Here is a 111,955-nt window from a genome sequence, read left to right on the forward strand (position 1 = left end):
TGAGGCCGGACGGGCAGGTCGAAGAGGGAGCTGTCGGGGCTGGGCAGGCGGCGGCAGGCTACAGGGGTCAGGACGTACCGGGCGGCCCACTGGCAAGACGCCCGGGTTTTCTCCGCTCTCTCCGCCCCGCCCTACCTTCGAGGAGACTCCCATGGCGCTCACTGCCGCCCAGACAGCCCACAGCGGCACGTCCACCACGCCCGCGGGCCGTTCCGACCTCGCGGTGCGCTCGCGCCTCGCCGCGTTCAACGCCTTCCTGCTCAGCGGGCTCACCCTGTGGCTCGGACTGGTGACGCTGAACAACCTGAACGACTTCGGCACCAACCGGGCGCTGATCAGCCGCATGCTGACCATGACCGACCTGATCCACGACCCGGTGCGCGGCAACGGCCTGCAGTGGCGGGCGATGCCGGACTCGATGGCGGCACCGGCCCTGATCGGCGTCATCATCTACGAGATCCTCACGGTCGCCCTGCTCGCCCGGGCTGCGGTGCTGCAGGTGCGCCGGGCGCGCGGTGTGCAGACCGGCATCGCGGCCACGCGGCACACCAACCTGGCGCTGGCCGCGTTCGTCGGCCTCTTCCTGCTCTTCCTGTCGGGCGGCATGTGGTTCGGTTACTGGATCTACATCGGCGCCGCGCAGCAGGTCCACTTCACCGGCCTGATCATCGGTCTGCTGGCCGCGCTCCTGGTCAATCTCCCCTCGGTGACCGGGGCGCAGAAGGAGCAGTGAACCAGCCGGTGACCAGCGCCCCCGTCGGCGGTCCGTCCGATACTCCCTCTTCCCCAAAAGGAGTACCGGAAGGACCGCCGATGGGGCATGTGTGTCCGGTCCGGCGTTCATTACCGTCCTCGGACATGGGGGTATACACCGCACGACTCAGCGCTCAGCTCACGCACACCGGCACGGAGATCGTTCCTCTTTCCGGCGCCCGCGGGACGACCGGCGGGACGACCGGCGGGATCGGCCGTACCGGACTCACCGGACTCACCGGCCTCACCGGCGCCACCGGCGCTCCCCGGAAGGATCTCTCCTTCCGTCTCTTCGTCGAAGAAGCACGCCCCAGTGTGCAACTCATCTTTCTGATGCGTTTTCTGGCCGGCGCGGTCCTCGCGGTCGGCGGACGGTTCTCGGGTCTGGGGGCGCCCGTGGTCGTGGCGGGGATCGGCTGGGTGCTCGCCACGCTGTTCACGTACGGCATCAACGGGGTGTGCGACGTGCACGAGGATCTGGTCAACAAGACGGGGCGACCCATCGCCCGGGGGGAGCTGCCGCCCGGGGTCGCGGCGGTGTGGACCTGGCTCTGCGCGGCCGGTTCCGTGATCGCGATGCTGTCGACCGGCAGCACCCTGCTCACCGCGTACGGCCTGCTGTTCCTGCTGCTCGGATACGCCTACTCCGCGGCCCCGTTCCAGCTGAAGCGAACCGCTGGGGGAGCCTCCGGCTCGGTGCTCCTGATGGGGCTGCTGACCTACGCGGCGGGGTGGACGGCCGCCGGACGGACGCTGCCCACGGGACCGGATCTCGCCGTCGCCGGCGCGATGTCGCTGTGGATGGCCGCGGTGGGCGCGGTCACCAAGGACTTCTCGCACGTCGCGGGCGACGCGGCAGCCGGGCGGCGCGGCTCGGTCACCGCCTGGGGCGACGGGCCGGCGCGGCTCACCGGAGCCGTCGGCGCGCTTCTGGTGGCCGGGGGATTCGCGGCCGTGGCGGTGCACCGTTCCACGCTGCTGGGCCCGGCGGCCTGCGTGCTGCTCGGCGGCGCGGTCGCGGTGGCGGTCCTGTGCCGCACGACCCGGGGGGACGAGGCCAGGGGGCGCACTCCGTACCGTGCCTTCATGGTGACGCAGCATCTGGTGCATCTGACGCTCTTCGCGGGGCTCGGCTGGGCGACGCCGTAAGTCGTCACCGCCCGGCTCGAGTTCGCCCGCCCCGGCCTGGTGTGCACGCGTCTCCCCGGATTCCCGGTGTGGGGACGCGGACACGCCAGGCCGTCGAGTTGCCCTCAGGACCCGCGGCGCGGGCCCGCTCCGAAGCGGGGTTCGGCGGGGAGGCGGCCCGGCGCGGGGATCAGCCGGCGTTCGACCGCCTTGTTGACGGCGTCGATACGGGAGACCGCGTCGAGCTTGGCGAAGATGTTGCGCATGTGGCGCTTGATGGTGCCCTCGGCGATCCCGAGCCGTACGGCGACCTGACGGTTGCTCATGGCCTGGGCGACCAGGCCGAGAACCTCGGCCTCGCGCTCGGAGAGGGTGCCCTCGGGTGTGGCCGGTTCGGGGCGCAGGCTCGCGGGCGAGACGGAGACCGTGACCGTGCGCCCGCTGCCGCCGTCGCCGTCGCGTACGGCGGAGACCAGTGTCTCGCGGCCGGCGCTCTTGTGCAGATAGCCGCTGACCCCCAGCCGCAGCAGCTCCTGCACCAGTTGCTGGCCGTCGTACATGCTGAGCACGATGATGCGCAGGCCGGGGTCTCGCTCCAGAAGTCTGCGGACGGTCACCGGCGGGTCGTTGCGGGGCATCTCGATGTCGAGCAGGACGACATCGGGGCGGTGTTCGGCGGCGAGCCGGACGGCGTCCTCGCCGTTGCCCGCCTGGGCCACCACCTGGAATCCCGGCTCGGTGCGCAGCAGGTCGCACAGGGCCTCACGCAGCAAGGTGTGATCGTCCGCGACGACGATGCGGACGGTGTCGCCGCGCTCACCGCCCGCCATGGGCCTGTCGTGCTCGCTCAACGGACGCTGTGGCCTTCCTTGATGGGTGTCCAGATGGTCACGTGAGTCCCGCGACCGCGCGCCGAGTCGATGTGCAGGGTGCCGCCGACCAGGTCGGCCCGCTCCTGCAGTCCGGTCAGGCCGTTCGCGCGGCCGCCCGCGCGGGTCTTCGCGACGTCGAAGCCGAGGCCGTCGTCGATGATCTCGGTCTGGATCTCGTGCGGTGCGATGTCGATGTGGACCACGATGTTGCCCGCCTCCGCATGCCGGAAGGCGTTGCGCAGGCACTCGCGGACCATGATGAACAGTTCTTCGGACACGGGCTCCGGAATCCATTCGTCAAGGCCACGCACCCACACCCGGACAGGGGCCACTGAGCCACCCATCGAGGCCACGAACTGGGTGATCGCCTCTTCCAGGCAGCCGGAGACGGACGGGCGGCGCAGTTCGGTGACGAGTTCCCTGGTCCGCGCGAGCGTCTCCAGGATGGCCGCCTGGGCCGACCGTACGGTCCGGGGCATGTCGCCGCCCTGCCGGCCCAGCTCGACCTCGTACAGCTCCAGTTGGCGCATTGCCAGGCTCAGCGAGTTGCCGACCTGGTCGTGGATCTCCCTGGCCAGTTTGCGGTGGCCCTGTTCGTGCACCTCACGCACCCGGCCGAGCATGAAGGAGTCGTACGCGATCGAGCCGACCTCAAGGCGGCGGCCGATGCCCTGCTGCAGGGCACGGACGGCGACGGTGTACCCGTTGACGCGATCGGAATCGTTCTCTCCGACGCCCTCGATGCTCCTGAGCAGGTATTCGAGCACCGTGTCGAAAAGGATGACGCCGGCGCGCACCGAGTGGGTGAGGTGAATGCTCTGCTGGACGCGGATCCCACCCAGGTCGAACACCTCGGCGATCTGGCTGTCGGTGACCGTCGTCCGTCCCTGCGCGAGGCTCTCGGCACAGTCGGCGAAAATGCGACGGGCCTGCAGCTCGCACTGTTGCCACACCTGGGTGGCGCCGACGAGCGGGCTGCTGATGGCGCGCAGGCGTTCCGCGTAGGCGGCGATGGCCGCGTCCTCGTACGACCTGAAGCGGTGCGCGGAAATACTGCCGGCGTTGAGACGGTCGGCGTTGCTGTCGGTCCGGCCGCCCACGAATTCGCCCAAAACGTTCTCCTCCCCCGTGGCCCAGAGCCACCCCCACGGCGTCCGATCCGGGTGCAGAGTAAGCCTAATCGACAGGGATTTGACAGAAGGTGGCGCAAAAGCGCCCCTCCGGAATTCACTTGAAAAAAGAACTGGATGGCAGACGAAAACAGGCCCGGCAGCGGGGGACTGCCGGGCCTGTCGGGGGATGGCTTCTTGACGGGCCCGGGTGCGAATGCCCGTCCCTGTGCGCCGACGTTACGAGCGGCGGCGGAGCACCGTGGCGCGCACCTTCAGGAGCGTGGGGAGCAGGACGTAGACCACGGCCGGGACGACCATGCCGGTGACCATCAGGTTGCGCAGCGGCATCGGCAGACCCATGACATAGGGGCCGATCAGGAGCTGCGCGGCGGTGAGGGCCGAGAAGACCGACAGCCAGGTGAACAGGAACCGGGTGTGGATGGAGGGCAGCGCCAGGGACGCGGCCCGGACCTGGGCCTGGGCCTGGGGCTGCGAGGTGGCTGCCGTCGCGGCAGTGACGGTCTCGGCGGGGCGGGAAGCGACGGTGGTCATGGCGGATTCCAATCCGGTCGGCGTCTGCGCTGCTGAACTTCTGGATCGCTGGATTGCTCGGCCGGCCCTGGAGCCGGGTGGTGCCGGGTGGTGCTGAGTCCTGGGGCCGGGGCTGTGATGCCTTGCCCGCGGCGACACCAGAACTAAATCAACCAACCAGTTGGTTGTCAACCATCTAGTTGGTTGGCAATCGGGGGCGGGCGGCCTAGCCTGGAGTCATGACACGGGACACGGGCCACACCAAAGAGCGGCTGCTCGCTGCCGCGACCGAAGAATTCGCAGCTCACGGGATTGCCGGCGCGCGCGTCGACCGCATCGCCGCGAACGCGGGGGTCAACAAGGAGCGCATCTACGGCTACTTCGGCAACAAGCAGAAGCTCTTCGACGCGGTCGTGGGGCGCGCCCTCGACGAGGTAGCCGAGGCCGTGCCGCTGCACGCCGGGGACGATCCGGCCGACTACGTGGGGCGGGTCTACGACTTCCACCGCGACAACCCCGTGCTTGTACGGCTCCTGCTGTGGGAGGGCCTGCACTACCGCAACGAGGTGCTGCCGGGTGAGGACAGCCGACGCGGTCACTACGAGGACAAGGTCGCCGCGCTCGCGGTGAGCATGGGGCTCCCCCGGGCGCTGGGCGAGGAGGCGTCCGCGGAGGTCGCTCCCGTGCTGCTGACCTTGATCGGCCTGGCCGTGTGGCCGCACGCGGTGCCGCAGATGGCCCGGTTGATCCTGGGCGGGGCCGCTCCCGAGGTGGATCTGCGCGAGTACGTGGTGGAGTTCGCGAGGCGCGCTGTCGCGGGGGTGCGGGCCGGAGTCTGACGCCGGGGGTTCGGGGGCGGGGGCCTGGGGTTCGGGGGCGGGGGCCTGGGGTTCAGGGGCGGGGGCCTGGGGGGCGGGGGCCTGGAGGTCGCGGGCCAGGGGGTCCGGGGTGGGGGTGGCGGGTCCGGGGCGGGGCCCGTGACTCCGAGTGGGGCCGCCCGAGACTCCGACGCGGGCCCATGGCTGCGAGGTGGGCCCATGGCTGCGAGGTGGGGCAGGATCTTGTTGTCTCGGCCGCCGGGTCCGGGTACCGGGTTTCCGGTGGTGGCTGTGCCGCGTCTGCGCGACCGGATGCGTACCGTCGACCGAGGTCCGGTTCCGGGCACCAGTACGCCGCGCATCGCCGCCGGGCGTCTGCCGCGGGCGCCGTTTCCCGCACGCCTTCGCCCCGGCGGTCCCGCACCGTCCCGGGTTCCGTGGCCGTCCCCGGTGCCCGAGCCGCGGATGTGCCGCTCCCGGGCCGTCCTGCGCTGGTCCGCGCCAGTCTCCGCTCGGGGCAACGGGACCCGGACCCGCACCGGCTCCGGCCCCGCCGACCACCCCGCACCGGCACCGGCACCGGCACCAGCCACGCCGCCCCCCGGGACTCACCCAGCCCGGCCTGCGCCCGCCTCCTCTCGCAGCAACGGAACCCGGACCCGCACCAGCCCCGGCCCCCGTCCACCACCCCGCGCCGGCACCAGCCACACCGCCCCCGGCCGATCCCCGTCCGTCTCCCCCCAGGACATCCGGCGACCGAGGTATCCCCCTACCACTTTCGGTCCGCACGCCCCCCGTCTTGGAGGCACTGGCCCCCTGCGCGGGTCCCGGCGGCTCTAGCGTCTGCGGCGTGGAAGGCCCACGGGGGCACCGCCGAGGACCCAGAGGACCCATGGAGGTAAGGCCACCATGTCACCGCACCGGGCTGCTCTTGAGGCAGTCGCCGCCCAGCCCTTGAACATCGTTTTCTCCATCCGCGACGACCTGCAGCGCTTCGGACTCGAAGGCATGCTGAGGTCCCTCCGTGAGGTCGCCGCCTGCCACCCCTTCGCCGACCTCACGTCCGCCGTGGACGCCGTGCTCGACCCGGCGACCGACCTGCTGATCGTGGCCCCCGAGGGCACTGACCTGGACCCCGACTCCGTACTGCACCGCGTGGCCGCCTACGGCGTGCGCGTGCTGCTGCTCCTGCCCGACCTGGGCTCCGTGGACCTGGACCGGGTGGCGTCCCTGTCCGGGGCGTCGCTGCTCTGCTCGGACGGCCTCCAGATCGAGGACCTGCACAAGGTGCTCACCGCGATGGGCCAGGGCGAGGTGCACATACCGGCCGCGCTCACCCGCGATCTCCTCCAGCTCGCGGGGCGCGGACGCGGCGCGCACAGGGCCGTTCCGGTGCCGCCCCGGCTGACCCCGCGGGAGCGCGAGGCACTCGGGCATCTCGTCGAGGGCCTCAGCAACAAGCAGATCGCCCGCCGCCTGCACATCTCGGAGCACGGTGTGAAGCGCCTGGTCGCCAGCATCCTCGCCAAGCTCAACTGCCCCAACCGCACGCTGGCGACGGTCCGCGCCCTGCGCGAGGGCCTGTGCGCCCCGGCGGCGGCGCGCCCCGTCGCCCGCCCCGCCCACCGCTCCTCGCAGGGCGGCGATGTCCACCCCGTCCCGTCGGCCACCGGCCAGGCGGTTGCCTCCTCCCCCACGAACGGCTGGTGAGCCTCACCATGAATCCCGACAGCACCTCCCACGGCGCTCCCGCCGCCTTCTTCGACGTCGACGAGACCCTGGTCAACACGAAGAGCATGTTCCACTTCCTGCGTTTCTGGATGGCCCGGCAGGGCGACGACGGCAGCGGCTACGACGCCGTCATGGCCGGCGTGCACCGGGCCGCGGCCTCCGGAGTGCACCGCTCGGAGATCAACCGGGCCTACTACCGGCGCTTCGCCGGCATTCCGTACGAGGCCCTGCTGGAGGCCGGGCGGGAGTGGTGGCGGGAGTACCGCCGAGGATCCGCCGCCGTCGTCGTCCCGGCCTGGGCCGCGGCCACCCGGCACCGCAAGGCGGGCCATCTGGTGGTCCTGGTCTCCGGGTCCTTCCGGGGCTGTCTGGAGCCGCTCGCCGAGGATCTCGGCGCGCACCGCATCCTGTGCTCGGAACCCCTGGTGGACGCCGACGGACGGCTGACCGGCGAGGTCGCACGGCCGATGATCGGCTCGGTCAAGGCCGACGCCGTGCGCGAGACCGTCGCGGAGCTCGGCCTGGCCGCCGCGGACTGCAGCTGCTACGGCGATCACTCCAGCGACCTGGACATGCTCGGCTCGGTGGGCAACCCGGTGGTCGTCGGCGGCGACCGGGTGCTGCTCGAACAGGCCCAGCGGCTCGACTGGCCCGTCCTGCCCGCGACCCCCGGACGCCTGCCGTCCCCGGACGCCTCGGCCGCCCGGCTGCTGACCGCGGCCGAACGGCACTGAGCGCTCCGCCGGAATCCCGGGTCCGTCACCCGCAGGACCATCGGGGCCGACCGCACCCACACGGCGGAACCGCATCCACTCGCCCGACCCTCACCGCGCGCGCCGCACCGCGATCGCGGTGAGGACAAGGCCGTCCCGTACCGCCCAGTGGCCGGTGAACCAGGCGATGCGGACTCCGTCCACCAGCGGCCCCGGCACCAGCAGGCGCGCCGTGTATGTTCCGGCGTCCGGGTCGAAGGTGAGCCGGGCGTCACGGAAGCCGAGCCAGCGTCGGGCAAGCGGGTACCAGGCCTTGTAGACCGTCTCCTTCGCGCTGAACAGCACGGTCGCCCAGTGCACCGCGGGGTGGCTGCGCCCCAGTTCGCGCAGGTGGGCCCGCTCGTCCGGGCCGGTGATGTACCCGACGAGCTCCTCGGAGAGCGGCTCGTGGCGCTCGGCGTCGATCCCGATGGAGTGGTACTCGCGGCTGTGCGAGAGGGCCGCCGCCCGGTAGCCGTCGCAGTGCGTCATGCTGCCCGTCACCCCGGCCGGCCACTCCGGCTCCCCCTTGGGCCCCGAACCGACCGCGGCCGGCGGCACCCCGAGCACGGTCATCGCCGTACGGGCGCACCGCCGGGTGGTGACGAATTCGCGCCGTCGGTGCTCCACCGAATCCGTCAGATACGGCTCCTCCTCCGGGAACACCGGGAGGTCGAGCAGGTCGCCCGTGGTGGCGGCGCTGGCGACGGCAGGCGGAAGTATCTGCTGAATCACTTCTTCTCCTGGGAGGAAAAGCGCCGTGAAAAGGCGCACCAGGGCCCGCCGGATGCGGCGGGCCACTGCCATCCCAGGACAAGGTCATGACAGCAAATCGCTGTCCCGATGGTGCCGTGTCCGATGCCTCTTCCGCTACATAGCCGTCCGGGTATGCCCAAGAGCCCACATCGGACGGCCACACCGGACGGCCACGCCGGGTCGGCCACCCCGTACGAGGTCCCGGAAAAGGCAGATTGCAACCCGGAACAACACCGACCTAGAGTTTTCCTATCGAAATGAATCAAGAGAATTCGCGGCCCGGAAAACGCGACGAACAATGCGACCGAAATAACGCCGTCGAACAACGCGACTGAATAACGGGAGACCCCGATGCCCCATTCTTTCCTGGATCGGCTGAAAACCTTCGGCAATGCCGAGGCCGTCGTCTTCGACGGCCGCTCCCACGGCTACGACGAGCTGCTGCGCCTCGTCGACGACTGGCGCGGCTTCCTCGACCGCCACCAGGTGACTGCGGGTGAGGTCGTCACGCTTGAGGGCCCCTACTCCCCGCAGGCCTGCGCCGGCCTGCTGGCGCTGATCGAGCGCGGCGCGGCCGTCGTACCGCTCAGCGCGATCCCGGCCGCCAAGCGCGCGGAGTTCCTGGACGTCGCGCAGGTGGAGGTGGTGATCGAGGTCGACGCGAACGGCGGCGGGCACCGGGCCGAACGCACCGGGCGCGGCGCGGAGCACGAGCTGTACGAGGAGCTGCGCGCCACCGGGCATCCGGGCCTGGTCCTGTTCAGCTCCGGTACGACAGGCCGCAGCAAAGCCTCGGTGCTGGACTTCGAGAAGGTGCTCGGCCGCTACGGTGAGCCGACCCGGCCGAGCCGCATCCTGTCCTTCCTCAGCCTGGACCACATCGGCGGCGTCAACACCCTGCTGCACACGCTGAGCCAGGGCGGCACCGTGATCACGGTGGCCGAGCGCACGCCGGACGCCGTGTTCCGGGCGATCGACGAGCACCGGGTGGAGATCCTGCCCACCACGCCGACCTTCCTGAACATGGTGCTGATCTCCGGCGCCCACGAACGGCACGCCACCGGCTCCCTCGCACTCGTCACCTACGGCACCGAGCCGATGCCCCTGCAGACGCTGCGCCGCCTGGCCCAGGCGCTGCCGGAGGTCAGGCTGAAGCAGACGTACGGCCTGTCGGAGCTGGGCATCCTGCCCACCCGCTCCCGGGGTGACGACACGCTGTGGCTGAAGCTCGGCAACTCCGGGTTCGACCACAAGATCATCGACAACGTCCTGTGGATCCGCTCGGAGATGGCGATGCTGGGGTATCTCAACGCTCCGGCCCCCTTCGACGACGAGGGCTACTTCAATACGCAGGACGTCGTCGAGGTCGACGGCGACTGGGTGCGGATCCTGGGCCGCAACTCCGAGATCATCAACGTTGGCGGCGAGAAGGTCTACCCGAGCGAGGTCGAGAGCGTCCTGCTCCAGCTGGACAACATCGCCGAGGCCACCGTCAGCGGCCGGCCCAGCCCGGTGACCGGCATGGTGGTCAAGGCCACCGTGCAACTGGTCGAGGACGAGGACCGGCGTGACGTCATGCGCCGGGTGCGGGAGTTCTGCGCGCAGCGCCTGGAGCCGTACAAGGTGCCGGCCCTGGTCGAGATCGCCGCCGCGCCCATGCACTCCGACCGGTACAAGAAGATCCGGAGCGCGGCATGAGCGCCCACGAGCCGACGACCGGGACCGGAGCCGTGACCGCGACCGCGACCACGACCACGACCACGACCGCGACCGCGACCGCGACCGCGACCGGGGACGACGACCGCGTCGCCGTGATCAGCGGCGGCAGCAAGGGGCTCGGCCGGCTCCTGGTCGAGCGGCTGCTCGTGGACGGCTGGCGGGTGGCGACGTTCAGCAGGTCGGCCAACGAGTTCGTCAAGGAGCTTCAGGTCACCGCGGAGGACCGCTTCCTGTGGGAGGCCGCCGACCTCACCGACCCCGACTCGTTGCGCGAGTTCGTCCGGACGGTGCGGCGCCGCTTCGGCCGCGTGGACCTGCTGATCAACAACGCGGCGGTGCTGCACCAGGAGCTGTTCCTGACCACGTCCGCGAAGCAGACTTCGACGCTGATCGCCGCCAACCTGGTCGCCCCGATCACGCTCGCGCACGCCTGCGCCCGCTCGATGACGAAGCAGGGCGGCGGCCAGATCCTCAACGTCTCGTCCATCAACGCCATCCGCGGCTACCGCGGTGTCGCCGTCTACTCCGCCACCAAGGCGGGGCTCGACGGATTCAGCCGGAGCCTCGCCCGGGAGCTCGGCGCCTTCGGCATCCGGGTCAACTCGATCGTCCCCGGATTCTTCGACAGCGACATGACGTCCGGCGTCACGGAGCAGAACCGGGAGCGCATCCAACGGCGTACGCCGCTCGGCCGGCTCGGCGACATCCACGAGATCGCCGACGCCGTCCTCTACCTCATCTCACCCGACGCCTCGTTCATCACGGGGCAGACCATCGTCGTCGACGGAGGAATCACATGCTGACCACGACCGACATCACCGCGACCGTCCACGAGCAGATCAACGCCCTGCTCAAGGAGGCCGGCAAGCCCGTGCGCCTGCTCACCGGGGACGAGCCCCTGGCCCGGATCGGGCTCAACTCGCTGCTGCTGGCCCGGCTGATCATCCAGCTGGAGATGGAGTTCGGCGCCGACCCGTTCGAGGAGGACTACGTGATCTCCGACGTGCGGACGGTGGGCGCGCTGACCGACGCCTACATCGAGACGCTGGCGAACCTGGCCGCGGCCACCGTCTGAGCCCGGACCGTCCACCACCACGACCTGATGAGGGACCGACCCATGTCACGATCCACGGCACAGCCCATGTCGCCCGATGCCGTCATCGCCGTCGGCGACCGCTTCGAGGACTTCCTCGCCAACCGCGGCACCGTCCCCGTCTCCGACCTGCTGGCCCTGCTGCGCTCCGGCGACGTGCCGGAAGGCCTGACGGTCGGCATCGGACAGGGCCTGAGCGACGAGCAGTTGGCGGAGATACGCACCCTGGCCGACCGGCACGCGCCGGCGGTCACGGTCGCCAAGCCCGGGGTGCCCGAGCGGGCCCAGCAGCGGCTCACCCACAAGCACGACGCCAAGAACGTACTGATCGGGCCGGTCGGCCAGATCGGCGAGAACCGTTTCGCCGCCGACCTGGTGCTCGACGAGCGTGTCGAGGTCCTGGAGGACCATCTCACCGGCCAGCACATCCCGGCCATCACGCTCCTGGAGGCCGCCCGGCAGTTCTGGACCGTGGTCACCGAGCAGTTCTACGTCACCGGCCCGGACCGCACCCGGTTCGTCATCGGCTCGGTCGGCTCCACGTTCCACAGCTTCGTCTTCCCGCTCGCCGCGACACTGCAGTACGAGCTGCTGGAGCTGACCCGCACCCCGGTGGGACCGGTCTTCAAGTGCCGGATCTCGATCCACCACGGCGACACGCTCGCCAGTGTGATCGACGCCGAATACCGGGTGATCCCGGAGCAGTTCAGCGTCAAGCAGGAGAAGATCGCGGCCCGCCAGGCCGTGGTCTCCGAGCTGACCCGGGTGCGTGACCAGGCCGTACCGGCGATGAGCGGCGACCGGGCGGCCTGACACCCCTCGGCTGCGCGTGCCACCGCTCACCTCCGTCCTTGCCCGTCCCGGCTACCCCTGTCCCGACAACCCCTGTCCAGACAACTCCTGTCCCTACGACCCCTGCCCCCACGACCCGAGGAGAGACAGATGCTGTGGGCGATCCACTGCCTCGACGCGCCGGGCACCGCCGAACTGCGGGCGGCCCAGCGGCCCGCGCACTCGGCCCGGCTGCGGGCCACGCCGGTGCGGCCGGTGCTCTACGGGCCCCTGGTCGCCGCCGACGGCAGCACCGCGGTCGGCAGCCTGATCGTGGTCGAGGCCGCGAACCGGGAGCAGGTGGAGGAATTCGCCTTCGCCGACCCGTTCGCCGTCTCGGGCGTCTGGGAACGCATCGACATCCAGGCGTTCACTCCCTCGCAGCGCTCCCCCGTGCGGCTCGCGGAGGAGGCCGCACGGACCCCGGAAGGACGGCCGTGACCTCCTTGAGCGGCGGTCCCCGGCTCCCGCACGGTGTCGGCCCCCGGGAGTTCGCCGAGGCGCTCGCCGCGTTCCGCGCGGTGCTCGGCGACTCCCGGGTGCTGACCGACGAGGACATCGCCCTCGTCGGCTACGACGACCCGCAGCCGGTCCTCGGCCCCGGTCACTTCGTCCCCAGCGCGGCGCTGCTGGCCGGCTCGGTCGACGACGTACGGCGCGTGCTGGACGTCGCCAGGACCTTCGGAGTGCCGCTCGCGCCCGCCCTGCCCGGCCGCAACACCGGGCTGGGCGGCGCGGCCCCCCGGCTCCCCGGCGCCGTCGTCCTCGACCTGAGCCGGATGAACCGGGTGCTGGAGGTCGACGAGACCTTCGGGTATGCCGTCGTCGAGCCCGGCGTCACCTTCGTCGACCTCGCCGCCCACCTCTCCGCACGCGGGCTGCCGTACCGGGTCGACCCGGTGGGCCTGGGCTGGGACAGCGTCGTCGGCCACGCCCTGGCCGTCGGCGGCCTCACCCCGTACGAGGACGAGCCCGCGCTGTGGTGCGGGATGGAGGTCGTGCTGCCGGACGGCGACCTGGTGCGCAGCGGGATGGGCGGCCTGCGCGCCTCGCGCTGCGCCCATCTGTGGCCCTACGGCTTCGGCCCCTCCTTCGACACGATGTTCGCGCCGCTGAACCTGGGGATCGTCACCAAACTCGGCGTCCGGCTCCGCCTCGCGCCGCCGCACCGCCGCACCTTCGCCGTCTCCGTACCGCGGGCGGAGGACCTCGGCCCGCTCGTCGACGCCCTGCGGACGTTGCGCGCCGACGGCACGCTCACCGAGTCGCCCACCGTGCGCGGCCTGCTGCTGGACGCGGCCGCCGCGGGCCGGTGCCGCGACACCCTCCCCGGCGCTCCGGGCCCGGTGCCCGACAGCGCCCTCGGACCCCTCATGGCCGACCTGCGGCTCGGCCACTGGAACGCGTACGGTGCCGTGGCCGGCAGCCGTCCCGTCGTGCACGCCCAATGGGCCGCCGTGCGCGCGGCCCTGGCGCCGATCGCCGGGGTGCGCTGGCGGCTCGGCGAGCCGGATGACGGGCGTGACACGCCCGGCCTGTGGGGCGACGCGGCCGACGGCTGGCTGGCGCACGGCGGGCACCTCCCCGTCACGCCCGTGCTGCCGGGCACCGGCGCGGACGCACTGGCGCAGTACGCGCGGGTGCGAAAACTCGTCCGGTCGGCCGGCAAGGACTATCTGGGCTCGTTCGTGGTGGGCCGCCGGGTGCTGCACCACCACGTGCCGGTCGTGTTCGACATCCGCGACCCGGACGACCGGGCCCGCACCCTGACCTTGTGCGAGCGCCTGGTGGCGGACGCGGCGGCGGCCGGGCTCGGCGTACGGCACGCGCATCCGGCCCTGATGGACCAGGTCGCGGAGACGTACGCCTTCCACGGGCACGCGCTCCGGCGGCTCGGCGAACGGATCAAGGACGCGCTCGATCCGGCGGGCGTGCTGGCCCCCGGCGCCCACGGCATCTGGCCCCGCCGCTACCGCGGCCTGCGCCTGTGACCCGGCATCACCCGAGACCTGTACCGAAAGGAGACCGACCATGTCCGTGCAGACCCTGAGCGGCAGCCAACTGGCCGAGCTCGAAGAGGAGTTCGCGGCCCCGTCCGTCCCGCCGTCGTTGCGGGCCCGTACCGCCGAACTGGAGGGACTGCGCGGGGGCGTGGTCGCGGGCGACGCCGCCGCCACCGGGCGACAGCATGCCAAGGGCAAGCTGACGGCCCGCGAGCGCATCGAACTCCTGCTGGATCCGGGCACGTTCAGCGAACTGGAGCCGCTGCGCCGGCACCGGGCGACCGGCTTCGGCATGGAGGACAAACGTCCGCACACGGACGGCGTGATCGGCGGCTGGGGCACGGTCCACGGCCGTTCGGTCTTCGTGTACGCGCACGACTTCCGGATCTTCGGCGGTGCACTGGGCGAGGCGCACGCGACGAAGATCCACAAGATCATGGACCTGGCCCTGGCGGCAGGCGCTCCCCTGGTGTCCCTCAACGACGGCGCGGGCGCCCGCATCCAGGAGGGCGTCACCGCGCTCGCCGGCTACGGCGGCATCTTCCAGCGCAACACGAAGGCCAGCGGGGTCATCCCGCAGATCAGCGTGATGCTCGGCCCCTGCGCGGGCGGCGCCGCCTACTCGCCCGCGCTGACCGACTTCGTCTTCATGGTCCGCGAGACGTCCCAGATGTTCATCACCGGCCCCGACGTCATCCAGGCCGTCACCGGCGAACAGGTCACCCAGAACGGGCTCGGCGGCGCGGACGTGCACGCCGAGACGTCAGGTGTCGCCCACTTCGCGTACGACGACGAGCGGACCTGTCTCGAAGAGGTCCGCTATCTGCTCTCCCTGCTCCCCCAGAACAGCACCGAGACACCGCCCGAGGCGCCCTGCCCCGACCCGGCCGACCGGTCCTGCGCCGAACTGCTGGACATCGTGCCCGCGGACCCGGCCCAGCCGTACGACATGCGACGGGTGGTCGGGGAGGTGGTGGACGACGGCGAGTTCCTGGAGGTCCAGGAGCGCTGGGCGGGCAACGTCATCTGCGCGCTCGGCCGCATCGAGGGCCGCCCGGTCGGCATCGTGGCCAATCAGCCGCTGGTGCTCGCCGGGGTGCTCGACATCCATGCCAGTGAAAAGGCCGCGCGGTTCGTGCAGTTGTGCGACGCCTTCAACATCCCGGTGGTGTCGCTGGTCGACGTGCCCGGCTTCCTGCCCGGCGTGGAGCAGGAGCACGGCGGCATCATCCGGCACGGCGCCAAGCTCCTGTACGCGTACTGCAACGCGACCGTCCCCCGGATCCAGGTGATCGTGCGCAAGGCGTACGGCGGGGCGTACATCGTCATGGACTCGCGTTCCATCGGCGCGGACCTGTCGTACGCGTGGCCCGCCAACGAGATCGCCGTGATGGGCGCGGAGGGTGCCGCGAACGTCATCTTCCGCCGCGAGATCGGCGCGGCCGACGATCCTGAGGCGACCCGGGCGCGGCGCGTGGCCGAGTACCGCGAGGCACTGATGCATCCGTACTACGCCGCCGAGCGCGGACTGGTCGACGACGTCATCGCCCCGCAGGCCACGCGGGCCGTCCTCGCCTCGGGGCTGCGGATGCTGCGCACGAAGAGCGCGCCGCTGCCGCACCGCAAGCACGGGAATCAGCCGGCATGAGCGGCACCGACGGTATCGATGGCATCCGGGTCCTGTCCGGCGAGCCGACCCCCGAGGAGCTCGCCGCCCTTCTGGTCGTCCTGCGCAGCCTGACGCGCCGGCGCGTGGGTGGCCTGCCCGCCGACATCGTCCGGCCTGCCGCCTGGGCCCACGCGGGCCGCACGCACCGCCCGGCCGGCATCTGGCGGCGGACCGCATGAGCGCAGGCCATCGCGGCGTTCCGGTGGGAAAATGGGTCTGAGGGAACCGGACCAGGGGACCGGAGGCAACATGACGTTCGTACAGCTGATCGACTGCAAGACCAGCCAGTTCGACGAGATGAACCGGCTGTTGGACACATGGGTCGAGCAGACCAAGGGGAAGCGGACCGCGACGCACAGCGTCATCGCCAAGGACCGGTCCGACGCGTCGCACTTGATAGAGATCGTCGAGTTCCCTTCGTACGAGGAGGCGATGCGGAACTCGAACCTGCCGGAGACCGACAAGATCTTCCAGGAGATGGTCGCCCTCTGCGACGAGCTGCCGACGTTCACGGACCTGGACGTCGTGCGCGACGAGCAGTTGTACGCGGCGACCGCGCGCCGGTTCTTCGAGACGATCGCGCTGCCCGGCGAACTCCCGCCACTGGACAGCCTGCTGACCGAGAACTACCACGACCACGATCCCGCGGACGAGCAGGACAACATCGGCATGGACGCGATGCGGCGCGGGCTCGGGATGTGGCGGAGCGCTTTCGACCTCGGCTTCGTCGTCGAGGACCAGATCTGCCAGGGCGACCGGGTGTGCACCCGCTGGACCTGGACCGGCGTGCACCGGGGCGACTTCATGGGGATCCCGGGCAGCGGGCAACAGGTGACCATGACGGGTTCGACCATCTTCCGGTTCGGCGAGGACGGGAAGATCGCCGAGGGCTGGTGGGAGTACGACCTGCTCGGGCTGATGACGCAGCTGGGAGCGCTGGACGCGCTGGAGAACTGAGGAGCCACTCCGAATCGCCCGCGAGGGAAGAGCCCCCGTTCCGGTTCCTTCAGTTCCGGGACGGGGGCTTCTTCGATCGCCGTCGTCGGCCTGAGCGATACCGCGGCGCTCGTTCTGGGACGCCGCTGCGGCCAGGAGGCGATCTTCGCCTGGACTCCCGACGCCTGGCGTGTCCTGGCGTGCGGCACCAGCGCCACGGCGGTCAGTGGATGGGCAGCGTCCGAGTACTGATCGGGGCACGGACCCGGACCATGAGGACCGTGCGGTGTCTCCAGGTCGTGCTGCCCCTCACGCTCGGTCTCGTGCTGGCCGTCACCACGGGGAAGCTCGCCGAGTCCAGCTACCTGATCACCGGTGGCGGCGCGATCCGCTGGGACGTCGCCGGCGTCCCGCTGTTGTTCCTGGCGGCGGCCGGAGTCGTGGCGGTCGCGGCGGCGGGCTCACTGACGCTGGTCGGCCGCAGGATCGATCCGGAGCTGATCCGCCGCGACCGACCGCCGAGCGGGACATCGGCCGTGCCGCCCCGCTCGGCAGGATCGGAGACGGCAGCACGAAGGCCCGGCACCCCTCGGGGGTGCCGGGCCTCGGCTGTGCTGTTGTCAGCCTCAGTGGGCGTGGCCGTGACCGTGGCCGTGGCCCGCCTCGGCCGGCTCCTCTTCCTTCTTCTCGACGACCAGGGTCTCGGTCGTGAGGAGGAGGGAGGCGATGGAGGCGGCGTTCTCCAGGGCGGAGCGGGTGACCTTCACCGGGTCGATGACGCCGGCCTTGACCAGGTCGCCGTACTCGCCGGTGGCGGCGTTGAAGCCCTGGCCCTTGTCGAGCTCGGCGACCTTGGAGGTGATGACGTAGCCCTCCAGGCCAGCGTTCTCGGCGATCCAGCGCAGCGGCTCGACGGCGGCCTTGCGGACCACGGAGACACCGGTGGCCTCGTCGCCGGTCTTGTCGAGGTTGCCCTCGAGGACCTTGACGGCGTGGACCAGCGCGGAGCCACCACCGGAGACGATGCCTTCCTCGACCGCGGCGCGGGTCGCGGAGATGGCGTCCTCCAGACGGTGCTTCTTCTCCTTCAGCTCCACCTCGGTGGCGGCGCCGACCTTGATCACGCACACGCCGCCGGCCAGCTTCGCGAGGCGCTCCTGGAGCTTCTCGCGGTCCCAGTCGGAGTCGGTGTTCTCGATCTCGGCCTTGATCTGGGCGACGCGGCCGGTGACGTCCGCGGAGTTGCCGGCACCGTCGACGACCGTGGTGTCGTCCTTGGTGACGGTGACGCGGCGGGCGGAGCCCAGCACGTCGGTGCCGACCTGGTCGAGCTTGAGGCCGACCTCCTCGGAGATGACCGTGGCGCCGGTGAGGATCGCCAGGTCCTGCAGCATCGCCTTGCGGCGGTCACCGAAGCCGGGAGCCTTGACGGCGGTGGCGTTGAAGGTGCCGCGGATCTTGTTGACGACCAGGGTCGACAGGGCCTCGCCGTCGACGTCCTCGGCGATGATCAGCAGCGGCTTCGAGGCGTTGGACTGGATGATCTTCTCCAGCAGCGGCAGGAGGTCCGCGATGGCGGAGATCTTGCCCTGGTGGATGAGGATGTACGGGTCGTCGAGGACGGCCTCCATGCGCTCCTGGTCCGTCACGAAGTACGGCGACAGGTAGCCCTTGTCGAAGGCCATGCCCTCGGTGAAGTCCAGCTCCAGACCGAAGGTGTTGGACTCCTCGACGGTGATGACGCCGTCCTTGCCGACCTTGTCCATCGCCTCGGCGATGAGCTCGCCGACCTGCTGGTCCTGGGCGGACAGCGCGGCGACGGCGGCGATGTCGGACTTCTCGTCGATCGGCCGCGCCGAGGCGAGCAGGGCCTCGGAGACGGCCTTGACCGCGGCGTCGATGCCCTTCTTCAGGGCGGCCGGGGAAGCGCCGGCGGCGACGTTCTTCAGGCCCTCGCGGACGAGCGCCTGGGCCAGCACGGTGGCGGTGGTGGTGCCGTCACCAGCGATGTCGTTGGTCTTGGTAGCCACCTCCTTCACCAGCTGGGCGCCGAGGTTCTCGTACGGGTCGTCGATCTCGACCTCGCGGGCGATGGTGACGCCGTCGTTGGTGATGGTGGGAGCGCCGAACTTCTTGTCGATGACGACGTTGCGGCCCTTGGGGCCGATCGTCACCTTGACCGTGTCGGCAAGCTTGTTGACGCCGCGCTCGAGGGCGCGACGGGCGTCCTCGTCGAACTTCAGGATCTTCGCCATGACAGCGTGAGCCCTCTCGGAATTCTTGGGTGAACGAAGACTGCGCCCCGGGCGCCCGGCTCCTTATCGGTCGCGGGTGCCAGGGGCGCAGTTCAAAGCAACAAATTGTGCTCTGGGTGAATTACTTCTCGACGATCGCGAGCACGTCGCGAGCCGAGAGGACGAGGTACTCCTCGCCGTTGTACTTCACCTCGGTGCCGCCGTACTTGCTGTAGAGAACGACGTCGCCGACCTTGACGTCGAGCTCGACGCGCTTGCCGTCCTCGAAGCGGCCCGGGCCCACGGCCAGGACAACGCCCTCCTGGGGCTTCTCCTTGGCGGTGTCCGGAATGACCAGGCCCGAAGCCGTGGTCTGCTCGGCGTCGAGCGGCTGGACCACGATGCGGTCCTCGAGCGGCTTGATGGCAACCTTGGAGCTGGCGGTCGTCACGATCCGACCTCCCCCTTCGGAGATCTCACGGGGTTAACTGTCTGAGGTGGCGACCAGGTGGATCCGTCGTCGCGGGTGCCGGACCTGCCCGTCGCGTTGTTGGCACTCTCCAGGGGGGAGTGCCAGAGCCGAGACTATGACCGCGATTAGCACTCGGTCAAGCGGAGTGCCAATTGCCTGCGGCGCGGCGCGAAGTTTTCAGTCCCCGGTGCTGGTGGATCCCCCTCGTGGACCCCCCTGGGGGCTGCCGCCCCCAGACCCCCGCTTCGGCCTGAACGGCCTCGTCCTCAAGCGCCGGACGGGCTGGATTTTGCTGAGCCACGCCACCACCTGCGGGTGGGCGGGGGCGGGACGGCAACTCCTCGTCCTCAAGCGCCGGACGGGCTGGAGTTTGCTGAGCTGCGCCGCCGCGGGCTGCGGGTCATGAACACGTCCACCTCGTCCTCCGTGTCCAGGGCGAAGCCATGGCGCTCGTACAGTCGGCGTGCGGCGCTGCCGCGGAGTACGTTCAGGCGGACCGTGACGCCGTCGTGGTCGCTGCGCCGCAGGAGTTCGCTCAGCACGGCCGAACCGATGCCGGCGCCGTGCAGGTGCGGGGCGAGGTAGAAGTGCTCCAGCCAGTGGGCGTCCTCGGCCGGGCGCAGGGCCACGCAGCCGGCGAACGTACCGTCCGCCTCGATCACCCAGGTGTGCGCCGGGACGAAGCCGTCGCGCAGCCGCTGCCGTACCCGGTGCTCGTCGTACCGGCCCAGCCGTTCGAGGTCGGCCCGCAGCACCACGGCCCGCAGTTCGGCCGCCGGTTCGGCGTCCGCCGCCGACGCGGGGCGTATCGTCCAGTCCGTCATGGCCGGAACGCTAGCCGGGCGTCACAGATAGTCCTCCAGGCGGCCCACCGTCAGGCCCCGGGACTGGGCGCGGCGCAGCAGGCGGGCCGTGCGATCGCAGAGGGTGGGGCCGGGGCCGGTGGGGGCGTCCGGGGCGACCACGATGATGTCGCCCGGGCGCAGGTGTGCGGGGCCGTGGGCGTAGGTGATCTCGTCGGCGGTCATCTCGGCGCGCCAGAGGACCACCGCCGAGACGCCGCAGTCGGCGGCCGCGCGCAGGGTCGTCCTGTCGTACGTGCCGTCGGGCGGACGGAAGAGGCTGGGGCGGCTGCCGAAGCGGGCGTTGAGTTTCTCCTGCTGGCCGCAGATCTCGGCGCGCTGCCCGGCGTACGGCAGCCCGCGCAGCGAGGAGCTGCCGAGGGTGTGGTTCTGGACGCCGGCGCCGGCCGACTGGAGGCGGGCGACGTGTCGGTACCCGGGTCCGGCGACGCTGCCGGTGAGGAACACGCTGACCGGGAGCCGCAGTTCGCGGACCATGTCGGCGAACCGGGCGTCCTCCTCGGCACCGTCGCCGTAGGTGAGGAAGACGACCCGGTCGCGGGTGCGGACGTGGTCGAGGACCGGAGGCAGGGAACGGCTGTCCCGGTGGGAGGCCGAGGGGCGCGCCGAGGGCGTCGGGGCCGGGGCGAGCGGGGACTGAAGGCCCCAGCGGCGGTACGCCTGCTCCGCCTTCCGGCCGTGCGGCCGTACCCCCTGGGCCGCCTTCTTGCCCAGCCGTTCGATGGGGTCGACGGACTGGGCGCAGCCGCTGAGGGGAAGCAGGACGGCCGCGGCGAGCACGGCCGCCGGCAGCGCCCGGCACCGCCGCGGCGCCCTCGGCCGCATCACAGGTAGTCCTCCAGGCGCGCCACCGCGTACCCCTCGCGCGTGACCTTGTCGAGGAAGCGGCGCATGTCGTCGACCATCGTGCCGTCCCAGTCCTCGCGGCCCCGGAAGTGGGTGAGCACGATGTCGCCGGGGTGCAGGCTCTTGTCGTCCTCCCGGTACTCCCAGTGGTCGACGAAGACCTCCTCGTCCCAGATCGGCGCGTACTTGATCCCGCAGGACTTGGCGGCGCGCAGGGTGTCCCCGTTGTAGTTGCCGTAGGGCGGGCGGAAGACGGTCGGAGCCTGGCCGAACCGCTTCTTCATCACCTCCTGCATGCCGCAGATCTCGTCCTTCTGCTCCTCGTAGGACAGGCCGGGCAGGTAGGGGTGGTGCAGGGTGTGGTTGTTGAGGGTCACGCCCTCGGCCTGCATCTTCCTGAAGTACGCGTAGTCGTCCTTGATCAGGTAGTTGCTGAGGAAGGCGGTGTAGGGGACCTTCAGGTCGCTCATCATGCGCAAGAACGCCGGGTCCTTCTCGGCGCCGTCGTCGATGGTGAGGAAGACGACCTTCTGTCTGGTGGGGATCGTGGTGAAGACCGGGGGCAGGTGGTCCTCTACCTGGCCGTCGACCTCGAATCCGGCGCGAGCGGTGATCCTCGGTTTGCGGGCCGGGGGCGCCGGGGGCATCAGGGGCACCCCGGTCAGGCCCCAGTGGACGGCGGCGGCCGCCAGGGCGGCGCGGTCGGCCTTCAGGCGGGTGGCGTAGGAGTCCAGGGCGCGGGCGGGGGGCGCGTGGAGGATCTGCTGGCCGGGAGCCGGCCGTGCACCGCTGTCCGGGCCCGGCCCCGAACAGCCGGAGACACCGGCGGCGACGGCGAGCGCGACGATGCCACCACGGGCACCCGCCCTCTTGAGCACCCCATTGAGCACCCCATCAAGCATCCCATTTTTGTCATTTTGTACGACTGCTCGCATGGTGCCGGATCCTCGCAGGCCCCGGCTCCGAACCGGGGCCGACACCGCCACCGGAGGCGATCCATCCACCGACTGGCCCACAATGACCCGGTGAACGACGCCCCGGTGAACGACCCCCTCCCCTTCCGCTCCCTGCTCACCCCCGAGGGCCACGCCCTCCTCGACGAGGTCCGCGGCACGGCACCCGCCGACGAGCTCGCCGTCGCCACCCGCCTGCGCCGCGAGCACCCCGCCGAGCTGGTGTCGGCGGCCCTCGGCCAGGCCCGGCTCCGGCAGCGGGCGACAGCGAAGTTCGGGGCCGAGGACGCCGAGCGGATGTTCTTCACGCCGAACGGGGTCGAACAGTCCACGCGGACGAGCGTGGCGACGTACCGGGCCGGACGGCTGAAGGGTCTCGGCGTCACCTCCGTCGCCGACCTGTGCTGCGGCATCGGCGGCGACGCGATCGCCCTCGCGCGCGCCGGGATCCGGGTGCTCGCCGTGGACCGGGACCCGCTGACGGTGGAGGTGGCACGGGCGAACGCCGAGGTGCTGGGGCTCGGCGAGCTGATCGAGGTGCGCGAGGCGGACGTCACGGAGGTCGACACGGCCGCGTACGACGCCGTGTTCGTCGACCCGGCCCGGCGGGGCGGGCGTGGGCGCATCTTCGATCCGGAGGCGTACTCGCCGCCGCTGTCGTGGGCGGTGGGCGCGGCGTCGGCGGCTCGGGTGGCCGCGCTGAAGATCGCCCCCGGCATCCCCCACGAGGCGGTCCCGGCCGACGCCGAGGCCGAGTGGATCTCCGACGGCGGGGACGTGAAGGAGGCGGTGCTCTGGTTCGGGACCGGGGTCCGGCCGGGCGCCGTGCGGGCCACGCTGCTGCCGGGGCCGCGGTCCCTGCTGGGGCGGGGGCTTCCGGATCCCGAAGTACGGCCCGTGGGGCGGTACTTGTACGAGCCCGACGGGGCCGTCATCCGGGCGCACCTGGTCGCCGAGGTCGCCGAGTCGCTCGACGGCGGGCTCGTCGACGAGACCATCGCGTACGTCACGGCGGACGAACTGCGGCCGACGCCGTACGCGTCCGCGTACGAGATCACCGACCAACTCCACTTCAGCGTGAAGAAGTTGAAGGCGCTGCTGCGGGAACGGGAGGTCGGCACGCTGACCGTGAAGAAGCGCGGGTCGGCCGTGGAGCCGGAGGAGCTGCGCAGGAAGGTCAAGCCGCAGGGGCCGGGCTCGGCAACGGTGTTCCTCACCCGGGTGGCGGGGGCCCCGACCATGCTGATCGGCGCCCCCGCGCAGTCACCGGCTACTGCCGGTGGAGCGTCCTGAGCGGCTCCAGGTGCGGGTCGGCACCGACCGGCCCGGAAGTGCCCGTGGCGGTGCTCGCGCCGGTACCCGCGGCGGTGCTCGCGGCGAGGGGGCTCACCGGCAGGTCGCCGTTGTAGTACGGCTGGTACGCGAACTGGCCGGCGCCCGCGCTGATCGCGGTGCCCGCCGTGTCCAGTCCGGCGGGCGGGACCGAGGAGTTGCCGCCGAAGGCGATCACGGCCTGGGTGCCCGCGGCCTCGCGCACGAGGTAGCTCTTGACCTCGCTCGGCAGAGTCGCGGGGTCGGTCCACAGGACGGGACCGAAGACGTTCATCGCCGCGGCCGCGGAAACACCGCCCCGCCACGAGGTGTCGCCCGCGAGGGCCACCTGGGAGGGCGCGCTCCACCAGAACTTCGCGAGGGCCACGGACAGGGCCGGGGCCGTCTCGCGCCCGGACTTCATCGCCGTGATCGGGTAGTACGAGAACGTGGACGGCCAGTGCGAGAAGTACGTGTGCGTGAGCGCGTACTTGGCGCTCGAACCCACCGCGATGACCATGGTGTTCTTGGGGTTCAGGCTGTTCAGGTACGACTTCACCGACGACGTCAGCGTGCTGCCGTTGCTGAGGACGACGCTGCCCGCGCTGCTCGTGCCGTCCGCACCGGCGGCGGCCGCCGCCGGGATGGCCGAGGCGTATGTGGTGCCGTCGGCCAGGAACACGTACTTGGGTGTGCTGGTGACCGACTTGGCCACGGCGACCGAGGTCGCGTAGCGGTCCGTGCCCGACAGCCGCTTCGGGGTGAAGCCGAGCGACGTCACCTGGGAGGAGACGGCGCTGCTGAGGACGGACGTGCCGCCGACGAGATAGACGGTGGAGCCGGGCTTGAGAGTCCGCTTCAGCTCCGACTTCACCGCCGAGGACAGCCCGCTCTTCGGGGTGCCGAGCACCGGGCCGTGCTTCTTGCCGGCCAGGGCGGGCGCGGTGAGCGAGTACGCCGTGCTGTCCTGGTTGATCAGCACCGCGGACTTGGCGTTCATCAGGCCCGGCACGCTGCCGCCGACCTTGTTCCAGGTCCAGCGCGAGGAGGCGATGTTGGTGGCGTAGGTGTCGGCGCCCCAGACCCGGCCGGTGACGTTCTTGCGCAGCGGCTGCCAGGCGAGGTCCCACTTGGCGGTGGTGGGCGTGTCGTAGAGGACCTCGGTGGTGCCGCCGGCCAGGTCGAGGACCTGGTTCTGCAGCTCGTTCGAGGTCGTCCTCAGCTCGTACGCCAGCCTGGTGCCGTCGGGCGACCAGGCGGGCCTGCTGATGGAGCCGGTCTCGTCGGGCAGCCACGGAGTCACCGCGCCGGTGGCCACGTCGACCGTGTACAGCTTGCCGTCGAGGGTGTAGGCGACCTTGGTACCGTCCGGGGAGATGGCCGGCGCGTTGGCCTTGCCCGCCACCAGCTGCTTGAAGGTGTTCTTCGCGTCGTCGTACAGCCACACGGCGCCGAAGCGCCGGTCGCCGCTGCAGGTGGTGCCCGAGCGGATGAACGCGAGCTTGCCGTTCACGGCGCCGCTGGGCTGGCTGTCGCAGCCCTCCTGCGCGGTGGCGAACAGGTGTTGCTGGACGCGGCTGCCGTCGGACGGGGCGAAGCGCAGCCGCCCGCTGAGCGTGAAGACGACATCGTTGCCGCCCCAGAGGAAGGTCGGGTCCTCGGCGAGGATCGAGTTGGTCGTGTCGACCGGGAGCTCCACGGGGCCCTTGAAGTCGTGCCCGACGACGTTGACGCGTCCGGTCGACTGGTTGACGTAGGCCATACGGCTGCCGTCGGGCGACCAGGCAGGCTTCATGGCGTTCGCGAGCCGGGCCACGGGCGCGGTGCCGTCCTCGTACAGCTGCGAGACGGAGCCGTCCATGTCCGCGGTGAGGATGCCGTCGGTCGCGGTCCAGCCGGTGTCGGCCGAGGCGCCCGGGGCCAGCGCGGCCACGGTGCCGGCGGTCAGGGCCGCGGTGGCGCCGAGCGCGACGAGCCGGCGGCGTGCGGAAGATCTGGAAGAGCGCACGATGCGTTGTACCCCCCACAGGTATCGGTGGTGCTGCCCCGCCCGCGGAAGGTGTCACGCCGGTCGCGTGGCAGCCGCGCAACTGTAAACCGTCAGTGACCAGGAAGGGAATGCAGTTTCGCGTTCAACAGCTGGCGCTCGCGCTCGTTGCGTGTCAGCTCGGACGCGCGGACGAACTCCTCGCGGGCCTCCGCGGTGCGCCCGAGCCGCGCCAGCAGGTCGCCGCGCACGCTGGGCAGCAGGTGGTAGTCGCGGAGGGAGGGTTCGGCGATCAGGGCGTCGACCAGCTTCAGCCCCTCGGCCGGGCCCTCGGCCATCGACACGGCGACGGCGCGGTTCAGCTCCACGACCGGGGACGGGGCGCGGGCCGCGAGCAGACCGTACAGGGTGGCGATGGTCCGCCAGTCGGTCTCCTCGTAGGTGTACGCGTGCGCGTGGCAGGCGGCGATGGCGGCCTGGAGGGCGTAGGGGCCGGGGGCGCCGGTGGCGTCGGCGCGGCCGAGGGCCCGGATGCCGCGGGCGATGAGCATGCGGTTCCAGCGGCGGCGGTTCTGGTCCTTCAGCAGCACCGGGGTGCCGTCGGGGCCGGTGCGGGCGGCGGTGCGGGAGGCCTGGAACTCCAGGAGCGAGGTCAGGGCGTGCACCTCGGGCTCCTTGGGCATCAGGGCGGAGAGCACACGGGCAAGCCGGAGGGCGTCCTCGCACAGCCCGGGGCGCAGCAGGTCGTCCCCGGCGGTGGCCGCGTATCCCTCGTTGAAGATCAGGTAGATGACGTCGAGGACGGAGCCGAGACGGGCCTCGCGGTCGGGGCCGTACGGCACCTCGAAGGCGACGTTCCGCGTCGCGAGCGTGCGCTTGGCCCGGACGATGCGCTGGGCGATCGTCGGCTCGGGGACGAGGAACGCGCGGGCGATCTCGGCCGTGCTCAGACCGCCCAGCAGGCGCAGGGTCAGGGCGGTGCGCGCCTCGGGGGACAGCACCGGGTGGCAGGCGGTGAAGACCAGGCGGAGCAGGTCGTCGTCGATGTCCTCCGGGTCGGCGGGCTCCTCCGGAGGGGCCGTGGTCTCCAGGTCGCGGCCGATCTCCGCGAGCTTGCGAGCGTAGTTCTCCCGGCGGCGGACCAGGTCGACGGCGCGGTGCCGGGCGGCGGCCATGAGCCAGGCACCGGGGTGCCGTCCCTGGGCCACCGCTCCAGCGCCGCGACCAGGGCGTCCTGCGCGAGTTCCTCCGCGATGCCGACGTCCCGGACGATGCGGGTCACCCCGGCGATGATCCGCGGGGACTCCAGGCGGAAGACGGTCTCGATCGCGTGCTCGGCACTGGACCGGTCGCTGGACCGGTCGTTGCACTGCTCGGTGGACCGGTCGCCGGGCTGCTCGCTGGACCGGTCACTGGGCTGCTCGGTGGGCTGCTGTTCCACAGCCCACCATGCAACACCCTCGCCGGGCACAGGCCAAGGAACGCTCAGCCCCCGGCGATCTCCCGCACCTCGCAGGTCACCGTCCAGAACTCCTCGTGCACCTTCAGGAACCGCTTGGTCCACTCCAGCGCCTCGGCCATGTCCTTGCACTGCATGATCGCGTAGCCGCCGACGACCTCCTTGGACTCGGTGAACGGCCCGTCGGTGACGGAGATCCTGCCGCCCTCCCAGCGCACCCGGGTGCCCTGGGCGGAAGGGGTCAGCCCGGCGGTGTCGAGCATCACGCCGGCCTTGGTGACCTCCTCGATCAGCTCGCCCATCCGCTGCATCAGCTCGGGGCTGGGCTCCGCCGGGGCGGAGGACTCGTCGATCTGCACGAGCGACAGATAGCGGGGCATGGTGACTCCTTCGGTCCGGAGGGCGGAGTCTCTCCCCGCCTCTCACCCATGCGTCGAACGGGAGACACCCGGATCGACACGCTCCCCGGAATTCTTCGGAGATTTTTTCCGGGAGCCCGCCGGACCCGTCAGCGCAGCGACTCCCACAGCCTGCTCGCCGCCGGTTCCTTCGCCACCACTCGGTTGGGGTCGGACGGTGCCGTCACCACCGGCATCATCACCGTCTTCACATGGTCCGAGGACAGGCTCTTCAGGCTCTGGCCGAGGCGCATGAGTCCGGTCAGCGAGTCGAGGCCCGTGTCCGTCGTGAGGCTGCCGGTGACGGCGTCGGCGACGCTGTAGAGCCTGGTGGGGTCGGTGAGCAGGTCCGTGGACGCCATCTGTTCCAGCAAGGCCTTCACCAGCTTCTGCTGGAGTCCTATGCGGCCGAGGTCGCTGCCGTCGCCTATGCCGTGCCGGGTGCGGGCGAGGGCCAGGGCCTGCTTGCCGTCGAGATGGTGGGTGCCCGCCTTGAGGTGCAGGTGGCTCTTGTCGTCGTCGATGTCCTGCTCGGTGGTGACGGTGACCCCGCCGAGAGCGTTCACCAGCTTCGCGAAGCCCGCGAAGTCGATCTCGATGTAGTGGTCCATGCGGACGTTCGTGATCGACTCGACCGTCTTCACCGCGCAGACCGGCCCGCCCACCGAATAGGCGCTGTTGAACATCGCGCCGTACGCCACCGCCGTCGAGCCCCCGGAGGAGAGCGGGCAGGACGGACGGGTGACGAGCGTGTCGCGCGGAATGCTGACGACCGTGGCCTTGGTGCGGCCCGCGTCGATGTGCACCACCATCGCCGTGTCGGAGCGGGCCCCGGAGCTGTTGCCGCCGCCGAGCTGTTTGTTCGCCTTGCCGCTGCGCGAGTCCGAGCCCAGGACCAGGATGTTGAGGGCCTCGGTCGGCAGCGGGGACGCGGAGGCGGAGACAGAGGCGGAGGCGGACGGTGTGGCCACCGCTTTCGCCGGGCGGTCGTCGCCGAGCGCGTTGTCGATGTCGACGCTCTTGATGTTGTTGTCGAGGTGCCAGTAGGCCCAGCCCGCGGCCGCGACGGCCAGCACCAGTGCCCCCGCCAGGGTGAGACCGGCGGCCTTCAGCACTCTCGACCGCCGGCCCATCCGCCGGCCCATCCGTCTGTCCTCGTCGCCGTTCTCGTCGTGTACGGTCACGGCAGGAACGTAAGTCCGAATTATTAGGGGACTGTTAGCGAACGGATCGAGAGACGGTTTTCTTCGGAAAATCTCACGTTTCTCAGCCCAGTGTCACCACGGGCACCGGATTGCTCCCGCTCCAGGACGCGTTGAACCCGAAGGTCACCGATCCGCCGTCCGGGACCGACCCGTTGTAGGAGGCGTTCACACACGTCACCGCCGCCCCCGACTGGGTGCAGCCGGCGTTCCAGGCCTGGGTGATCTGCTGGCCCGCCCCGTACGTCCAGGTCGCCTTCCAGGACGAGAGCGAGGCACCGGAGCAGGCGATGCCCACCTGGCCGGTGAAGCCGGTGTTCCACTGGCTGACCACGCTGTACGTCGCCGTGCAGGCGCCGGTCGGGGGCGGTGCGGTCGTGCCGCCGAGGGCTTCCGCGATGCCGTAGTAGGCCGGTTTCGGCGCGTAGCTCTCGTCGTACGGAGTCGCCGCCCCGTACCCCGGGAACGTGCCCGGCACCCAGGAGTCGGAGTCGGTGAAGCCCCACACGGTGACATTGACGCAGCGGGTCACGGCCACGCAGGCGGCCACCACCGACTTGAAGTCGGCGGCCTGCTGGGCGAGCTTCGTGCTGTCCGCGGGCAGGGCCATGCGAACGTCCAGTTCGGTGATCGCCACGTCGACGCCGAGGTCGGCGAAGCGCTGGATGTTCTGCTGGAGCGTGGACGGGACCTGGCCGAGGATCAGATGTGCCTGCAGGCCCACACCGTCGATCGGGACGCCCTGCTGCTTGAGGGACTTGACCAGGTTGTACAAGGCGGTGCTCTTCGCGTTCACGCCCTCGACGTTGTAGTCGTTGATGTACAGCTTGGCGTTCGGGTCGGCCGCGTGCGCCCAGGTCAGGGCGTTGGCGATATAGCCGGAGCCGAGGCCGTTGTACCAGAGGGTCGAGCGGTAGGTGCCGTCCTCGTTGAAGGGCTCGTTGACCACGTCCCAGGCGGCGATCTTGCCCTTGTAGCGGGTCACCTCGGTGCTGATGTGGTTCTGGAGCAGGCTGCTGAGCTGGGCCGACGTCCAGCTGCCGTTGGTCAGCCAGCTCGGGTTCTGGCTGTGCCAGACCAGGGTGTGGCCGCGCACCTGCTGGTTGTGGGCCTGGGCGAAGGCGACGATCTGGTCCGCCTCGGTCCAGTCGAAGGAGCCCTGGGTCGGCTCGACCGTGCCCCACTTCATGGCGTTGCCGGGGGTGAGCGAGCTGAACTGCGCCCCGGCCAGGTCGCCGTAGGTGCCGGTGAGCTTGGAGCCGGTGACCGCCGTGCCGATGACCTTGCCCTTGGCGGCCCCGAGGTCGCGCAGCGGGGTGTCGGCGGCGTGGGCGGCGGGGGCCGCGACCAGCAGGGCGCCGAGCGCCGCGAAGCCGGCCAGCAACGACCCCGGTGACAAGCCTGTTCTCAGAGATCTCATCGCGGGTACCTCCGAAAGTTTCGGTCGTACAACCGATTGGCTTCGGAGGAGTGTGGGGGCGCTCGCACCACTCGTCAATACGTCAACTTCCGGCCACCCGCGTCACCGCGGAGGCGCCGCCGTACTGCTGCGCACCACCAGACTGGTCGCCAGCTCCACCCGGGTGGCCGTCGGCGCCTCCTCGGACCGCCCGAGCTCCAGCAGCAGCCGGGCCGCCGCCTCGGCCATCTCCGTCAGCGGCTGCCGTACGGTCGTCAGCGGCGGCCCCACCCAGCGGGCCACCGGAAGGTCGTCGAACCCGACCACGCTGAGGTCCTCGGGGACACGCAGCCCCAGCTCACGTGCGGCCTCGTACAGGCCGAGCGCCTGGAGGTCGTTGCCGGCGAAGACGGCGGTGGGGCGGTCGGGAAGGCCGAGGAGTTCGCGGCCGAGGCGGTAGCCGGCCTCGTGGTGGAAGTCGCCGGTCCTGATCAGCTCGGGATCGGCCGGCACTCCGGCGGTCTCCAGGGCCGCGCGGTAGCCGTCGACGCGGGCGCGGCTGCACATCATGTGCGGGGGGCCGGTGATGGCGCCGATCCGCCGGTGCCCCAGCTCGACCAGGTGCCGGGTGGCGGCGAGTCCGCCCTGCCAGTTCGTCGCGCCGATGAACGGCACGTCGGCGCCCGGGTCGCCGGCCGGGTCCATCACCACGAACGGGATGGATCTGCTGGTCAGCAGCGCGCGCTGGGACTCGTCGAGCCCGGACAGGACCAGGATCACGCCGTGCGGGCGGCGGGCGGCGACCTGGTCGGCCCAGGTCCGGCCGGGGGTGAGCCGCCCGGCGGACTCGGACAGCACGACGCTCAGGCCCGCGTCCCGGGCCACGTTCTCCACTCCCCGGATGACCTCCATCGCCCAGGCGCTCTCCAGCTCGTGGAAGACCAGGTCGATCAGGGGCGAGCGGGAAGCCTCGGCCCGGCGGCGCCGGTAGCCGTAGGCGCGCAGCAGTTCCTCGACACGCGTGCGGGTCGCGGGGGCGACGTCGGCGCGGCCGTTGAGGACCTTCGAAACAGTCGGAGCGGACACGCCGGCCTCGCGGGCGATTTCGGCGAGCGTCGCCGTCTGCGTTTCTGCGGGCTTCCCTGGCTTCATGCCCGCGATCGTAACCCTGCGCGCCCCCTTGACGAAGCCCCTGCATGGCCCTACGTTCCCGGAACATTCGAAGCAGTGATCGAAACATTCGTACGAGAGGTGCTGTCATGGAGTCCCAGACGTCCAACGGCGGGCGTACGTTCAGCAGGCGCTGGGCGCTCGGCGCCGGTGCCACCACTCTGCTCACCGCCGGACTCTCCGCCTGCGGCTCCTCCGGCGGATCCGGCGGCGGCACGCTCACCGCCTTCGTCTATGGCGACGACGCGGTGAAGGTGCAGGTCAAGGCAGTCGACCGGTTCAACGCGTCGGCAGCCGCGAAGAAGACCAAGGGCAAGGTCAAGCTGCAGAAGGTGCCCGGCTCGGACTACCCGGCCAAGCTGCGCACGGCGATGGGCTCACCCAACGCGCCCGACGTGTTCTTCAACTGGGGCGGCGGCTCGATCAAGGCGTACAAGGAAGCGGACCAGCTGGTCGACCTCACCGACACGATCAAGTCCGACCCGGTCCTCAAGGACGGCTTCCTGCCCTCGGTCCTCGCGGCGGGCGGCCTGAGCGGCCACAACTACGGCATACCCATGCGCGGCATGCAGCCGGTGATCCTCTTCTACAACAAGTCCGTCTTCGCCGAGCACAAGCTCCAGCCGCCCACCACCTTCGACCAGTTGCTGGACATCAACGGCAGGCTGAAGAAGGCCGGCATCACCCCCTTCGCCCTCGGCGGCGCCGACATCTGGCCCGAGCTGATGTGGCTGGAGTACCTGACCGACCGCATCGGCGGCCCCGAGGTCTTCGACAGGATCAAGAACGGTGACTCCTCCGGCTGGGGCGACCCGGCGGTGCTGAAGGCCGCCGAGACCGTCAGGCAGCTCATCGACGACGGCGCCTTCGGCAAGGGCTTCAGCTCGGTGTCGTACGTCAACGGCGGCGCGCCCGCGGTCTTCGCCAAGGGCAGGGCGGCGATGCACCTGATGGGCTCGTGGGAGTACTCGACGCAGCTCGGCAAGTTCCCGGACTTCGCGAAGAAGAACCTGGGCTGGTGCGCCTTCCCGAAGGTCGAGGACGGCGCCGGAGACATCCGCAACGTCGTCGGCAACCCCACCAACTACTGGTCCGTGAACGCCCGTACGTCCAACAAGGACGCGGCGATCGCGTTCCTGCGCGCCTGCGCGTCGGAGGCCTACGCCAAGGACCTGGTGGCCAACGGCGACATCCCCACCACATCCAACGCGGAGAAGCTGCTCGACGCCTCCCCGAACCCCGAGTTCGCCAAGTTCCAGTACCAGATGGTGCAGCAGGCCCCGGCCTTCACGCTGAGCTGGGACCAGGCCGTGGACCCGGACGTCTCGACGCCGATGCTCACCGAGATCAACAAGCTGTTCGTGGGGAAGTCCTCGCCGAGCCGGTTCGTGTCGGCGCTCCAGGGGCTGAAGTGAGCACCAGTACCGCCACGAAGGCCGGACGCCCGCATGCCGCGTGGGCCCTCCCGGGCGTCCTGTTCTTCGCCTTCTTCGCCGTCGCCCCGATGGCCCTGGCCCTCTACCTGTCCTTCACCAGGTGGAACGGCCTGGGCGACCCGAAACCGGTGGGCCTCGCCAACTGGCGGAAACTGCTGGACGACGACCGCCTCACCCAGTCCCTCACGGTCACCGTCCTGCTCACCCTGGCGAGCTGGGCCTTCCAGACGGTCGTCTCCCTGCTGCTCGGCGTCTGGGCGGCCGGCCGCCAGCGCAACCGCGCGATCCTCTCCGCGGTCTTCTTCGTCCCGTTCCTGCTGTCCTCGACGGCGATCTCGCTGCTCTTCTACGCCCTGCTCGACCCGAACTTCGGCATCATCCAGAAGGACACTCTCGGCTCGACCAGCGGCGCCTTCCTCGCGATCGTCTTCGTCGGCGGCTGGCAGTTCATCCCCTTCCACACCCTGATCTACCAGGGCGGGGCACGGCAGATCCCCGACGTCCTGTACCAGGCGGCCGCGATCGACGGCGCCGGCCGCTACCGCCAGTTCTTCTCGATCACGCTCCCCCAGCTCCGCAACACGGCGACGACGTCGAGCGTGCTGATGATCGTCGGCTCGCTGACCTACTTCGAGACCGTCCTGATCCTCACCCAGGGCGGCCCCGGCACCGACACGGCGATCCTGCCGTACCTGATGTACGAGGCGGGCTTCAAGAGCTACGACTTCGGCTATGCCAGCGCCATCGCCTCCTTCCTGGTCGTGGCGGCCACGGCGCTCTCCCTGGTCATGGTGAGGCTCACCGGTTTCGGCGCGATGCGCAGCACACGGGAAGGACTGTGACGGAGTGTCACACGATACGTTGCCGCGTCCCGTGAAGACCGGCGAGCCGCCCGCGAGGCCGGCCGCCGAGCGCCGCCGCAGGCACTGGAGCCGGCGCGCCAATCCGCTGGCCGGCCTGGGCGCGGTGCTCTGGCTGGCGGTGGTGATCGTCCCGGTCTACGCGATGATCTCGGCCTCGCTCACCCGCCAGGACGAGGCGCTGGGCAACAACGCCCTGAAGCCGCCCGCCGACCCGACCCTGGACAACTACAACACCGTCCTGCACAACGGCTTCGGCCACTTCCTGGCGAACACGGCGATCGTGGCGGCGGCGGTCGTGGCGATCGTGCTGGTCCTCTGCGTCCCGCTCGCCTACGTGGCCGTACGCACCCGGAACACCTGGTCGGGAGCGGCCTTCCGCCTGTTCCTGCTGGGCGTGGCCATCCCGGCCCAGGCGGTGGTGGTCCCCCTGTATCTGATGATCGCGAAGCTGAACCTCTACGACAGCCTCCTCGCGGTCGTCCTGCCGACCGCGGCCTTCGCGATGCCGGTCTCGGTGCTGATCCTCACCGGCACGCTGCGGGACATCTCCGAGGAGCTGTACGAGGCGATGGCGCTGGACGGCGCCTCGCCCACCCGCATGCTGTTCCAGCTGGTCGTCCCCCTGGCCAAGGGCGGCATCAGCACGGTCGTCGTCTACTCCGCCCTCCAGGCCTGGAACGGCTTCCTCTTCCCGCTGATCTTCACCCAGTCCGACGGCCCGCGCGTGCTGACCCTGGGCCTGTTCAACTACGTGAGCCAGTTCGGTGTGAACATCCCCGCCCTGCTCGCCTCGGTCGTCCTGTCCGGCATCCCGATCTTCGCCGTGTACCTGGTGGCCCGCCGCGCGCTGGTGGGCGGCCTGATGGGCGTGGGCGGCAAGTGATCCCTCCACCGCCCCACCGACTTCCTGAAACTCACCGACCTCCGACAGGAGTTTCATGACCACCGCTCCCTGGCGCGACCCCGCCCTGCCCGCCGCCGCCCGTGTCGACGACCTGCTCTCCCGGATGACCCTGGAGGAGAAGACAGCACAGCTGTACGGCGTGTGGGTGGGCGCCGCCACGGACGGCGACGGGGTCGCCCCGCTCCAGCGCGAGATGACCGCCGGCTCCACCGACGACGACTGGGCCGAGCTGATCGCCCTCGGCCTCGGCCAGCTCACCCGCTCCTTCGGCACGGCCCCCGTGGACCCGGCGTTGGGCGCGCGGGCACTGGCCCGCGCCCAACGGCGTATCGCGGAAGCGGGCCGCTTCGGCATCCCTGCGGTCGCCCACGAGGAGTGCCTGGCGGGTTTCACGGCCTGGCGCGCGACGGCGTACCCCGTTCCGCTCGCCTGGGGAGCGACCTTCGACCCGTCCCTGGTCGAGGCGATGGCCCGCCGCATCGGCGACGACCTGCGCTCGGTCGGCGTCCACCAGGGCCTCGCCCCCGTGCTGGACGTGGTCCGCGACCCGCGCTGGGGCCGGGTGGAGGAGACGATCGGCGAGGACCCGTACCTGGTCGGCACGATCGGCACGGCGTACGTACGGGGTCTGGAGTCGGCCGGGGTCATCGCGACGCTGAAGCACTTCGCGGGGTACGCGTCCTCGGCGGGGGCACGGAATCTGGCACCGGTACGGGCGGGGGTACGGGAGTTCGCGGACGTCACGCTGCCCCCGTTCGAGATGGCACTGCGCGAGGGCGGCGCCCGCTCGGTGATGGCGGCGTACAACGAGACGGACGGCGTCCCCGCCTCCGCGGACCCGCGCCTGCTGACCGAACTCCTGCGGGCGGAGTGGGGATTCACGGGCACGGTGGTCGCCGACTACTTCGGTATCGGCTTCCTGGAGACGCTGCACCGGGTGGCCGGCAGCCCGGCCGAGGCGGCGCACCGGGCGCTGGAGGCGGGCATCGACGTCGAGCTGCCGACGCTGAAGTGCTATGGAAAGCCGCTGGTGGCGGCCGTACGCGCGGGAACGGTCCCGGAGTCGCTGGTGGACCGGGCGGCCCGCCGGGTACTCCTGCAGAAGTGCGAGCTCGGCCTGCTGGACGAGACCTGGCAGCCGGAGCCGGACGGCCCCGTCGACCTGGACTCGGCGGCGAACCGCGCCCTGGCCCGCCGGCTGGCGGAGGAGTCCGTGGTCCTCCTGGACAACCCGGACAGCCTGCTGCCACTGGCCCCCGACAGCCGTGTCGCGGTGGTCGGCCCGCGGGCGGCGGACGCCCTCGCGATGCTGGGCTGCTACTCCTTCCCGTCCCATGTCCTCACGCACCACCCCGAGGTACCGACGGGAGTGGACATCCCCACGGTCCTCGACTCCCTGCGCGCCGAACTCCCGGACGCCAAGGTGACGTTCGCGGAGGGCTGCGGGGTGTCCGACCCGGACCCGTCCGGCTTCGAGGAGGCGGTGGCACGGGCGTCGGAGGCGGACGTGTGCGTCGCGGTCCTGGGCGACCGGGCCGGGCTGTTCGGGCGGGGCACGTCGGGCGAGGGCTGCGATGTGGCCGACCTGCGACTCCCCGGCGTACAGGGCGACTTGCTGGACGCGCTGGTCGGTGCAGGGGTCCCCGTCGTCCTGGTGCTGCTGACCGGCCGCCCCTACGCGCTGGGCCGCTGGGAGGGCCGGCTGGGAGCGGTGGTCCAGGCGTTCTTCCCGGGCGAGGAGGGCGGGCCCGCAGTGGCGGGCGTGCTGTCGGGGAGCGTGAACCCCTCGGGGAGGATGCCGGTGAGCGTGCCGCGCGTCCCCGGGGGCCAGCCGTGGACGTACCTCCAGCCGCCGCTCGGCCTGGCGGGCGAGGCCAGCAACCTGGACCCGACCCCGCTGTACGCCTTCGGTCACGGCCGCTCGTACACGACGTTCGCCTGGGAGGACTTCGAGGGCACGGCCCCGGCGATCGGCACGGACGGCTCGTACGACCTCTCGCTGACGGTCCGCAACACCGGCGACCGCGAGGGCGCGGAGGTGGTCCAGCTGTACCTGCACGACCCGGTGGCGTCGGTGACCCGCCCCGACGTACGCCTGATCGGCTACCACCGGCTGGAACTGGCCCCCGGCGAGTCCCGCCGGGTGACCTTCCGCTTCCACGCGGACCTGTCGGCCTTCACCGACCGCTCGGGCGCGCGGGTGGTCGAACCGGGCGCGCTGGAGCTGCGGTTGGCGGCGTCCAGCGCGGACGTACGGCACACGGCACACCTGACGCTCACGGGCCCGGTGCGGGTCCTCGGGCCCGGCAGGCGGCTGCGGTGCGAGACACGGGAGCGCGACCGACGGACCGACCGGGGACGCTAGGGCCTGTCCGGCGGATCAGGTCGCAGGAAAGCAGCGGCGCCTCATCAGCCCAGGTGAGCGGGGTCATGGGGGTCCCCCCTGCTCGAAGAGCTTGGGGGGCGTGCCAGACCCCGCGTCTGCGGCATGATCCGCCGGACAGGCCCTAGCCTTCACCGACCGACTCGAACCGCCACCGGTGCACCGGCCGGGAGGCCAAGTCGGCCGGAGGTTCGGGGAGTTCGGGCAGGTCGGCGTCGTACGGGGCGTCCCACCACGTGATGACCAGGACCCGGTCCTGCGGGGCACGGAAGGTCTCCCGGCGGAGCGGGGAAGCGGACGACCGGGGCAGCTCCTGGGTCCGGGCCCAGGCCACGAGTTCCCCGCCCCGGCCCTCCGTCGCCCTCGCCTCCCACATCAGCGCGACGCTCACGAGTAGAGGTTCTCCTTGCTCACCTCGTGCACATGGTCGTGGGCGTGGAAGCTGCCCGGCACGTGCGGGTCCGTCACGGGCAGCGAGGAGTCCGCGGACAGGTCCCAGCTGGACGCCGCCCGCCCGCGCGCCACCATCTCCGCACCCAGTGCGGCCACCATCGCGCCGTTGTCCGTGCACAGCTTGGGGCGCGGCACGCGCAGCCGGATGCCCGCCGCCTCGCAGCGCTCCTTGGCCAGCGCCCGCAGCCGGGAGTTGGCGGCCACACCGCCGCCGATCATCAGGTGGTCCACGCCCTCGTCCTTGCAGGCGCGCACCGCCTTGCGGGTCAGGACATCGACGACCGCCTCCTGGAAGGAGGCTGCCACGTCGCGCACCGGCACCTCCTCGCCCGCCGCCCGCCTGGCCTCGATCCAGCGGGCCACGGCCGTCTTCAGGCCCGAGAAGGAGAAGTCGTACGCCGGGTCGCGCGGGCCCGTCAGGCCACGCGGGAACGCGATCGCCCCCGGGTCGCCCTCCTTCGCGTACCGGTCGATGACCGGGCCGCCGGGGAAGCCCAGATTCAGCACGCGCGCGATCTTGTCGAAGGCCTCGCCGGCCGCGTCGTCGATGGTGGAGCCCATCGGGCGGACGTCGGAGGTGATGTCTGTGGACAGCAGCAGCGAGGAGTGGCCGCCGCTCACCAGCAGCGCCATGGTCGGCTCCGGCAGCGCGCCGTGCTCCAGCTGGTCCACACAGATGTGAGAGGCGAGGTGGTTCACGCCGTAGAGGGGCTTGCCGAGGGCGTAGGCGTAGGCCTTCGCCGCCGACACGCCGACCAGGAGCGCGCCCGCCAGGCCCGGACCCGCCGTCACCGCGACGCCGTCCAGGTCCCTCGCGCTGATCCCCGCCTCCTTCAGCGCCCGGTCGATGGTCGGGACCATCGCCTCCAGATGCGCTCTGGACGCCACCTCGGGCACCACCCCGCCGAAGCGGGCGTGCTCGTCGACGCTGGAGGCCACGGCGTCCGCCAGCAGGGTGGTGCCACGGACGATGCCGACGCCGGTCTCGTCGCAGGAGGTCTCGATCCCCAGGACCAGCGGTTCGTCAGTCATTGATCTCGGTTCCTTGTACGGAGCTTGAACCCGTGGCGGAGCCGCCGTCGGATCCTGTGGTCAGTCGCATGACCAGGGCGTCGACGTTCCCCGGCTGGTAGTAGCCGCGCCGGAAGCCGATGGGCTCGAAGCCGTGGCGCTCGTACAGCTTCTGCGCCCGGATGTTGTCGACACGGCATTCGAGCATCACTTCGGTGCATTCGAAGGAGGTCGCCGCGCGGAGCAGGTCGATCAGCAGCACTCCGCCTAGACCGGTGCCCTGGTGGTCGCGGGCGACGGCGATGGTCTGGATGTCGGCCAGCTCACCCTGGGCGGCCAGGCCGGCGTAGCCGACGATCCGGTCGCCCTCGACGGCGACGACGTACCGGCGGCTGGCCTCAGAGCCCCGCGCGTGGGCCAGCTCGGACCAGAACATGCCGCGCGACCAGGCGTCCTCGGGGAAGAGGTCCTTCTCCAGCTCAAGGACGGAATCGATGTCCCACCAGCGCATCTCGCGCAGTCGGGGGGTTGCGGGCTCGGTCACTTCGGGGTGACCACCTTGTAGTTCTTGGGGACCTGGGCGTCGGGGCGGCGCAGGTACAGCGGCCGGGGTTCCGGGAGCTCCTCGCCCGCGGCCAGTCTCTCGGCGGCCAGTGAGGCGAGGGCGGCCGCGGAGACGTGCTCGGGCTCATGAACGTTCGGGAAGGCGTCGGGGTAGAGCAGCGCGCCCGCGCCCACGGCGGGGAGGCCCGCCACCCGGTCGGCGATGTCGGCGGGGCGGTCGACCGCCGGTTCCGTGAGCCGGGTGCGCGAGTCGGCGTACTCGGCCCAGTAGACCTCCTTGCGCCGGGCGTCGGTCGCCACGACGAAGGGGCCCTTCTCGATGTCGGAGGCGTAGGCGAGGCCGTCCAGCGTGCACACGCCGTGCACGGGGACGCCCAGCGCGAGCCCGAAGGTGTCGGCGGTCATCAGGCCGACGCGCAGCCCGGTGTAGGGGCCGGGCCCGATGCCGACGACGACCGCGGTGACGGCGTCCAGCTTGAGCCCTGCCTCGGCGAGCACGCGGTCGACGGCCGGCAGCAGCAGCTCGCCGTGCCGGCGCGCGTCCACCTGGCTGGACGAGGCGATGACGGCCTCACCGTCGTGCAGGGCGACGGTGACGGCGGGGGTGGCGGTATCCAGAGCGAGCAAGAGCACGCAAACAGCCTACGGCTCCCGCGCCGCTCGCACGGCCGCCCCGGTGGGGTGGTCACCGGCTGCTACCGTCTGCACGAAGTACGACATATGACGCGATGCAGAGGTGGGCGCACGTGGCAGGGACCAGCGCGGGAATCGTGGCCGGGCTCACCGCGGCGGCCGTCGGGGTGGTCGGATTCCTCACCTACCAGGCGTCGGCCACCGTCCCGGCCGGCCTCGGCGACAGGCCCCTGGCCAGCGCCTCGCCCGCACTGGCCGCCACCAAGGCACCCCGGGACAAAAGGCATCCCACCGCCCTGCCCAGCGGCTCCGGCACGGGTGAACGGGTCGTGTACTCGCTGGACGACGACCGTGTGTGGCTGGTCGGCGAGAACGGCAGGGTCCAGCGCACGTTCAAGGTGACCCCGGGCAGCGCCGACCCGCTCCCGGGCTCGTACGCGGTGACGTCCCGTTCGCACGCGGTCACCGGCACCGACGGCGTTCCCATCGAGCACGTCGTGCGCTTCACCAGCGTGGGTGAGGTGGTCGTCGGCTTCAGCGCCGCGATGGACCGTTCCGCGCCGGATCCCGATCTGTCCGTGAAGACGGGCGGCATCCGGGAGACACGCGCGGACGGGGACGACATGTGGAAGTTCGCGACGATCGGGGTGCGGGTCGTCGTGATCCGTTAGCCGTACGGCCCCGGCCAGGGCCAGACAGGGCCGGCCCTATGCCGCCGCGCGCTCTTCCCGCACCGGTTCGGGCTTCCGCGGCTCGGGGTCCCGCGGCGGTCTGGAGACCGCGTCCGCGGCCGCGCACGAGGCCAGCAGATCACGCACGGTCACCCCGGCAACCGGACGGGGCGGGGGCTGCACCCTGGGCTGAGAAGCGGACATGGACGCCTCCTGACGAGCGGGGGCGGGCGTAGTTAGGTACACCTAACTACCGGCTGGGTACCATGTGACCACGCCTGCTACGTCGAGCGCAACATCTTGCCGACGGCTTGTCGGAATCTTGTCGGGCCGGTCTTCCTGGGGCGGCTGGGCTTCTCGGCGGCTGGGGCTTCCGGGCCACTTAGGCCTCCGGAGCACTTGAGCCTCCAGACCGCCGGGGCTTCCGGGCCGCTCGGGCCTCCAAGCCACGGGGATTTCTGGGCCGCTCGGGCCTCCGGGCCACTGGGGCCACCAGGGCTGCCGGACCACCGGGGCTCCCGAGCCGCTCAGGCCTCCGGGCCTCCGGGCCACTGGGCCTCCGGGCCACTGGGGCCACTGGGGCCACTGGGGCCACTGGGGCTGCCGGACCACCGGAGCTGCCGAGCCGCTCAGGCCTCCGGGCCAACGGGGCCCCCAGGCCGCTCAGGCCTCCGGGCCACCGGGCCTCCCGGGCCGCTCAGGCCTCCGGGCCTCCGGGCCACCGGGCCTCCCGGGCCGCTCAGGCCCCAGGCCGCTCAGGCCCCAGGCCGCTCAAGCCTCCGGGCCACCGGGGCTCCCGAGCCGCTCAGGCCTCCAGGCCACCGAGACTTCTGGACCACTCAGGCCATCGGGCCACCGAGGGCCCCAGGCCGCTCAGGCCACCGGGCCACCGAGGGCCCCAGGCCGCTCAGGCCACCGGGCCACCGAGGCCCCCAGGCCGCTCAGGCCACCGAGGCTCCCGGACCACCGGAGCTCCCCGGCCGCTCGGGCCCCCAGGCCGCTCAGGCTTCCGGACCACTCGGCCCCGCGCCACTCAGCCCCCGGACCACTCAGGCCGACAGCACTCCGAGGTCCACGTCCGCCCACCGCTCGCCGAGCCCGGCGATCGTCACGTGCCGCACCTCGTCGGTGGTGTCGCCGACGGCCCGGTGGATCATGAGCTGCAGGCGGTCGTCGGTCAGCTCCTCGACCTTGCCCTCACCCCACTCCACGACGATCACCGAGTCGGGCAGCGACACGTCGAGGTCCAGGTCCTCCATCTCGTCCAGCCCGCCGGAAAGCCGGTACGCGTCGACGTGGACGAGCGGCGGGCCGTCGACCAGGGACGGGTGCACCCGGGCGATCACGAAGGTCGGCGAGGTGACCGCGCCCCGCACGCCGAGCCCCTCGCCGAGCCCGCGGGTGAGCGTCGTCTTGCCCGAGCCGAGCTCCCCGCTGAGCATCACGAGGTCGCCCGAGCGCAGCAGCTTGGCCAGACGGCGGCCCAGCTCCCGCATCTGCTCGGGGGCGTTGATGATCAGCTCGGTCTCAGCCGGGTTGCGCGGCGCTGGTGCTTCCATAGCCACTTACGGTAGCCCCTGCGGGCACGGCACCCGCGCGGGTGAGCAGGTCGGCGAGGCGGTCGGTGACCACTTCCGGGTGTTCCAGCATGACCAGGTGCCCGGCGTCCGGGACAAGGACCAGCTCCGCGTCGGGCAGCAGGTCGGCGATGACCTCGCTGTGCTCGCTGGGCGTGACGAGATCCTGGACCCCGGCCAGCACAAGTACCGGCATGTCCGCGAACCGGGCCAGGGCGTCGGTCTTGTCGTGGTCGGAGAAGGCCGGGTAGAACTCGGCGACCACGTCGATCGGGGTGGACTCGATCATCCGCTCGGCGAACCGCTCGACCGCCGGGTCGACGTCCCGGCCCGCGAACGAGTACCGCTTGATCACCCCGGCGAACAGGTCGGCCGTGGCCCGGCGCCCCTTCTCCACCAGCGCCGCCTGCTGTCCGAGCGCCTTCAGCACTCCGGGCAGGATCCGGCGCACCGCGTTGACGCCGGCGAGCGGCAGCCCGAAGTTGACCTCGCCGAGCCGCCCCGAGGACGTGCCGACGAGGGCGGTGGCGACGACCCGGTCACGGATCAGCTCGGGGTACTGGGCGGCCAGCGCCATGATCGTCATGCCACCCATGGAGTGCCCGACCAGCACGATCTGCCCGTCGGGCACGGCCGCGTCGAGGACGGCCTTGAGGTCGCGTCCGAGCTGGTCGATGGTGACCGGCACGCCGTCCCGGAGCTGGGACACGCCCCGTCCGGACCGCCCGTGGCTGCGCTGGTCCCAGTGCACGGTCCGTACGACGCCCCGCAGCGCCGCGCGCTGGAAGTGCCAGGAGTCCTGGCTGAGGCAGTAGCCGTGGCTGAAGACCACGGTGACCGGGGCGGGCGCCTTGCGGCCGAAGAGCCGGCGCCGCCGGGGCGCCGGTCCGCCCTCGGGCTCGACGTCGTCGACCTCGTAGTACAGCTCGGTGCCGTCGTCCGCGATCGCCTTGCCCGGCGTGCCGCGCAGTGCGCCGTACGGCCCCGCCGAGTCCAGTGCCAGCCGGGCCTTCCTGCGCATCCCGCGGCCCACGGTCATCCGCTCGATCGCGACACCGGCGGCCGCGCCCGCGGCGAGCACACCTATCGCGGTGCCGGCGATGCCGGTCGCCCTGCGCCAGCTCCCGGCCGCCCCCGCGGCGGAGGCGACGACCGCCGCGGCGGCGTCCGTGACGGCCTCCGCACTGCTCTCGCTCACGTACCGCTCCTCTTCGCCGTGCTTCGCCGTACTTCGCCGTACTGCAGTTCGCTGGGTGATGCGGGTGTAGCTGTTGCCGTTACTGGTCCTACGGATGTTGCCGGTGTTGCCCGTGTTGCCGGTGTCGCGGGTGCTGCCGTCTGTAACAGGTCTAACCGGTGCAACCGGAACAGGTCTAACCGGTGCAACCGGCGTGTCGCCGGTACCGGCCCCCCGCGCGGCTTACGCGTTCTGCCTGTCTTGTTCCCCGTTCACATAGACGCGAGGAACACGCGATCCGATCCGCGTGACGATTTCGTATGCGATCGTGCCCGAGGCCTGCGCCCAGTCCTCGGCGGTGGGCTCGCCGCGGTCGCCCGGCCCGAAGAGGACCGCCTCGGAGCCGACCTCGGGCTCGTCCCCGCCCAGATCGACCACGAACTGATCCATCGCGACCCGCCCCGCGACCGTGCGCCACTTGCCGCCGACCAGGACCGGGCCGGTCCCTGAGGCGTGCCGCGGGATGCCGTCCGCGTAGCCGACGGGCACCAGGCCGAGGGTCGTCTCGCCCGCGGTGATGTGGTGATGCCCGTAACTGACGCCGTGACCCCCCGGAACGTGCTTCACCAGCGCCAGCGACGCCGACAGCGTCATCACCGGACGCAGGCCGAAGTCGGCCGGGGTGCCGATCTCGGGGCTGGGCGAGACGCCGTACATGGCGATCCCGGTCCGTACGAGGTCGAAGTGGGCCTCGGGAAGGGTGAGCGTGGCCGGGGAGTTGGCGATGTGCCGCACCTCGGGACGGACGCCCTGCTCCTCGGCGTACGCCACCATCTCCCGGAAGAGGGTGAGCTGGGCGGCGATGGAGGGATGCCCCGGCTCGTCGGCGCAGGCGAAGTGGGACCACAGCCCGGTGACCCGGACGAGCCCCTCGCGCTCGGCGCTCAGCGCCGCGCCGACCAGTTCGGCCCAGTCCGCGCCGGGCTGGCAGCCGTTGCGCCCGAGCCCGGTGTCGGCCTTGAGCTGCACGCGCGCGGGGACACCGGCGGCACGGGCCGCCTCGGTGACCTCCCGCAGGGCCCACATGCCGCTGACGGACACGTCCACGTCCGCCTCGATCGCCGCCCGCCAGGGCCCGCCCGGGCTCCACAGCCAGCACATGACGCGCACGTGCGGCGGCAGCCCGGCGTCGGCGCGCAGCGCGAGGGCCTCCTCCGGGGTGGCCGTGCCGACCCAGGTGGCGCCCGCCTCGACGGCCGCGCGGGCACACTGAACCGCCCCGTGTCCGTACGCCTCGGACTTCACCACGGCCATCAGAGCCGCGCCCGGCGCCAGGGCGCGCAGGGTCCGCACGTTGGCCCGCAGGGCGGCCAGGTCGATCTCGGCGCGGGCGCGCAGGGGCGCGGTCGGCGCAGGTGCTGTCTTACTCATCGCGCCCCCAGTGTCTCAGAGGCCTGTGACAGCCCCGGCTCGCAGGCCCTACGTGCCCGGCCGGCGGCCCCACACGTACACCCGGTCGTTCTTCTTCAGCACGTTCCACAGCTTGCGCGCGTCGGGGAGTGTGAGGTTGACGCAGCCCCAGGAGCCGACGGTGGTGTAGATGCTGCCGTAGACGGCGTGGAAGGCCTGTCCGCCACTGAAGAACTGGGCATAGGGCATGGGCTGGTTGTAGAGCGTCGACCAGTGGTTCTTGTGCTTCCAGTAGATCGTGTGCCATCCGCTCCTGGTCCGGTACCCGGCCCGCCCGCTGCGCATCGGCACCGGTCCGAAGACCACCTTGCGGCCCTTCTGCACCCAGGTCAGCTGCCGGCTGAGGTCGACGCAGGCGACACGGTATGTCCGTGCGGGGCACTTCTTGGCCGCGTTCGGGTTCTTCCGTGCCGAAATCAGCATCATCCGGGCCCAGGTGACGGGTCCGGCGAAACCGATCGCGGGCTTGATCTTGTACTTCTCCTGAAAGGCCCGGATGGCCTTGCAGTCCGCCGCGGACTGCTTGCCGTCCACCTTCCGCTTCAGCCACCGCTCCACCTGGCGCTGGTAGGGCCCGGCCTGCTTGCTGCAGCTCACCCTGGTGACGGCGTCGGCCGGCGGGACGTACTCGATGAGGTCGTACGCCCCCTTCGGCGCGTCCCGCGGCTCGACGGTGTGCTCCTTCTTGCTGGGCCTGTACACCTTCGGCGGCAGCATCTGGTCGTGCGTGTCGAACTGCCAGGGCTGCGACGGCCTCGGCGGCACACCGGGCACCAGCCCGGTCTCCGGGCCGCCTGACGCCGGGGCCCCGGAGGTCCCGGAGGTGCCGGCCGCGGCGGTCCCGGCGACAGGGAGAGCGGTCGCCGCCGCGAGCAGCACGGCGATGCCCCGGTGTTTGATACGCCCACCGGGCTCGGTGCGTCTGCAGATCATGCGATCAGACAAACGTGCCGCGACTCCGAATCCCGGGAGCCGCGCGGTCACGCCACCCGAGGGTCACCCGACGGGTTGACCCCGCTTCGGTCACCCGACGGGCTGCCCCCCGCTTCGGTCACCCGACAGGCCCCCGCTTCAGTCCCGCACGTCTCGCCAGGCCTCCGGAATCGCCTCCGCCACGTCGTGCGCTCCGGCCGGCGCCCCGTCCGCCGCGTACCGCCCGGCCAGCCCGTGCAGATACGCCGCCGCGCTGCCCGCGTCCAGCGCGGAGAGCCCGGCCGCGAGCAACGAGCCCGCCAGCCCGGACAGCACGTCCCCGCTCCCGGCCGTGGCGAGCCAGGAGGTCCCGGTCGCGTTCACCCGTACGGCCCCGCCGGCCGAGTCGGCCACCAAGGTCGTCGACCCTTTCAGCAGCACGGTCGCGCCATAGCGCCCGGCGAGTTCCCGGACCGCCCCCAGCCGGCCCGCCTCGACTTCCTCCCGCGAGACACCGAGCAGCGCCGCGGCCTCCCCGGCGTGCGGGGTCATCAGCGTCGGCGCCGTGCGCCCCCGCACCGCGTTCCGGTCCGCCAGCCGCAGCCCGTCCGCGTCGACCAGCACGGGCACGTCCTCCCGCAGCACCTCCGCCACGGTCGCCGCGTCGTCCCCGGCCCCCGGCCCCACGACCCAGGCCTGCACCCGCCCCGCCTTGTGCGGCCCCCGGTCGGAGACCAGCGTCTCGGGGAAGCGCGCGATCACCGCGTCGCCCGCCGGACCGACGTACCGTACGGCCCCCGCCCCGCCCCGCAACGCCCCGGCGACGGCGAGCACGGCCGCGCCCGGATACCGCGCCGACCCGGCGGCGACCCCGACGACCCCCCGCCGGTACTTGTCGCTCTCCGCAGCCGGCAGCGGCAGCAGCCGGGCCACGTCCGAGTGCTGCAACGCCTCCAGCTCGGCCCCGGCGGGCAGTTCGAGCCCGATGTCGACCAGCCGCACCGACCCGGCGAACTCCCGCGCCGGATCGACCAGCAGCCCCGGCTTGTGGGTCCCGAAGGTCACCGTGAGATCGGCCCGGACGGCAGCGCCCCGCACCTCCCCCGTGTCCGCCTCGACGCCACTGGGCAGGTCAACGGCGACGACGGCGACCCGGGACCGCCCGGCCGCGGCGGCCAGCGCGGCCGCCTCCGGCCGCAGCCCGCCCTTCCCGCCGATCCCGACGATGCCGTCGACGACGAGATCGGCTCGCTCGACGATCCCTTCGGCGATCCCCTCGTCAATCCCCTCGGCGGCATCGGACCGGACGACCGAGCCACCCGCCCTCCGCAGAGCCGCGAGCCCGCCGGGATGGGTGCGGTCGGGGGAGAGCAGTACGGCGGTCACCCCGGCCCCGCGCCGCGCGAGCCGGGCCCCGGCGTACAGGGCATCACCCCCGTTGTCCCCGCTCCCCACGAGCAGCACGACCCGGCTGCCGTAGACCCGCCCGAGCAAGTCGGCGCAGGCGGCGGCCAGTCCGGCGGCGGCACGCTGCATCAGGGCGCCCTCCGGAAGCCGGGCCATCAGCTCACGCTCAGCCGCCCGCACCGTCTCCACGCTGTACGCAGTCCGCATGCGGTCGAGTCTCCCCCGAAAGCCCCGGGAACCGCACCCGTTCACCCGGTCGGCTCACCCTTCGGCGACGACCACCGCCGACGCCACCCCCGCGTCATGGCTCAGCGAGACGTGCCACGACTGCACACCGAGCTCGGCGGCACGCGCCGCCACCGTCCCCTTCACCCGCAACCGCGGCTGCCCACTGTCCTCGACGTACACCTCGGCGTCGACCCAGTGCAGCCCCGGCGGGGCCCCGAGGGCCTTGGCGAGCGCCTCCTTCGCCGCGAACCGCGCCGCGAGCGAGGCGATACCCCGCCGCTCGCCGCTGGGCAGATACAACTCGCCCTCCACGAAGAGCCGGTCGGCCAGCCCGGGAGTACGGTCCAAGGACGCCCGGAACCGATCGATCTCGGCCACGTCGATGCCAACCCCGATGATGCTCATCCAGGCACTCTACGATCCGCCTGACGACCGCGGGCTCGGCTCCCCGGCGACCGGATCGGCCTGGTCGGCCAACGCTCAGGCCTGTTCAGAACTGGATCCCGGAACGTCCGGGTCCTCGGCGAACAGATCCTCGGCCCGCTCGACCGTGCGGGAACGCTCCAGCCAGGCGTCCATGCGGTCGAGATCGGTGCAGGTGGTGATGCGCTCGCGCACACTGTCCGATACGGGGATGCCCCGCACCTCCAGCACGGACAGGATGCCCTTGGCCTCGCCCTCTGCCCTGCCCTCTGCCCTGCCTTCGACTCTGCCTTCTGTCTTGCCTTCTGTCTTGCCCTCCAGGTAGGCGGTTTCGCGGACCGTCCCCCGGCCGGGGAAGTAGCTGACGAACGACATGATTTCCTTCAGTTTCTGTCCGGCTGGGCTGTTACCCAGGCTGATTTCCAGGAAGTCGAAGAAGTAGTCGGCGGTCTCGGGGTCTGTTTCCCGGATCTCCTGAAGGGCGGCTGTGATTGCCCTCAGTATGGCCTCACAGTCGGCGCTGCGGGCGTGTGCCAGGGCGGAGAACACCGCCCGTGCGAGGTTCTTCGCCGCGGCCCTGACGTCAGTGATCTTCGGCAGATTGTCCGGCCCGGCGACCAGCGGATACGTCCGCTGGGCCGTCCAGCCGCGCGCGCCGCAGTCGAATGGGCCGGTCGCCCACTTGGCCGTGGCCCTGTCCTGGACGACCACGAGAAGCAGCACGGGCAGGCGGTACTTCGCCTGGAGGTAGGCGACGTAGTACGCCCAACTCGACGCTTTTCCCTCGTCTTTGCCCGACTGCGACTCGATGGCGAGCAGGAAGTCCTCACCGTCGGACGGACCGACACGCAGCACGGTGTCCACGCGTCGCTCCAGTGGCCGGGCCTCCGTCACGTCCGTGGTGACGGCGTCCACGGTCGCCTTTGCGGATAACCGGACGCCCAGCAGCCCAAACACGGGAGTCAGGATCTCGGGCCGCTCCTGAAAGATGCGGTGCATGCCCTCGTGAGCTGATGTGACCATGTGCGAAACCTAAGTAGATCAAGGGACGGACTGTCCGGACGATCGTGAGGCGTTCACTCTTGCGAGTGGCGAAAAATCGTTCAGGCCGCCGCGGTAAGTTCGCACCACACGTACTTGCCCCGGTTGCCGAACCTGGACAGCGGCTGCCAGCCCCAGAGGTCGGAGCAGGCCCGCACCAGGGCCAGACCCCGGCCGTCTTCCAGGTCGAGGAGTTGGCCGGGCGGCCGTGGGGGCTCGGGCGGTTCCGGGTCGGAGTCCCACGCACCGATCCGCAGCACCCCGGGCGGCGCCCAGCGGACGCGCAGGGCAGCGGGTCCTTTGGTGTGGCGTACGGCGTTGCTCACCAGTTCCGCCGCGAGAAGTTCGGCGGTGTCGACGAGCCCGATCAGGCCGTGCATGGTAAGGATCAGCCGGAGGGTGCGGCGGCTGACGGTGACGGCTCGGAGGTCGTTCGGGATGTAGAGGGAGTACTCCCAGGGTTCGGATTCGTTTTCGGGCATGCGTCAGCTCCGGTTCTTCGGTGGTGGGGAGTTGCGGTTCGCGGGCGGTGGCATTGCCGCAGCCGTCATGGCAGGACGGAGTGGTGCGCTTCCGGCGCCCCGAAGTTCCGCAGCGTGTTCGTCGCGTCACCGACGGTAGACCTTAGATTTAAGAAACGGCAAGCCGGTCGCGTAATCTGCGCCTGAACGAGTAACCCTCAAGGGCCTGTTGGACCAAGGAGCAGTCGATGGGGACCAAGCGCGAACCAACAGGACGACAGTTGCGCCTGGCGGTCGAACTGCGCAGACTCCGCGAGGCCTCGGGCCTCAGCGCACGCGAGGCGGCAGCCCTCCTCGGCGTGAACTCCGTTCAGATCAGCCAGATCGAATCAGGCGTCTCAGGCGTGAGTGAGCAGCGCCTCCGTCGCCTCGCGGCTCACTTCGCCTGCACGGACACCGAGTTCATCGACGCGCTCGTCGCAATGGCCACCGATCGGGCGCGTGGATGGTGGGAGGAGTACCGAGGCCTCCTGCCCACGTCATTCCTGGACTTGTCCGAGCTGGAGCGCCATGCCACCTACCGATGGGACGTGGACTTCCTGCATGTCCCAGGCCTCCTCCAGACCGAGGACTACGCGCGAGCCCTCTTCTCGCGCCGGGTTCCAGAACCCCATGAGAGCGAGCTGGAGTTGCGCGTCCGCCATCGAATGGAGCGGCGAGTCATCATCGGGGGCGCACAGCCGATCCCGTACGAAGCACTGGTCCACGAGGCGGCATTGCGGATCAGGGTCGGCGGCCGCGCCACCTCATTGGCTCAGCTCGCCCACATCCTGGAGCTCTCCGAAGCAGACCACATCACCGTCCGCGTCATCCCTTTCGAGCTGGACGACTTCGCCGACATCACGGCCGCCATGGTCTACGCCGGTGGCTCCGTCCCGAAGCTCGACACTGTCGTACGCGATGGCCCTCACGGCACGCTCTTCATCGACTCCGAAGCCCAACTGGGTGTATTCCGAACACTTTTCCGTAGAGTGGAGGCGGTGTCGCTCACACCCGAACGATCACGCGACTTCATCCACAGGCTGGCCAAGGAATCGTGAGGCGCCCCGATGTCTACCCCTGACAACTGGCAGAAGTCGTCCTACTCCGGCAGCGGCGACGGCAACGCCTGCGTGGAAATCGCGCATCGCCACACCCATATAGCAATCCGCGATTCCAAGGCCCTGGCTGGGGCAAGCCTCTCCTTCCCGAGCAGATCCTTCGCCTCCTTCCTCGACGCCCTCAAGTCAGCGCACTTCACCCGATGACCTCCGACAACTGGCGGAAGTCGTCCTACTCCGGCGAGGGCGACGGCAACAACTGCGTGGAGATCGCGAACTCACCCACCCACGTAGCCGTCCGCGACACGAAGGCCCCGGCCAGGGCAACACTCACCTTCCCGACCGGAGCCTTCGCAGCCTTCGTCAACGGCGTGAAGGGCTACTCCACCGTCACCGACTTCGCCAGGTTCCGAGGCTGATCCACCTCGTTGCCCCGGGCGGTAGCCAACTCGCACGCGAAGACCTGCAACGGCACCGTCGCCACCAGCGGCTGAAGCAGCGTCGGCGTCGCCGGGATGCGGATCAGGTGATCCGCGTACGGGGCCACCGCCTCGTCCCCCTCCTCCGCGATCACGATCGTGCGGGCACCCCTCGCCCGGATCTCCTGGATGTTGGAGACGATCTTGTCGTGGAGGACGGACCGGCCGCGCGGTGACGGGACGACGACCACCACCGGGAGGTCCTCCTCGATCAGGGCGATCGGTCCGTGCTTCAGCTCGCCCGCCGCGAAGCCCTCGGCGTGCATGTAGGCGAGTTCCTTGAGCTTGAGGGCGCCCTCCAGCGCCACCGGATAGCCCACGTGCCGGCCCAGGAACAGCACCGTTTTCTTGGAGGCGAGCGTGCGGGCCAGCGCGCGTACCGGCTCCATGGTCTCCAGGACCCTCTCGACCTCGCACGAGATCTTCGACAGGTCCCGGATCACGGCCCCGATCTCATCGCCCCACTTGGTGCCGCGCACCTGCCCGAGGTACAGCGCGACCAGATAGCAGGCCACCAACTGGGTCAGGAACGCCTTGGTCGAGGCGACCGCGACCTCCGGCCCGGCGTGCGTGTACAGCACCGCGTCCGACTCGCGCGGGATCGTCGAACCGTTGGTGTTGCAGATCGCCAGCACCTTGGAGCCCTGTTCGCGGGCGTGCCTCAGGGCCATCAGGGTGTCCATGGTCTCGCCGGACTGCGAGATGGCGATGACCAGGCTGCGGGAGTCGAGGATCGGGTCCCGGTAGCGGAACTCGCTGGCCAGTTCCACCTCGCACGGGATACGCGTCCAGTGCTCGATGGCGTACTTGGCGATCAGCCCCGCGTGGAAGGCCGTACCGCACGCGACGATGACGACCTTGTCCACCTCACGCAGTTCGGCGGCGCTGATGCGGACCTCGTCCAGGGTCAGCGAGCCGGCCGCGTCGATGCGGCCCAGGAGCGTATCGGCGACCGCCTTGGGCTGCTCGGCGATCTCCTTGAGCATGAAATAGTCATAACCCCCCTTTTCCGCTGCCGACGCGTCCCAGTCGACGTGGTAGGAGCGCACCTCGGCCGGACGGCCGTCGAAGCCTGTGACCGTCACGCCGTCCCGGCGCAGCTCCACCACCTGGTCCTGGCCCAGCTCGATCGCCGACCGCGTGTGGTCGATGAACGCGGTGACGTCCGAGGCGAGAAAGGCCTCGCCCTCTCCAACGCCCACCACCAGCGGGGAGTTCCGCCGCGCGCCGACGACCACTCCGGGCTCGTCGGCATGCACCGCGACCAGCGTGAACGCGCCCTCCAGCCGCCGGCACACCAGCCGCATCGCCTCCGCGAGGTCCGAGGTGAGGGAGAACTCCTCGGCGAGCAGATGGGCGACCACCTCGGTGTCCGTCTCGGAGGCCAGCTCGTGCCCCCGCTCAGCCAACTCGGCCCGCAGCGGCGCGAAGTTCTCGATGATCCCGTTGTGCACGACGGCGACCCGGCCCGCGTTGTCCAGGTGCGGGTGTGCGTTCGCGTCGGTCGGACCGCCGTGCGTGGCCCAGCGGGTGTGTCCGATACCGGTCGTACCGCTCGGCAGCGGCCGTTCGACCAGCTCCTTCTCCAGATTGACCAGCTTCCCGGCCTTCTTCGCGGCGGCAAGACCACCGTCCGCCAGCACGGCGACGCCCCCCGAGTCGTACCCCCGGTACTCCAGCCGTTTCAGCCCGGCCATCACGACATCGAGCGCCGACTGCGCCCCCACGTATCCCACGATTCCGCACATGTGCCGCAGCCTATGGGCCGACGCCGGTGTGAAAGTAGCCGCCGCGTGCCCGAAATCGGAAATTACCACCGTCGTACGACCGCTTCCGGAAAGTGGCTGCGCCCGCTCGCCAAGGATAGAAATTCAGCCACTTTTGTTCACGGGATCCACACCACCAAGCCTCTCGCGAACACAGGAAGCGCACAGGATCCCCATGCAAGAGGGGGACTTGGAGACTTGGACCACAAGCTACCGAACGGTAGGAAGTTTCACGCCAGCACCCTCCCCACGCGAAACAAACACCTGTACGACCGGGGTTGCGCCTACGTAATGTGGCCGCCGAGCGTGACGGAACCTGACCATTCCGCATGCGCGCACAGCAGTAGCGACCGGGGGAACGCCGTCGCTCACGGGGAGGGGGTGCATCGCCATGCCGTCATACCGGCCGTACGCATGCGTCAAGCCGTCCGGACGCCTGAGTTCCTGAGCCCTCATCAGGACCACCGCTGCCCTACCCCTTCGGCCGCTCTTCCGGCACCCCTCTGAAGGCAGAAAGGGATGCTTTCTTGCACCACAGACCGTGGTTCCGGCTGCCCGGAACACGAAGATCACAAAAGCTCACCTCCGCCGTCACCTCAGTCGCCGCCCTGACCGTCCTGGCCGGTCTCGCGGTCCAGCCCGGCCTGACCAGCCTGGAGGCCGAACCGGTATTCGACTCCTCTCCCTGGTACGAGGACACCGCCGCCGAGCAACTGCGGCAGGACCAGTGCCTGATGTCCGACGTGCTGCGGCTCGGCGGCCCGTCGATGGCCACGACCGCGCAGGACGGCCTCAACCAGCCCGCCGACAAGCTCCACGTCCTGGCCAACCGGGAGCACTGGGAGCAGACGCCGCTCGCCGTCGCGTTCAAGAAGGACCAGGACGCGGCGGGCAAGGAACTGGACGATCTCGACGCTCTCCGGAAGGAGTGGATGAAGCCCCTCGAAGGTCTGGCCACTCCCGTCGGAATCGCCGACTTCTACTGGCCGCCCGACGGCGAGAAGAGCTTCTACACCCAGACCGGTCTGTCGGCCTGGGTCGCCGACCGGTTCTGGCAGACCGATGACGGCTTCTACGAGGACGCCACCCCGAAGGCCGACGAGAAGACCCTCAAGGCCGTCGACGATCTGGGCGCTCCCATCTACGGCAAGGACCCCGACCCGACGGGCATGACGCAGGCGGAGTGGAACCGTGCGCTCGCCGAGCGCGACGCCTTCAAGTGGATGCACGGCGGTCCCTCCACGAACGCGGGGGCCGACGACGCCCGTATCTTCCTGTCCTCCGGTGGCTTCCCGCGTACCGCGCCGCAGCCTGGCACGCCGGAATACCGCATCGCCGTCGAGGATGTGAAATCCCGCTTCGCCGCGTGCGGTTGGCGGGACCCGCTCGACCCGGACAACGTCCTGGGTGACATCACCTCCACCGCGGCCGGCGAGTGGCAGCAGGAGGTCGCCTCCCAGGCCGCCCAGCGCAACCAGATCATCGACGCGAACGAGAATGCCGTCAGTGCCCTTTCCAAGGGCGCGAAGGCTCTCAGCGACATGCTGGGCCACTCCTGGGTCGCCGACCACCTCGCGCGCTGGCAGGACTACTGGGCGCCGGGCGGTCTCGGCTGGGTCGGCGACAGCCCGACGGTCATCGAGGTGCACGCCGCGAAGGACAAGTGCCTCGACGTCCAGGGCGGCAAGAAGGACAACGGCACGCCGGTCCAGGTGTACACGTGCAACGGCTCCGCGGCCCAGAAGTGGGTGCTCTGGGGCGGCGAGGACAGCCTTCACCTGGAGAACGTCAATGCCCTCAGGTGCCTTGACGTGGCGGGGAACAACGCGGCGAACGGCACGAAGATCCAGATCTCGTCGTGCAATTCCCCGGCCGCTGCCTGGGCGACTGAGCTGCGCGGCGCCACCGCCCTGAAGAACACCAGTACGGGTAAGTGCCTGGACCTGCACACCTTCGACAACGGCAACGATGCCCAGCTGTACACGTGCAACGGCAGTGTGGCGCAGAAGTTCGACATCAAGCCGACCGGCCACAACGGCGATGACAAGCTCGGCTACCCGGACAAGGCCCAGTTCGACAAGGCGAAGGCCGGTGTCGCGGCCGCCCAGGCCGGCGCGAAGAAGCAGCTCGCCGTACTCAAGGCGCAGCTCACCGCCGCGCAGAAGGCGGCCACGACATCGGACGCGGCCATCCAGGCCGCCTACGGCATCGCGGACACCAACGGCGCGCCCCGCGGCCGTGGTCTGCTGGTGGGTCAGCAGAAGGCACAGGTCACCAAGGGAGCGGTGGCCGCGCTGCAAGCGCTGGTGAAGGCCGGTGAGACCGCCGAGTCCGCCACCCGTGCCTCCGCCAGTGACAGCGCGACCATCGCGGAGCGCGCCCTGGCCCAGGCCGCCCAGTCGAAGGCCGAGTTCCGCAAGGAGGCCGCGAAGACCGCCGAATGGCAGGCCAAGTCCGCGGCGGACGCGGCCAAGGTGCACCGGGACAACGCCAAGAAGGACAAGGAGATAGCGGAGGCCAAGCTCACCGTCGCGCTGACGGCAGAGGGTGACGCCAAGGCGGCTGCCGCCGACGCGCACGCCAAGCGGCTCGCCGCCGAGGCCGAGGAGAAGACGGCCAAGGCGGAGAAGGAGAACGCCGCGGCCAAGCAGGCCGAGGCAGCCGAGCACCGCAAGAACGCCGAGTCCCAGGCATCGAGGGCGAAGGACGCCAAGGACAAGGCGGAGGCCGCGGAGAAGACCGCCGGGGCCCGGCGGGACGACGCGGTCAAGGCGAGCGACCACGCCGCTGCGATGCGGGACGACGCCTGGGACGCGGAGCAGAAGGCGGAGGCGGCCCGCGCCAAGGCCGACGCCAAGACCGCCTACGCCGACTCCCTGGACTCCGAGGACGCGGCGGACGCCGCCCGCGCCGCGGCGAACGACGCCGACAAGGCCGCCGACGACGCCGAAGCCGCTGCGACGAAGGCCCGCTTCGAGGCCGACGCCGCGACCCAGGCGGCAGCCGACGCGGATGCCGCGGCAACCCGCGCCGAGGCGGCCGCCAAGCGCGCCCGTGCCGACTCGGACGCCGCGCAGGCCGACAAACTAAAGGCGGACGCAGCGGTGAAAACCGCGACCAGCGCGGTCGCCGATGCCATCAAGGCCTCCCAGGACGCCTCCGCCGAGGCCAAGGCCGCGGTCAAGCTCGCCGACGAGGCCGAACAGCACGCCAAGGATGCCAAGACCCAGGCGAACGCCGCCAACGCGGAGGCCGCCAAGGCACTCGTGGCCGCGGCGAAGGCCGCTGGCTTCGCCCATGTCACTGCGCAGGCCGCCGTGGACGCCGGAGAGGCGGCGAAGCAGGTCGCCAACCCGGCCAACGACGCCATCCAGCTCGGCTCGCGCTATGTCGACACCGACTCCGCCGCCGGCCTGGTCGTGCTGACTGGTCAGGCGTCGAAGTCGATCGCCGAGCAGCAGCAGGCCGTCGCCGATGCCCACGCCAAGAACGCGGCAGCCGAGGCCCAGGCGGCCAAGAACCTCGCCGACCAGGCCAAGGGCGACGCCAAGGAGGCCTACCAGCACGCGGCCAACGCAGCCCAGTACGCCGCCGACGCCCGCACCTACTCCAAGGAAGCCCTCAGCTACGCGGCCGACGCGGCCAAGGTCGCCTCGGAGGCGGCCGATTCACTGGCCCGCACCGTCGAGTACGACAAGCAGGCAGCCGCCGACGCGGCAGCCGCCGACAAGGCAGCCGGAAACGCCGAAGGCTACGCCAAGGACGCCCGCGCCTCCGCCGACCAGGCCGAACTCGACGCGGCCGCTGCCCGCTCCGCAGCTGTCCAGGCCGAACAGGACGCCAAGGACGCCCGAGCAGCCGCCACTCGCGCTGACGCAGCAGCAACCGAGGCCGAACAGGCGGCGAAGGACGCCGACAAGTACGCCAAGGAAGCCCAGGAAGCAGCCGCCAGGGCCGAGCAAAAGGAGAACGGGAAGCAAATCGACGCCGGAACCGTCGTCGATGAGAAGGGCTCCATCGGCAACATGTTCTATGTCGTCGACCATATCGAGAAGGTCGGCAATCCGGAGGTCGTCAAGAAGACGGACGGCTGCGACGGCGTGATCGACAAGCTCTTCTACAAGGGCGACTGCACGATCACTGCGAAGATCCGGTACAAGGCGATCCTCGACCTGTACCTGTGCACCGCACAGGATCTGAACCTGAAGAAGTTCACGTGCCCCTCCAGCGCGACGCAGTACCTGGGCGAATACCCGACCAAGGAACTGTCCCAAGAGGTCACGCACACCATCACCATCGCGGAATACCAGCAGAACATCGACCCGATCGACATCCTCTTCGGCAGCTGGATCAGGTGCGCCCAGAAGCTCACCCCCGGCGGTGAGGGAGGAAGCTGGGGCGGATGTGCCTGGGCGTCCCTGGACGTCGCTTCTCTGTTCGCGGGCAAGATCCTCAGGCCGATCGCCGACGCGGTCAGGGCAGTGGACGCGGCCGCGAGGACCGGCATCGAGTTCGAGGAAGCGTGGAAGGCCCTGCGCGCCCTCGGCCTGCCCGAAGAGGCCATGGCCAGCATCGGCACCAGGGCACTTAGGCAATTGGAAAAGTGGTGCGTGGAGGGGGCTGCTCGCAGTGGTGTCGTCCGCGCCGCGGGCGGTGGAGGTGCGTACTGCAAGTGGCTGGAGCTAGGCGGTCCCGGCACATGGATTGCCGAAAGCGAGGGCATGTCGCAGGCCGACCGCGCCTACGAGCAGATGGTGACCAATGGGGTCCCCTCCGGGATTTCCTACAAGGTTCCTGCAGCCTGGAGGAAGAGCGGGTACGTCAAGTTCGACGGCTACCAGAACGGGACTCTCATCGACGCCAAGAACCAGGCGCTGAACGACAGGATGTTCACCGCTGAAGGCAAGCTCCAGAAGTGGGTCACAGAACCAGTCAAGCAGGCGAAGGACCAGGCCCGAGCGGCAGGAGACGTGCCGATCATCTGGTACGTCTCTGATGAGAGGACAGCCACGGCCTTCAAGTACATGATGGCCGACAACGAGATCAAGGGCATCACGGTCATCTTCAGACGCGGCCCAGCGTGAAACGCCCCCGGGGTGTCTCCTACTGTTGACGGTGGGAGACCCCCGGGCCGACAACCCAGTACAGAGAGAGACTTTCTGTGAGTTACAGCCCGTCGATCTACAAGTTCGTCGAAGGCAGCGATGAGCCCGTTCCCTTGGACATGGATGTCGTTCGGGCGGTTCTCAGTCCTTACGACGTCGGTAACCCGAAACTCACGATGATGGAGGACGGGCGCCTGCAGTACTGGGTCCGGGCCGCGGACGGCAGTGAGGCCGAGATCTTCGTCGACGAGACCGGCATCCAGGTGGAGCGTCCGCATTCCGGGTCCGGCGTATTCGCCATCGTGGCCGAACTTGCCTCACGGCTGGAAGCGGTGATCTTCGAACCGCGCGAGGGCGTATTCCTCTGCGGCACCGAAGCGCATGCGCACCTTCCTGCAGACATGCAGGAGGAAGTCGTACTGATCGAGATGACGGGTGAGGCCGTGGAGGCCGCCCTGATCGGACCACGGCTTTCCTGACTGTGCAGGGTCCGCACACCAGTCGTGCGGGCCTCTGTACATGTCGGTGGCTTCGACAGGGTTTGTGTCCCCACTTGGGCCGACACGGCTTGGTCATTGCAACACCCCTCAGGGTCTGGTGTTGCGACCACCTCTAGAACCCAAGCCGTCCAAATGGGGCCAGTTCACGCTGTCGAAGCCAGCAACCCCTCCCATCGGCCCTGTTGGTGTCATCGAAAGTAGAGGCATGCATTCCGAACGGAACGACAGCGGGCCGCTCGCGGGGGCGGCGGACGGCGGCTGCAATCCGGCTCCGGCCTCGGCGGGGCCCGACGGCCCGCAGGGCGCGGCGACCGCAGAGAGCGCCGGGCACCAGGAGTTCATCCTGGACATCGGGCTCAGCTGGCTCGCGTCGAAGGCCCCCTACCCACTGTGGCTCTCTGCCGAGGATTACGACAGGTTCGTGCCCCGAAGCGGGCCGGTGGACGTCCAGCTCCGCCTGGTGGAGGATGCCGTCACCGCGTGCAGCCGCACGATCATCATGCAGATCGGTGAAGACGTGCGGAGGCTGCTGGGTTCGCCGCTGCCGGACGAGGTGCTCCGCACCGTGTGGCTCGGAGCCACGAAGCGCTACTTCGACCCCGCGGAGCACGGCCTGACAGGGCGGGAGTGGTTGCGCCGCATCGAAGCGGCGTGGATCACCGGCATCCGCCGGGCCGACGCGGCATTCGTCCCGTCCCCGCCGCAGCCGGTAACGGACGTCCGACTGCGAAGGGCCGTACTGGGACAGATCGGTGCCGTCGCCGACGTGCTGGAACATGCGGCCGCCAGCGGGTCGGTTCCGGACCTGGTTCCGGCGCTCGAGCGGGTTGTCAGCGAAGCCTGTGCGGACCTCGGGTTCCGGCTGTTCCTGAGGACCATGAAGGCATACTTCGTGGAGATCGACGAGGACCGCTGCGACGCGTTCACCGCCCTCGGCGAACGTTTCGGCTACCCGGAGTTCCTCGTGGACGACAACCTCAACGTCAGGTAGGGCCGACTCGTCCGACGGGTGTCACTCGGGCCCCGCCGAAGCCGAGCCACACCGGCTCCGGCCTCGGCGGGGCCTGCTTCGCTCTCCCGCTGTGCCGGCTACTCAATGTGAAGGTGAAAGGCCACCTGAAAGGCCGGGGCGGATTCGCCGTCAAGACGGCCTACCCGATGTAGAAGAATGCCTATGTAACGGACATCGGGCTGACCTGGGTCGCCTCGCGGTGGAGCCTGGTGGACACGTTCAACCGGGAGCCGGGCCGCCACCCCCGCCCCGAGGGCGGCACCGTCGCGGAATGGCTCGGCTTCGCGGAACTGGCGTGACCGGCCCGACTGACGCCGGAGCACAGGGGCGGGCGGAGTGGCGATATCCGCCCGCCCCTGTGGCAAGTCCGCGCCCGACCACGATTTTCCGTGGATGCGCGATGGAGTCCGGACCGGGCGTGACCGACCCCACCCGCCATCCCGTTCAAACTCCGTTAACAATGGACTGTGATCTCTCCGGTCTCCTCGATGCCCCGGAGCGCCCACCGGCAGCGGCCGGAGGCGACTCCCTACGTGGACCTCACCCGTGCCGAGTGGAGCGCGCTGCGCGACAAGACGCCGCTGCCGCTCACCGCCGAGGAGGTCGAGAAGCTGCGCGGCCTCGGCGATGTCATCGACCTCGACGAGGTGCGGGACGTCTACCTGCCGCTGTCCCGGCTCCTGAATCTCTACGTCGGCGCCACCGACGGGCTCAGAGGGGCGCTGAACACGTTCCTGGGCGAGGGGGGCTCCCAGTCCGGCACACCCTTCGTGATCGGGATCGCCGGATCCGTGGCGTGCGGCAAGTCGACCGTGGCCCGTCTGCTCCAGGCCCTCCTGTCCCGCTGGCCCGAGCACCCGCGCGTGGAGCGGGTCACGACCGACGGCTTCCTGCTGCCGACCGGGGAGCTCCAGGCCCGCGGACTGATGTCGCGGAAGGGATTCCCCGAGTCGTACGACCGCCGGGCGCTGACCCGGTTCGTCGCCGACATCAAGGCGGGCAAGGACGAGGTCACCGCCCCCGTCTACTCCCACCTCATCTACGACATCGTGCCGGGCGAGAAGCTCGTCGTACGCCGGCCCGACATCCTGATCGTCGAGGGTCTGAACGTCCTGCAGCCCGCCCTCCCCGGCAAGGACGGCCGCACCCGCGTCGGCCTCGCCGACTACTTCGACTTCAGCGTGTACGTCGACGCGAACGCCGACGACGTCGAGCGCTGGTACCTCAGCCGCTTCAAGAAGCTGCGCCAGACGGCCTTCCAGGACCCGTCCTCGTACTTCCGCAAGTGGACCCAGGTCTCCGAGGAGGAGGCCCTCGACTACGCGCGCACCCAGTGGCGCACGATCAACAAGCCCAACCTGGTCGAGAACATCGCCCCAACCCGCGGCCGCGCCACCCTCGTCGTGCGCAAGGGCCCGGACCACAAGGTGCAGCGGCTGCGCCTGCGAAAACTGTGACCGCTAGCCTGCGGGCATGCTGCACCTACGCCTGATCACCCCGGCCGAGCACACCGACGATGCGGTCCGGATCATCGAAAAGACGGTCGGCACCACCCATCTCGTGGTGGTGCCGGGCGCGGCGCGCAACCCGGCCGGGGATGTCGTCATGTGCGATGTGGCCCGGGAGGCGGCCGACGAACTCATTGCCGCGCTGCGGGCGTTGGGCATCGACGAGACGGGCTCGATCGCGGTCGAGAACATCGATCTGTCGCTGTCCAGGCGGGCCGACAAGGCCGAGGAGGAGGCGCCGGGCGAGGGCGCGGACGCGGTGCTGTGGGAGCACCTGGAGGAAGCGACGCACGAGGAGTCGACGCTGTCCGTCACGTACGTCGCCTTCCTCACCATCGCCACGATGATCGCGGCCTGCGGTGTGGTGCTGGACAACGCGATCCTGATCGTGGGCGCCATGGCGGTGGGACCGGAGTTCGGGCCGCTGGCGGGCCTGTCCACGGCCCTCGTCCAGCGTGCACCGCGACTCGCGCTGCGCTCACTGAACGCACTCGTCGTGGGCTTCGCGGTGGCCCTGCTGGTGACGGTCGGCTTCACCTACTTCATGGACGCCGTCGATCTGTTCACCAAGGTGCGGCTGGAGGCCGAGCGGCCCAACACCAACTTCATCTATCGGCCCGACGCGTTCTCGTTCGTCGTCGCGGTCCTGGCGGGCGCCGCCGGCACCCTGTCGCTGACGTCGGCGAAGTCGGGTGCCCTGGTGGGCGTGGCGATCTCGGTGACGACGGTCCCGGCGGCGGCGAACGCGGCCGTGGCCTTCACCTTCACCGAGTACCGGCAGGCGTGGGGCTCCACGGAACAGCTGCTGCTGAACCTGCTGGGAATCGTCCTGGCCGGGACACTCACGCTGCTGGCCCAGAAGTGGTTCTGGGCCAGGCAGCGGGAACGTACGGCGAAGACGATGCGCGTCTAGGACGTCCTAGCCGAGGGCCGACTTCACGGCGTCGGCCAGGCGGCCGGCGACCGAGCGGGCCTGCTCGATGTCCGCGGCCTCGACCATGACGCGCACCAGCGGCTCGGTGCCCGACGGGCGCAGCAGCACCCGCCCGGTGGAGCCGAGTTCACGCTCGGCCTCGGCGACGGCGGCCGCGAGGTCGGCGGACGTGCGGACCCGCGACCTGTCGACGTCCGGAACGTTGATGAGCACCTGCGGCAGCCGCTCCATGACCGACGCGAGGTCCCGCAGCGTACGGCCGGTCTGCGCGACCCGCGCCGCCAGCAGCAGGCCGGTCAGCGTGCCGTCGCCGGTGGTGGCGTGGTCGAGGATGATGACGTGCCCGGACTGCTCGCCGCCGAGGGCGAAGTCGTGCTCCTTCATCTCCTCCAGGACGTACCGGTCGCCGACGGCGGTCTGCACGAGGTGGATGCCCTCGCGCTCCATGGCCAGCTTGAAGCCCAGATTCGACATCACGGTCGCGACGACGGTGTCGGAGCGCAGTGCGGAACGCTCCCGCATCGCCAGCGCGATCACGGCCAGAATCTGGTCGCCGTCCACATCGTCGCCGGTGTGGTCCACGGCCAGGCAGCGGTCGGCGTCGCCGTCGTGCGCGATGCCGAGGTCGGCGCCGTGCTCGACGACGGCGGCCTTGAGCTTGTCCAGGTGGGTGGAGCCGCAGCCGTCGTTGATGTTGAGGCCGTCCGGCTCGGCACCGATGGTGACGACCTCGGCTCCGGCCCGCGTGAAGGCCTCGGGCGAGACACCGGCGGCCGCGCCGTGCGCCTCGTCCAGGACGATCTTCAGCCCGTCGAGACGGTTGGGGAGTACGCCGAGGAGGTGGGCGACGTACTGCTCGAAGCCCTCGTCGTACGAGCGCACCCGCCCGACGCCCGCACCGGTGGGCCGCTCCCAGGGCTCGCCGTGCCGGTGGGACTCGTACACGGCCTCGATCTTGTCCTCCAGCTCGTCGGCGAGCTTGTGGCCGCCGCGGGCGAAGAACTTGATGCCGTTGTCGGGCATGGCGTTGTGGCTGGCGGAGAGCATGACACCGAGGTCCGCGCCCAGCGCGCCGGTGAGGTGGGCGACGGCGGGCGTCGGGAGGACACCGACCCGCAGTACGTCCACGCCCGCGCTCGCCAGGCCCGCGACCATGGCGGCCTCCAGGAACTCCCCGGACGCGCGCGGATCCCGTCCGACCACCGCCTTCGGCCTGTGGCCCTCGAAGGTGCCCGCCTCGGCCAGCACGTGCGCCGCCGCGACGGACAGGCCGAGCGCCATCTCGGCCGTCAGGTCCGCGTTGGCGACACCGCGCACGCCGTCCGTGCCGAAGAGTCGTCCCACTTGTCCTCCTGAGGAAGCGTCAGTTTCGGAAGCCGTAGGCATTCGATGGTTCGATGCCGGGTCGGTGCGGCTCCGCATCCCAGGCATTCCATGCCTGAACATCCGATCACACTAGCCTTTGAGCTACTTGTGCCATTAGACCCAAAGATGTGTGATAAACGAATGCCCCGGCGGCACTGTGGCGTGCCGCCGGGGCGTTCGAAGTACGAGCAGGCAGCGAGATTAGCGCTTGCTGTACTGCGGGGCCTTGCGGGCCTTCTTCAGACCGGCCTTCTTGCGCTCGACCGCACGGTCGTCGCGCTTGAGGAAGCCGGCCTTCTTGAGCGGGCCGCGGTTGTTGTCGACGTCGGCCTCGTTCAGCGCACGGGCGACACCGAGACGGAGCGCACCGGCCTGACCGGAGACACCGCCACCAGCGATGCGGGCGATGACGTCGTAACGACCCTCGAGCTCGAGCACCTTGAAGGGCTCGTTGACTTCCTGCTGGTGCACCTTGTTCGGGAAGTAGTCCTCGAGGGTGCGACCGTTGATCTTCCACTTGCCGGTGCCCGGAACGATCCGGACGCGGGCAATGGCGTTCTTGCGACGGCCCAGGCCGGCGGCCGGCTGGGGCTCGCCGAAGCGGGAGGCCAGGGACTCCGAGGTGTACTCGCCCTCGACGGGAACCTCGGACTCGGTGGTGTAGCTGTCGATGTCGACGAGCTCGGTCTCTTCGAGCGGCTGCTCGGCAGTGGTCTCGGCCACGATTCTCCTCAGATTCTCTTCGGTCTTAGGGGGTGGCCGGACTTACTGCGCGACCTGGGTGATCTCGAACGGCACCGGCTGCTGGGCAGCGTGCGGGTGCTGGTCGCCCGAGTAGACCTTCAGCTTGGAGAGCATCTGACGGCCCAGGGTGTTCTTGGGGAGCATGCCCTTGACGGCCTTCTCGATGGCCTTCTCAGGGTTCTTGGCGAGCAGCTCGTCGTAGCGGACGGAGCGCAGACCACCCGGGTAGCCGGAGTGGCGGTACGCCATCTTCTGGGTCCGCTTGTTGCCGGAGAGGTGCACCTTGTCGGCGTTGATGATGATGACGAAGTCACCGGTGTCGACGTGAGGGGCGTAGATCGGCTTGTGCTTGCCCCGCAGAAGGGACGCGGCGGTCGTGGCGAGACGACCCAGGACGACGTCCTGGGCGTCAATGACGTGCCACTGGCGCGTCACATCGCCGGGCTTGGGGCTGTACGTACGCACGGTTCGTAGCCTTCGCTTCGAGTGAATGGTCCTGACAAGGTCACCGAAGACGATCACGACAGCCCTGACCGCACTGCGGTGACGCAAACCGCGTGCTGGTCGCTGGTCATCGGCCCGGTGGACCGGTGTAAGGGCCCGTCCCGTGAGAATGAGCAAGCCAATACACAACGAACAGGCAGAATACCCGGGCCGCGGCACCCCGGTCAAAACGGGTCCGCTGCCGCAGGGCTCCGCCGATTCGAACCACCAGTGTAAGCCGGTCCCCGGGCGCCCCCGTCCGACGGCCCGCGGCGGGATTGGAAGGTTTGAGACATATCCGCGCCCGACATAACCGGGCATTACGGAAATTCGATTGACCCGTTCCGTCCACTTCCTTCCACGCGACCTCTTCCTTCCGCTCGACCCCTTCCCTCCGCTCGGCCTCGGACGCGTGTCCCGCGAAGCCGCCACGGCTCCGCCCCGGGGTCCGGCGCCGTGCTCGTCGGCGCTCTTCGCCTGCGAAATTTTCATACCGCCCGTGGTTGCCACTCCGCGTGACGCGATCGCGACCGGACGTCCCATCCCCCGCCCGGTCTGCCCCGAGGCGCCCGCTTCACCCTCCCCCACACGCCGGAGCCGGCCCCTCGTAAGCGCCGGGGTGAGATGTCTCGCACTGCGGGGAAAGGTCCACTATCGCCTCTCGTAGAGGCGCACCTGCACCCCCGGTCCCCCGTCTAAGATGCGCCCCATGAATTATGGGCAGGGGGGACCCCAGTCCCAGTGGGATCCCTGGAAACCGCAGTCTCAGCAGCCCTGGAGCAGCAGCAGCGGCGGCCCGTCCCCGGACTGGGCCGCGCTCGCCGATGCCTCGGAGGCGAGGAGCAAGCGGCGCAGAGTGCTGTTCATCGGCGGCGGCGCGATAGCCACCTTGGCGGTCGGCACGGCCGTCGCCATGGCCGTGGTGTCCGCGAACGGTGACAACAACGCCTCGGGGCAGCCGACCAACCTGCCCGCGAGCGCCTCCATACCCAGCGACTCGGCGAACCCGGCGCCGTCCTTCGAGCCCACCAGCGCCCCGCCGCCGCTGGACCCGAAGGACTTCATATCCAGCGTGGAGAAGGACACGGCGCCGCTCAGCGCCGAGACCCTCTTCCCGGGCACCCAGCTGACCATGGGCGAGACCGTCTACAAGAAGGGTTCCACGGCCGACACCAAGAACTGTGCCTCGGCCGCGCAGGGCACCCTCCCCAAGGTCCTCACCGCCAACGGCTGCACCCGCGTGCTGCGCGTCAGCTACATCAAGGACGGCGTGGCGGTGACCGTCGGAGTCGCCGTCTTCGACACGGAGGTCCAGGCCGCCAAGGCCAAGGGCGCGGCAGCGGGCAAGCAGAGCATCGTGAAGTCGCTCGCCGGCAAGGGCATCAAGGCCTTCTGCGACTCGGCCGTCTGCCGCACCACGACCAATGCCTACGGCCGCTACGCCTACTTCACCATCGCCGGCTTCACCAACGGCAAGAACGTGACGACCAAGGACACCAAGGTCTTCTCGACCGGGGACGACCTGGCCGAGTTCACGTTCCGCCAGATCCGCCGCCGGGGTGAGGCACAGGCCTCGGCCGCGGCCAACAGGTAGCCGCGGCCGCCGCGCTACTTCTTCAGACGCAGCCGGATCGGCACCACCGCCGACTCCAGCTGCGTCCGCAGGGTCATCTTCGAGACGCCCTCGGTCCGCTCCTCGAAGCGGATCGGGATCTCGGCGGCGCTGTGTCCGGCCCGTACGGCCTTGTACTTGAGCTCGACCTGGAAGCTGTAGCCCGCGCTGTCCAGGGAGGAGAGGTCCACGTCACGCAGGGTGACCGCGGACCACAGGTTGAAGCCCGCCGTGATGTCCCGGATCCGGGTGCCCAGCACGGCCCGGGCGTAGGCGTTGGCGAAGCGGGACAGCAGGACCCGGTGGACCCCCCAGTCCTCGTCCAGCGAGCCCCCGTCGACGTACCGGCTGCCGATGACCAGGCCCGCCCCGGACGTCACCGCCTCGTCCAGCATCCGCGGCACCGCCTCCACCGGATGGCTGCCGTCGGCGTCCATCTGGACGACGTACTCGGCGCCCTCCTCCAGCGCGGCGCTCATGCCCGCCGTGTACGCCCGCCCCAGCCCGTCCTTCTCGGTCCGGTGCAGCACGCTCATCCGGCGCCGTCCGTCGGCGTTGTACTTGTCCGCGAGCTCCTCGGCGATCCGTCCGGTGCCGTCCGGGCTGGAGTCGTCGACGACCTTCAGGTGCAGGCCGGCCAGCGGCAGCCCGAGCACCGCCTCGGCCATCCGCGGCAGGTTCGCCGCCTCGTTGTACGTCGGCATCACCACGGTGACCCGAGCGTCCCGGTACGACTCGTCCATCTCTTATCCCTCCCCATTCAGCGCGGGTCTACCCAGCGCCGAGAACCGCCAGCCCGCCGCGGTCCAGCGTTCCACGTCGAGCGCTCCCCGGCCGTCCACGATCCGCGGACGGCGCACCAGCGACCGGGCCCACTCCGGGTCGATCGCCCGGAACTGCGGCCACTCGGTCAGATGCAGGACCAGGTCGGCCCCGCGCAGCGCGTCCTCGGCCGTCATCGCGTACCCGAGCAGCGGGAACGCCTTGCGGGCGTTGTCCATCGCCGCGGGGTCGTGCACCGTGACGTCGGCCCCGTCGAGCCGCAGCCGGGCCGCCACGTTGAGTGCGGGCGAGTCGCGGATGTCGTCCGAGTCGGGCTTGAAGGCCGCGCCCAGGACGGTGATCCGTGCGCCCAGCACATCTCCCCCGCACAGCTCGCGGGCGAGCTCCACCACCCGGTCGCGGCGCCGCATGTTGATCGCGTCGACCTCGCGCAGGAAGGCCAGCGAGACACCGAGTTCGTCGGCGCGGTGGGCGAAGGCGCGGATGTCCTTGGGCAGGCAGCCGCCGCCGAAACCGACCCCGGAGCGCAGGAAGCGGCTGCCGATCCGGTCGTCGTGCCCCAGAGCCTCGGACAGCTTCGTCACGTCCCCGCCCGCGACCTCGCAGACCTCCGCCATCGCGTTGATGAAGGAGATCTTCGTGGCGAGGAAGGCGTTCGCTGCCGTCTTCACCAGCTCGGCCGTCGGGAAGTCGGCGGTCACGACCGGGGTCCCGGCGGCGAGGACGGGCGCGTACACCTCGCGCAGAATCGTTTCGGCACGGGTCGAGCGCACCCCGAACACCAGCCGGTCCGGCCGCAGCGTGTCCTCGACGGCGAACCCCTCCCGCAGGAACTCCGGGTTCCAGGCGACCTCGGGCACGCAGGCGTCCGCGAGCCGCCCCGCCGTGCCCACCGGCACCGTCGACTTGCCGACCAGCAGCGCGTCCGGCGCCGCGTGCCCGGCGATCGCCGCGAAGGCCGCGTCCACGTAGATCAGGTCGGCGCCCTCGGAGTCCTTGAGCTGCGGGGTGCCCACGCACACGAAGTGCACGTCGCCGAAGCCCCCGGCCTCCTCGTACGACGTGGTGAAGCGCAGCCGGCCGCTCGCCGTGTGCTTCGCGATCAGCTCGGGCAGCCCCGGCTCGTGGAAGGGCACCCGCCCGGCCCGGAGCGCGGCGACCTTGTCGGGGTCGACGTCGACGCCGAGCACCTCGTGGCCGAGCTCCGCCATGCAGGCGGCGTGGGTGGCACCGAGATAGCCGGTGCCGATGACGGTGAGCCGCATGAGTACGGTCTTTCGTGATCAGGGGTGGAGAGGGGGGGCGGGGGGCTCAGGAGGTCTTCGCCCACACCCGGTACGTACCGGTACCGCCCGAGCTGAGCCGGAACGGGATCTTGCCGACCAGCCGGTAGTGCCCGCTCTCGGTGACCTGCCGCTCGATGTACGCGTCGAAGCCCGGCGTCGCGACCCCGTCCAGGACGACGAGGTCGAAGTAGCCGTCCCGGAGAGCGAGACGGTAGCCCTCGTTCCCGTGGTGGACGACGCCCTTCTTGTCCGCGTAACCGATGCCGTAGGTGGAGGTCCACTGGGAGTGGTCCGTCTTGTCCCGCAGGTAGTAGACGGGCACCTCGTAGGTCTCGCCGAGGTAGTGGCTCTTCGGCTTCATGTACGGCTCGATCGCCTTGACCATGTTCGTGGAGTCGGGCCACAGCCCGTACCGCCACTCGGACTGCGAGACGCCCAGGCACAGGGCGCTGACCCAGATCAGGATGCCCAGCTGCGGGTAGCGGAAGTGCTTGCCGACCAGCCGGATCACGCCGATGCCCGCCATCGGGGCGGCGAAGAGCAGACCGAAGTCGAGGTGCTTGTAGAGCGAGACGGCGGTGTGCAGATGGATCTGGTACGCCGGTGCCAGCAGCGCGGTCCCGGTCAGGGTCACGCCGAGCAGGGCACGCCAGCGCCAGCCGGGGCCGTGCAGGCCGTAGGAGCGGGGCGACTCGTTCATGCGGCCGCGCAGCGCGTAGGCGACGGCCCCCGCGACGGCGGTGGCGAACATCAGCCCGCCCCACTCCGCGGACTTCTGCAGCAGCGCGGACGCGGCTTCGGTGCCGTGGGCGCGGTTGGTGGTGGTCTGGCGGACGCCGGCGAGCACATCGGTGTACATCAGGCCGGCCCCGGCCAGGACGGCGGTGCCGACACCCAGCAGGAGCGCGCGCGGCACGCAACGCCAGCCGCGGTGATGCCAGGCGGTCAGCGCGGCGAGGACGACCAGTGTGGGGACGTAGAGCGCGGAGGCGTACTTCACCGCGACCGCCAGCACCATGACCGGCGCCGCGAGCAGCACGGCGAGCGCGGGCGCACGGCTGGTGCGGACGATGATCCACGCCGACAGGGCCAGCAGGAAGATCGCCGGGGCGTCGTAGGTGGCGAACCAGCCCAGCACGATCGTCGGCTGGGTGACCGCGAACAGCGCGGCCGCCACCAGCGCGACCCGTTCGTTGAACAGCCGCCGGGTGAAGGAGTACAGCAGCACGGTGGCGCCCAGCATGCAGAGCAGGCTGAGTACACGGGCCCCGGACAGGCCGAAGTACCCGTCGACGAAGGCCGCTGCCACGGGGTAGAGCATCGGCGACCCGGAGAAGTACGACTCGTAGCCGCTGTGCAGCGGGGTGCCGTTCGTCCAGTGGTCCATGATGTTGTGGCCCGCCGCCAGGTACAGGGCCTCGTCCTGGAACGCCGTGTTGGACAGCATCAGCGACAGGATCGTCTGGACGACCAGGAGGATGGCGAGAACCCCGCGGCTGACCCAGGCCCGCCGACGGCTCGGGGTGTCGTCCCAGCCCGCGTCCGGGGTCTCGGGGATGTGATAGCCCGGTTCCGCCGGTGCCGGTTCCGGTTCCGCCGGTGCCGGCTCCGCCACCGTGCGCAGTGCGAACGTCGGCTGGTCGTCCTGGTCGTCCTGCTGCTGGTACGGGTACACCCGTGGGTCGTAGTCGTAACCCTGGGGGACCTCGTAGCCCTGAGGGACCTCGTAGCCCTGAGGGACCTCGTAGCCCTGAGGGCCCTCGTAGCCCTGAGGGCCCTCATGACCGTCGTGGCTCGGCTGCCGCGGAACGTACCCGTCGGAGTTGAACCATCCGCCGGCCTCGCCGTCGTCGGCGTAGGGGTCGTAGGGCCGGGGAGTGTAGTGCTCGGGGCGCGAGGTCATGACGGCTTCCGTACGTCGAAGCCGAAACGGTCGTCGGCGGCCAGGTGCTTGAACTCCTTCAATGCCAGCGGGCTCGCCTCCAGCCGCCAGTCGGCGCGCTTCTTGTGGTTGAACCAGATGAAGCCGATCATGTCGTCGTCGGCCTCGACGCCCGCGAACAGGTTGCGGACGTCGGCACGGCGCCGCTCGCCGGGCACGGCGGCGGTCTCCAGCAGGAGCATCGGCTTCTTGGTGAAGGTGCGGATCTGGTCCCGGGTGGGCCCGAACACGCTGTCGAATGCGTTGTCCTGGCCCGCCGTGAAGTAGCCGACCAGACCGATCCAGTCGACGTAGGCGTCACCCGGGTAGTACGGCTTCAGCTTCACGTCCGGCACCGGGTTGACGATGTTCGGCGCCCAGGCCCAGATGACGTTGGAGGCGCCGGCGTCCAGGAACGTCTTGTGGATGTGCCGCCAGGCGGCCACGTACTGCGCGGGGGTCGTGCCCTGGGTCCCCCACTTCTCCCAGTGGCCGTTGAACTCGTCCGCGAAGTCGACCACCACGGGCAGGTTCAGCTTCCGGACCGCCGTCGCGTACTCCTTGATGTACGCGTCCGACTTCCCGGCGGCGATGTCACCGATCGAGGTGTCGAAGGGTTCCCAGGACATCAGCGTCAGCGCGCCCTCGGCCCACGCCCTGCGCACCCCGCTGGCGTCGAAGCCGTCACCCCAGCCCGCGTAGTACTCGATCAGGTTGGGCTGCTTGCCGACCATCTTCGTGTAGGCGCCGACGGCCTTCATGGAGGTCGGCGCCCCGGCAACGGCGGCACCGAAGTACTTCTTCGCGGGCTTCAGCAGCGGCACCACGTCGTAGGGGACGTCCGAGCCGGTGCTCGCGGAGGGGTCCGCACCGGCGGCCCTGCCCTGCCCCTCCCGCGAGGAGTCGTCACCGAGGAGGGAGCAGCCACTGAGGGCGAGCACGGTGAGCAGGGAGGCGGCAAAGAGCGCCCACCCCTTGAGGAAACGATTCTCCAGAAGCATCAGACAGCCGCCTCCGACCGGGGCTGCACCAGGACACGGCCCACGACCAGGGCGTAGAAGAGCCCGGAGGACAGGATCAGGGCGAAGTCCGGGGCGTTCATGGTGAACGTCCGGTACACCGCCGCGGTCACCCAGACCAGGGCCGTGCCGCCGCTCCACACCCACATGCCGATCCAGAAGCGCCGGGTCTTGTTCTTCTTGGCGCCGGAGGAACCGGTCGGCTGCCAGCCCATGCGGTTCTTGCGCAGGATGTCCCAGATGGCGAAGACATGCGCCCAGCCGTACATCATGCGGGCCGCCCAGGCCTCCAGGCGGTAGGGCGCCTTGTGCCACATCGGGAAGATGATCGTGGTGTAGAGGATGCTGGGCGCCACCAGGAGCAGGTGCTCGACCTTGAGCTTCTCCGGCATCATCAGCAGCAGCACGATCGGGATCACCGGCGCCGCGAAGGTGAACAGCGCGGTGTGGATGTAGTAGAAGAACCCGGACATGTAGCACAGGCGACTGGAGAACTTGATCTTGCGCTGCCAGAACTTCCGGCTGCCGAGCAGGCTCATCGAGCCCGAGCACCAGCGGTACTGCTGATTGAAGAAGGCTCCCGCGCTGTCCGGGCACACGCCGGTGGAGACGGCGACGGGCACATAGCGCAGGTCCCAGCCCAGGCCACGCAGGTCGAAGCCGGTGTGTACGTCCTCGGAGTGCTCGATCAGCGTCGTGCCGCCGTTGGTCTCCAGCGCCGCACGTCGGTAGACGGCGCAGCTGCCGACGCAGATCGCGCCGTCGCTGCCCTGCCGGGAGACCTGCACGGACCGGTAGAACAGCTCCTGCACCGCACCCGCGCCACGCTCGATCCAGTTCTGCGAGTCCAGCACGCGGAAGTACTGCGGGGACTGGACGATCCCGATGCGCGGGTCGTCGTCCATGTACGGCAGGATCTCCTCGAGCAGGTCGGCGCGCGGGGTGAAGTCGGCGTCCAGGATGAGGATGAACTCCCCGGCGGACTGGCCGAAGCCGAAGTGCAGGTTGCCGGCCTTCTTGAACCAGCCGCGGTTCTCCCGGGTGCCGTAGCGGAACCCGAAGTCGTGGGCCATCGCCTCCAGCTCGGGGCTGGCGCCGTCGTCGAGGACGAACGGCAGGCAGATGCCGGGGTAGCGGTCGGCCATCGCCCGCACGTGCCGCCAGGTGTTGTGCAGCACCTCGATGGGCTCACCGCACACCGGCAGGAACACGTCGACCGACGGGTACACCTCCGGCCGCCAGTTCTGGACCAGCTGCCGGTGGTGCGCGATGTCGAAGTCCCGGGTGAAGCCGTTCACCCGCAACGACACCAGGTAGTAGACGACCGTGAAGACGAGCAGCGGCGTGTAGATCCACAGCACCGGCGTGGACTGCGCCAGCTTGAACTGGCTCGCCACCAGGCAGCAGAAGCTGACGAGCGAGCTGATCGTCAGGATCCACAGATGCCGACGCGCGTAGGAGTACTTCTCCTTGTCCGTCGGCGGCAGCGGCAACAGCCCCAGCGAAGCGTTCTGACCACGTCCGGCCCGTCGCCGCCCACCGCTCTGGCGCACGGCACGACGCCCCCCGGTCCGCACGGGACCCACTGAACTCATCGGATTTCCTACCCCGGGCCGGAACGACCCGTCGACCCCCCAGCCAACCCCGGCCACCCCATGCGAACTGGCGTCCAGGCCGGGCAACTTTAACCGAGTGGTGTGAATCTGGTAAGTGACAGCATGGCACTTACGCCGGGTAAGTCCCGACATGAGGCATATCCGATGCGAAATGCGGGGTAACTAACAGGTTTCACATCCTGGCGAACGAGACAACGTCCGCTTGTTCCGCGCCTCCTTGTTCCGCGCGGCCAGCAGTTCGTCGGCGGGGTAGCCGACCTCCTCCAGAGTCAGCCCGTGCGGCCGTACGACATGCACGGCCGAGTCCCGGACCCCGGCCGCGAGCACCTTCCCCGGCCAGTCGGGCGCACGGTGCCCGTCCCCCACGAACAGCAGCGCCCCGATCAGCGAGCGCACCATGTTGTGGCAGAAGGCGTCGGCGCGCACGGTGGCGGTGATGATCCCGTCGGCACCGCGCGCCAGACTCAGCTCCTGGAGCGTACGGATCGTGGTCGCGCCCTCCCGCTTCTTGCAGTAGGCGGCGAAGTCGTGCTCCCCCAGCAGCCGCTCGGCGGCCTCGTTCATGGCGTCCACGTCGAGCGGCCAGTCGTGCCAGAGGACGTGGCCCCGCAGCAGCGGGTCCACACCGCCCGGGTTGTCGGTGACGCGGTAGGCGTAGCGCCGCCAGACGGCGGAGAAACGGGCGTTGAAGCCGCTGGGCGCCTCCCTGAGGGCCCACACCCGTACGTCCCTCGACAGGCGCCCGGCGAGCCGCTTGAGCAGCTTCTCGTGATGCTCACGCCAGACCTGTTCGGGCAGATCGACATGCGCGACCTGTCCCCGCGCGTGCACCCCGGCGTCGGTGCGCCCGGCGACGGTCAGCTCGTACGCCGTGTCCCCCGACCGGGTCACCGTGCGCAGGGCGTCCTCGATCTCCCCCTGCACGGTCCGCTTCCCGCCGGCCTGCTTGGCCCACCCGTGGAAGTCGGAACCGTCGTAGGACAGGTCGAGGCGGATACGGACGTAACCGGGCTGTACTTCGTCACTCACTCCTGGATCCTCTCAGGAAACGCGGAACGGGCCCGCCCCCCGAGGGGCGGACCCGTTCACTGCAAGGCAGAGCCTCAGGCGTCCTTGGACTCTTCGGCCGGAGCCGCGTCCTCGACGACCTCGTCGGCCTTGGTCTCCTCGACCTTGGCCTCCTCGGCCTCCTTGACCGCGCGCTTCGTCGCGGCCTCGGCCTCACCGGTCGCCTGCTGCGCCACCGTCAGCGCCTCGACCAGCTCGATGACAGCCATGGGCGCGTTGTCGCCACGGCGGTTACCGATCTTGGTGATGCGGGTGTAGCCACCCGGACGGTTCTCGTAACGCGGGCCGATCTCGGTGAAGAGCGTGTGGACGATGCTCTTGTCCGTGATGACCTGGAGCACCTGACGGCGGTTGTGAAGGTCGCCCTTCTTCGCCTTGGTGACCAGACGCTCGGCGTACGGGCGCAGGCGGCGGGCCTTCGCCTCGGTGGTGGTGATACGGCCGTGCTCGAAGAGCGACTTCGCGAGGTTCGCGAGGAGCAGCTTCTCGTGCGCGGCGCTGCCGCCCAGACGGGCACCCTTGGTGGGCTTCGGCATTGTTCATCTCCTGTGTGTCTGCCCCGGCCGTGTCAGGTACCGGGGTCAGTATCCGAGCGGGCGGTTGCCCGTCGGAGATCCGGGGCCCTTCCGGGCCCCGGAGGTGGGAAACGGTCAGTACCGGATCAGTACTGCTCAGTCTCCACGAAACCCGCGTCCGCGTCGTCGTCGGCGCCGAAGGCGTCGGCGGCGGCGGTCGGGTCGAATCCGGGCGGGCTGTCCTTCAGGGCCAGGCCCATGCCGGCCAGCTTCGCCTTGACCTCGTCGATCGACTTCGCACCGAAGTTGCGGATGTCGAGGAGGTCGGCCTCGGAGCGGGCGACGAGCTCACCCACGGAGTGGATGCCCTCACGCTTGAGGCAGTTGTAGGAGCGGACCGTGAGCTCCAGCTCCTCGATCGGCAGCGCGAGGTCGGCGGCCAGGGCGGCGTCCGTGGGGGACGGGCCCATGTCGATGCCCTCGGCGTCGATGTTCAGCTCGCGGGCGAGACCGAACAGCTCGACCAGGGTCTTGCCGGCCGACGCCATGGCGTCACGCGGACGCATGGCCTGCTTCGTCTCGACGTCGACGATCAGCTTGTCGAAGTCGGTCCGCTGCTCGACACGCGTGGCCTCGACCTTGTACGTGACCTTCAGAACCGGCGAGTAGATGGAGTCGACCGGGATACGGCCGATCTCCTGGCCCACCTGCTTGTTCTGCACGGCGGAGACGTAGCCGCGACCGCGCTCGACGGTCAGCTCCATCTCCAGCTTGCCCTTGCCGTTGAGCGTGGCGAGGACCAGGTCGGGGTTGTGCACCTCGACACCGGCCGGGGGCGCGATGTCGGCGGCGGTGACCAGACCCGGACCCTGCTTGCGCAGGTACATCACGACCGGCTCGTCGTGCTCCGAGGAGACGACCAGCTGCTTGATGTTGAGGATCAGGTCGGTGACATCCTCCTTGACGCCCGGCACGGTGGTGAACTCGTGCAGGACACCGTCGATGCGGATGCTGGTGACAGCAGCGCCGGGGATCGACGACAGGAGGGTGCGGCGGAGGGAGTTGCCGAGGGTGTAGCCGAAGCCCGGCTCCAGCGGCTCGATCACGAACCGGGAGCGGAACTCGTCGACGACCTCTTCGGTCAACGAGGGACGCTGAGCGATCAGCATGTGTGGATCAGATCCTTCATTCGTGGACGCCCGCTATTTGACGCCCTACGGAAACCGCGCTCGTGAAAGTGCGGGTACTGCAAGGGTACGGGCGGTACGGCCCCTGTACGGAGCCGTACCGCCCGAAACCGCTGTCTCGCGAAGCGGCCGTGCGTCAGACGCGGCGGCGCTTCGGCGGACGGCAGCCGTTGTGCGGGGTCGGGGTGACGTCCTGGATGGAGCCGACCTCGAGGCCCGTGGCCTGCAGGGAGCGGATCGCGGTCTCACGACCGGAACCCGGGCCCTTCACGAACACGTCGACCTTGCGCATGCCGTGCTCCTGGGCGCGGCGGGCAGCCGACTCGGCGGCCATCTGCGCGGCGAACGGCGTGGACTTCCGGGAGCCCTTGAAGCCGACGTGGCCGGCGGAGGCCCAGGAGATCACGTTGCCGGACGGGTCCGTGATGGAGACGATCGTGTTGTTGAACGTGCTCTTGATGTGCGCGTGGCCGTGAGCGACGTTCTTCTTTTCCTTGCGGCGCACCTTCTTGGCAGCGCCCTGACGTCCCTTGGGGGGCATCCTTTAACTCCTACGGGAGGTGGTCGGTCCTACAGCGAAGACCGTGGACAGGTGTCCGCTGCGGACTACTTCTTGCCCGGCTTCTTCTTGCCGGCGATGGCGCGACGCGGGCCCTTGCGGGTGCGGGCGTTGGTGCTGGTGCGCTGACCGCGGACAGGGAGACCGCGGCGGTGACGGAGACCCTGGTAGCAACCGATCTCCACCTTGCGGCGGATGTCGGCCTGGATCTCACGACGGAGGTCACCCTCGGTCTTGATGTTGTTGTCGACGTACTCGCGGATCGCGACCAGCTGCTCTTCGGTCAGGTCACGAACGCGGGTGTTCGGGTCGACGCCGGTCGCTGCCAGCGTCTCCTGAGAGAGGGTCCGGCCGATGCCGAACACGTAGGTGAGGGCGACCTCCACGCGCTTTTCGCGCGGGATGTCAACACCGGAAACGCGTGCCATTCAATGGCTCCTGGTGATCTTCGGAGGTCTTCCGCAGAACCGGACCCCAGCCGCCGTACCAGGTACGAACTGGGTCCCCGGCCTCCGAGCCGGGGGTGTCAGGCGATCGCTCGCCTGGGTTCTGCGTATGAACATATTCAGCTTGCGTCGCGCGAATCCCTGCGAGGTGCAGAGGGTTCGGTCGTGCGTCAGCCCTGGCGCTGCTTGTGGCGCGGGTTCTCGCAGATGACCATGACCCGACCGTGACGGCGGATCACCCTGCACTTGTCGCAGATCTTCTTGACGCTCGGCTTGACCTTCATGGGATTGAGGTTCTCCGGGTCAGTGCCACCACCCCGCCGGAGCGGAGTGCGGGCAAGATCTACTTGTAGCGGTAGACGATCCGGCCACGCGTCAGGTCGTACGGAGACAGCTCCACCACGACCCGGTCGTCAGGGAGGATGCGGATGTAGTGCATACGCATCTTGCCGCTGATGTGTGCCAGGACCTGGTGGCCGTTCTGGAGCTCGACCCTGAACATGGCGTTCGGCAGAGACTCGACGACAGTGCCCTCGATCTCGATGGCACCTTGCTTCTTGGCCACGCTTCGCCCTTCGAATCGACTACCTTGATCGACTCTCCTGCTTTCCCTTACGGGCGCATGCGGACATGCGGGTGCACGAGAGCCGACGAGTCAGTCTACGCCAGCGCACCCGGAAACACGAATCGAGTGAGCCTGCCCCGCGATGGAGATCACTATGCGTCGCTTCGCGCCAAGGCAGTGGGCGGGTGGGCACAGCCGCACCCGCAGTCACGTGAGGCGAGCGACACACCACTCGCCGTAGCCATCAGGCCAGGGGGTCCGGTGCGGCCGTGATCCCGTACTCCGCGAGCTTCGCCTTGCCGCCGTCGGGCGCCGTCAGCACCAGAGGGCCCTGCTCCGTCAGGGCAACCGAGTGCTCCCAGTGCGAGGACCAGGTGCCGTCCGTGGTGATGACCGTCCAGTCATCCTCCAGGACCTCGGTCTTCGGGGTGCCCAGGGAGACCATCGGCTCGATGGCGAGGCAGAAGCCGGGGACCAGCTTGGGGCCCTTGCCCCGGCGGCGCTCGACGTAGTTCAGCAGGTGCGGGTCCATGTGCATCTCGGTGCCGATGCCGTGGCCGCCGTAGTCCTCGATGATCCCGTAACGGCCGCCGCCGGGCTTCGGCTGGCGGCGGATGTACGTCTCGATCGCGCGGGAGACGTCCACGAGCCGGTTGCCCTGCTTCATGGCCGCGATGCCGGCCCACATCGACTCCTCGGTCACCCGGGAGAGCTCGATCAGCTCCGGGGAGTGACCGGAGCCGACGAAGGCCGTGTAGGCCGCGTCGCCGTGCCAGCCGTCGACGATCGCGCCGCAGTCGATGGAGATGACGTCGCCGTCCTTGAGGACGACCTTGTCGGACGGGATGCCGTGGACCACCACGTCGTTCACCGAGGTGCAGATCGTCGCGGGGAAGCCGCCGTAGCCGAGGAAGTTCGACTTCGCGCCGTGCTCCGCGAGCACCTTGCGGGCGACCTCGTCCAGGTCCTTGGTGCTGGCCCCGGGGACCGCCGCCTCCCGCGTGGCCGCATGGATCGCGGCGACCACCAGCCCCGCCGTACGCATCTTCGCGATCTGCTCGGGGCTCTTGATCTGCACCATGAGGGGCCTGCGCTCTCCGTCACTCACGTCAACCGGTTATCTACACAACAGTACGGCCGCGGCGCCCGGGCAGGCACCGCGGCCGGAAAGGCCCGAGAACTACTTCTCGTCGTCCTTGTCGCGCTTGAGCGCCTCGAGCGCCCGCTGCGTGATCTCGTCCACCGGACCCAGCGAGGAGATCGTCACGACCAGGCCCTGAGCCTTGTAGTAGTCGATGATCGGCTCGGTCTGCGTGTGGTAGACCTCCAGCCGCTTGCGGACGGTCTCCTCGGAGTCGTCGTCGCGCTGGTACAGCTCGCCGCCGCAGACGTCACAGACGCCCTCCTTCTTCGGCGGGCTGTACGTCACGTGGAAGACGTGACTCGACTCCTTGCGGCAGATGCGGCGGCCGGCGATGCGCTTGACCACCTCGTCCTCGGGGACCTCCAGGTCCAGCACGGCGTCGAGCTTGATGCCCTCGGTCTTGAGCAGCTCGTCCAGCGCCTCGGCCTGCGAGACGTTGCGCGGGAAGCCGTCGAGCAGGAAGCCGTTCACGGCGTCCGGCTGCTCCATGCGGTCCTTGGCCATGCCGATGGTGACCTCGTCCGGGACGAGGTTTCCGGCGTCCATGTAGGACTTCGCGAGCTTCCCGAGCTCCGTCTGCTGGCTGATGTTGGCCCGGAACAGATCGCCCGTGGAGATGTGCGGGATCTTCAGCTTCTCGGCAAGGCGAACAGCTTGCGTTCCCTTACCGGCACCCGGCGGCCCGACGAGGACGATACGCATCAGCGGAGGAACCCTTCGTAATTGCGCTGCTGGAGCTGGCTCTCGATCTGCTTCACCGTCTCGAGACCGACACCCACGATGATCAGGATGCTGGTGCCGCCGAACGGGAAGTTCTGGCTTGCATTGAAACCAACCAACGCCATCGTCGGTACAAGAGCGATCAGACCCAGATACAGCGAACCCGGCCAGGTGATCCGGTTGAGCACATAGCTGAGGTACTCAGCGGTCGGTCGGCCAGCCCGGATGCCCGGGATGAAGCCACCATACTTCTTCATGTTGTCGGCGACTTCTTCGGGGTTGAAGGAGATCGCCACGTAGAAGAACGCGAAGAAAACGATGAGCAAGAAGTACATCGTGATGTAAATCGGGTGGTCACCCTTGGTCAGATTCTGCGTGACCCACTGCTTCCAGCCCGAGTTGCCGCCGGCGAACTGGGCAACGAGGGCCGGAATGTAGAGCAGCGACGACGCGAAGATGACGGGAATCACACCCGCCTGGTTGACCTTCAGCGGGATGTACGTGGACGTACCACCGTAGGAACGACGGCCGATCATGCGCTTCGCGTACTGCACGGGGATCCGGCGCTGGGCCTGCTCGACGAAGACGACGAGCGCCACCATGATCAGACCGACGGCGATGACGGTGCCGAACTCGATCCAGCCGCCGGCCAGGGTGCCCTGCTTCTTGATGGCCCACAGCGCGGACGGGAAGGTCGCGGCGATCGAGATGAACATCAGGATCGACATGCCGTTGCCGATGCCGCGGTCGGTGATGAGCTCACCGAGCCACATGACGACGGCCGTACCGGCGGTCATGCAGATGACCATCGTGATGGTGGAGAAGATCGCCCGGTCCGGGACGATGCTGCTCGCGACGGAGCACCCGTTGAACAGGGCACCGCTGCGGGCGGTGGCGACGAGGCCGGTGCCCTGCAGGATGGCGAGCGCCACGGTCAGGTAGCGGGTGTACTGCGTGATCTTCGTCGTACCGGCCTGGCCCTCCTTCTTGAGGGCTTCCAGGCGCGGGATCACGACGGTCAGCAGCTGAAGGATGATGCTGGCCGTGATGTACGGCATGATGCCGAGCGCGAAGATCGTGATCTGCAGCAGCGCGCCGCCACTGAACATGTTGACCAGACCGAACAGGCCCTGGTTGCCGGAGGCCTCGGTCACACACTGCTGTACGGCGGAGTAGTTGACGCCGGGGATCGGAACGTGGGTACCGACTCGGTACACCACGATGATGCCCAGCGTGAAGAGCAGCTTCTTGCGCAGGTCGGGCGTCCTGAACGCCCGGGCGAACGCGGTGAGCACGGTGCCTCCTGCGACCCCCGCGCAACTGCGTCAAGGGTGACGGTCTGAGGAATTCGACAAATACGTAACGGTCAACTGCCGCTCAGAGTGCCCCATGTGAAGCACCCAAGGAAAGTGGGCAGTGCAGGCCACCTTACCCGCGAGACTACCCCCCTTGGAACGACCGACCGGGGATACCCCATATGTGGGATATCCCCGGTCGGGATCGCTCAAGTCATCGAGACGCCTGACGGGGTCAGACGAGCTCGGTGACGGTACCGCCGGCGGCGGTGATCTTCTCCTTGGCGGAGCCGGAGACGGCGTCGACCGTCACCTGCAGCGCCACGGAGATCTCGCCCTGGCCGAGGACCTTGACGAGGCTGTTCTTGCGAACGGCACCCTTGGCCACCAGACCCTCGACCGTAACCTCGCCACCCTCGGGGTAGAGCGCGGCGAGCTTGTCGAGGTTCACGACCTGGAACTCGATCTTGAACGGGTTCTTGAAGCCCTTCAGCTTCGGGAGGCGCATGTGGAGGGGCATCTGGCCACCCTCGAAGCGCTCCGGAACCTGGTAACGGGCCTTCGTACCCTTGGTACCACGACCGGCCGTCTTACCCTTAGACGCCTCACCACGACCGACACGGGTCTTGGCGGTCTTGGCGCCGGGGGCGGGACGGAGGTTGTGGATCTTGAGCGGGTTCTGCTCCGCCATGATCAGTCGACCTCCTCGACCGTCACGAGGTGGCGGACGGTGTGCACCATGCCGCGGAACTCGGGGCGGTCCTCCTTGACGACCTGCGTGTTGATGCCCTTGAGACCAAGGGAGCGCAGGGTGTCGCGGTGGTTCTGCTTGCTACCGATGTAGGACTTGACCTGCGTGATCTTCAGCTGAGCCATCACGCACCCGCCCCGGCACGCGCACGAAGCAGAGCCGCGGGGGCGACGTCCTCGAGCGGCAGACCACGGCGGGCCGCGACCTCCTCGGGACGCTGCAGGCCCTTCAGGGCCTCCACGGTCGCGTGCACGATGTTGATCGCGTTGTCGGAGCCGAGCGACTTCGACAGGATGTCGTGGATACCGGCGCACTCGAGCACGGCACGCACCGGACCACCGGCGATAACACCGGTACCCGGGGACGCGGGCTTGAGCAGCACGACGCCGGCAGCCTTCTCACCCTGGATCGGGTGCGGGATGGTGCCCTGGATCCGGGGGACCTTGAAGAAGTGCTTCTTGGCCTCCTCAACGCCCTTGGCGATGGCGGCCGGCACCTCCTTGGCCTTGCCGTAACCGACACCCACGGTGCCGTCACCGTCGCCCACCACGACCAGCGCGGTGAAGCTGAAGCGACGACCACCCTTCACAACCTTGGCGACGCGGTTGATCGCGACAACGCGCTCAACGTACGCGGTCTTCTCGGCGGCAGCAGCGCCGCCGTCACGGCCCTTCCGGTCCCGCCGCTCGCCGCCACCGGCACCGCCACCGCGGCGCTGGGGTCCAGCCATTGGAATTACCTCTCTCTGTTTCCGCTAGCTACGGCAGGCTCAGAACTTGAGCCCGGCTTCGCGGGCGGCGTCCGCCAGGGCGGCGATGCGCCCGGCGTACTGGTTGCCACCACGGTCGAACACGACAGCCTCGACACCGGCGGCCTTGGCACGCTCGGCGACCAGGGCGCCGACCTGCTTGGCCTGCGAGGACTTGTCGCCCTCGCCACCGCGGACGGACACGTCCAGGGTGGACGCGGAAGCCACGGTGTGGCCCTTGAGGTCGTCGATCACCTGCGCCACGATGTGGCGGTTGGAGCGGGTCACGACCAGACGGGGACGCTCCGCCGTACCGGAGATCCGCTTGCGGATCCGGATGTGACGGCGCTTGATCGCGGCGCGCTTGTAGGCGTCGCCCTTGAGGATCTTCTGCCCGTATGCCATGGCTTACTTACCCGCCTTTCCGACCTTGCGGCGGATGACTTCGCCCTCGTACTTGACGCCCTTGGCCTTGTACGGGTCAGGCTTGCGCAGCTTGCGGATGTTGGCCGCAACCTCGCCGACCTTCTGCTTGTCGATGCCCTCGACCTGGAAGCGGGTCGGGGTCTCCACCTTGAAGGTGATGCCCTCGGGCGCCTCGACGACGATCGGGTGGCTGTAGCCGAGCGCGAACTCGAGGTTCGAGCCCTTGGCCGTAACGCGGTAACCGACACCGCTGATCTCGAGCTTCTTCACGTAACCCTGGGTCACGCCGGTGATCATGTTCGCCACCAGCGTGCGGGACAGGCCGTGCAGGGCCTTGCTCTGACGCTCGTCGTTGGGGCGGGTGACGTTCAGAACGCCGTCCTCACCCTTGGCGATCTCGATCGGCGCCACGACGGTGTGGGTCAGCGAGCCCTTGGGGCCCTTGACCGAGACCGTACGGCCGTCGATGGTGACGTCCACGCCGGCGGGAACCGTGATGGGGAGCTTGCCAATACGCGACATAGCTGTTTCCTCCGTTCCCTTCCGCTACCAGACGTAGGCGAGGACTTCCCCACCCACGCCCTTCTTGCCGGCCTGCTTGTCGGTGAGGAGCCCGTGCGACGTGGAGATGATCGCCACGCCGAGGCCGCCCAGCACCTTCGGCAGGTTGGTGGACTTCGCGTACACCCGGAGACCGGGCTTGGAGATCCGCTTGATGCCCGCGATGGAGCGCTCACGGTTCGGGCCGAACTTCAGCTCGAGGACGAGGTTCTTGCCGACCTCGGCGTCCTCGACCTTCCAGCCCGTGATGAAGCCCTCCTGCTGGAGGATCTCCGCGATGTGCGACTTGATCTTCGATGCCGGCATCGTCACGGAATCGTGGTATGCCGAGTTCGCGTTCCGCAGACGCGTAAGCATGTCTGCGATCGGATCAGTCATGGTCATGAATTGGCCTTCGGCCTCTCTCGCCGGGGTTTCCTGGTGCGCCATCCCTCTCCCCGATCCGAGACGGGGCGGGTGCGGCGCGGTGGACCTACGGCGTAGTAAGTCGTACGGGCGCGGCAGGCGCCCAACCCCACAAGCCTACGGCATGCGGAGAAGGGCCCCTGCCGACCCAGATGCTTACCGAGAGCTTCAGGAATCCCCTATTACAGGGATTACCAGGAGCTCTTGGTCACGCCCGGCAGCTCGCCACGGTGAGCCATCTCACGAAGGCACACGCGGCACAGGCCGAACTTGCGGTACACGGAGTGCGGACGGCCGCAGCGCTGGCAGCGGGTGTAGCCACGCACACCGAACTTGGGCTTGCGAGCAGCCTTAGCGATCAGAGCCTTCTTCGCCATCTCGCTCACGCCTCCTTGAAGGGGAAGCCGAGGTGACGAAGGAGCGCGCGGCCCTCAGCGTCGTTGGTCGCCGTGGTCACCACGGTGATGTCCATACCCCGGGTGCGGTCGATCTTGTCCTGGTCGATCTCGTGGAACATGACCTGCTCCGTGAGACCGAAGGTGTAGTTGCCACGGCCGTCGAACTGCTTGGGGGACAGGCCGCGGAAGTCGCGGATGCGCGGCAGCGCGAGCGACAGGGTGCGGTCCAGGAACTCCCACATGCGGTCGCCACGGAGCGTGACGTGGGCACCGATCGGCTGGCCCTCACGCAGCTTGAACTGCGCGATGGACTTACGGGCCTTGGTGACCTGCGGCTTCTGGCCGGTGATCGTGGTGAGGTCGCGGATGGCGCCATCGATCAGCTTGGAGTCGCGGGCGGCGTCGCCCACACCCATGTTGACCACGATCTTGACGAGACCGGGGATCTGCATGACGTTCTCGTACTTGAACTCGTCACGCAGCTTGCCCGCGATCTCCTCGCGGTACTTCTGCTTCAGACGCGGAGTGGTGGTGGTAGCCATCAGATGTCCTCACCCGTCCGCTTGGCAACGCGGATCTTGTTGCCCTCTTCGTCGAAGCGGTAACCGACACGCGTGACGACCTTGTTGCCGTCCTTCTCCACGACGAGCTGAACGTTGCTCACGTGAATCGGGGCCTCGGTCGTGACGATGCCACCAGCCTGCGAACCGCTGGCGGTCGGGCCGGCCTTGGTGTGCTTCTTGACCCGGTTGACACCCTCGACCAGGACGCGGTCCTCGCGGGGGAAGGCCGCGATGACCTTGCCCTGCTTGCCCTTGTCCTTACCGGTGATGACCTGGACCAGGTCGCCCTTCTTGATCTTCATGCTTACAGCACCTCCGGCGCGAGCGAGATGATCTTCATGAACTTCTTCTCGCGCAGCTCACGGCCGACCGGGCCGAAGATGCGGGTGCCGCGAGGGTCGCCGTCGTTCTTCAGAATGACGGCGGCGTTCTCGTCGAAGCGGATGTACGAGCCGTCCGGACGGCGGCGCTCCTTGACGGTGCGAACGATGACCGCCTTGACGACGTCACCCTTCTTCACGTTGCCACCGGGGATCGCGTCCTTGACGGTGGCGACGATGACGTCACCGATGCCCGCGTAGCGGCGACCGGAGCCACCGAGCACACGGATGCAAAGGATTTCCTTCGCACCAGTGTTGTCGGCGACGCGCAGTCGCGACTCCTGCTGGATCACGTCTATCTCCTGTTTGTCTGCCGGTTCCCCGGGGGCCGCTCAGCGAGCGGCCCCCGGAGCCTGGCGGAACTGTCCTGCGAGGGATGCCCCGCAGGAGAATTACTTGGCCTTCTCGAGGATCTCGACGACGCGCCAGTGCTTGCTGGACGACAGCTTCCGGGTCTCCATCAGGAGGACACGGTCGCCGACGCCGGCAGCGTTCTGCTCGTCGTGCGCCTTGAGCTTGTTCGTACGGCGGATGACCTTGCCGTACAGGGCGTGCTTCACGCGGTCCTCGACGGCGACGACGACGGTCTTGTCCATCTTGTCGCTGACGACCAGACCCTCACGGGTCTTCCGTGCGTTGCGCTCGGTCTGCTCAGTCACGTTCTTCTCGCTCATCAGGCGCTCTCCACCGTTTCGATGCCCAGCTCACGCTCGCGCATCAGGGTGTAGATCCGCGCGATGTCCTTGCGGACCGCCTTCAGACGGCCGTGGTTCTCGAGCTGGCCCGTCGCCGCCTGGAAGCGGAGGTTGAACAGCTCTTCCTTGGCCTCGCGGAGCTTGCCCAGAAGCTCCTCGTTGCCCAGTTCGCGCAGCTCGGACGCCTTGGTACCGGCCGACATCACGCTTCACCTGCCTCGCGCTTGACGATCCGGCACTTCATCGGCAGCTTGTGGGCTGCGCGAGTGAGGGCCTCACGGGCGATCTTCTCGTTCGGGTAGGACAGCTCGAACATCACCCGACCCGGGTGAACGTTCGCGATCCACCACTCCGGCGAACCCTTACCGGAACCCATGCGGGTCTCGGCAGGCTTCTTGGTCAGCGGGCGGTCCGGGTAGATGTTGATCCAGACCTTGCCGCCACGCTTGATGTGGCGGGTCATCGCGATACGGGCCGCCTCGATCTGGCGGTTGGTCACGTACGCCGGCGTGAGGGCCTGAATGCCGTACTCGCCGAACGCGACCGTCGTACCGCCCTTGGCCTGACCACGGCGCTTCGGGTGGTGCTGCTTGCGGTGCTTGACCCTACGGGGGATCAGCATGTCGGTCAGGCCTCCGTTCCGGTGCTCTCAGCCGGAGCGGACGCGGGAGCCTCGGCCTTGGGGGCCTCGGCGCCGGCAGCCTGCTGCGGCTTGCGACCGCGCCGCTCGCCACCACGGCCACCACGGGCCGGGCGGTCGGCACCACCACGGGCCGGGCGGTTACCCGCACGGGCCGCAGCGTTCTCGGCGCGGACCTCGGCGATGTTCTTGACGTCGCCCTTGTAGATCCAGACCTTCACACCGATGCGGCCGAAGGTCGTCTTGGCCTCGAAGAAGCCGTAGTCCACGTTCGCGCGGAGCGTGTGCAGGGGCACACGGCCCTCGCGGTAGAACTCCGAGCGGGACATCTCGGCGCCGCCGAGGCGGCCACCGCACTGGATCTTGATGCCCTTGGCGCCGGCCTTCATCGCCGACTGCATGCTCTTACGCATGGCGCGGCGGAAGGAGACGCGGGAGGAGAGCTGCTCGGCAACGGCCTGGGCAACCAGCTGAGCGTCGGTCTCGGGGTTCTTGACCTCGAGGATGTTCAGCTGGACCTGCTTGCCCGTGAGCTTCTCGAGGTCGCCGCGGATGCGGTCGGCCTCGGCGCCACGGCGGCCGATGACGATGCCCGGACGAGCGGTGTGGATGTCCACACGCACGCGGTCACGGGTGCGCTCGATCTCAACCTTCGAGATACCGGCGCGCTCCATGCCGGACGTCATCATCCGACGGATGGCGACGTCTTCCTTGACGTAGTCCTTGTACAGCTTGTCGGCGTACCACCGGGACTTGAAGTCCGTGGTGACACCGAGCCGGAACCCATGCGGGTTAACCTTCTGGCCCATTACCGGGTTCCTTCCTTGCTGCTGACGACCACGGTGATGTGGCTGGTCCGCTTGCGGATCCGGTAGGCACGGCCCTGGGCACGCGGCCGGAACCGCTTCAGGGTCGGGCCCTCGTCGACGTACGCCTCGGAAATGAAGAGGCTGTCGGCGTCGGTGTGGTCGTAGTTGTGCGCGGCGTTGGCGATGGCGCTGTCGAGCACCTTGCCGACCGGCACGGAGGCTGCCTGCGGAGCGAATCGCAGAACAGCCTGAGCCTCCGTGGCATCCATGCCACGGATAAGGTCCACCACGCGGCGGGCCTTCATGGGCGTAACGCGGATGTACCGCGCCTGGGCCCTGGCTTCCATGGTTGTCCCTCTCAGTTACTTACGTGTCTGAATGCGATCCGCTACTAGCGGCGCTTCGACTTCCGGTCGTCCTTGACGTGGCCCCGGAAGGTGCGGGTCGGCGAGAACTCGCCGAGCTTGTGGCCGACCATCGACTCGGTGACGAACACCGGGATGTGGGTCTTGCCGTTGTGCACCGCGAGCGTGTGGCCCAGCATGGCCGGGACGATCATCGAGCGGCGGGACCAGGTCTTGATGACGTTCTTGGTGCCAGCTTCGTTCTGGGCGTCCACCTTCTTGATCAGGTGGTCGTCGACGAAGGGCCCCTTCTTCAGGCTACGAGGCATCTCAACCCGTCCTTAGCGCTTCTTGTTCGTCTTGCGGCGGCGGACGATGTACTTGTTCGACGCCTTCTTGGGCGAACGAGTACGGCCTTCCTTCTTGCCCCACGGGGACACAGGGTGGCGACCACCGGAGGTCCGGCCCTCACCACCACCGTGCGGGTGGTCAACCGGGTTCATCACGACACCACGGACGGTCGGGCGAACGCCCAGCCACCGCTTACGGCCGGCCTTACCCCAGTTGATGTTGCTCTGCTCGGCGTTGCCGACCTCACCGATGGTGGCGCGGCAGCGCGCGTCCACCATGCGGATCTCGCCGGACGGCATACGGAGGGTCGCCATGGCGCCCTCACGCGCCAGCAGCTGCACCGAGGCACCCGCGGAGCGAGCGAACTTGGCGCCGCCACCGGGACGGAGCTCGATCGCGTGGACCGTGGTACCGACCGGGATGTTGCGGAGGGCCAGGTTGTTGCCCGGCTTGATGTCGGCCCCGGGACCGTTCTCGACGCGGTCACCCTGCTGCAGGTTGCGCGGGGCGAGGATGTAGCGCTTCTCGCCGTCGGCGTAGTGCAGCAGCGCGATGCGCGCGGTGCGGTTGGGGTCGTACTCGATGTGCGCGACCTTCGCCGGCACGCCGTCCTTGTCGTGACGACGGAAGTCGATCACACGGTAGGCGCGCTTGTGTCCGCCACCCTGGTGGCGAACGGTCACACGACCGGCGTTGTTACGGCCGCCCTTGCTGTGCAGGGGGCGGACCAGCGACTTCTCCGGCGTGGACCGCGTGACCTCGACGAAGTCGGCGACGCTGGCGCCACGACGGCCCGGCGTAGTCGGCTTGTACTTGCGGATTCCCATTTCTCAGTCCTCGTCCGATATCGGACGATCCGACCCGCTTACGCGGTCGGACCGCCGAAGATGTCGATACGGTCGCCCTCGGCGAGGGTCACGATCGCGCGCTTGCTGCCGGCACGCTGACCGAAGCCGGTCTTCGTGCGCTTGCGCTTGCCCTGGCGGTTGATCGTGTTGACCCCGGTGACCTTGACCGAGAAGACCGCCTGGACGGCCTGCTTGATCTGGGTCTTGTTGGCGTTCGGGTCGACGATGAACGTGTACTTGTTCTCGTCGAGAAGCGCGTAGCTCTTCTCGGAGACGACCGGCTTGAGCAGCACGTCACGGGGGTCCGTGTACGACTTGCTCAGCGGGGTCTCGACGGTGTTCTTGCCCTCGGTGGCGTGGCGACGCGCCTTGGCGACGCGCGCGGCCTTGGCGGCCTTGGCGGCCTTCGAGGCAATGCTCGGGTGACGCGTAGCCATCAGGCTTCGCTCCCTTCGGTGTCAGCGGCCTTGGGGCCAGACACGAAGGACTCGAAAGCGGCCTGGGTGAAGACCACGTCGTCCGAGACGAGAACGTCGTACGTGTTCAGCTGGCCCGGCTCCAGGATGTGGACCTGGGGCAGGTTGCGGGCGGACAGCCACGCGGCCTCGTCAGCGCGCTCGACGACCAGGAGCAGGTTCTTGCGCTCCGAGATCTTGCCGAACAGGCTCTTCGCGGCCTTCGTGGACGGGTTGCCGCCCTCGACCACGCCGGAGACGACGTGGATGCGGTTGTGACGCGCCCGGTCGGTGAGGGCACCGCGCAGGGCGGCGGCCTTCATCTTCTTCGGGGTGCGCTGCGAGTAGTCACGCGGCTGCGGGCCGTGCACGACGCCACCACCGGCGAACTGCGGCGCGCGGGTCGAGCCCTGACGGGCGCGACCGGTGCCCTTCTGGCGGTAAGGCTTCCTGCCACCACCACGGACCTCGCCACGGGTCTTCGTCTTGTGCGTGCCCTGACGGGCAGCGGCCAGCTGCGCGACGACGACCTGGTGGATCAGCGGAACGCTGACCTTGGCGTCGAAGATCTCCGCGGGGAGCTCGACGGAACCGGCCTTGTCGCCCGCCGGCGAAAGGATGTCAACAGTGCTCATCGGTTACCTCAGGCCCCCTTGGCCGCGGTGCGGACCAGGACGAGGCCGCCGTTCGGACCGGGAACCGCGCCCTTGATGAGCAGCAGACCCTTCTCCGCGTCAACGGCGTGGACGGTCAGGTTCTGGGTGGTGACCCGCTCGTTGCCCATGCGACCCGCCATACGGAGGCCCTTGAACACGCGGCCCGGGGTGGCGCAGCCACCGATGGAACCGGGCGAGCGGTGCTTGCGCTGGGTGCCGTGTCCGGCGCCGAGGCCCTTGAAGTTGTGACGCTTCATGACACCGGCGAAGCCCTTGCCCTTGCTCTTGCCGGTCACGTCGACCTTGATGCCGGCCTCGAACACCTCAGCGGTGATCTCCTGGCCGAGGGTGTACTCGCTGGCGTCAGCGGTACGGATCTCGACGAGGTGGCGGCGGGGAGTGACGTCGGCCTTGGCGAAGTGACCCTTGAGGGGCTTGTTCACCTTGCGCGGGTCGATCTCGCCGAAAGCGATCTGGACGGACTCGTAGCCGTCGACATCGTTCGTACGGACCTGGGTGACGACGTTGGGGCTGGCCTTGACGACGGTGACCGGAACAACACGGTTGTTCTCGTCCCACACCTGCGTCATGCCGAGCTTCTCGCCCAGGATGCCCTTGATCTGCTTAGCCATTCTCAGCTCACCGACCCTCAGAGCTTGATCTCGATGTCGACACCGGCCGGGAGGTCGAGTCGCATCAGAGAGTCAACGGTCTTGGGGGTGGGGTCGAGAATGTCGATCAGGCGCTTGTGCGTGCGCATCTCGAAGTGCTCGCGCGAGTCCTTGTACTTGTGCGGCGACTTGATGACGCAGTACACGTTCTTCTCAGTGGGCAGCGGCACCGGGCCCGCGACCGACGCACCAGTGCGGGTCACCGTCTCGACGATCTTCTTCGCCGAGGAGTCGATGACCTCGTGGTCGTAGGCCTTGAGCCGGATGCGGATCTTCTGTCCCGCCATGGCTACTCAGTAGTCCTGTCTGTAACGCTCTGGAACTCGGTGTTCCTCTTCCCGTCCTCCGACCCACGCGGTCGGGCGTGTCGCGCTCCCGCTGACAGAGATGCCCCTTGTTCGAACATCCCTACGGGACTGCACACGGCCCTACCGGAACCGCAAGCCGGGGGCGGAAGGCCCACCGAGCGCCTGGCCGGTGCCGCGCTCACACTTCCCGGAAGATTCCCGTACGTCCGCCCCAGTGCTGCCCGCAGGCAGTTAGGGCGACGAGTACTGTGGGACTCGCTTCCGGTCCTCCCGGCGGGAGGCGCGCAGCATCAACACTCGACCGAGCAACTCGGACAGTCTGCCATATGGGGTGGGGGCCTGGCCAATCGGGCCGGAGAGAATACCCCGAGGGTGACGTAGGTCAAACACGGGGCACGGCAGGTCAGCGAAGCGAAGGCTCAGACGCCTCGCGTACGGTCCGCAGTCGGGTGTGGCAGTGACTTCCGGGTGTGGCAGTGGTTTCCGGGTGTGGCAGTGGCTACTGACCCGGCGCGAGCAACTCCTCCAGCGCCTCGTCGTACGCCCGGAAGCCCGCCCTTCCGGTCTCCGGCGCGTCCGAGTCGGGGCGCAGGACGGGTGGGAGGTGGGCTACTCGCCACATCCTGAAGACCAGCGCGGGGGCGCTGCGGCCGGTGGGGTCCGCCAGGTGGGATGCGGTGCCGAGGATGTCGGCGATCCGAGGGGCGCCCGCGCTCCCACCCACCACCGACCCCGCGCCGCCAAACCCACCCGGCGTGCCGCCACTCGGTCGATGCGCCCCCACCACCCCGGCCCAGAACGCAGCCCACCCCAGGGCAAACCCCCCAAGCCGGCCACTTTCCCCGGGCTGCCCGCTCGCTTCTCACCCGTGCTGGAGCGAGCCGAGTCAAGGGTGGCCCGCAGGGCCATCGGCGAAGCCGACGCGACCGAAGGGAGCGCCCTTTACTCGGGGCGCGGAAGCACGACACTGACAAAGAAGCGGGCGGCCCCACGGTGACCTCTAAAGTCGCCTGCTCTCCAGCGGGCCCAGATACGTCGATGTCAGCCCGCCCGTGTCGATCACCAACCGCTGCAGCACCACCGTCGGGTCCACCATCCAGAACTTCAGCCGGTGCACGCCGGCCGACCCGAGCACATGCCTCGTCGCCGTCCGGTTCACGTTGTCGGACGTGTTGCGTGCCCACGTCGCATTCAGCAGGCCGTCATCCGCGCCCACGTTGATGTCGACCGACTGGGGCACGTCGCCGTCGAAGGACACCGCATACCGCAGCCCTCCCGTCGGCAGTGCCGGGTTCCGTGGCGACAGGTACGCCCACACCGTCACCTCCCCCGCCGACAGCAGGCTCACCTCGTACTCCAGGCGAGGGGATGCCGCCCCGCCCGGCGTCTGCCTCGGTGCCGTGACCGGCCATGGGGTCATTCCCGCCCCGGTGCGGCCGATGCCGTCCAGGCACCGCCACTCGCCCACCGCGCGGTCGTGGTGCTCCGCGTCGATCGCCACGTAACCGCCCGCCTCGACGAAGCCTCGCAGCACCCGCAAGGCCCGCAAGGCCCGCAAGGCCCGCAGCACCCGCAACGCCCCCGTCGCCATCGGTTTCTCCGCCACGCACATCACGGTCACCGAAGCCTCAGCCCGGCCCCCGCCCCCGGCACCGGCCCCACCCCCGGTCACCGTCAGTTCCGCCTCGCTCCGGCCCTCGGGCGCCCGGTCCCAGTCCACCCGTACCTCCAGCCGTACCTGCCGCTCCACCCGGCCCCGCGGACGGTCCACCCGCAGCCACGGCGCCGAGGTCTCGACCCGGTAGTCAAAGGGCGTACGGCCCCTGTTGAAGACCTCCACGTACTGCTGCGGGCGTGTCTGGTACGGGCTGAACTCCGGGAGTCTCGCCTGCCCCGGTGAACCGCCCGGCCACCACTCCCCCGAGTCCTCGGAGCCGTCCACCGACACCCCCAGCTCGGCGGCCGACGGCAGCTCGATCCGCCGTACCGCCGGGAACAGCACATCCGGCAACGCCACGTTGTCCTTCTCCGGCTGCTGCCACGGCGCGTTCGGGCCGTAGCGGTCGACGTCCCCGTAGTCGATGTGCGGTTGGGTCTGGAAGTTCTTCCATTTGCCTTCCGCTACCTGGGAGTTGAAGCGGTCGGCCAACGCGAAGTCCCGCTCCAGTGCCTTCTCCGCCTCCGCCGCCCGGTCGTTCGTCGCGGCCCGGCCCTGCCTCGCGTACAGCAGGTTCGTGAACTCGGCCTGCCGGAGCGCGTACAGGTTCGCCGTCGCCTGGACCTCGTAGCCCACCAGCTCGAACCACGCGTCCTGTACGGCCGCGGGCAGCCGGCGGCCGATCCGCTCCGCCCGCTTCCCCAGATCCCGCCACTCCTCGGTCACCCGCTCCAGCTCCCGGTGCCCGAAGGAGTACGGCGTCTGCTGGTCGTCGTAGGCCACCTGGCCGTCGGCCACCGTGATGCGGCGGTTCAGCAGTTCCGGCTTCCGGCGAGCCTGAAGCCGGCCGTACGACGCGAGTATCTCGGCGATCGGCTCGGACCACTCGGCGCCGAAGTTCTGCCGCGCATATCGTCGCTCCCACTCCGGAAGGTCGCCGATCCCCCAACGATCCGGATTCCACGCGTAGTCGAGGAAGAACTCCGTCGGTACCTCGTTCCCCTTCAGGTCCCCGACGTTCGCCACCCACAGCCCGTGGTTGCCGTACGCGTGCGCCTGGTGGAGCTGGTCCCAAACGTTGCGGAGGTTCGCCGTGTCCACCCACTTGTAGTTGCGGCCCGCCCCGACGTAGTCGAAGTGGTAGTAAAGGCCGTGGCCCCCGGCCCGCGCGCCCACCCCCGGGTCCGGGTGCTTGCGGATGTTTCCCCAGTTGTCGTCCGTGAGGACCACCGTCACGTCCTCCGGCGCCCGGAGGCCCCGGTCCCAGTACCGCTGTACCTCCTTGTACAGCGTCCACACCTGCGGGGTCTCCGACGCGGGCCGGCCCGTCATCTCCTCGATGATCTGCCGCTGCGCCGCGATGATCTCCCGCATCAGCTCGATGCCGTCGCCGTCGGGGAGGCTGGTGTCGCCGTTGCCCCGCATCCCGAGGGTCACCACGCCCTCGAAGCCCTCGTCCACCATCCGCTGGATCCCGGCCCGCCAGTACGCCCTGATCGCCTCCGCGTTGCGGCGGTACGACCACTCCCCCGTCCCCCCGTAGGGGTCTCGGCCCGCCACGGCGTGCCGGTTCCACTCCTCGATGCCCCGCATCATCGGCGCCTCGTGAGACGTGCCCATGACCACGCCGTACTCCGCTGCCCGCCGGTGGTTCTCCGGGTCGTCCTCCGCGAAGGCACGGCCCCACACCGCCGGCCAGAGGTAGTTCCCCTTCAGGCGCAGCAGCACCTCGAAGATCTTCGCGTAGAAGTCCGCGTTGAAGCCTCCGGGGTAGCCGGGTGCTTTCCCCGGCCCGAAGTACGCCGGTGCCCACGTGCCCAGCGCCGGGTTCTCGTCGTTGATGAAGAAGCCGCGGTACTTCACCGCCGGGGTGCCCTGCGTGTACCTCCCCGCCCGCACCCACACCTCGTCGCGACGCACCGGCGGTACGTCGTCCCACCAGTGCCAGGGCGAGACGCCGATGCCGTACGAGACGTCGTACGCCCCGAAGATCGTGCCGCGCGGGTCGCCCCCGGCGATGACGAAGGCCCGGTCCACTCCCGGCATCGGGTGGTCGACCACCGTCTGCAGTGACGTCTCCCAGCGGCCCCGCACGCCCGACACGTCCAGCTTCCCGCTCTCGACCAACGCGTCGATCAGCGGGCTGCGGCCGATCGTCCCGACCAGCACGGCGGAGCGGGCGATCGTCGAGGCGGGCCGTACGCCCGTGACCCGCTCTATGTCGTCCCGTAGGTCTCCTGCCACCCGTACGACCCCGGGGTGGTCGTCGGCGCTCACCACGACCGGGGCGCCCACCAGGGAGAAGGCTCCGGCCGTGAAGGAGATGCACGCCCCCGGGTCGGTCACCCTGAGGTCATCGGCCTCCGCCCATGCGAGCCCCGACGACAGCACGGGCATCGCAGGCATCGCGGGCATCGCGGCAAGCCCCGCTCCCAGTACGGTCCTCCGGCTGACACGTCCGGACATGCCTCACCCCTCCACCCGAATTTGGTCAGCGGCATGACAAATAGTGGGGTGCATGGCTCGCGTGAACCAGGGGTCGTACGCGCCGAATACTTTCGAACAGCAAAGAGGCCCGTACGACCGAAGTCGTACGGGCCCCTCCGACAGCTACCAGGTCAGAGACCTGGCCGGGTCAGTTCAAGATCACTTCGTGATCTTGATGACCTGGCCGGCGCCCACCGTGCGGCCACCCTCGCGGATGGCGAACTTCAGGCCCTCTTCCATGGCGATGGGCTGGATGAGCTGCACCGACATCTCGGTGTTGTCACCCGGCATGACCATCTCGGTGCCCTCGGGGAGGGTCACAACACCGGTCACGTCAGTCGTACGGAAGTAGAACTGCGGACGGTAGTTGTTGAAGAACGGCGTGTGGCGGCCACCCTCGTCCTTGGACAGGATGTAGGCCTGGGCCTCGAACTCGGTGTGCGGCGTGACCGAACCCGGCTTGATGATGACCTGGCCGCGCTCGACGTCCTCGCGCTTGATGCCACGGAGCAGCAGACCGACGTTCTCACCGGCCTGGCCCTCGTCGAGCAGCTTGCGGAACATCTCGATACCGGTGACCGTGGTGGTGGTCTTCTCGGTCTTGATGCCGATGATGTCGACGGTCTCGTTGACCTTGAGGACACCACGCTCGATACGGCCGGTGACGACCGTACCGCGACCGGTGATCGTGAAGACGTCCTCGATCGGCATGAGGAACGCCTTGTCGACGTCACGCTCAGGCTGCGGGATGGACTCGTCGACGGCCTTCATCAGGTCGAGGACGGAGTTGGTCCACTCGGCGTCGCCCTCGAGCGCCTTCAGCGCGGAGACGCGGACGACCGGCAGGTCGTCGCCCGGGAACTCGTACTCGGAGAGGAGCTCACGGACCTCGAGCTCGACGAGCTCCAGGATCTCCTCGTCGTCCACCATGTCGGCCTTGTTCAGGGCGACGACGATGTACGGAACGCCGACCTGGCGGGCCAGGAGCACGTGCTCCTTGGTCTGCGGCATCGGGCCGTCGGTGGCGGCGACCACGAGGATCGCGCCGTCCATCTGCGCGGCACCGGTGATCATGTTCTTGATGTAGTCCGCGTGACCCGGGCAGTCGACGTGGGCGTAGTGACGGGTCTCCGTCTGGTACTCGACGTGCGCGATGGAGATGGTGATACCGCGCTGACGCTCTTCGGGCGCCTTGTCGATGTTGTCGAACGCGGTGGCCTCGTTCAGGTCCGGGTACGCGTCGTGCAGCACCTTGGTAATGGCGGCCGTGAGGGTCGTCTTACCGTGGTCGATGTGACCGATGGTGCCGATGTTGACGTGCGGCTTAGTCCGCTCGAACTTCGCCTTCGCCACTGGGGTCCTCCTGTGGAGTGTGCTGTACGCCTTGGTTCATCGGCGCCAGGTGATCTTTGCTGTTAAGTCCCGGGCCCCGGGGCAAACACCCGCGAACGACACGAACGCGGATGAATGCCCCTTGAGGCTCCGGAGTCAAGCCTAAAGCGTGTGAACGCGGTGCGTTACTCGCCCTTGGCCTTCGCGATGATCTCCTCGGCGACGTTCCGCGGAACCTCGGCGTAGGAGTCGAACTGCATCGAGTAGCTTGCGCGACCCGACGTCTTGCTGCGGAGGTCGCCGACGTAGCCGAACATCTCCGACAGGGGCACGAGGCCCTTCACGACGCGGGCACCGGCCCGCTCCTCCATGGCCTGGATCTGACCACGGCGGGAGTTGATGTCGCCGATGACCTCACCCATGTAGTCCTCGGGCGTGGTGACCTCGACGGCCATCATCGGCTCGAGCAGCACGGGGCTGGCCTTGCGCGCGGCCTCCTTGAAGGCCTGCGAACCGGCGATCTTGAAGGCGAGCTCGGAGGAGTCGACCTCGTGGTAGGCACCGTCGAGAAGCGTGACGCGGACGCCCGTCATCTCGTAGCCGGCGAGGATGCCGAACTGCATGGCCTCCTGCGCACCGGCGTCGACCGAAGGGATGTACTCCTTCGGGATACGACCACCGGTCACCTTGTTCACGAACTCGTACGAGGTGTCGCCACCCTCGAGCGGCTCGATCGCGATCTGCACCTTGGCGAACTGGCCGGTACCACCAGTCTGCTTCTTGTGCGTGTAGTCGACGCGCTCGACGGCCTTGCGGATCGTCTCGCGGTACGCGACCTGCGGCTTGCCGACGTTGGCCTCGACCTTGAACTCACGGCGCATACGGTCGACCAGCACCTCGAGGTGCAGCTCGCCCATACCACCGATGATGGTCTGGCCGGTCTCCTCGTCCGAGTGGACCTGGAAGGACGGGTCCTCCTCGGCCAGGCGCTGGATCGCGACGCCCAGCTTCTCCTGGTCACCCTTCGACTTGGGCTCGATGGCGACCTGGATGACCGGCGCCGGGAAGTCCATGGACTCCAGGATCACCGGCTGCTTGTCGTCGCACAGCGTCTCACCGGTCGTGGTCTGCTTCAGACCCATGACGGCGATGATGTCGCCGGCGCCCACCGACTCGATCTCCTCACGCTTGTTCGCGTGCATGCGGTAGATCTTGCCGATGCGCTCCTTCTTGCCCTTGACGGAGTTCAGCACGGCCGTGCCGGACTCCAGGCGGCCCGAGTAGACCCGGACGAAGGTGAGCTTGCCGAGGTGCGGGTCGCTCATGATCTTGAACGCCAGCGCGGACAGCGGCTCGTCGTCGGACGGCTTGCGCTTGACCACGACCTCCGGGTCCTTCACGTCGTGGCCCTCGATGGCCTCGACGTCCAGGGGGGAGGGCAGGTAGCGCACGACCGCGTCGAGCAGGGGCTGGACGCCCTTGTTCTTGAACGCGGTGCCACAGAACACCGGGGTGACCGTGATGTCCTTGGACTTGCCGGACGCGATGGTGATACGACGGATCGCGGCGTACAGCTGCTCCACGGAAGGCTCCTCGCCCTCCAGGTACAGCTCCATGATCTCTTCGTCGTTCTCGGCGACGGCCTCGATCAGCTTGCCGCGGTACTCCTCGGCAGCCTCGGTGTGCGTGGCCGGGATGTCGACGACGTCGTACATCTCGCCCTTGGTGGCCTCGGCGGACCAGACCAGGGCCTTCATCGTCACCAGGTCGACGACGCCCTTGAAGTCGGCCTCGGCACCGATCGGGAGCTGCATGACGATCGGCTGAGCGCCCAGGCGGTCAGAGATCATGTCGACGCAGCGGTGGAACTCGGCACCGGTCCGGTCGAGCTTGTTGACGAAGCAGATGCGCGGAACGCCGTAGCGGTCCGCCTGACGCCACACCGTCTCGGACTGGGGCTCAACGCCGGCGACGCCGTCGAACACCGTCACGGCACCGTCCAGCACGCGCAGCGAACGCTCCACCTCGACGGTGAAGTCGACGTGGCCCGGCGTGTCGATGATGTTGATGGTGTGATCGACGTCTTCCAGCGGCCAGTGACAGGTGGTGGCAGCAGAGGTGATCGTGATGCCACGCTCCTGCTCCTGCTCCATCCAGTCCATGGTGGCAGCGCCGTCGTGGACCTCACCGATCTTGTAAGACACACCGGTGTAGAACAGGATCCGCTCGGTGGTGGTCGTCTTGCCCGCGTCGATGTGGGCCATGATCCCAATGTTGCGGACCTTGGCCAGGTCAAGTGAAGTGGTAGCCATAAGGCTTCAGTCTTCTCTCGGTCTCGATGTGGGTAGCGACTACCAGCGGTAGTGCGCGAAGGCCTTGTTGGACTCGGCCATCTTGTGCGTGTCCTCGCGCTTCTTGACGGCCGCACCGAGGCCGTTCGAAGCGTCGAGAAGCTCGTTGAGCAGACGCTCGGTCATGGTCTTCTCGCGACGGGCGCGGGAGTAACCGACCAGCCAGCGCAGCGCGAGCGTGTTGGCACGACCGGGCTTGACCTCGATCGGAACCTGGTACGTCGCACCACCGACACGGCGGGACTTGACCTCGAGGGTCGGCTTGATGTTCTCCAGCGCGCGCTTCAGCGTGATGACCGGGTCGTTGCTGGTCTTCTCGCGCAGGCCCTCCATGGCGCCGTACACGATGCGCTCGGCGGTGGAGCGCTTGCCGTTCATCAGCACCTTGTTGATGAGGGAGGTAACCAGAGGAGAACCGTAGACCGGGTCGATGATGACCGGGCGCTTCGGGGCGGGGCCCTTACGAGGCATTCTTACTTCTCCTTCTTGGCGCCGTAGCGGCTGCGGGCCTGCTTGCGGTTCTTGACACCCTGGGTGTCAAGCGAACCGCGGATGATCTTGTAGCGAACACCGGGCAGGTCCTTCACACGGCCGCCGCGCACGAGCACGATGGAGTGCTCCTGCAGGTTGTGTCCCTCACCCGGAATGTAGGCGGTGACCTCGATCCCGCTGGTCAGACGCACACGCGCGACCTTACGCAGGGCCGAGTTCGGCTTCTTCGGGGTGGTCGTGAACACACGCGTGCAGACGCCACGACGCTGAGGGGAACCCTCGAGTGCGGGCGTCTTGTTCTTCTCGACCTTGTCCTGCCGGCCCTTGCGGACCAGCTGCTGGATCGTAGGCACTACTTCTCCGGTTTCTGTGTGCCGATGGTGAAGCTAACCTGGAACGTCGCCGACCCACGCGGTCGGGTGTGTCGAATCTCGCGGACCTTTGCCGCAAGGCGAAGAGGCGCGGATCACGGTGGCCGGTGTCGGCTCGCCATGCGGTTGAAGGCACGCACGAGAGCCAGGGCACACCCCAGGCACAAGGTCTGAGCGTACCTACCTCACGGACTTCGGTCAAAACAAATGCAGTGCGCCCCGACACGCCGGATTTGTCACCGTACCAATTGTGGGCCCCGAGTGAATGTCAGGCGAGTTAGGCCCGGTTTGGTGCCCATGCCAACGGCTTGTTCAGTACGTTGAGCGGTTGCTGTGCCGATCACGGGGACGGGGGAACGCATGACGGCGGCCGACTTACCTGACGGGACCGGTCTCGACGACCGGGTACCCTTCCTCGCTCGCCTGGAGAAGGGCGACCGCGAGACACTGCTCGGCCTCGGCCGTGAGCTCGCCTTCCGCCCCCGGGACGTCCTGCTCCACCAGCACGAGCCCTCCTCGTACGTCCTCTTCGTCATCCACGGCTGGACCAAGGTGACCGCGGCCGCCGCCAACGGCTACGAGGCGCTGCTCGCGCTGCGCGGCCCCGGAGACATCGTCGGCGAGTCGGCCGCGCTCACCGGACGCCCGCGCTCGGCCACCGTGACCGCCCTGGAGCCGGTTCGCGCGGTCGCCGTGGACCGGGACCGCTTCACCGACTTCCTCGGCCGCTCCCCCGGCGTCTCCTACGCCCTCCTCGGCCTCACCTCCGACCGCATGCGCGCGGCCGACCAGCGCCGCCTGGAGTTCGCCTCCATGCACGTACGGGAGCGCCTGGCCGCCCTCCTGCTGGAGCTGGCCCGCACGAACGCCGTCTACACCGAGACCGGCGTCGAGCTCCTCGTCCCGCTCAGCAAGCAGGAGCTGGCCGGGTCGGTGGGGGCGTCCCGGGAGATGGTGCAGCGGCTGCTGAAGGAGCTGCGGGACCGCGGGGTGGTGGTCACCGGGAGGCGAACGCTGCGGATCGTACGGATGGATGTGCTGCGGCGGATCGCGCGGGCGGAGTTCTGAGGCGCCCGCACCGAGGTGGCCGTCCACCGGCACGGCCGTCCATCGGCATGGCCGTCGGCTGACATGGCCGTCCACGGCATCACCGTCCACTGACATAGCCGTCCACCGACGTGGCTTTCCACCAGCACGACCTTCCACCGACACGGCCGTCGGCTGGCCGTCCACGGCATCACCGTCCGCTGACATAGCCGTCCACGTGGCTTTCCACCGGCACGGCCTTCCGCCGACACGGCCGTCGGCTGGCCGTCCACGGCATCACCGTCCGCTGACATAGCCGTCCACCGACGTGGCTTTCCGCCAGCACGACCTTCCGCCGACACGGCCGTCGGCTGGCCGTCCACGGCATCACCGTCCGCTGACATAGCCGTCCACGTGGCTTTCCACCGGCACGGCCTTCCACCGGCACGGCCGTCGGCTGGCCGTCCACGGCATCACCGTCCACTGACATAGCCGTCCACCGACGTGGCTTTCCACCGGCACGGCCTTCCACCGGCATGCCCTCCCACCGGCACGGCCTTGCGCCGGTCAGAACGGGGCCGCGCCACAGCCCGCGGCCTGTCTCAACAGCGCGTATGCCCGGGCGGGCTCCCGAACCGCCGACGCGTGCGGCCGTGCCCGCGGGCAGTGCCCGTACCCGTCCCGTGCCACGCCCGGTTCGGCGGCCCCGGGCTGCCGCCCCGGACCCCCCTTCGGGCTGACCGGCCTCGTCCTCGAACGCCCGACGGGCTCGGTCGTGCGGCCCGACGCCGACCGGCGGGCCGCGTTCTGTGCACACCGTCACACTCCGAGTGCGTCATCCGCCCTCTCCCCGAGGTCGCCCCACGCGCCACTCTTCTCATCTCGCCGGGCGACAGCCCCCTTCCCGAGAGGCGATCATGAGCGATCCCGTGAGCCGGACGATCCTCCTGCTCGACATCGAGCGGTACAGCGACCGGGACGACGTCGAGCAGGCCTACTTACGGCGGATGCTGTACGACGTCACCGACCGCGCCCTGGAGAGCGCCGGCATCGACGAGACGCAGCGGCTGCGGGCCGACCGCGGGGACTCCGTGATGGAGCTGATCGACGCCAACTCCTCCGTGCCGGCCCTGCTGCGCGCCCTGCTCACCGAGGTCCCGGCCCAGCTGCGGGCGGTCAACCGCATGGCGTCCAGCTCGGCGCAGATCCGGCTGCGCGGGGTCGTCGCCTCGGGATACGTCGCCATCGACGCGCACGGCTGGGTCGGCTCCGACCTCAACCACGCCTGCCGCCTCCTCGACGCCGGTCTGCTGCGCGCCACGCTGCGCGAGCGCCGGGACGACTTCGCGCTGTGCGTCTCGGAGGGCGTCTACACCGGGATCGTGCGGCACGACCACACCGGGATCCCGGCGGGGGACTTCCACGAGGTGACCGTGGACAGCAAGAACGGCCCGCTGAAGGCGTGGCTGCACGGCCCGGTGCCGGACGGGGCGACCGGGCCCGACGACCACTGTGAAACGGGGGCGGGGGGAGCCCCGGTGCCGGGTGCCTCGGGGGACGGCCCGGCACCGGGGCGGACGTCGCCCCCGGCTCCGCCCGCGGGTGGTGTCGTCTTCAACTTCAGCGGCGGCGCGCCGAGCTTCGGCGGCGGTCTCGTCGCCGGTGACCAGCACGGGGTGTCCGGCGGCACGGTCCACGGGGACGTGCACCTCGGCGGGACCGGGGGTGACGCGGCGTGACGGTTCCGCCCGAGCAGCGGCCGCCGGACACGGAGGCCGCGCAGGAGCCCGACGGCGACAGACCCGAGGAGGAGGCCGAGAGCGCCCGGGAGGCCCGCGCCGCCCAGCGTGAGCTGTTCGCCCACACCCCGGGCTTCATCCTCGGCTCGGCGGCCTCCTTCGGGGGCAGCCTGGTCGGCGGGGCCCAGCACGGGGTGTCCGGCGGGCAGGTCGCCGGAGACGTCTTCATGGGCGGCAAGACCGAGATCCACCACCACGGCCCGACGGCCGCCTCGTACGCCTCCGGAGAGGTCCCGCGGGCCGAGCTCGACGCCCTGGACGCGGTCTTCGCCGAGGGCCCCGCCTTCGAGGCCGCCCTGCGCCGGCTGCGGCAGGAGCGGTTCGTCGTCCTGTCCGGCCCGCATGCCGCCGGCCGCTACGCCGCCGCCCTGATGCTGCTGCACCGCCTCGGCGTGCCCGCCGTACACGCCCTGCCCGCCGAGACGACCCCCGCGACCCTGCCCGCGCAGCTCACCCGGCCGGGCGGCCAGGTGCTGCGCGACCTGCCGCTGACCCGCAACCGGCCGCTGCGCGACACCCACCTCTACGCGGCCGTGGACCAGCTCAAGAAGACCGACGGCCACCTGGTGGTCACGGTCGAGAAGTCACCGTTCCTGCAGGGCGTCACGCCGACGCCGTGGGAGCCGCCGGCGGCCGAGGACGTCGTACGGGCGCATCTGGCGGTACGACGGCGGGGCGAGACGGTGCGGCTGCTGGCGCTCGCTCCGGTGCGGGAGTTCCTCGCGCGCGGGCGGCGGCCCGCCGAGGCCGCCGAGTTCGCACGGGAGCTGGCCGCGTACGACGGGAGTGCCGAGGCGGGCGCCCGGCTCGCGGACTTCGGGCAGGCCGCGGTGGAGAAGCAGTGCCGGAGCTGGCTGGGCGCACCGGACACGGATCTGCGCGAGAAGGCGTTCCTGATCTCGCTCGCGGTCTTCGACCAGGCCCCGTACGTGCTCGCCGCCGAGCTCGCGGACCGCCTCTTCGTGCACTTCCAGAAGCTGCAGCATCCCGAGCTGCCTCCGGAGATCCCGGTGTTCGGGCCCTCGGCCGCGGACCGGCTGGAGCGGGCGCACGCGGAGGGGGAGCTGCGGGACGAGCAGACCGACTGGGGTGCCGTACCGCAGTTCGTGGCGGGGTTCCGGGAGGAGCGCACCGCGCCCGTGCTGCTCACCGAGGTCTGGACGGGGCACCCCTCCGCCCGGCCCGCGCTGGTGGCGTGGCTGCGGGAGCTGGCCCGGGACGGGCGGCCGGTGGTGCGCACCCGGGCCGCCGCGGCCGCCGCGCTGCTGGCCGCCGCCGACCTGCCCTCGGCGATCGCGCTGCTCATCGACGGCTGGGCCGACTCGAAGGCCTTCGGCCCCAGGGTGACGGCCGCCAACACGCTCACCCTGGCCCAGCTCCTCGACGCGCCCGCCGTACTGCGCCTGCTCACCCAGTGGTGCACGGACCCGCACTGGGCCCGCCGCTGGACCGCGATCCGCGCCTTCGGCCTGCTCGCGCCGCTCCGCCCCGAGCTGGCGGGCCCGGCCCTGGCGGCGCTGGCGGGCCGGGCGCGGGCGGACGTCAGCAGCGCGGCCGAGGCGGACAACCTGATCGAGTCGACGGCCCTGCTGCTGTCCGTGGGTGCGCGTCGCGGGGAGATGCTCTCCGAGCTGGTACGGCTGCTGTACCACGACACTCCGGCGGTGCGCGCCCTCGCCCTGAACGCCTTCGTACGCGCCTGCGACAACGCCGAGGAGGGCGCGCTCGTCGAGTGGTACGCCGACACCGGCATGTACGAGCCCGACTCGGCCCGCGACCTCGCGACCCTGTGGCGCGCGGCCCTGGGCGACCGGGCCCACACCCGGCAGGCGCTGGGCGCGCTGCACACCTGGGTGCATGTCGCCCAGCGCCGGGCGGACGCGGCCCGGGCGCTGGAGCTGCTGCTGCCCGCGCTGGTCGTCGAGGCGGCCGACCGTGACCGGCTCGACCACGAACTGCGCACGATGCGCGCGGAGGACGGGGGGCCGCGGCCACCGGTCGCCGACCGGCTGCTCGACGTGCTCCGGCCCGCCGCTTCGACTCTTTCCTGACCGATTATGCAATTCCCGAGGAGTTGACCCATGGCGGACTTCCGCCGTCAGCCGGAGTGGCAGCAACAGGCCGACCGGCACAGCGCGTTGATCGACCCGGTGCTCACGGTGCGGCCGATCTCACGGTTCGACTACACCGCGCGGCGGGTGGTCGGCGCGATCGACCACGCGCTGGTCTTCGCCACGACGGGTGGCGAGTACGACGTGTACATCCCGCCGCACCGCCCCAGCCGTACGGACGCCGCGACCCGTCGCTACACCTCGGTGTACGAGGTGGACATGGGCAGCCACCCGGTCCGGCTGGAGCTGGAGCTGCCGAGCGACGACGACGCGTTCGCCTTCGGCGCGACGGCGGACCTGACGTGGCGGGTTCGGGATCCGGAGGCTTACGTACGCAGCGGTGAGCGCGATGTGCCGACCCGGCTGACCCGCGAACTGCAGCAGCTGGCCCGCCCGGTCAGCCGGCGCTTCCCGATCGAGGAGAGCCCGTCGGCGGAGGTGGAGGTCCAACAGGCGGTCGAGACCGGGGCCTTCGCGGCGGGCATCGGGCTGGAGGTCACCTGCATGGTGCGGCTGCGGCTCGACGACGAGGCGATCGCCCATCGGCAGCGGAGGCGGACGCTGCGCTACGAGTCGGAGATGCTCGACCCGGAACACGAGTTCCGGCTGCGGCAGGCGCAGCAGCAGTACGAGCTGGAGGCGCTGCAGCAGCGGCAGCAGCAGCAGCTGATCGCCGAGAAGATCAACTTCTACCAGTACCACCTCCAGTACGGCGGGGTCGGCGCGTGGGCCCTGCACCTGGCCGCCCATCCCGAGGACACGCGGCTCGTCATCGACAACATCCACCAGGACCAGCTGACCTTCATAAAGGCCCAGTTGGAGCTGATCGGCGGTGACGAACTGGAGGACTACCAGAAGGCGGAGTCCCTCAAGCAGGTCCGCCAGGAGATCGACGCGATCATCCGTATGCGAGGGGCGGGTCCGGGGGCGGCGGGGGCCCTGCCCGCGGCTCCGCAGGCGCCGGCGTATCCGGGGCAGATGCCGCAGGGGCAGCCTCCGGCACCGGGGTACGGGGCCGGGCCGCAGGCATACGGGGCCGGGTCGCAGCCGTACGGGGCGGCGGCACCGCCTGCTGCCGCGCCGCCGGCCTCGATCCCTCCGGGTGCCCCGGCACCGGCGACCCCTGTGCCCGCACCGGGACCGACGGCCTACGTGCCCCCGCCCGCACCGGCGTACGGCCCCGCGGCCCCGGTCACGCCGCCCCCGCTGGGCATGCCCGGCGACCCGGCCCCGCCGCACACCCCCGTCCACGGCCCCTTCCCCGGGCACCCGGTCCACGAGGCTCCGGCGCCCGCCACCCCGCCGATGCCCGCGCCGTACACCCCGCCCCGGCCCGGTCCGGATCCGGAGGCGTCGTGACGGCACCCGGGACCACGCCCCGGCCGGCACCCGTCGGCTCCCCCGGCCTCGTCACCGCCGAGCGGCTCCTCGTCGAGATGCGGGGGGAGATCGCGCGGGCCGACAGCAAGGCGGCCGTACTGGTCGCCGCGTTGGGGCTGACGGCCGGAGCGTTCAGCGGGCTGGTGGCGGGGCGGCAGTGGGAGCCGGGGGTGCTGTCGGCCGCGGGGACCCTGCTGTGGTGGGCCGGCGCTCTCGCCCTGGCCCTGTCTCTGCTGGCGCTGCTGCTCGCCGTACTGCCCCGCTACCGCACCGGCGTCTGGACCCCCGGCCAGCCCCTCTGCTATTTCGGCGACGTCCAACAGGCCGTGCGCGAGGGCAGGTTGGCCGACGCGCTCGCCGACACCGAGCGCGACCCCGTCGCCGCACTCACCGCGGCCCTCACCGAGACCAGCCGCATCGCCGCCCGCAAGCACCAGTGGATCCGCACCGGCCTGATCGCCTTCTGCATCGGCACGGTACTGCTCCCCACCGCGCTGCTGGTCGGCTGACGCCCGCTCACACGAAAGACAGCACCCGAAGGAATCGTCCCCATGCCGGAAACACCCGATCCCCATCCCTACACGCCTGCGGAGCCCCAGTACCCCACCACTCCGTCCGCCCCGACGTACCCGACGGCACCGCCTACGTATCCGGGCTCCCCCGCGCCGCAGTATCCGACAACCGCCGCGCCTCAGTACCCGACAGCCTCCACCCCGCAGTACCCGACGGCACCACCGCCCCCGTATCCCGGCGCCACCCCGGACCATCCGACAGCCGCCACCGCCCCGCAGTACCCCACCGCTCCCGCCTCGCAGTACCCCACCACTCCCGCCCCGCAGTACCCGCCCCCTCCTCAGTACCCGAGAGCCGCCGCCCCGCAGTACCCGGCGGCACCACCGCCCCCGCACCTGCAGCCCACCGCTCCACCCCACCCGGCCCCCTCCCAGGTGCCCCAGCCCGCCGGCCCGCCCTTTGCTGCCCAGGCGCCGCAGGCCGCCGCCCCGGACGACCTCGACTACCGTCACCTCGGCTCCCGCGTCCACGTCGCCGCCCACCAGCGCGGTGCCGACGCCACCGCCGTGGGGCGGCTCGTCGTGCATCTGCCGGGGGCGCTGGTGAGCGGTGTCGTGGTCGCCGCCGTCGGGACGGCGTTCGGCGGGACCGTGGGCGGGTGGCTCGCGGTCCTCGTCTGGCTGGCCAGCGGGGGGCTGGTGTTCCACCGGCCCGCCGAACTCCTCTTCGCCCGTAAGGTGCTGAAACTCCGCGCGCCGTCGGCCCTGGAGCTGTCCCGGCTGGAGCCCGTGTGGCGCGAGGTCACCGCGCGCGCGGGCATAGAGGCGCACACGTACGAGCTGATGGTCGAGAACAGCGACGAGCTGAACGCCTCCGCGGTCGCGGGGCACGTCGTCAGCGTCACGACGTACGCGCTGAACGAGATCCCGAGCGCCAACCTGGCCGCCGTACTCGCCCATGAGCTCGGCCATCACACCGGCGGTCACTCCTGGGCGGGGCTGCTCGGCTACTGGTACTCGCTGCCCGGCCGGGTCGCCTGGGCCGTCACCAAGTTCCTGGCGAGTGTCACCGTGATGGTGGCCAGCCGGTTCTCCGTGCTGGCGACCGGGTTCCTGGTGCTGTTCATGGGAATGTTCTTCGTCTTCGCGGTGGTCGGCGCGTGGTTCGTGACCATTCCGCTGGTCCTCGCGCCGTATCTGCTCGCCTATGCGGGGCGCCAGGGCGAGCTCCGGGCCGACCAGCAGGCGGCCGCCCTCGGCTTCGCCCGGCAGATGACCGAGGTGCTGCACCATCTGGAGGCCGAGGAGCAGGGGGAGGCCGCACGCGCCGCGGCGGCCGGACAGCGGCTGGAACGGCCTGGGCCGCTGGCGCGGCTGCTGTCCACCCACCCCGACCACGCCACCCGGCTGGCCCGTCTGGAGCCGTATCTGCGCACCGGGCTGTGAGCGCGGCCCCGTAGGAAACGCCGAAGGGCGGCCACCCCGTGGGGTGACCGCCCTTCAAACGGACGCTCGCGTCCTACTGGTTGTACGGACCGTAGTCGTAGTCCTCCAGCGGGACGGCCTGGCCGGAGCCGGTGCCGAACGGCGAGTAGTCGATGTCGTCGTAGCCGACGGCCGAGTACATCGCGGCCTTGGCCTCCTCGGTCGGCTCGACCCGGATGTTGCGGTAGCGGGACAGACCCGTACCGGCCGGGATGAGCTTACCGATGATGACGTTCTCCTTGAGGCCGATCAGGGAGTCGGACTTGGCGTTGATCGCCGCGTCCGTGAGCACCCTGGTCGTCTCCTGGAAGGACGCCGCCGACAGCCAGGACTCCGTGGCCAGCGAGGCCTTGGTGATACCCATGAGCTGCGGACGACCGGAGGCCGGGTGACCGCCCTCCTGGACCACACGACGGTTCTCGGTCTCGAACTTCGAGCGCTCGACCAGCTCGCCGGGCAGCAGCTCGGCGTCGCCGGACTCGATGATCGTCACGCGGCGGAGCATCTGCCGGATGATGATCTCGATGTGCTTGTCGTGGATCGACACACCCTGCGAGTTGTACACCTTCTGGACCTCGCCGACCAGGTGGACCTGGACGGCACGCTGACCCAGGATGCGCAGCACGTCGTGCGGGTTGGTGGCACCCACGGTGAGCTTCTGGCCCACCGAGACATGCTCGCCCTCGCTGACCAGGAGCCGGGCACGCTTCGAGATCGGGAACGCCGTCTCGTCGCTGCCGTCGTCCGGCGTGATGACGATCTTCTTCGTCTTCTCGGTCTCCTCGATACGGACACGACCGTCCGCCTCGGAGATCGGGGCGACACCCTTCGGGGTACGGGCCTCGAAGAGCTCGACGACACGCGGCAGACCCTGGGTGATGTCGTCACCGGCCACACCACCGGTGTGGAAGGTACGCATCGTCAGCTGGGTACCGGGCTCACCGATGGACTGGGCGGCGATGATGCCGACCGCCTCACCGATGTCGACCAGCTTGCCGGTGGCCAGCGAGCGGCCGTAGCACATGGCGCAGGTGCCGACGGCGGACTCGCAGGTCAGGACCGAGCGGGTCTTGACCTCCTCGATGCCGTGCTTGACCAGCTCGTCGATGAGGACGTCGCCCAGGTCGGTGTTGGCCGGGGCCAGCACCACGCCGTCGACGACGATGTCCTCGGCCAGCGCACGTGCGTACACGCTGGTCTCGACGTTGTCCGCCTTGCGCAGGACGCCGTCCGCGCCGCGCTCCGCGATGTGGAGCTTGAGGCCGCGCTCGGTGCCGCAGTCCTCCTCGCGGATGATGACGTCCTGGGAGACGTCGACCAGACGACGGGTGAGGTAACCCGAGTCGGCGGTACGCAGAGCGGTGTCCGCGAGACCCTTACGGGCACCGTGCGTGGAGATGAAGTACTCCAGCACGGACAGGCCCTCACGGAACGAGGCCTTGATCGGACGCGGGATGGTCTCGTTCTTCGCGTTCGACACCAGACCACGCATACCGGCGATCTGCCGCATCTGCATCATGTTTCCTCGGGCACCCGAGTCAACCATCATGAAGATGGGGTTCGTCTTGGGGAAGTTCGCGTTCATCGCCTCGGCGACCTCGTTGGTCGCCTTGGTCCAGATCGCGATGAGCTCCTGAGTGCGCTCTTCCTTGGTGATCAGACCGCGCTCGTACTGCTTCTGGACCTTCTCGTCCTGCGCCTCGTAGCCGCGGACGATCTCCTTCTTCGCCTCGGGAACGACGACGTCGGAGATGGCCACGGTGACACCGGAACGGGTCGCCCAGTAGAAGCCGGACGCCTTCAGGTTGTCGAGCGTCGCCGCCACGATGACCTTGGGGTAGCGCTCGGCCAGGTCGTTGACGATCTCGGAGAGCTGCTTCTTGCCCACCGAGTAGTCGACGAACGGGTAGTCCTCGGGCAGCAGCTCGTTGAAGAGCGCGCGGCCCAGGGTCGTCCGCAGGCGGAAGGTGTCACCCTGCTGCCACTCCGGCTCGCCCTCCTCCTGCGCCGGCGGGGTCCAGCCGCGCGGCGGGATGGTGCCCACCGGGAAGCGGATGTCGACCGCGGACTGCAGCGCGAGCTCGCCGGCGTCGAACGCCATGATCGCCTCGGCCGTGGAGCCGAAGGACCGGCCCTCGCCCTTGGTGTCACGCAGCTCGCCGTCGGTGGTGAGGAAGAAGAGACCGAGGACCATGTCCTGGGTCGGCATCGTCACCGGACGGCCGTCGGCGGGCTTGAGGATGTTGTTCGAGGACAGCATCAGGATGCGGGCCTCGGCCTGCGCCTCCGCGGACAGCGGCAGGTGCACGGCCATCTGGTCACCGTCGAAGTCCGCGTTGAACGCGGTGCAGACGAGCGGGTGGATCTGGATGGCCTTGCCCTCGACCAGCTGCGGCTCGAAGGCCTGGATGCCGAGGCGGTGCAGGGTGGGAGCACGGTTCAGCAGAACCGGGTGCTCGGCGATGACCTCTTCGAGGACGTCGTACACGACCGTGCGGCCGCGCTCCACCATGCGCTTGGCGCTCTTGATGTTCTGCGCGTGGTTCAGGTCGACCAGGCGCTTCATCACGAACGGCTTGAAGAGCTCCAGCGCCATCGCCTTGGGCAGACCGCACTGGTGCAGCTTCAGCTGCGGACCGACGACGATCACGGAACGCGCGGAGTAGTCCACACGCTTACCGAGCAGGTTCTGACGGAATCGACCCTGCTTACCCTTCAGCATGTCGCTGAGGGACTTCAGCGGGCGGTTGCCGGGGCCCGTCACCGGGCGGCCGCGACGACCGTTGTCGAAGAGGGCGTCAACAGCCTCCTGAAGCATGCGCTTCTCGTTGTTGACGATGATCTCCGGGGCACCGAGGTCCAGGAGCCGCTTCAGACGGTTGTTGCGGTTGATCACACGGCGGTACAGGTCGTTCAGGTCGGAGGTCGCGAAGCGGCCACCGTCCAGCTGCACCATCGGACGCAGGTCCGGCGGGATGACCGGCACGCAGTCGAGGACCATGCCCTTGGGGCTGTTGGACGTCTGCAGGAACGCGGAGACGACCTTCAGGCGCTTGAGGGCGCGGGTCTTCTTCTGGCCCTTGCCGGTGCGGATGATCTCGCGGAGCTTCTCGGCCTCCTCCTCGAGGTCGAAGGACTCCAGGCGCTTCTGCAGGGCCTGGGCGCCCATCGAGCCGTCGAAGTACGTGCCGAAGCGGTCACGCAGCTCGCGGTAGAGCAGCTCGTCGCCCTCGAGGTCCTGGACCTTGAGGTTCTTGAAGCGGGCCCACACCTCGTCGAGACGGTCGATCTCGCGCTGCGCACGGTCGCGCAGCTGCTTCATCTCGCGCTCGGCACCCTCGCGCACCTTGCGGCGCACGTCGGCCTTGGCACCCTCGGCCTCCAGCTCGGCCAGGTCGCCCTCGAGCTTCTTGGCGCGGGCCTCCAGGTCGGCGTCGCGACGGTTCTCGATCTGCTGCCGCTCGACGGAGACGTGCGCCTCCAGGGAGGGCAGGTCGCGCGTACGGCGCTCCTCGTCGACGAACGTGATCATGTACGCCGCGAAGTAGATGACCTTCTCGAGGTCCTTGGGAGCCAGGTCGAGCAGGTAGCCCAGACGGCTCGGGACGCCCTTGAAGTACCAGATGTGCGTGACGGGCGCGGCGAGCTCGATGTGGCCCATCCGCTCACGGCGCACCTTGGCGCGCGTGACCTCGACGCCACAGCGCTCACAGATGATGCCCTTGAAGCGGACACGCTTGTACTTGCCGCAGTAGCACTCCCAGTCCCGGGTCGGACCGAAGATCTTCTCGCAGAAGAGTCCGTCCTTTTCGGGCTTGAGGGTGCGGTAGTTGATGGTCTCGGGCTTCTTGACCTCGCCGTGGCTCCACTGACGGATGTCGTCCGCGGTGGCCAGGCCGATCCGGAGCTCGTCGAAGAAGTTGACGTCGAGCACTATGCGTCAATCCCTCTCAGGGTCGTAAGTCTGTGGTCTGAAACGGGGGCCTGGGGGTCGGCGGGGCCCTGTGGGTGAGGGCCCCGCCGGACTCCCGTCAGACCTCTTCGACGCTGCTCGGCTCGCGCCGGGACAGGTCGATGCCGAGCTCCTCCGCAGCGCGGAAGACGTCCTCGTCGGTGTCACGCATCTCGATGGACATACCGTCGCTGGACAGCACCTCCACGTTCAGGCAGAGCGACTGCATCTCCTTGATGAGCACCTTGAAGGACTCGGGGATGCCGGGCTCGGGGATGTTCTCGCCCTTGACGATGGCCTCGTAGACCTTCACGCGGCCGGTGACGTCGTCGGACTTGATGGTCAGCAGCTCCTGGAGGGCGTAGGCGGCGCCGTACGCCTCCAGCGCCCACACCTCCATCTCACCGAAGCGCTGGCCACCGAACTGCGCCTTACCACCCAGCGGCTGCTGGGTGATCATCGAGTACGGACCGGTCGAACGGGCGTGCAGCTTGTCGTCGACCAGGTGGTGCAGCTTCAGGATGTACATGTAGCCGACGGAGATCGGGTCCGGGAACGGCTCACCGCTACGGCCGTCGAACAGCCGCGCCTTACCGGTCGGGAGCACCATGCGCTCGCCGTCGCGGTTCGGGATGGTGTGCTGCAGCAGACCCGCGAGCTCGTCCTCGCGCGCACCGTCGAAGACCGGGGTCGCGACGTTGGTGCCGGGAGCGACGGAGTCGGCGCCGATCGCCTGGAGGCGCTGCGCCCACTCGTCCGCCAGTCCGGAGACGTCCCAGCCGCGGCTGGCGAGCCAGCCGAGGTGGATCTCCAGGACCTGTCCCGGGTTCATTCGGGACGGGACACCCAGCGGGTTGAGGATGATGTCGACCGGAGTGCCGTCCTCCAGGAACGGCATGTCCTCGATCGGCAGGATCTTGGAGATGACACCCTTGTTGCCGTGACGGCCGGCGAGCTTGTCACCGTCGGTGATCTTGCGCTTCTGCGCCACGTACACGCGCACCAGCTGGTTCACACCGGGGGGAAGCTCGTCGCCCTCCTCGCGGTCGAAGACGCGGACGCCGATGATCTTGCCGATCTCGCCGTGCGGCACCTTCAGCGAGGTGTCACGGACCTCACGGGCCTTCTCACCGAAGATCGCGCGCAGCAGGCGCTCCTCCGGCGTCAGCTCGGTCTCACCCTTGGGCGTGACCTTGCCGACGAGGATGTCACCGGCGACGACCTCGGCACCGATGCGGATGATGCCGCGCTCGTCGAGGTCGGCGAGGACCTCCTCGGAGACGTTCGGGATGTCCCGGGTGATCTCCTCGGGGCCGAGCTTGGTGTCACGGGCGTCGACCTCGTGCTCCTCGATGTGGATCGAGGAGAGGACGTCGTCCTGCACGAGGCGCTGCGACAGGATGATCGCGTCCTCGTAGTTGTGACCCTCCCACGGCATGAACGCCACGAGCAGGTTCTTGCCCAGCGCCATCTCGCCGTGCTGGGTGGCCGGACCGTCGGCGAGGACCTGGCCCTCGATGATCCGGTCGCCCTCGTTGACGATGACCTTCTGGTTGACCGAGGTGCCCTGGTTGGAGCGGGCGAACTTGGCCAGGCGGTACGTGATGTACGTGCCGTCGTCGTTGGCCGTGGTGATGTAGTCCGCGG

Annotated in this window: 110 protein-coding genes and 1 pseudogene (1 of these 111 cut by a window edge); 35 read left to right on the top strand and 76 right to left on the bottom strand. The window is 69.6% G+C overall.

The features are described 5' to 3' along the window. The first annotated feature begins 151 nt into the window (after positions 1–151). Together ACIPSA_RS10175 and ACIPSA_RS10180 are read left to right on the top strand one after the other, a co-directional pair. On the top strand, positions 152–733 hold the full coding sequence (locus ACIPSA_RS10175) for a DUF2165 family protein (protein WP_402631302.1): 582 nt from the start codon (positions 152–154) through the stop codon (positions 731–733). A gap of 125 nt (positions 734–858) precedes the next feature. After that, complete coding sequence (locus tag ACIPSA_RS10180) at positions 859–1,902, top strand: UbiA family prenyltransferase (RefSeq protein ID WP_402631305.1); 1,044 nt, start codon at positions 859–861, stop codon at positions 1,900–1,902. A gap of 104 nt (positions 1,903–2,006) precedes the next feature. Here the strand turns inward: ACIPSA_RS10180 and ACIPSA_RS10185 are convergent, their stop codons facing one another. From ACIPSA_RS10185 to ACIPSA_RS10195, 3 genes are all read right to left on the bottom strand, one after another. Further along, on the bottom strand, positions 2,007–2,732 hold the full coding sequence (locus ACIPSA_RS10185; protein ID WP_402631308.1) for a response regulator: 726 nt from the start codon (positions 2,730–2,732) through the stop codon (positions 2,007–2,009). Continuing rightward, positions 2,729–3,865, bottom strand: a complete 1,137-nt coding sequence (locus ACIPSA_RS10190) for a sensor histidine kinase (protein ID WP_402631311.1) — start codon at positions 3,863–3,865, stop codon at positions 2,729–2,731. The genes ACIPSA_RS10185 and ACIPSA_RS10190 overlap by 4 nt, the downstream gene beginning before the upstream one ends. A gap of 237 nt (positions 3,866–4,102) precedes the next feature. Then, a complete protein-coding gene (locus tag ACIPSA_RS10195; protein ID WP_402631314.1) occupies positions 4,103–4,417 on the bottom strand; it encodes a hypothetical protein in 315 nt (104 codons plus the stop codon). Between the two features lie 218 nt (positions 4,418–4,635). Between ACIPSA_RS10195 and ACIPSA_RS10200 the strand changes: the two genes are divergently transcribed. From ACIPSA_RS10200 to ACIPSA_RS10210, 3 genes are all read left to right on the top strand, one after another. Then, positions 4,636–5,235, top strand: a complete 600-nt coding sequence (locus tag ACIPSA_RS10200) for a TetR family transcriptional regulator (protein WP_402631317.1) — start codon at positions 4,636–4,638, stop codon at positions 5,233–5,235. Positions 5,236–6,123: 888 nt separating this feature from the next. Beyond that, the gene (locus ACIPSA_RS10205) at positions 6,124–6,924 is read left to right on the top strand and encodes a response regulator transcription factor (RefSeq protein ID WP_402631320.1); all 801 of its coding nucleotides are present in this window, start codon (positions 6,124–6,126) and stop codon (positions 6,922–6,924) included. Between the two features lie 8 nt (positions 6,925–6,932). Beyond that, entirely contained in the window at positions 6,933–7,679 is a 747-nt protein-coding gene (locus ACIPSA_RS10210; RefSeq protein ID WP_402631323.1) for an HAD family hydrolase, read from the top strand. Between the two features lie 90 nt (positions 7,680–7,769). Here the strand turns inward: ACIPSA_RS10210 and ACIPSA_RS10215 are convergent, their stop codons facing one another. Continuing rightward, on the bottom strand, positions 7,770–8,432 hold the full coding sequence (locus ACIPSA_RS10215) for a 4'-phosphopantetheinyl transferase (protein ID WP_402631325.1): 663 nt from the start codon (positions 8,430–8,432) through the stop codon (positions 7,770–7,772). Between the two features lie 372 nt (positions 8,433–8,804). Here ACIPSA_RS10215 and ACIPSA_RS10220 point away from each other — a divergent pair, with 372 nt between their 5' ends. The 9 genes from ACIPSA_RS10220 to ACIPSA_RS10260 all read left to right on the top strand — a co-directional run bounded on the left by ACIPSA_RS10220 (position 8,805) and on the right by ACIPSA_RS10260 (position 16,725). Continuing rightward, positions 8,805–10,151: a class I adenylate-forming enzyme family protein gene (locus ACIPSA_RS10220; protein WP_402631328.1), complete on the top strand. Its 1,347-nt coding sequence runs from the start codon at positions 8,805–8,807 to the stop codon at positions 10,149–10,151. Beyond that, positions 10,148–10,975, top strand: coding sequence for an SDR family NAD(P)-dependent oxidoreductase (locus ACIPSA_RS10225; protein ID WP_402631331.1), 828 nt, complete (start codon positions 10,148–10,150; stop codon positions 10,973–10,975). The genes ACIPSA_RS10220 and ACIPSA_RS10225 overlap by 4 nt, the downstream gene beginning before the upstream one ends. Continuing rightward, positions 10,969–11,247 (top strand): acyl carrier protein, encoded by a 279-nt coding sequence (locus tag ACIPSA_RS10230; protein WP_402631334.1) that lies wholly within the window; start codon positions 10,969–10,971, stop codon positions 11,245–11,247. Before ACIPSA_RS10225 ends, ACIPSA_RS10230 begins: the two co-directional genes overlap by 7 nt. Before the next feature lie 42 nt (positions 11,248–11,289). Then, positions 11,290–12,078, top strand: a complete 789-nt coding sequence (locus ACIPSA_RS10235) for an AfsA-related hotdog domain-containing protein (protein WP_402631337.1) — start codon at positions 11,290–11,292, stop codon at positions 12,076–12,078. Positions 12,079–12,207: 129 nt separating this feature from the next. Beyond that, entirely contained in the window at positions 12,208–12,537 is a 330-nt protein-coding gene (locus tag ACIPSA_RS10240; RefSeq protein WP_402631340.1) for a YciI family protein, read from the top strand. Beyond that, positions 12,534–14,087: an FAD-binding oxidoreductase gene (locus ACIPSA_RS10245; RefSeq protein WP_402631343.1), complete on the top strand. Its 1,554-nt coding sequence runs from the start codon at positions 12,534–12,536 to the stop codon at positions 14,085–14,087. The genes ACIPSA_RS10240 and ACIPSA_RS10245 overlap by 4 nt, the downstream gene beginning before the upstream one ends. A gap of 40 nt (positions 14,088–14,127) precedes the next feature. After that, the gene (locus ACIPSA_RS10250) at positions 14,128–15,747 is read left to right on the top strand and encodes an acyl-CoA carboxylase subunit beta (protein WP_402631346.1); all 1,620 of its coding nucleotides are present in this window, start codon (positions 14,128–14,130) and stop codon (positions 15,745–15,747) included. Continuing rightward, positions 15,744–15,947 carry an acyl-CoA carboxylase subunit epsilon gene (locus ACIPSA_RS10255; protein WP_402631349.1) on the top strand — a complete coding sequence of 68 codons (204 nt, stop codon included), beginning with the start codon at positions 15,744–15,746 and terminating at the stop codon, positions 15,945–15,947. The genes ACIPSA_RS10250 and ACIPSA_RS10255 overlap by 4 nt, the downstream gene beginning before the upstream one ends. A 70-nt stretch (positions 15,948–16,017) precedes the next feature. Beyond that, positions 16,018–16,725, top strand: coding sequence for an ester cyclase (locus ACIPSA_RS10260; protein WP_402631352.1), 708 nt, complete (start codon positions 16,018–16,020; stop codon positions 16,723–16,725). Positions 16,726–17,330: 605 nt separating this feature from the next. Here ACIPSA_RS10260 and groL read toward each other — a convergent pair. The 5 genes from groL to ACIPSA_RS10285 form a co-directional block, all read right to left on the bottom strand. Beyond that, on the bottom strand, positions 17,331–18,959 hold the full coding sequence (gene groL / locus ACIPSA_RS10265) for a chaperonin GroEL (RefSeq protein WP_402631355.1): 1,629 nt from the start codon (positions 18,957–18,959) through the stop codon (positions 17,331–17,333). A gap of 121 nt (positions 18,960–19,080) precedes the next feature. Beyond that, the gene (gene groES, locus ACIPSA_RS10270; RefSeq protein WP_316747423.1) at positions 19,081–19,389 is read right to left on the bottom strand and encodes a co-chaperone GroES; all 309 of its coding nucleotides are present in this window, start codon (positions 19,387–19,389) and stop codon (positions 19,081–19,083) included. A gap of 368 nt (positions 19,390–19,757) precedes the next feature. Beyond that, the gene (locus ACIPSA_RS10275) at positions 19,758–20,234 is read right to left on the bottom strand and encodes a GNAT family N-acetyltransferase (protein WP_402631359.1); all 477 of its coding nucleotides are present in this window, start codon (positions 20,232–20,234) and stop codon (positions 19,758–19,760) included. Positions 20,235–20,255: 21 nt separating this feature from the next. Then, positions 20,256–21,098, bottom strand: a complete 843-nt coding sequence (locus tag ACIPSA_RS10280; RefSeq protein ID WP_402631363.1) for a polysaccharide deacetylase family protein — start codon at positions 21,096–21,098, stop codon at positions 20,256–20,258. Then, the gene (locus tag ACIPSA_RS10285) at positions 21,098–22,054 is read right to left on the bottom strand and encodes a polysaccharide deacetylase family protein (RefSeq protein WP_402631366.1); all 957 of its coding nucleotides are present in this window, start codon (positions 22,052–22,054) and stop codon (positions 21,098–21,100) included. Before ACIPSA_RS10285 ends, ACIPSA_RS10280 begins: the two co-directional genes overlap by 1 nt. Between ACIPSA_RS10285 and ACIPSA_RS10290 the strand changes: the two genes are divergently transcribed. Beyond that, positions 22,037–23,365, top strand: coding sequence for a methyltransferase domain-containing protein (locus ACIPSA_RS10290; RefSeq protein WP_402631369.1), 1,329 nt, complete (start codon positions 22,037–22,039; stop codon positions 23,363–23,365). The two genes, ACIPSA_RS10285 and ACIPSA_RS10290, sit on opposite strands and share 18 nt — an antisense overlap. Here the strand turns inward: ACIPSA_RS10290 and ACIPSA_RS10295 are convergent. The 6 genes and pseudogenes from ACIPSA_RS10295 to ACIPSA_RS10320 all read right to left on the bottom strand — a co-directional run bounded on the left by ACIPSA_RS10295 (position 23,343) and on the right by ACIPSA_RS10320 (position 30,980). Beyond that, positions 23,343–25,391 carry a cell wall-binding repeat-containing protein gene (locus tag ACIPSA_RS10295; protein ID WP_402631372.1) on the bottom strand — a complete coding sequence of 683 codons (2,049 nt, stop codon included), beginning with the start codon at positions 25,389–25,391 and terminating at the stop codon, positions 23,343–23,345. The genes ACIPSA_RS10290 and ACIPSA_RS10295 overlap by 23 nt on opposite strands. 92 nt (positions 25,392–25,483) lie before the next feature. Beyond that, a pseudogene (locus ACIPSA_RS10300) lies at positions 25,484–26,697 on the bottom strand (RNA polymerase sigma factor). 158 nt (positions 26,698–26,855) lie between these two features. Next, positions 26,856–27,209 carry a YciI family protein gene (locus ACIPSA_RS10305; protein ID WP_402631375.1) on the bottom strand — a complete coding sequence of 118 codons (354 nt, stop codon included), beginning with the start codon at positions 27,207–27,209 and terminating at the stop codon, positions 26,856–26,858. Positions 27,210–27,337: 128 nt separating this feature from the next. Next, positions 27,338–28,360 carry an LCP family protein gene (locus ACIPSA_RS10310; protein WP_402631751.1) on the bottom strand — a complete coding sequence of 341 codons (1,023 nt, stop codon included), beginning with the start codon at positions 28,358–28,360 and terminating at the stop codon, positions 27,338–27,340. A gap of 133 nt (positions 28,361–28,493) precedes the next feature. Then, on the bottom strand, positions 28,494–29,849 hold the full coding sequence (locus ACIPSA_RS10315) for an endo-1,4-beta-xylanase (protein WP_402631377.1): 1,356 nt from the start codon (positions 29,847–29,849) through the stop codon (positions 28,494–28,496). Between the two features lie 102 nt (positions 29,850–29,951). After that, positions 29,952–30,980: a LacI family DNA-binding transcriptional regulator gene (locus ACIPSA_RS10320; protein ID WP_402631380.1), complete on the bottom strand. Its 1,029-nt coding sequence runs from the start codon at positions 30,978–30,980 to the stop codon at positions 29,952–29,954. Positions 30,981–31,087: 107 nt separating this feature from the next. Here ACIPSA_RS10320 and ACIPSA_RS10325 point away from each other — a divergent pair, with 107 nt between their 5' ends. Genes ACIPSA_RS10325 through ACIPSA_RS10340 form a run of 4 tightly spaced genes read left to right on the top strand, consistent with a single transcriptional unit; the run spans position 31,088 to position 36,566 of the window. Next, entirely contained in the window at positions 31,088–32,413 is a 1,326-nt protein-coding gene (locus tag ACIPSA_RS10325; RefSeq protein ID WP_402631383.1) for an ABC transporter substrate-binding protein, read from the top strand. Beyond that, entirely contained in the window at positions 32,410–33,276 is an 867-nt protein-coding gene (locus ACIPSA_RS10330; RefSeq protein WP_402631385.1) for a carbohydrate ABC transporter permease, read from the top strand. Before ACIPSA_RS10325 ends, ACIPSA_RS10330 begins: the two co-directional genes overlap by 4 nt. Before the next feature lie 4 nt (positions 33,277–33,280). Beyond that, complete coding sequence (locus tag ACIPSA_RS10335) at positions 33,281–34,180, top strand: carbohydrate ABC transporter permease (protein WP_402631388.1); 900 nt, start codon at positions 33,281–33,283, stop codon at positions 34,178–34,180. Between the two features lie 55 nt (positions 34,181–34,235). Further along, a complete protein-coding gene (locus ACIPSA_RS10340) occupies positions 34,236–36,566 on the top strand; it encodes a glycoside hydrolase family 3 N-terminal domain-containing protein (protein WP_402631391.1) in 2,331 nt (776 codons plus the stop codon). Between the two features lie 142 nt (positions 36,567–36,708). Here ACIPSA_RS10340 and ACIPSA_RS10345 read toward each other — a convergent pair whose 3' ends face one another. The 4 genes from ACIPSA_RS10345 to tsaB are packed head-to-tail and all read right to left on the bottom strand — an operon-like array spanning position 36,709 to position 39,245. After that, positions 36,709–36,975: a hypothetical protein gene (locus ACIPSA_RS10345; RefSeq protein WP_402631394.1), complete on the bottom strand. Its 267-nt coding sequence runs from the start codon at positions 36,973–36,975 to the stop codon at positions 36,709–36,711. After that, entirely contained in the window at positions 36,972–38,069 is a 1,098-nt protein-coding gene (gene tsaD, locus ACIPSA_RS10350) for a tRNA (adenosine(37)-N6)-threonylcarbamoyltransferase complex transferase subunit TsaD (protein ID WP_402631397.1), read from the bottom strand. Before tsaD ends, ACIPSA_RS10345 begins: the two co-directional genes overlap by 4 nt. Next, on the bottom strand, positions 38,062–38,559 hold the full coding sequence (gene rimI / locus ACIPSA_RS10355) for a ribosomal protein S18-alanine N-acetyltransferase (RefSeq protein ID WP_402631754.1): 498 nt from the start codon (positions 38,557–38,559) through the stop codon (positions 38,062–38,064). Before rimI ends, tsaD begins: the two co-directional genes overlap by 8 nt. 29 nt (positions 38,560–38,588) lie before the next feature. Continuing rightward, complete coding sequence (tsaB, locus tag ACIPSA_RS10360) at positions 38,589–39,245, bottom strand: tRNA (adenosine(37)-N6)-threonylcarbamoyltransferase complex dimerization subunit type 1 TsaB (RefSeq protein ID WP_402631400.1); 657 nt, start codon at positions 39,243–39,245, stop codon at positions 38,589–38,591. A 113-nt stretch (positions 39,246–39,358) separates the two neighbouring features. Here tsaB and ACIPSA_RS10365 point away from each other — a divergent pair, with 113 nt between their 5' ends. Beyond that, complete coding sequence (locus ACIPSA_RS10365) at positions 39,359–39,916, top strand: hypothetical protein (RefSeq protein WP_402631403.1); 558 nt, start codon at positions 39,359–39,361, stop codon at positions 39,914–39,916. Between the two features lie 36 nt (positions 39,917–39,952). On the opposite strand, the gene ACIPSA_RS10370 is transcribed toward ACIPSA_RS10365, so the two are convergent. The 9 genes from ACIPSA_RS10370 to ACIPSA_RS10410 form a co-directional block, all read right to left on the bottom strand. Then, positions 39,953–40,120, bottom strand: a complete 168-nt coding sequence (locus ACIPSA_RS10370; RefSeq protein ID WP_402631405.1) for a hypothetical protein — start codon at positions 40,118–40,120, stop codon at positions 39,953–39,955. An 845-nt stretch (positions 40,121–40,965) separates the two neighbouring features. After that, a complete protein-coding gene (gene tsaE, locus ACIPSA_RS10375) occupies positions 40,966–41,475 on the bottom strand; it encodes a tRNA (adenosine(37)-N6)-threonylcarbamoyltransferase complex ATPase subunit type 1 TsaE (protein ID WP_402631408.1) in 510 nt (169 codons plus the stop codon). Then, the gene (locus tag ACIPSA_RS10380; RefSeq protein ID WP_402631411.1) at positions 41,444–42,691 is read right to left on the bottom strand and encodes an alpha/beta fold hydrolase; all 1,248 of its coding nucleotides are present in this window, start codon (positions 42,689–42,691) and stop codon (positions 41,444–41,446) included. Before ACIPSA_RS10380 ends, tsaE begins: the two co-directional genes overlap by 32 nt. Before the next feature lie 222 nt (positions 42,692–42,913). Continuing rightward, on the bottom strand, positions 42,914–44,101 hold the full coding sequence (gene alr / locus ACIPSA_RS10385) for an alanine racemase (RefSeq protein WP_402631414.1): 1,188 nt from the start codon (positions 44,099–44,101) through the stop codon (positions 42,914–42,916). A 48-nt stretch (positions 44,102–44,149) separates the two neighbouring features. Further along, positions 44,150–45,073 carry a L,D-transpeptidase family protein gene (locus tag ACIPSA_RS10390; protein WP_402631417.1) on the bottom strand — a complete coding sequence of 308 codons (924 nt, stop codon included), beginning with the start codon at positions 45,071–45,073 and terminating at the stop codon, positions 44,150–44,152. Positions 45,074–45,211: 138 nt separating this feature from the next. After that, positions 45,212–46,666 carry an NAD(P)H-hydrate dehydratase gene (locus ACIPSA_RS10395; RefSeq protein WP_402631420.1) on the bottom strand — a complete coding sequence of 485 codons (1,455 nt, stop codon included), beginning with the start codon at positions 46,664–46,666 and terminating at the stop codon, positions 45,212–45,214. Between the two features lie 54 nt (positions 46,667–46,720). Beyond that, entirely contained in the window at positions 46,721–47,092 is a 372-nt protein-coding gene (locus ACIPSA_RS10400) for a holo-ACP synthase (RefSeq protein ID WP_402631423.1), read from the bottom strand. A gap of 75 nt (positions 47,093–47,167) precedes the next feature. Next, positions 47,168–48,133: a hypothetical protein gene (locus ACIPSA_RS10405; protein WP_402631425.1), complete on the bottom strand. Its 966-nt coding sequence runs from the start codon at positions 48,131–48,133 to the stop codon at positions 47,168–47,170. Positions 48,134–48,213: 80 nt separating this feature from the next. Beyond that, positions 48,214–48,633 carry an ATP-binding protein gene (locus ACIPSA_RS10410; protein ID WP_402631428.1) on the bottom strand — a complete coding sequence of 140 codons (420 nt, stop codon included), beginning with the start codon at positions 48,631–48,633 and terminating at the stop codon, positions 48,214–48,216. 227 nt (positions 48,634–48,860) lie between these two features. On the opposite strand from ACIPSA_RS10410, the gene ACIPSA_RS10415 reads away from it, so the two are divergent. From ACIPSA_RS10415 to ACIPSA_RS10425, 3 genes are read left to right on the top strand one after another with little or no spacing between them, the layout of a single operon-like run. Beyond that, a complete protein-coding gene (locus ACIPSA_RS10415) occupies positions 48,861–49,712 on the top strand; it encodes a helix-turn-helix domain-containing protein (protein ID WP_402631431.1) in 852 nt (283 codons plus the stop codon). 9 nt (positions 49,713–49,721) lie between these two features. Next, positions 49,722–49,919: a DUF397 domain-containing protein gene (locus ACIPSA_RS10420; protein ID WP_402631434.1), complete on the top strand. Its 198-nt coding sequence runs from the start codon at positions 49,722–49,724 to the stop codon at positions 49,917–49,919. Next, positions 49,916–50,131, top strand: coding sequence for a DUF397 domain-containing protein (locus tag ACIPSA_RS10425; protein WP_402631437.1), 216 nt, complete (start codon positions 49,916–49,918; stop codon positions 50,129–50,131). Before ACIPSA_RS10420 ends, ACIPSA_RS10425 begins: the two co-directional genes overlap by 4 nt. Here the strand turns inward: ACIPSA_RS10425 and glmS are convergent. After that, on the bottom strand, positions 50,092–51,939 hold the full coding sequence (glmS, locus tag ACIPSA_RS10430; protein ID WP_402631440.1) for a glutamine--fructose-6-phosphate transaminase (isomerizing): 1,848 nt from the start codon (positions 51,937–51,939) through the stop codon (positions 50,092–50,094). The genes ACIPSA_RS10425 and glmS overlap by 40 nt on opposite strands. Before the next feature lie 752 nt (positions 51,940–52,691). Between glmS and ACIPSA_RS10435 the strand changes: the two genes are divergently transcribed. The 5 genes from ACIPSA_RS10435 (at position 52,692) to ACIPSA_RS10455 (ending at position 60,995) form a co-directional block, all read left to right on the top strand. Further along, complete coding sequence (locus tag ACIPSA_RS10435; protein ID WP_402631757.1) at positions 52,692–57,041, top strand: ricin-type beta-trefoil lectin domain protein; 4,350 nt, start codon at positions 52,692–52,694, stop codon at positions 57,039–57,041. Positions 57,042–57,118: 77 nt separating this feature from the next. Further along, a complete protein-coding gene (locus ACIPSA_RS10440) occupies positions 57,119–57,541 on the top strand; it encodes a hypothetical protein (protein WP_402631443.1) in 423 nt (140 codons plus the stop codon). A gap of 226 nt (positions 57,542–57,767) precedes the next feature. Next, positions 57,768–58,553, top strand: coding sequence for a hypothetical protein (locus ACIPSA_RS10445; RefSeq protein WP_402631446.1), 786 nt, complete (start codon positions 57,768–57,770; stop codon positions 58,551–58,553). A gap of 509 nt (positions 58,554–59,062) precedes the next feature. Then, on the top strand, positions 59,063–60,031 hold the full coding sequence (gene coaA / locus ACIPSA_RS10450) for a type I pantothenate kinase (RefSeq protein ID WP_402631760.1): 969 nt from the start codon (positions 59,063–59,065) through the stop codon (positions 60,029–60,031). Between the two features lie 16 nt (positions 60,032–60,047). Further along, complete coding sequence (locus tag ACIPSA_RS10455) at positions 60,048–60,995, top strand: DUF389 domain-containing protein (RefSeq protein ID WP_402631449.1); 948 nt, start codon at positions 60,048–60,050, stop codon at positions 60,993–60,995. 6 nt (positions 60,996–61,001) lie between these two features. Here the strand turns inward: ACIPSA_RS10455 and glmM are convergent, their stop codons facing one another. The 3 genes from glmM to rplM form a co-directional block, all read right to left on the bottom strand. After that, complete coding sequence (glmM, locus tag ACIPSA_RS10460) at positions 61,002–62,360, bottom strand: phosphoglucosamine mutase (protein ID WP_402631452.1); 1,359 nt, start codon at positions 62,358–62,360, stop codon at positions 61,002–61,004. Between the two features lie 222 nt (positions 62,361–62,582). Then, a complete protein-coding gene (gene rpsI / locus ACIPSA_RS10465) occupies positions 62,583–63,104 on the bottom strand; it encodes a 30S ribosomal protein S9 (protein ID WP_235456313.1) in 522 nt (173 codons plus the stop codon). Between the two features lie 42 nt (positions 63,105–63,146). Next, positions 63,147–63,590 (bottom strand): 50S ribosomal protein L13, encoded by a 444-nt coding sequence (gene rplM / locus ACIPSA_RS10470; RefSeq protein ID WP_402631455.1) that lies wholly within the window; start codon positions 63,588–63,590, stop codon positions 63,147–63,149. Between the two features lie 727 nt (positions 63,591–64,317). On the opposite strand from rplM, the gene ACIPSA_RS10475 reads away from it, so the two are divergent. Beyond that, on the top strand, positions 64,318–65,202 hold the full coding sequence (locus tag ACIPSA_RS10475; RefSeq protein WP_402631458.1) for a hypothetical protein: 885 nt from the start codon (positions 64,318–64,320) through the stop codon (positions 65,200–65,202). Positions 65,203–65,216: 14 nt separating this feature from the next. Here the strand turns inward: ACIPSA_RS10475 and ACIPSA_RS10480 are convergent, their stop codons facing one another. From ACIPSA_RS10480 to rpsL, 42 genes are all read right to left on the bottom strand, one after another. Further along, complete coding sequence (locus tag ACIPSA_RS10480; RefSeq protein WP_402631461.1) at positions 65,217–65,963, bottom strand: polyprenol monophosphomannose synthase; 747 nt, start codon at positions 65,961–65,963, stop codon at positions 65,217–65,219. A 3-nt stretch (positions 65,964–65,966) separates the two neighbouring features. Beyond that, positions 65,967–67,268, bottom strand: coding sequence for a UDP-glucose dehydrogenase family protein (locus ACIPSA_RS10485; RefSeq protein ID WP_402631464.1), 1,302 nt, complete (start codon positions 67,266–67,268; stop codon positions 65,967–65,969). A gap of 46 nt (positions 67,269–67,314) precedes the next feature. Further along, positions 67,315–69,192, bottom strand: coding sequence for an ArnT family glycosyltransferase (locus tag ACIPSA_RS10490; RefSeq protein WP_402631466.1), 1,878 nt, complete (start codon positions 69,190–69,192; stop codon positions 67,315–67,317). Then, complete coding sequence (locus ACIPSA_RS10495) at positions 69,189–70,211, bottom strand: glycoside hydrolase family 26 protein (protein WP_402631469.1); 1,023 nt, start codon at positions 70,209–70,211, stop codon at positions 69,189–69,191. The genes ACIPSA_RS10490 and ACIPSA_RS10495 overlap by 4 nt, the downstream gene beginning before the upstream one ends. Beyond that, a complete protein-coding gene (locus ACIPSA_RS10500; RefSeq protein ID WP_402631763.1) occupies positions 70,211–71,626 on the bottom strand; it encodes a glycosyltransferase family 2 protein in 1,416 nt (471 codons plus the stop codon). Before ACIPSA_RS10500 ends, ACIPSA_RS10495 begins: the two co-directional genes overlap by 1 nt. Positions 71,627–72,007: 381 nt before the next feature. Further along, a complete protein-coding gene (gene truA, locus ACIPSA_RS10505; protein ID WP_402631472.1) occupies positions 72,008–72,874 on the bottom strand; it encodes a tRNA pseudouridine(38-40) synthase TruA in 867 nt (288 codons plus the stop codon). A 74-nt stretch (positions 72,875–72,948) separates the two neighbouring features. Then, positions 72,949–73,449, bottom strand: a complete 501-nt coding sequence (rplQ, locus tag ACIPSA_RS10510) for a 50S ribosomal protein L17 (RefSeq protein WP_402631475.1) — start codon at positions 73,447–73,449, stop codon at positions 72,949–72,951. 125 nt (positions 73,450–73,574) lie between these two features. Then, positions 73,575–74,597 (bottom strand): DNA-directed RNA polymerase subunit alpha, encoded by a 1,023-nt coding sequence (locus ACIPSA_RS10515; protein ID WP_003966937.1) that lies wholly within the window; start codon positions 74,595–74,597, stop codon positions 73,575–73,577. A 154-nt stretch (positions 74,598–74,751) separates the two neighbouring features. Next, positions 74,752–75,156 carry a 30S ribosomal protein S11 gene (gene rpsK / locus ACIPSA_RS10520; protein ID WP_003956432.1) on the bottom strand — a complete coding sequence of 135 codons (405 nt, stop codon included), beginning with the start codon at positions 75,154–75,156 and terminating at the stop codon, positions 74,752–74,754. A gap of 65 nt (positions 75,157–75,221) precedes the next feature. Further along, a complete protein-coding gene (gene rpsM / locus ACIPSA_RS10525) occupies positions 75,222–75,602 on the bottom strand; it encodes a 30S ribosomal protein S13 (RefSeq protein ID WP_116148529.1) in 381 nt (126 codons plus the stop codon). 188 nt (positions 75,603–75,790) lie between these two features. Beyond that, positions 75,791–75,904 carry a 50S ribosomal protein L36 gene (gene rpmJ, locus ACIPSA_RS10530; protein ID WP_003998809.1) on the bottom strand — a complete coding sequence of 38 codons (114 nt, stop codon included), beginning with the start codon at positions 75,902–75,904 and terminating at the stop codon, positions 75,791–75,793. Between the two features lie 59 nt (positions 75,905–75,963). Further along, positions 75,964–76,185, bottom strand: a complete 222-nt coding sequence (gene infA, locus ACIPSA_RS10535; RefSeq protein ID WP_004927214.1) for a translation initiation factor IF-1 — start codon at positions 76,183–76,185, stop codon at positions 75,964–75,966. A 244-nt stretch (positions 76,186–76,429) separates the two neighbouring features. Then, a complete protein-coding gene (map, locus tag ACIPSA_RS10540; protein ID WP_402631766.1) occupies positions 76,430–77,266 on the bottom strand; it encodes a type I methionyl aminopeptidase in 837 nt (278 codons plus the stop codon). Between the two features lie 99 nt (positions 77,267–77,365). Next, a complete protein-coding gene (locus ACIPSA_RS10545; protein ID WP_402631479.1) occupies positions 77,366–78,031 on the bottom strand; it encodes an adenylate kinase in 666 nt (221 codons plus the stop codon). Then, the gene (gene secY, locus ACIPSA_RS10550; RefSeq protein WP_402631482.1) at positions 78,031–79,344 is read right to left on the bottom strand and encodes a preprotein translocase subunit SecY; all 1,314 of its coding nucleotides are present in this window, start codon (positions 79,342–79,344) and stop codon (positions 78,031–78,033) included. Before secY ends, ACIPSA_RS10545 begins: the two co-directional genes overlap by 1 nt. 235 nt (positions 79,345–79,579) lie before the next feature. Further along, positions 79,580–80,035, bottom strand: a complete 456-nt coding sequence (gene rplO / locus ACIPSA_RS10555; RefSeq protein ID WP_402631485.1) for a 50S ribosomal protein L15 — start codon at positions 80,033–80,035, stop codon at positions 79,580–79,582. 2 nt (positions 80,036–80,037) lie between these two features. Then, a complete protein-coding gene (rpmD, locus tag ACIPSA_RS10560; protein WP_003974250.1) occupies positions 80,038–80,220 on the bottom strand; it encodes a 50S ribosomal protein L30 in 183 nt (60 codons plus the stop codon). Continuing rightward, positions 80,220–80,825, bottom strand: a complete 606-nt coding sequence (gene rpsE, locus ACIPSA_RS10565) for a 30S ribosomal protein S5 (protein ID WP_015658456.1) — start codon at positions 80,823–80,825, stop codon at positions 80,220–80,222. The genes rpmD and rpsE overlap by 1 nt, the downstream gene beginning before the upstream one ends. A 39-nt stretch (positions 80,826–80,864) precedes the next feature. Beyond that, the gene (gene rplR, locus ACIPSA_RS10570; protein ID WP_402631488.1) at positions 80,865–81,248 is read right to left on the bottom strand and encodes a 50S ribosomal protein L18; all 384 of its coding nucleotides are present in this window, start codon (positions 81,246–81,248) and stop codon (positions 80,865–80,867) included. Between the two features lie 3 nt (positions 81,249–81,251). Next, the gene (rplF, locus tag ACIPSA_RS10575; protein WP_402631491.1) at positions 81,252–81,791 is read right to left on the bottom strand and encodes a 50S ribosomal protein L6; all 540 of its coding nucleotides are present in this window, start codon (positions 81,789–81,791) and stop codon (positions 81,252–81,254) included. Positions 81,792–81,815: 24 nt separating this feature from the next. Beyond that, entirely contained in the window at positions 81,816–82,214 is a 399-nt protein-coding gene (rpsH, locus tag ACIPSA_RS10580; protein ID WP_007384075.1) for a 30S ribosomal protein S8, read from the bottom strand. A gap of 212 nt (positions 82,215–82,426) precedes the next feature. After that, positions 82,427–82,612 (bottom strand): type Z 30S ribosomal protein S14, encoded by a 186-nt coding sequence (locus tag ACIPSA_RS10585; RefSeq protein WP_003948630.1) that lies wholly within the window; start codon positions 82,610–82,612, stop codon positions 82,427–82,429. 5 nt (positions 82,613–82,617) lie between these two features. After that, positions 82,618–83,175 carry a 50S ribosomal protein L5 gene (rplE, locus tag ACIPSA_RS10590; RefSeq protein WP_359064305.1) on the bottom strand — a complete coding sequence of 186 codons (558 nt, stop codon included), beginning with the start codon at positions 83,173–83,175 and terminating at the stop codon, positions 82,618–82,620. After that, positions 83,175–83,498, bottom strand: a complete 324-nt coding sequence (rplX, locus tag ACIPSA_RS10595) for a 50S ribosomal protein L24 (RefSeq protein ID WP_402631495.1) — start codon at positions 83,496–83,498, stop codon at positions 83,175–83,177. The genes rplE and rplX overlap by 1 nt, the downstream gene beginning before the upstream one ends. Before the next feature lie 2 nt (positions 83,499–83,500). Next, positions 83,501–83,869: a 50S ribosomal protein L14 gene (gene rplN / locus ACIPSA_RS10600; protein ID WP_003998823.1), complete on the bottom strand. Its 369-nt coding sequence runs from the start codon at positions 83,867–83,869 to the stop codon at positions 83,501–83,503. Between the two features lie 99 nt (positions 83,870–83,968). Beyond that, positions 83,969–84,250: a 30S ribosomal protein S17 gene (gene rpsQ / locus ACIPSA_RS10605; RefSeq protein WP_263211605.1), complete on the bottom strand. Its 282-nt coding sequence runs from the start codon at positions 84,248–84,250 to the stop codon at positions 83,969–83,971. After that, positions 84,250–84,474, bottom strand: coding sequence for a 50S ribosomal protein L29 (rpmC, locus tag ACIPSA_RS10610; protein WP_030174543.1), 225 nt, complete (start codon positions 84,472–84,474; stop codon positions 84,250–84,252). The genes rpsQ and rpmC overlap by 1 nt, the downstream gene beginning before the upstream one ends. Further along, entirely contained in the window at positions 84,474–84,893 is a 420-nt protein-coding gene (rplP, locus tag ACIPSA_RS10615; protein ID WP_004927269.1) for a 50S ribosomal protein L16, read from the bottom strand. Before rplP ends, rpmC begins: the two co-directional genes overlap by 1 nt. Positions 84,894–84,898: 5 nt before the next feature. Next, positions 84,899–85,720, bottom strand: coding sequence for a 30S ribosomal protein S3 (rpsC, locus tag ACIPSA_RS10620; protein WP_003998826.1), 822 nt, complete (start codon positions 85,718–85,720; stop codon positions 84,899–84,901). Further along, complete coding sequence (rplV, locus tag ACIPSA_RS10625) at positions 85,720–86,067, bottom strand: 50S ribosomal protein L22 (RefSeq protein WP_003974262.1); 348 nt, start codon at positions 86,065–86,067, stop codon at positions 85,720–85,722. Before rplV ends, rpsC begins: the two co-directional genes overlap by 1 nt. A 44-nt stretch (positions 86,068–86,111) precedes the next feature. Beyond that, positions 86,112–86,393 carry a 30S ribosomal protein S19 gene (gene rpsS / locus ACIPSA_RS10630; protein WP_003992359.1) on the bottom strand — a complete coding sequence of 94 codons (282 nt, stop codon included), beginning with the start codon at positions 86,391–86,393 and terminating at the stop codon, positions 86,112–86,114. A 12-nt stretch (positions 86,394–86,405) separates the two neighbouring features. Then, positions 86,406–87,242 (bottom strand): 50S ribosomal protein L2, encoded by an 837-nt coding sequence (gene rplB / locus ACIPSA_RS10635; protein ID WP_030745243.1) that lies wholly within the window; start codon positions 87,240–87,242, stop codon positions 86,406–86,408. Positions 87,243–87,280: 38 nt separating this feature from the next. Then, complete coding sequence (rplW, locus tag ACIPSA_RS10640; RefSeq protein ID WP_145886671.1) at positions 87,281–87,700, bottom strand: 50S ribosomal protein L23; 420 nt, start codon at positions 87,698–87,700, stop codon at positions 87,281–87,283. Next, positions 87,700–88,353 (bottom strand): 50S ribosomal protein L4, encoded by a 654-nt coding sequence (gene rplD, locus ACIPSA_RS10645; RefSeq protein WP_402631502.1) that lies wholly within the window; start codon positions 88,351–88,353, stop codon positions 87,700–87,702. The genes rplW and rplD overlap by 1 nt, the downstream gene beginning before the upstream one ends. A gap of 8 nt (positions 88,354–88,361) precedes the next feature. Continuing rightward, positions 88,362–89,006 carry a 50S ribosomal protein L3 gene (rplC, locus tag ACIPSA_RS10650; protein ID WP_306977562.1) on the bottom strand — a complete coding sequence of 215 codons (645 nt, stop codon included), beginning with the start codon at positions 89,004–89,006 and terminating at the stop codon, positions 88,362–88,364. 17 nt (positions 89,007–89,023) lie between these two features. Then, positions 89,024–89,332 (bottom strand): 30S ribosomal protein S10, encoded by a 309-nt coding sequence (gene rpsJ / locus ACIPSA_RS10655; RefSeq protein ID WP_003948644.1) that lies wholly within the window; start codon positions 89,330–89,332, stop codon positions 89,024–89,026. A 520-nt stretch (positions 89,333–89,852) separates the two neighbouring features. After that, the gene (locus ACIPSA_RS10660; RefSeq protein ID WP_402631504.1) at positions 89,853–90,077 is read right to left on the bottom strand and encodes a hypothetical protein; all 225 of its coding nucleotides are present in this window, start codon (positions 90,075–90,077) and stop codon (positions 89,853–89,855) included. A gap of 276 nt (positions 90,078–90,353) precedes the next feature. After that, complete coding sequence (locus ACIPSA_RS10665; protein ID WP_402631769.1) at positions 90,354–93,407, bottom strand: glycosyl hydrolase 115 family protein; 3,054 nt, start codon at positions 93,405–93,407, stop codon at positions 90,354–90,356. 249 nt (positions 93,408–93,656) lie between these two features. Next, complete coding sequence (gene tuf / locus ACIPSA_RS10670) at positions 93,657–94,850, bottom strand: elongation factor Tu (RefSeq protein ID WP_402631507.1); 1,194 nt, start codon at positions 94,848–94,850, stop codon at positions 93,657–93,659. 164 nt (positions 94,851–95,014) lie between these two features. Then, on the bottom strand, positions 95,015–97,141 hold the full coding sequence (fusA, locus tag ACIPSA_RS10675) for an elongation factor G (RefSeq protein WP_402631510.1): 2,127 nt from the start codon (positions 97,139–97,141) through the stop codon (positions 95,015–95,017). Between the two features lie 39 nt (positions 97,142–97,180). After that, positions 97,181–97,651, bottom strand: a complete 471-nt coding sequence (rpsG, locus tag ACIPSA_RS10680; protein WP_031045724.1) for a 30S ribosomal protein S7 — start codon at positions 97,649–97,651, stop codon at positions 97,181–97,183. 2 nt (positions 97,652–97,653) lie between these two features. Next, on the bottom strand, positions 97,654–98,025 hold the full coding sequence (gene rpsL, locus ACIPSA_RS10685; protein WP_003948652.1) for a 30S ribosomal protein S12: 372 nt from the start codon (positions 98,023–98,025) through the stop codon (positions 97,654–97,656). A 378-nt stretch (positions 98,026–98,403) separates the two neighbouring features. Here rpsL and ACIPSA_RS10690 point away from each other — a divergent pair, with 378 nt between their 5' ends. The 6 genes from ACIPSA_RS10690 to ACIPSA_RS10715 all read left to right on the top strand — a co-directional run bounded on the left by ACIPSA_RS10690 (position 98,404) and on the right by ACIPSA_RS10715 (position 106,317). Then, the gene (locus tag ACIPSA_RS10690; protein WP_402631513.1) at positions 98,404–99,111 is read left to right on the top strand and encodes a Crp/Fnr family transcriptional regulator; all 708 of its coding nucleotides are present in this window, start codon (positions 98,404–98,406) and stop codon (positions 99,109–99,111) included. An 875-nt stretch (positions 99,112–99,986) separates the two neighbouring features. Then, positions 99,987–100,808: a hypothetical protein gene (locus tag ACIPSA_RS10695; protein ID WP_402631516.1), complete on the top strand. Its 822-nt coding sequence runs from the start codon at positions 99,987–99,989 to the stop codon at positions 100,806–100,808. Beyond that, on the top strand, positions 100,805–102,919 hold the full coding sequence (locus ACIPSA_RS10700; protein ID WP_402631519.1) for a hypothetical protein: 2,115 nt from the start codon (positions 100,805–100,807) through the stop codon (positions 102,917–102,919). The genes ACIPSA_RS10695 and ACIPSA_RS10700 overlap by 4 nt, the downstream gene beginning before the upstream one ends. A 30-nt stretch (positions 102,920–102,949) precedes the next feature. Then, a complete protein-coding gene (locus ACIPSA_RS10705) occupies positions 102,950–104,338 on the top strand; it encodes a PE-PGRS family protein (protein ID WP_402631522.1) in 1,389 nt (462 codons plus the stop codon). Next, the gene (locus ACIPSA_RS10710; protein WP_402631524.1) at positions 104,335–104,868 is read left to right on the top strand and encodes a Pycsar system effector family protein; all 534 of its coding nucleotides are present in this window, start codon (positions 104,335–104,337) and stop codon (positions 104,866–104,868) included. The genes ACIPSA_RS10705 and ACIPSA_RS10710 overlap by 4 nt, the downstream gene beginning before the upstream one ends. 42 nt (positions 104,869–104,910) lie before the next feature. Beyond that, positions 104,911–106,317 (top strand): M48 family metalloprotease, encoded by a 1,407-nt coding sequence (locus ACIPSA_RS10715; protein ID WP_402631527.1) that lies wholly within the window; start codon positions 104,911–104,913, stop codon positions 106,315–106,317. A 73-nt stretch (positions 106,318–106,390) separates the two neighbouring features. Here the strand turns inward: ACIPSA_RS10715 and ACIPSA_RS10720 are convergent, their stop codons facing one another. Together ACIPSA_RS10720 and rpoB are read right to left on the bottom strand one after the other, a co-directional pair. Continuing rightward, positions 106,391–110,290, bottom strand: coding sequence for a DNA-directed RNA polymerase subunit beta' (locus ACIPSA_RS10720; RefSeq protein WP_402631530.1), 3,900 nt, complete (start codon positions 110,288–110,290; stop codon positions 106,391–106,393). Between the two features lie 97 nt (positions 110,291–110,387). Further along, positions 110,388–111,955, bottom strand: the 3' portion of a protein-coding gene (rpoB, locus tag ACIPSA_RS10725) for a DNA-directed RNA polymerase subunit beta (RefSeq protein ID WP_402631533.1). It continues 1,918 nt past the right edge of the window; the window shows 1,568 of its 3,486 coding nt (coding positions 1,919–3,486); its start codon lies beyond the right edge, outside the window; its stop codon occupies positions 110,388–110,390.

Source organism: Streptomyces sp. NPDC086549 (assembly GCF_044746205.1).
Classification (GTDB): domain Bacteria; phylum Actinomycetota; class Actinomycetes; order Streptomycetales; family Streptomycetaceae; genus Streptomyces.

Excerpts from the sequence above, each read along its gene's own strand:
- ACIPSA_RS10455 (WP_402631449.1), top strand. The coding sequence starts at position 60,048 with ATGCTGCACCTACGCCTGATCACCCCGGCCGAGCACACCGACGATGCG.
- ACIPSA_RS10425 (WP_402631437.1), top strand. The coding sequence starts at position 49,916 with ATGACCTCCGACAACTGGCGGAAGTCGTCCTACTCCGGCGAGGGCGAC.
- rplR (WP_402631488.1), bottom strand. The coding sequence starts at position 81,248 with ATGGCATACGGGCAGAAGATCCTCAAGGGCGACGCCTACAAGCGCGCC.
- ACIPSA_RS10260 (WP_402631352.1), top strand. The coding sequence starts at position 16,018 with ATGACGTTCGTACAGCTGATCGACTGCAAGACCAGCCAGTTCGACGAG.
- ACIPSA_RS10275 (WP_402631359.1), bottom strand. The coding sequence starts at position 20,234 with ATGACGGACTGGACGATACGCCCCGCGTCGGCGGCGGACGCCGAACCG.
- ACIPSA_RS10515 (WP_003966937.1), bottom strand. The coding sequence starts at position 74,597 with ATGCTGATCGCTCAGCGTCCCTCGTTGACCGAAGAGGTCGTCGACGAG.
- rpsJ (WP_003948644.1), bottom strand. The coding sequence starts at position 89,332 with ATGGCGGGACAGAAGATCCGCATCCGGCTCAAGGCCTACGACCACGAG.
- ACIPSA_RS10235 (WP_402631337.1), top strand. The coding sequence starts at position 11,290 with ATGTCACGATCCACGGCACAGCCCATGTCGCCCGATGCCGTCATCGCC.
- ACIPSA_RS10435 (WP_402631757.1), top strand. The coding sequence starts at position 52,692 with ATGTCCGACGTGCTGCGGCTCGGCGGCCCGTCGATGGCCACGACCGCG.
- ACIPSA_RS10490 (WP_402631466.1), bottom strand. The coding sequence starts at position 69,192 with ATGACCTCGCGCCCCGAGCACTACACTCCCCGGCCCTACGACCCCTAC.
- ACIPSA_RS10665 (WP_402631769.1), bottom strand. The coding sequence starts at position 93,407 with ATGCCCGTGCTGTCGTCGGGGCTCGCATGGGCGGAGGCCGATGACCTC.
- rpsK (WP_003956432.1), bottom strand. The coding sequence starts at position 75,156 with ATGCCCCCCAAGGGACGTCAGGGCGCTGCCAAGAAGGTGCGCCGCAAG.
- ACIPSA_RS10410 (WP_402631428.1), bottom strand. The coding sequence starts at position 48,633 with ATGCCCGAAAACGAATCCGAACCCTGGGAGTACTCCCTCTACATCCCG.
- rplE (WP_359064305.1), bottom strand. The coding sequence starts at position 83,175 with ATGGCTACCACCACCACTCCGCGTCTGAAGCAGAAGTACCGCGAGGAG.
- ACIPSA_RS10480 (WP_402631461.1), bottom strand. The coding sequence starts at position 65,963 with ATGGACGAGTCGTACCGGGACGCTCGGGTCACCGTGGTGATGCCGACG.
- rpmC (WP_030174543.1), bottom strand. The coding sequence starts at position 84,474 with ATGTCGGCCGGTACCAAGGCGTCCGAGCTGCGCGAACTGGGCAACGAG.
- ACIPSA_RS10415 (WP_402631431.1), top strand. The coding sequence starts at position 48,861 with ATGGGGACCAAGCGCGAACCAACAGGACGACAGTTGCGCCTGGCGGTC.
- ACIPSA_RS10305 (WP_402631375.1), bottom strand. The coding sequence starts at position 27,209 with ATGCCCCGCTATCTGTCGCTCGTGCAGATCGACGAGTCCTCCGCCCCG.
- ACIPSA_RS10240 (WP_402631340.1), top strand. The coding sequence starts at position 12,208 with ATGCTGTGGGCGATCCACTGCCTCGACGCGCCGGGCACCGCCGAACTG.
- rplF (WP_402631491.1), bottom strand. The coding sequence starts at position 81,791 with ATGTCGCGTATTGGCAAGCTCCCCATCACGGTTCCCGCCGGCGTGGAC.
- ACIPSA_RS10225 (WP_402631331.1), top strand. The coding sequence starts at position 10,148 with ATGAGCGCCCACGAGCCGACGACCGGGACCGGAGCCGTGACCGCGACC.
- map (WP_402631766.1), bottom strand. The coding sequence starts at position 77,266 with ATGGTGCAGATCAAGAGCCCCGAGCAGATCGCGAAGATGCGTACGGCG.
- rimI (WP_402631754.1), bottom strand. The coding sequence starts at position 38,559 with ATGCGCTGGTGGGACATCGATTCCGTCCTTGAGCTGGAGAAGGACCTC.
- rplX (WP_402631495.1), bottom strand. The coding sequence starts at position 83,498 with ATGAAGATCAAGAAGGGCGACCTGGTCCAGGTCATCACCGGTAAGGAC.
- ACIPSA_RS10320 (WP_402631380.1), bottom strand. The coding sequence starts at position 30,980 with ATGAAGCCAGGGAAGCCCGCAGAAACGCAGACGGCGACGCTCGCCGAA.
- rplC (WP_306977562.1), bottom strand. The coding sequence starts at position 89,006 with ATGGCTAAGCAGATCAAGGGCATCCTGGGCGAGAAGCTCGGCATGACG.
- ACIPSA_RS10310 (WP_402631751.1), bottom strand. The coding sequence starts at position 28,360 with ATGGGCCGGCGGTCGAGAGTGCTGAAGGCCGCCGGTCTCACCCTGGCG.
- rplO (WP_402631485.1), bottom strand. The coding sequence starts at position 80,035 with ATGGCGGAGCAGAACCCGCTCAAGATCCACAACCTCCGTCCCGCCCCC.
- rpmJ (WP_003998809.1), bottom strand. The coding sequence starts at position 75,904 with ATGAAGGTCAAGCCGAGCGTCAAGAAGATCTGCGACAAGTGCAGGGTG.
- rplD (WP_402631502.1), bottom strand. The coding sequence starts at position 88,353 with ATGAGCACTGTTGACATCCTTTCGCCGGCGGGCGACAAGGCCGGTTCC.
- rplQ (WP_402631475.1), bottom strand. The coding sequence starts at position 73,449 with ATGCCGAAGCCCACCAAGGGTGCCCGTCTGGGCGGCAGCGCCGCGCAC.
- ACIPSA_RS10200 (WP_402631317.1), top strand. The coding sequence starts at position 4,636 with ATGACACGGGACACGGGCCACACCAAAGAGCGGCTGCTCGCTGCCGCG.
- rpsS (WP_003992359.1), bottom strand. The coding sequence starts at position 86,393 with ATGCCTCGTAGCCTGAAGAAGGGGCCCTTCGTCGACGACCACCTGATC.
- tsaE (WP_402631408.1), bottom strand. The coding sequence starts at position 41,475 with ATGGAAGCACCAGCGCCGCGCAACCCGGCTGAGACCGAGCTGATCATC.
- rpsE (WP_015658456.1), bottom strand. The coding sequence starts at position 80,825 with ATGGCTGGACCCCAGCGCCGCGGTGGCGGTGCCGGTGGCGGCGAGCGG.
- ACIPSA_RS10485 (WP_402631464.1), bottom strand. The coding sequence starts at position 67,268 with ATGCGGCTCACCGTCATCGGCACCGGCTATCTCGGTGCCACCCACGCC.
- ACIPSA_RS10495 (WP_402631469.1), bottom strand. The coding sequence starts at position 70,211 with ATGCTTCTGGAGAATCGTTTCCTCAAGGGGTGGGCGCTCTTTGCCGCC.
- ACIPSA_RS10420 (WP_402631434.1), top strand. The coding sequence starts at position 49,722 with ATGTCTACCCCTGACAACTGGCAGAAGTCGTCCTACTCCGGCAGCGGC.
- rpsG (WP_031045724.1), bottom strand. The coding sequence starts at position 97,651 with ATGCCTCGTAAGGGCCCCGCCCCGAAGCGCCCGGTCATCATCGACCCG.
- rpsQ (WP_263211605.1), bottom strand. The coding sequence starts at position 84,250 with ATGAGCGAGAAGAACGTGACTGAGCAGACCGAGCGCAACGCACGGAAG.
- ACIPSA_RS10180 (WP_402631305.1), top strand. The coding sequence starts at position 859 with ATGGGGGTATACACCGCACGACTCAGCGCTCAGCTCACGCACACCGGC.
- fusA (WP_402631510.1), bottom strand. The coding sequence starts at position 97,141 with ATGGCTACCACTTCACTTGACCTGGCCAAGGTCCGCAACATTGGGATC.
- ACIPSA_RS10250 (WP_402631346.1), top strand. The coding sequence starts at position 14,128 with ATGTCCGTGCAGACCCTGAGCGGCAGCCAACTGGCCGAGCTCGAAGAG.
- coaA (WP_402631760.1), top strand. The coding sequence starts at position 59,063 with ATGCCCCGGAGCGCCCACCGGCAGCGGCCGGAGGCGACTCCCTACGTG.
- ACIPSA_RS10400 (WP_402631423.1), bottom strand. The coding sequence starts at position 47,092 with ATGAGCATCATCGGGGTTGGCATCGACGTGGCCGAGATCGATCGGTTC.
- groL (WP_402631355.1), bottom strand. The coding sequence starts at position 18,959 with ATGGCGAAGATCCTGAAGTTCGACGAGGACGCCCGTCGCGCCCTCGAG.
- rplW (WP_145886671.1), bottom strand. The coding sequence starts at position 87,700 with ATGGCTACGCGTCACCCGAGCATTGCCTCGAAGGCCGCCAAGGCCGCC.
- ACIPSA_RS10695 (WP_402631516.1), top strand. The coding sequence starts at position 99,987 with ATGAGCGATCCCGTGAGCCGGACGATCCTCCTGCTCGACATCGAGCGG.
- glmS (WP_402631440.1), bottom strand. The coding sequence starts at position 51,939 with ATGTGCGGAATCGTGGGATACGTGGGGGCGCAGTCGGCGCTCGATGTC.
- ACIPSA_RS10690 (WP_402631513.1), top strand. The coding sequence starts at position 98,404 with ATGACGGCGGCCGACTTACCTGACGGGACCGGTCTCGACGACCGGGTA.
- rpsC (WP_003998826.1), bottom strand. The coding sequence starts at position 85,720 with ATGGGCCAGAAGGTTAACCCGCATGGGTTCCGGCTCGGTGTCACCACG.
- ACIPSA_RS10195 (WP_402631314.1), bottom strand. The coding sequence starts at position 4,417 with ATGACCACCGTCGCTTCCCGCCCCGCCGAGACCGTCACTGCCGCGACG.
- ACIPSA_RS10325 (WP_402631383.1), top strand. The coding sequence starts at position 31,088 with ATGGAGTCCCAGACGTCCAACGGCGGGCGTACGTTCAGCAGGCGCTGG.
- ACIPSA_RS10315 (WP_402631377.1), bottom strand. The coding sequence starts at position 29,849 with ATGAGATCTCTGAGAACAGGCTTGTCACCGGGGTCGTTGCTGGCCGGC.
- rpsM (WP_116148529.1), bottom strand. The coding sequence starts at position 75,602 with ATGGCACGCGTTTCCGGTGTTGACATCCCGCGCGAAAAGCGCGTGGAG.
- rplP (WP_004927269.1), bottom strand. The coding sequence starts at position 84,893 with ATGCTGATCCCCCGTAGGGTCAAGCACCGCAAGCAGCACCACCCGAAG.
- ACIPSA_RS10370 (WP_402631405.1), bottom strand. The coding sequence starts at position 40,120 with ATGTCCGCTTCTCAGCCCAGGGTGCAGCCCCCGCCCCGTCCGGTTGCC.
- rpmD (WP_003974250.1), bottom strand. The coding sequence starts at position 80,220 with ATGGCTCAGCTGAAGATCACGCAGGTCAAGTCCTACATCGGTAGCAAG.
- ACIPSA_RS10390 (WP_402631417.1), bottom strand. The coding sequence starts at position 45,073 with ATGATCTGCAGACGCACCGAGCCCGGTGGGCGTATCAAACACCGGGGC.
- ACIPSA_RS10205 (WP_402631320.1), top strand. The coding sequence starts at position 6,124 with ATGTCACCGCACCGGGCTGCTCTTGAGGCAGTCGCCGCCCAGCCCTTG.
- ACIPSA_RS10340 (WP_402631391.1), top strand. The coding sequence starts at position 34,236 with ATGACCACCGCTCCCTGGCGCGACCCCGCCCTGCCCGCCGCCGCCCGT.
- tsaD (WP_402631397.1), bottom strand. The coding sequence starts at position 38,069 with ATGACTGACGAACCGCTGGTCCTGGGGATCGAGACCTCCTGCGACGAG.
- ACIPSA_RS10545 (WP_402631479.1), bottom strand. The coding sequence starts at position 78,031 with ATGCGTATCGTCCTCGTCGGGCCGCCGGGTGCCGGTAAGGGAACGCAA.
- ACIPSA_RS10395 (WP_402631420.1), bottom strand. The coding sequence starts at position 46,666 with ATGCGGACTGCGTACAGCGTGGAGACGGTGCGGGCGGCTGAGCGTGAG.
- rpsH (WP_007384075.1), bottom strand. The coding sequence starts at position 82,214 with ATGACCATGACTGATCCGATCGCAGACATGCTTACGCGTCTGCGGAAC.
- ACIPSA_RS10405 (WP_402631425.1), bottom strand. The coding sequence starts at position 48,133 with ATGGTCACATCAGCTCACGAGGGCATGCACCGCATCTTTCAGGAGCGG.
- ACIPSA_RS10210 (WP_402631323.1), top strand. The coding sequence starts at position 6,933 with ATGAATCCCGACAGCACCTCCCACGGCGCTCCCGCCGCCTTCTTCGAC.
- ACIPSA_RS10705 (WP_402631522.1), top strand. The coding sequence starts at position 102,950 with ATGGCGGACTTCCGCCGTCAGCCGGAGTGGCAGCAACAGGCCGACCGG.
- rplV (WP_003974262.1), bottom strand. The coding sequence starts at position 86,067 with ATGGAAGCCAGGGCCCAGGCGCGGTACATCCGCGTTACGCCCATGAAG.
- ACIPSA_RS10715 (WP_402631527.1), top strand. The coding sequence starts at position 104,911 with ATGCCGGAAACACCCGATCCCCATCCCTACACGCCTGCGGAGCCCCAG.
- rplB (WP_030745243.1), bottom strand. The coding sequence starts at position 87,242 with ATGGGAATCCGCAAGTACAAGCCGACTACGCCGGGCCGTCGTGGCGCC.
- ACIPSA_RS10585 (WP_003948630.1), bottom strand. The coding sequence starts at position 82,612 with ATGGCGAAGAAGGCTCTGATCGCTAAGGCTGCTCGCAAGCCCAAGTTC.
- ACIPSA_RS10475 (WP_402631458.1), top strand. The coding sequence starts at position 64,318 with ATGAATTATGGGCAGGGGGGACCCCAGTCCCAGTGGGATCCCTGGAAA.
- ACIPSA_RS10285 (WP_402631366.1), bottom strand. The coding sequence starts at position 22,054 with ATGCGAGCAGTCGTACAAAATGACAAAAATGGGATGCTTGATGGGGTG.
- ACIPSA_RS10220 (WP_402631328.1), top strand. The coding sequence starts at position 8,805 with ATGCCCCATTCTTTCCTGGATCGGCTGAAAACCTTCGGCAATGCCGAG.
- ACIPSA_RS10445 (WP_402631446.1), top strand. The coding sequence starts at position 57,768 with ATGCATTCCGAACGGAACGACAGCGGGCCGCTCGCGGGGGCGGCGGAC.
- alr (WP_402631414.1), bottom strand. The coding sequence starts at position 44,101 with ATGAGTAAGACAGCACCTGCGCCGACCGCGCCCCTGCGCGCCCGCGCC.
- ACIPSA_RS10230 (WP_402631334.1), top strand. The coding sequence starts at position 10,969 with ATGCTGACCACGACCGACATCACCGCGACCGTCCACGAGCAGATCAAC.
- ACIPSA_RS10175 (WP_402631302.1), top strand. The coding sequence starts at position 152 with ATGGCGCTCACTGCCGCCCAGACAGCCCACAGCGGCACGTCCACCACG.
- ACIPSA_RS10280 (WP_402631363.1), bottom strand. The coding sequence starts at position 21,098 with ATGCGGCCGAGGGCGCCGCGGCGGTGCCGGGCGCTGCCGGCGGCCGTG.
- ACIPSA_RS10255 (WP_402631349.1), top strand. The coding sequence starts at position 15,744 with ATGAGCGGCACCGACGGTATCGATGGCATCCGGGTCCTGTCCGGCGAG.